The organism is Variovorax sp. M-6 (genome assembly GCF_052114385.1).
Lineage (GTDB): Bacteria > Pseudomonadota > Gammaproteobacteria > Burkholderiales > Burkholderiaceae_C > Variovorax.
In genome coordinates this window covers 1-91,095 of record NZ_JBFREQ010000028.1, presented here as the reverse complement: position 1 = coordinate 91,095, position 91,095 = coordinate 1, and the positions used below count along the sequence as shown (strand labels likewise).

The window sequence follows — 91,095 nt, the reverse complement described above, 5'->3', positions numbered from 1 at the left end:
GTGGTCGGCGCGCACGTCACCGAGCATGCGCTGGTGCTTCAGGTGCGCGACCACGGCCCCGGCCTGCCTGCCGCGCTGCGGGGCCGCGAGCAGACGCTGTTCGACAAGTTCACGCGCGGCCAGGCCGAGTCGGCGACGCCCGGGGTCGGGCTCGGGCTGGCGATCTGCAAGGCGGTGGTGAGCGCGCACGGCGGCGAGATCACGGCCGGGAATGCATCGGACGGCGGGGCAGAATTCACGGTCACGCTTCCTCGGCGCGAACCGCCCGAGTCGACCGAACCCATCGCCATTTCAGACTGAATCCATGTCCACTCCTGTTGCCATCGTGATCGAGGACGAGCCGCAGATCCGTCGCTTCGTGCGCGGCGCGCTCGAAGCGGAGGGCTGGCAGGTGCACGAAGCCGGCACGTTGCGCGAGGGCCTGGCCGCCGCCGGCACGCGCCAGCCCGATCTGCTGGTGCTGGACCTCGGCCTGCCCGACGGCGACGGGATCTCGCTGATCCGGGACGTGCGCGGCTGGTCGGCGGTGCCGATCATCGTGCTCTCCGCACGCAGCGACGAGGCCGACAAGATCGCCGCGCTCGATGCCGGCGCTGACGACTACCTGACCAAGCCTTTCGGAACCGGCGAACTGCTGGCCCGCGTGCGCGCCAACCTGCGCCGGCCGCGCACGGCCAACGGCAGCGACGAGCCCGAGGCGCTGTTCCGTTTCGGAGACGTCGAGGTCGACCGCAGCGCGCGCCTGGTGCGGCGTGCAGGCGCGGAGGTGCATCTGACACCCACCGAATACCGGCTGCTGTCGGTGCTGGTGGCGAATGCGGGCCGGGTGCTCACGCAGCGTCAGCTGCTGCGAGAAGTGTGGGGTCCGACGCACGGCGAGCAGAGCCACTACCTGCGCATCTACATGGGACATCTGCGGCAGAAGCTCGAGGTCGATCCGGCACAGCCGCGGCATCTGATCACTGAAATTGCAGTGGGGTATCGGTTGGTGGCCTGAAGGGGAGTGGAGGGTTCGCCTGTACAAGCACGGTATATCAGTTAGAAACCTTTGACTACACGCTTCCCACCTCACACTACCCGCCTCATCCATCGACAATACCCTCTCTTCCTGCATCTCAAGGTAGCCGCCTCGCATTCACCAGCGCATGGTCAGGTTCCGCAAGGGAACTCGCAAATTTCATTACCATGGGCGCAGGCGGGGCGGCCCGGTCCCGAAGATTGCATTGGCTGCATGGAGTCTTGAACATGCTGAGACAACTCAACGAAACGGCTCGGCATGGCCTGGCCGCGGACGAGGCGCATCGCCCGGAACGCCCGGACTGGACGATCGACCAGGGCTGGTCTTCCTACACCGCGCAGGAGCACGGTGTCTGGAAGACGCTCTTCGAGCGCCAGAGCGCCCTCCTCCCCGGACGCGCCTGCGACGAGTTTCTCCAGGGGATGAAAGACCTGCCGATCGGCTCCGACCGGATCCCGAACTTCGAGGAGCTCTCGGTCGCGCTGCTGAAGCGCACGGGCTGGCAGGTTGTCGCGGTGCCGGGGCTCATTCCGGACGACGTGTTCTTCGAGCACCTGGCCCATCGGCGCTTTCCGTCGGGTCGGTTCATCCGCAAGCCCGATCAGCTGGACTACCTGGAAGAGCCGGACGTCTTCCATGACGTGTTCGGCCATGTGCCCATGCTGATGAACCCCGCCATTGCCGACTACATCCAGGCGTACGGCGAAGGCGGATTGCGCGCCAAGAAGCTCGGTGTGCTCGAGCAGCTTGCGCGTGTGTACTGGTACACGGTCGAGTTCGGCCTGGTGCGGCAGCCCGATGGACTCAGGATCTACGGTGCGGGCATCGCCTCGTCCGCCACGGAGACCGTGTTCTCCGTCGAGGACAGTTCGCCCAATCGGCTGCAATTCGGCCTGGAACGCGTCATGCGAACGCGCTATCGCATCGACGATTTCCAGGAAACCTACTTTGTCCTGGACAGTCTCGACGAGTTGCTGGAGCTGGCGCACATCGACTTCGCCCCCCACTACGCGCGCGTGGCGGGCATGCCCGAGTACGAGCCCGGCAACGTGCTGCCTGGCGATACGGTCATCACTCGCGGGGCCGGCCGCTACCACGCGGCCAAACGGCCCCGGTGACGAGAGCGCGCCTCACGGGCATCCTTGCTGGCGCGGAACCGGGCCATGTCCATGAGGATGAAGGCGCCCGTCCCAATGGCCTATTGCGCGGTCCCTCGGGGGATGCCAGAATTTTTTGCTGTATCCGGCCCATCCACTGACGGGCCAGTTGCCCACGCGCAGCGGGTCCCGCCTCGACTCCGAGAGGGAAACGCCATGCCAATGCGCCACCGCTCCATGTTTGGCCGCCAGGTGTTGCCGACGGCCGCCATTGCCATCGCATCGTCCAGCCTGCTGGTGGCCGACGGGGTCGGCGCAGGGGGTCGGGCATCCACGTTCGACCCCCTGCTGTCGGAGCCGGGCCGCGCCTGCGCACCAGTGGTCACCGGGCCGCCGGCGATGCTCAAGGCGCTGATCCGCGTCAAGAGCGAGACGACCCCCTTCCAGCCGGTGCCGATGCAGGCTGCCGGCGGTACGGTGCCGCTCTATCGGAACCTCGGCACGCTGGCGTTCCCGATCAGCACGCACGACCCCAAGGCCCAGGCCTATTTCAACCAGGGCTTGCGCCTGTCCTTCGCCTTCAATCACGCCGAGGCGCAACGCGCGTTCCAGGCCGCGCAGCAACTCGATCCCCGTTGCGCCATGTGCTTCTGGGGCGAGGCGCTGGTGCTGGGCCCGAACATCAACGTACCGATGATGCCGGAGGCCAACGCGCCGGCGCTGGCCGCGCTCGCCAAGGCGGTGGCGCTCAAGGGGCAGTCGAGCGAGAAGGAGCGGATGCTGATCGGCGCGCTCGAGAAACGCTACGCCGCCGACGCCCCACCCGACCGCAGCGGATTGGACGGCGCCTATGCGGACGCCATGAAGGCCGTGGCGGCCAGATTCCCGGCCGACGACACGCTCCAGGCGCTGTATGCCGAGGCGGCCATGGACACGCAGCCCTGGGACTACTGGCAGGCCGGCGGCGCCCAGCCGAAGGGACGCGGCGCGGACATCCTCGGCGCCCTCGAGACGGTGCTGAAACGCAACCCTGCGCACGCCGGCGCCATCCACCTGTACATCCACGCGGTGGAGGCTTCCACCCGGCCCGAGCGCGCTCTGCCCTACGCGAAGCAGCTGGGTGCCCTGGTGCCCGGCGCCGGCCACCTGGTGCACATGCCCGCGCACATCTACTACCGCGTGGGCATGTACCGCGAATCGCTGGAGGCCAATCTCAGCGCGATCCAGGTCGACGAGAACTACTTCAAGACCTCCCCGTCGGACCCGCTCTACAAGGCGGCCTACTACCCGCACAACATCCACTTCGTGATGGTCTCCGCACAGATGGGCGGCGACGCGAAGACGGCGATCGATGCGGCCTCGAAGCTCGACGCCTCGGTTCCGGGCGAACTGGTGAAGATGTTCCCGATCCTGCAGCCGATCAAGGCGGCGCACTACACGACGCGTGCGCAATTCAGCGATGCGGACACGATCCTCAAGCTCCCGCCTCCGTCCGACGAGGTGGTGCTGGTATCGACCATGTACCACTACGCGCGCGCCGTCGCCTTCGCGGCACGCAAGGACAAGGCGGGCGCGCAGCAGGAAATCGACGCCATCTCCGCCATCGAACGCAGCGCCGATTTCAAGCCTTTCGAGCCCTGGGGGCTGCCGGCCAAGGAGATCGTGCGCACCGCGGGCCTGGTCGCCACCGGGCGGCTGGCCGACGCGACAGGCGATCTGGACGGTGCGGCCAAGGCCTACACGGAGGCCATCGCCATCGAAGACGCGCTCGCCTACACCGAGCCGCCGTACTGGTACTACCCGGTGCGGCAATCGCTGGGTTCGGTCCGGCTGCGCCAGGGCAAGCTCGACGAGGCGGAGCAGGCGTTCAGGGATTCCCTGGCGCGCGTCCGCAACAACGGCTGGGCGCTGGCAGGGCTGGCCGAGGTCGAGCGCAGGAAGGGCGATGCCAAGGCCGAGCGCACGGCCCGCGAGGCCTACCGGCGCGCGTGGTTCGGTCCCAAGGACGGGCCCGATCTGGCGCGGCTCTGAGGCGGGCGCCGCCGACCCGCAAACCCGGCCGCACTCGCTCGACCGGCCATCAAGGCAGCAGTTCGAACTTCAGGTCGGCCAGCGGCATGACCTTCTCGTCCCGCGTCATCTTGTACTCGGTGTTCGGCCCGAGCCACTTGTTCCACAGCTTGTCGAGCTCGCCCTTTTTCTCCAGGGCGTAGAGCGCCTCGTTGACCTTGGACAGAAGCACGGGCTCGTCCTTCTTCATGCCGATGCCGATCGGCTGCAACACCATCGGATCCTTGATCATCTTCAGTGGCACGCCTTCGGTCTTCGACTGGTTGACCAGCTTGGTGATGGTCATGGTGTTGGCGACCATGCCCATCGACTTGTTCTGCTGAACCGCCATGAAGGCCGACCCCGTGTCCTGGAAGGTGACGGGTTCGGAGCCGTTCATCTTGATGGACAGCTCCGAGGTCGAGCCCTTGGTCGAACTCAGGCGCTTGCCCTTGAAATCGGCCTTGGTGGTGCCCGGGTCCGACGCCTTGACCGCCAGCATTTCCTTGGCGACGTAATACGGATCGCTGAACTGGATCTGCTCGCCACGGCTCTTGGTGTAGGCCAGGTTGGCGATGGTCACGTCGACGCGGCCGAGCTTGACCTCGGGCACGCGAGCCTCGACGGACAACGGCGTCACCTTGGCCGTCAGGCCGAGTTCCTTGGCGATGGCATTGCAGAGGTCCACGTCGTGGCCGACCATCTCGCGCGTCTTCGGGTCCGGCGCTGCGAATGGCGGCACGTCCGCGAAAGTGCCGCACTTGAGCTCCTTGCGCGCGCTGATGTCGCTCCATTGGTCGGCATACGCCGACAGCGAACCTGCGCAGAACACCGCACCGAGGGCGGCAAGACGAAACACGTTGGCATTCGACATGAAGAGCTCCTGGAAAGTCACCGAGGTGAAAGAAAGTAGACAGGGAACTAGTGCGCGCGCAGGTCCGAGAGAAAGCGCTGCGCTCGCGGGTGCTCGGGTCTGGTGAAGAAGGTCTCCGGGTCGGCCTTCTCCAGGATGCGGCCGGCGTCCATGAACCAGACGCGGTCGGCAACCTCGCGCGCAAAGTTCATCTCGTGGGTGACGCACATCATGGTCATCCCCTCGTTGGCGAGGCTGCGCATGACCGACAGCACCTCGCCGACCATCTCCGGGTCGAGCGCACTGGTCGGCTCGTCGAACAGCATCGCCGGCGGCTCCATCGCCAACGCCCGCGCGATCGCAACGCGCTGCTGCTGGCCCCCCGAGAGCTGCGCCGGATAGGCGTTCGCCTTGTTCGACAGCCCGACACGCTCCAGCAACTGGCCGGCCCTTGCCTTGGCGTCGGCTCGCTTGACGCCCAGCACCTTCATCGGCGACAGCATGATGTTGTCCAGCACCGAGAGATGCGGGAACAGGTTGAAGCTCTGGAACACGAAGCCGATGCGGCTGCGCAGCTTGTTCAGCGCATGGCTGCTCATCGGCGCGTGGATGTCGTGGCCATCGAACAGCAACTGGCCGGACTTGATCTCCTCGAGCCGGTTGACGGTGCGGATCAGGGTCGACTTGCCGGAGCCCGAGGGACCGCAGACCACGACCACCTCCCCTTTCTTCACCTCGGCGTTGACATCGGCGAGCGCCTGGTAGTCGCCGTACCACTTGTTGATTCCGGAGAACAGGATCATCGTGTCGTCCTCGCGCGGCTTCGACCGTGCGCTGGGTTGTTCAAGAGTTTCCATGGTCTGTCTCCGTTCTGTGTGTCTCGCTCACCGTCGAATCGCGGTGTCAGGAGTTGGCTGCCACCGGTGGCAGCGGCACGCCGTCTTCCGTGGTGGCGGGTGTCGCGCTGCCGAGCCGCTTGTGGGCGATCCGCCGCTCCAGCCATTGCGCCAGCTGGGTCAGGCTGAAGCAGACGACGTAGTAGGTCATCGCCAGGATGAAGAACACCTGGAACGGCTTGGTCAGCAGCTGGTTGTTGATCTGGTTGGCAGCGAAGGTGAGTTCCTGCACGTTGATCACGTAGCCCAGCGTGGTCTCCTTGATGGTGGAGATGAACTGGCTCAGCATGCTCGGGAGCATGTTGTAGAGGGCCTGCGGCAGGATCACGTAGGCCATGGTGCCCAGGTGGCTGTGGCCCAGGGCGCGGGCGGCCTCGCTCTGCCCCTTCGGCAGCGCCTGGATGCCGGCGCGCACCACTTCCGAGAGGTACGCGCCTTCGTAGATGACCAGCGTGCACAGCATCGTGGTGAAGCCGGACACGTCCCGCCCGATCAGGATCGGCACGAGAAAGTAGACCCACAGGATGACCATCAGCAAGGGAACGCCGCGCACGATGTACACCAGCACCGTCGCCGGCCAGCGCAGCGCGCGCCAGGGGGACAGACGCGCCAGTGCCAGCATCACCGACACCGGGAAGGCCAGCACGATGCCCAGCACCGAGAGGATGAGCGTGGCAACGATGCCGCCCATCGGCCCGTTCGGGTACTGGCCGACCAGCAGCAGCAGCCAGTTGTCGCGCAGGATGTCGAAGATGCTGAACATGTCTCACCTCGCCCCGGCGACGCGGTAGCGGCGCGCAACCCAGGCGCCGACGGCCATGATGAGCAGCGAGACCAGCAGGTACATCAGAGTCGCCATGCTGTACGCCTCGAATGTCCGGAAGCTCTGGCTCTCGATCTCCTTCACCGCATGCGTCAGTTCCGCGACGCCGATGGCCATCGCCAGGCTGCTGTTCTTGAACAGGGACACGCTGTGGTTCACCAGCGCCGGCACCGCATTGCGCACCGCCTGCGGCAGCATCACGTGCCGCATCGCGCCGATGTAGCCGTGTCCCAGCGCACGCGCCGCCTCGGACTGGCCTGGCGGGATGGCGCGCAGGCCGGAGCGCATGTCCTCGCTGAAATAGGCGGCCTGGCAAAGGCCGAGCGCCACGATGGACATCAGCACCTCGGCGTTGTTGTTCGACAGCCAGTCCTGCACGGGGTCCGGCAGGAGGCTGAAGATGCCGAAGTACCAAAGCATCAGCTGCACCAGCGTCGGCACGTTGCGGTGGTAGGAGACATAGGCCACCACGGCCCGCTCGGCCACCGGGTTGGCGCTGAGCCGGACCACCAGCAGCACGACGGCGATCGACATCGCGAGCAGCCAGGAGCCGACCGCGATCTTCAGGGTCAGCGCCATCCCGTGCAGCAGCATGGCGCCGAACTCGGGCTTCAGCAGGATCGCAAGGAGGTCGAAGTCCTTCATGGCGTGCTCTTGCGTGAACTCGCGGCCTCAGGCCCGCAACGTCTCCGGCTTGGCGGTGGAAAGGCCGCCGGGCACCTGCAAGGTCGGCGTGATCTCCATATGGCCGATGTTCACCGCGACAGGCGCCGCGATGGCGAAGGCGATGGCGTTGGCGATGTCCGCAGCCTCCGGCAACTCGTAGCCTTCGACGAAGCGCCGGCGTGTCTCCTCGGAGTCGCCGTGCACGTGCGCGAAGATGTCGGTCGCCACGCGGCCCGGGCAGATCTCCGTCACGCGCACCCGCTTGCCGAAGCAATCGACGCGCAGCTGGCGCGACAGCATGCTCACCGCCGCCTTGGTCGCGTGGTAGGTGCTGTTGCCACCGAAGTTGTAGGCCGCGGCGATCGAGCTGATGTTGACCACATGGCCGCTGTCGCGCGCCACCATGCCCGGAACCACCAGCCGGCAGAGATGCAGCACCGCGCGCAGATTGACGTCCACCAGCAGATCGATGCCTTCGGCGTCGGCCTTCAGGATCGAGCCCGGCCGATCGACGCCGGCGTTGTTGACGAGCACGTCGAAGTCGACCTCCTTGGTGAGCGCGGTCACGCCGTGCAGGTCGCTGACGTCGATGGCGTGCGGGATGCAGCCGGTGCGGGCGGCGAGTTCCTTCAGCTTGTCGCCGCTGCGGGCCAGCGCATGAACCTGCAGGCCTTCCTTGCAGAGGCGTTCGACGACGGCGGCGCCGATGCCGGAGGAGGCACCTGTCACCAGGGCGGTCTTGTAGTCGGAGAAGGGCATCTGGGTCACTTTCTTTCTGTGGGATGGCAGCCGGTCGCACCCTGGTCGAATGCACTTTCGGTGCGCGCTGAATTCACTGTATCGACCGCTGGTTCGGCGCGCCAAGACGGTTTGGCTGTGGAGCGATAAGGCCCCCTTATGTCGCCCTGGAAGGGGGCGCTCCGAGTCAGGGTAAGCACCATGTCCGTGCCCCTTCGACCGCTCGTTTCAGTCGGACTGGCGCGAGATCGGCACCACGCGGCCGTGCGCCTCGACCACCTTGCGCACCCCGCGCGCCAGCGTCACCGCGCCGGGCGTGTCGCCGTGGACCAGGATCGAGTGCACGCGCATCGGGATCTTCTGGCCGCCGTAGGTGGTGACGGTTCCCTCCTCCAGCAGCTGCCGGACACGGGCCAATACGCGTTCGGGGTCATGGATCACCGAATCCGGCATCTTGCGCGGGATCAGCAGCCCGGCTTCGTCGCAGGCACGGTCGGCCAGGAAGGTGGTGCGAATGCGCAGGCCGCAGCGCTCCGCCGCATCCTCGATGGCCCGGCTGGCCGAGGAACTGATCGTCAGCGACGGGTCGAAGTCCGCCACCGCCCGCACCAGCGGCGCCGCGAGTTCCGCATCCGCCGCCGCCAGGTTGCCGAGCGCGCCATGGAAGCTCATGTGCGTCATGCGGTGCCCCGCGGTGCGCGCGATACCCGCCAGGGCTCCGAGCTGGTAGACCACCGCGGCGACCAACTCGCGCGTGTCCATCTGCATCGGGCGGCGGCCGAAGCCGGCCAGGTCCGGGAAGCCGACATGGGCGCCGACATCCACGCCGCGCGCCAGCGCCGTGCGCACGGTGCGGTCCATGATCTGCGGGTCGCCGGCGTGGAAGCCGCAGGCGACGTTGGCCGAGGAGACGAGGCCCAGCAGCGCCTCGTCGTCGCCCATGCGCCAGGGGCCGAAGCCTTCGCCCAGATCCGCGTTCAGGTCCATGTCCATGGTGCCTTGTTCCTTTTCATCAGTCGGGATGCAGATCGACCAGGGCCGTGCCGTAGCCGACAGTCGCGCCGTCGTCGGCCCGCAGCGCGGCGACGGTGCCTGCTCGCGAGGCGGCCACCGGCAGCAGCAGGACGCCGATGCGCAGCAGTCCGAGCGCCTGGCCGGCCTGGACACCATGGCCGACGCGCACGAAGGGCGCCGTCGCGCAGGGGTGAGCGTGGAGGAACACGCCGACGGAAGCGGCGGTCACGGTGTCGACATCGGGCCCTGGCCGGGTCGGAACCGCTGCCCCGCGGGCGACCGGCCTTGCGGCCTCGCCGGGCAGGATGGGGTCCAGGTCCAGCGGCACGACCGCCTCGCCCTGCCGCCCCAGCCGCACGGTCTCGCCGGGCATCCGCAGTTCGAGAAAGCCGATGTCCGTCGCCGCCATCCAGCCGGCGATCTCGCGGAGCTCATGAGGCGCCTTCTTCATGCAGCGACCCCCATCGGCCCGCTGCGGTGCAGTGCCACCATGCGCACCACCTTCGCCAGCCAGGCTTCCTTCTGTTCCAGCGCGGCCACGGCCTCGTCCCAGGTCGTCTCGATGAAGCGGATCCGGCTGCCGATCGGCGCCTGGCCCAGTCGCCACAGATCGGCCTCGATCACGGTGCCGAATTTGGGATAGCCGCCCGAAGGCTGCGCATCGCGCATCTGGATGATCGGTTGCCCGCTATGGGGCACCTGGATCACGCCGGGCACGATGCCATGCGAACGCATTTCCATCGGAGCGACCGGCTGCAGGGCCTCTCCGGCCAGCCGGTAGCCGTAGCGATCACTTTGCGCCGTGATGCGCCATTCACCGGCCCAGAAGGCCTCGCGCGACGCGGCCTCGAATCCCAGGTATTCAGCCGCCGGCAAGACCCGCAATGCGACCCGCCCGTCGACTTCCAGAGGCAGGGCGATGGCCGGCGGCACCAGGCCGAAGCCCGTGCGGCAGGCGCGCTTCGGCTCGGCCGCGCCGAGCACGTCCCCCTTGCGCAGCGCCCGCCCTTCATGCCCACCGAAGGCGCCACGCATCTGGGTGCTGCGCGAACCCAGCACCTCCGGCACATCGATGCCGCCCGGCAGGCACAGCAGCGCACGGCTCGCGCGCTGCGCGCCTTGCGGCAGGCCCAGCGTCAGAACCTGGCCGGCGCGCGCCTGGTGCGTCCACCACGGCAGCAGCGCTTGCGCGTCCAGCTTCGCGCCGCAGTCCGCGCCGGTCAATGCGAAGGCGCAATCCTCGGCGAAGCGGACCTTGAATGGAAAGACCGGAATCTCGATGCCCGCAGCGCCGGCCTCGTTGCCCAGCAGGAGGTTGCCCGCGGCGAGTGCCAGGTCGTCCATGGCACCGGCGGTCCCCACGCCGAAGCGCAGACCGCCCACGCGCCCGAGGTCCTGCACGGTCGCCAGGGCGGCGTTGGAGAGTATCTCGATCATTTGTCTATCCCTTCGACCAGGAAGCGGATGCGGTCACCCGGCTGCAGCGTGGCCGGCGGATTCCGCGCCGGGTCGAAGAAGACCATGGTGGTGCTGCCGATGGTGTTCCAGCCGCTCGGCCCGGCAGAGGCCGAGACGCCGGTCTGCGCCCCGCCGATCGACACGGCGCCGCCCGGAATGCTGAGCACCGGCACTTTGCGCCGCGGCGTCGCGATGCGCGGGTCCATGCCGCCCAGGTAGCAGTAGCCGGGATGGCTGCCCAGCGCATACACCGGATACAGCGGTGCGCTGTGCAGTTCGACGATCTCCTCGACCGACAGACCGGTGTGCGCCACCACGTCGGCCATGTGCGGACCGCCGGCACCACCATAGCGCACAGGCAGCTCGACCACGCGGCCTTCGCGGGCGAGCGGCGTGACCGATTCCCAGGCGGCGTCCAGCCGGGCCTTCAATGCATCGAGCGCGCGCGGCGGGCGAACGAAGCTCAGCATGAGGTTGTTCATTCCGGGCACGGCCTCGCGCACCTCGGGCCATCCGGCCGCCTCCTTCGCCAGTGCCCAGATGCGCTGCTGCGAATGCAGCTCCATCGCGCCCGGAGCCTCGAAGAGCAGCGCGGTGGTTCCCAGCAGGCTCACCGTCGGAATCGATCCGGTTGTCGAGGGGTTCACGATGCGCTCCTGCGCTGAAGCCAGCGCTCGAGGTGATGGATGTCGACGCCGCCGGTGGCGAAGCCTTCGTCCTGCAGCAGCGCGCGGTGCAGCGGCACGTTGGTGGCGATGCCGTCGACCTGCAATTCGCTCAGCGCGAGCCGCATGCGATCCAGCGCGTCCTCGCGGCTGGCGCCATGCACGATCAGCTTGCCGATCATCGAGTCGTAGTACGGCGGCACGCGATAGCCCTCTGCGGCGTGCGAATCGAAGCGCACGCCGAAGCCGCCGGGCACGCGCCAGCCCGTGATGCGCCCCGGCGACGGCGCGAAGCTGTCCGGATCCTCCGCGTTGATGCGGCATTCGATCGAATGGCCCCGGCAGGGAACGTCGACCTGCGCGATCGCCAGCCGCTCGCCGCGCGCCATGCGCAGCTGCTGCTGCACGATGTCGATGCCGGTGGTCATCTCGGTCACCGGATGCTCCACCTGCAGCCTCGTGTTCATCTCGATGAAGTAGAAGGCGCCCTTCTCGTAGAGAAACTCGAAGGTGCCGACGCCGCAGTAGCCGATCTGCCGGCAGGCCGCCGCGCAGCTCTCCCCCACCGCGGCGATCAGCGCCTCGTCGATGCCGGGCGCCGGGGCTTCCTCGATCACCTTTTGATGCCGGCGCTGCAGAGAGCAGTCCCGGCTGCCGAGCCAGATGGCCTGGCCGTGGCTGTCGGCCAGCACCTGGATCTCCACATGCCGCGGATGCAGCAGAAACTTCTCGATGTAGACCTCGGGATTGCCAAAGGCGCGTCGCGCCTCCTCGCGCGTGAGCGCGAGCGCCTCCAGCAGTTCGGCCTCCTGCCGGACCACGCGCATGCCGCGACCGCCGCCGCCGCCGGCCGCCTTCACGATCACCGGGTAGCCGACCTCGCGTGCCAGCGCGCGCACCGCCTCCGGATCGTCGGGCAACCCGTCGTCCGGCCCCGGCACGCAGGGCACGCCGGCCCGGCGCATCGCACGCTTGGCCGCGACCTTGTCGCCCATCACGCGAATGCAGGCGGCGCTCGGTCCGACGAAACGCAATCCGGCCTGCTCGACCTTCTCGACGAAACCCGCGTTCTCCGACAGGAATCCGTAGCCGGGATGGACCGCCTGCGCACCGCTCACCTCGGCCGCGTAGAGCAGCGCCGATTGATCGAGGTAGCTCTGGGCAGGGCTGGCCGGACCGATGCACAGCGCCTGGTCGGCCTGCCGCACATAGATCGCATCGCGGTCGGCCTCGGAATGCGCGACCACCGTCTTCAGGCCCAGGCCGCGGCAGGCGCGCAGGATTCGCAACGCGATCTCGCCGCGGTTCGCAATCAGGACAGTGTCGAACATGGCGTCCTTCTCAGGCAAGGCGGAACAATGGCTGGCCGGCCTCGACCTCGTCGCCGGACCGCACGAGCACCTCGGCGATGGTGACGTCGGCCTCGGCGCGCACTTCGTTGAAGACCTTCATCGCCTCGATCACGCACAGGGTCTGGCCGGCCGCGATCTGCTGGCCCGGCTGCACGAACAGCGGCTCGCCCGGCGAGGGCTGCAGGTGGATCACGCCATAGAGCGGCGCCAGGCATTCGACCGGGTTCGCTGCAAGGTCGACGCAAGGCTCTCGGGATTCGCCAGGCAGATCGGCGGATGCATCCTCCGCTCCGCGTCCGGCGCGGGCCAACGACGCCGACGCCCCCTGCTTCACCAGCCGCAACGTGCAACCGTCTTCGCTGTACTCCAGCTCCGACAGCTCCGAGGCCGCCAGTGCGTCGATGAGGATCCTGATCTGTTCCTGGTTCATGCCGGACCCGCCGCTGAAGGGCGGGATCTCCTTGGTGGCCGACGCATTCCGCGAACGCGTGACGGCAGGCATGAACGGTAGCCCGCGAAGGCCGCGAAGCCAAAGACGGATTGGCTGTGCCGGGATAAGGCCGGCTTATGACGCCTTGGCCAGCACCGGCTCCACGGTCGCGGCGGCGTTGTTCGACAGCTCGGTGACGAGCTCGAGCAGGATGTCCTTCACCGCCTGCGCCGGTTCGGAGAGTGGCAGGTGGTCCGACTGGCACAGGGCCAGCGGCGCCTCGATCACCGGGTCGACGATCTGGAACTGCCAGGCGCCACAAGCCGCCACCACCTCGCGCGCCATCGAAGCCGGCAAGATGGTCGCACCCAGGCCATCGGCCACGGCCGCGGTCAGCGTGAAGGCGGATTCGATTTCGGCCACGACGCGCGGCGCCCCGCCCAGCCGGCTGAAGGCCGCATCGACCAGCTTGCGCACCACGTTGTAGGGGCGCGGCAGGAAGAGTTCCATGTCGCGCAGGTCGGCCAGCCTCACCGGTTGGGCCGGTGCCGGAATCGACGCCGGCCCGACCAGGAACAAGGGCTCCTTCAGCAGCGGCAGGAAGGTCAGGCCATGGATCGCCTTGTCGCCGTAGAGCACGGCCAGGTCCATCCGGCCGTTCATGATCAGCTCGCTCAGCGTGGTGCCGTAGTTCTCGTTCAGGTACAGCAGGATGCCGGGATGGCGCGCCCGCACCGTGCGCAGCAAGGGCAGCGAGAGCGCCGCCGCCGCCGTGCCGGGCGCGAGGCCCACCGACACCTGGCCCGAGACGCCCTGCCCGGCGGCCTCCATGTCGATCTGCGCCTGCTCGCACTGGCGCAGGATGATCTGCGCATGGCGGTACAGCACTTTCCCGGCCTCGGTCGGCGTCACGCCGCGCTTGGTGCGCACCAGCAGTTGCTGCCGCACTTCGCCCTCCAATGTGGCCAGTTGCTGGCTCAGCGCAGGCTGGGCAATGAAAAGAACCTCGGCGGCCTGCGTCAGGCTGCCGATGTCCACGATCTTCACGAAGTACTTGAGTCGCCGCAGGTTCACCCCTGCCTCCGAAGCAAAAGTCGAGCCTAGCACTGATCGGAGGCAACAAACTCTGTCGAAGCGCTCCCACGGAGCATCTGCTTTGTGATTCGCATCCATGCCTGTCGCGCGAAACCAAAAGCGTTCCCTGAAATCGTGCGTTAGGAACTACCTCTGTCGCGACTGTAACACGTGGCAATCTCCCCACCACTCGAAGCGGAGTGCTCTGCTTACCTCCCCAATGCGTTGCCCGCCTAGCCCCCTACGGTGCAAGGCGCTGCGGGTCCCCGCTGGCGCACATAAGTACGCAAGTCTTAGGATGTTTGGAAAGCAGCATCGGGGCCCATAAATGTCCGCGTACGTTCGGAACGGAACCCACAGCCGCGCTTGACTAGTGGGGCCGCGGAAGAGGAGAATCGTCGCCCTTGGGCACCTCTTTCACCCATAAATCGCCCTATACGCGTTTTCGCAGGAAAGTACCCAGGAGCCAGTGATGCAAAAAAAGCGATCGACGGTCAGTCCACCACCAGCTTCTAACGGCGTAACGTCGACCCATCAGGGCGGGACAGAAGTCTGGGCCAGCCGGCCCGTGCCTTTTGATGTAACCGACTTTGTCAAGCGTAATCCCGCACCGGATGCATCGCCTGTTGCGAACTCAAATTTCCTTGAGTTTACCTTTCGATACTGATTGCTATTCAAACGGCACAGCGTATTCTGCCCAACTGATGTGGATTGAGCGAGTAAATATGCGGAGGCAGACGTCGTGAGCGCGGTCTTCAATGTAGTGAGCGAGCGTCGGGGGATTTTCCGAAAATAGTAACTCCTCGGAGAATGTTCCGCTTGAATCGCTGATGCCGACTGCTTCTGCAGAAGAGACTGATCGGACAAAGCATGGTATGTGGGTTGCACCGGCCGAAGCCGCGCCGAGCGCTCGATGAAACCCGTTGTGTAAAAAATACCGGCCGCGGTACTCCACCACGTGCGCTAGCGGTAGCGTGAGCCCGATAATTACACCAGCCAAATCCTGCTCTAGCAGCCCCGCAGCCACGCTTCGCCAGTTCAAGCTTCGCGCGCTGAACAATACTGAGTTCGCGGCCTTGACCACCTGATATGAATCGCTCGGCGGTGAAAGTGGCAGGCAAGCATCCATCAACTCGCTCAAGCTAGGTGGCTCAGAGAACGGCGAGCGATGGTGATCAGCCCGGAAGCAATCGATATGCCGTTGGAACGCCAGCAGCGGACGCACTTCGACCATCTTAAATTGCCCCTCGCCTAGCAAAGGTGTCCATCGCTGTAGCCATGGTTGCCGCAGGAGTTCTGCTAGCCGCACGCTCTGCGAACCGGAAAGTGGAAAAATATCTGGCAGACCGGCATTAGCCGGAGGCTGCCCTAACTTTGCTGCTGCCTTCCTCCATTCTATTGCAAGGGAATCCGCGTCCGCACCGGGAGCCGGCACACAAATCCGCTGCAGATAGTCAATTCCCTTTGATTCCGCCAAAAAACCTAAAAGCGATTTTCCCGGGGTCGGCATTACTCTCCTTAAACGCTATTTTTTTGGGCAAATCGAATTCGATGCAGCGGTGCCCGCGGCAATTACCACCCCAATAGCCGGGGCGGCGAAGGCACTGACTCCCGGAACCAATGCAAGAATCCCCTGAAGCGCCGAAAGGGCCATCTTCGCATCTGGCCAAGCCGCACAGAATTTATCGGTTCCGCCGCCTTGAATCTGGACGTTTTCTTTGATTGCCGCAGCCAGCGCGTCAATCTGCTCTTGTGTAACCACATTTTCTGCTGCCATTTCTTACTCCTATTAGGTCAATCTAACACTGCCGTCGGCGCTGTCTAGCGTCGACTCGGACACTCGATCTTTGGCATTTGGAGAGTTAACATCGAGACCAGGATAATTGGTCAAGATCATTTCAAAATTGCAACGTGATGCAAAGGGTTGTACGCCCTCAAGCGTCCGCACAGTCGCTCGTTGCATTTCAGTATCGAATGCGATCTCTTGAGCGTCAGCAAATGAAGCTGCGTAGAATCTCAAACGATCTACAAGTGAAGTTAGTCCAAGCGTTGCCGCTGGCAATCCGATGCTCCGACAATGGAGAAAACATTCAAGAGCTTTTGCGTGAAAACCCGCACGCGCGGCCACCTCCCCTCTTAACACCCACAAGTCTGGCTTACTAGGATGCAATTTGCCAAGAGTGTCGACTGCCTCTTGCGCCTCTTGCATTTCGCCCCATCGAACGACCATATAACAGAGGCTCACCGCCGCTGTAAGATTTTGATTGGCAAGTTCCAATATACTGTCCGATTTAATAGCTTTGGCAACTGTCACAATAGCCGCCAAACTACCCTCGCTTCGGAGTTCGAGCAAACTATCGACGAGTTCAACGTCGAATCGCACCTGAAAATCGAGGCCATTCTGACCGCTCGGGGCGGCGAGCAAAACTTTCACCCCGGAAGGCAACAAAATATTTAAAGCAGGCCATCCGATCCTCAAAACCTGAAATACTATAACCTCAGTTTCCGCATTCCATATTTCTATTTCCGAAGAATTTTTCGTCCGAAAATGTTCTTTATTTAATTCGAAGCTTTGACCTTCTCGCGTAAAGACTCGACCGTATAGTGGGGGCTTGTTTACAGCATTACCTGTCCGCCCCATCGACTCCAATCCAGCAATACTGGATTTGGCAGCGAGCGGGGTCAGCCTAGAGGAAAACGTGCTAAAGGATGTTTCCCGATTTGGCAGTGAATCGAACGATGAGCGAACGTGATCAAAAATTCCCTGGGGCTCAAATCCCTGGGAAGACACGCTTACGTGTCGCGTCAAACGATTGCCCTGCGGCAGATTTACCGTTGCGAAATAGTCGCCGGCATCGAGCCTTGATGCGACGTCACTAATCGCCGAGAGAGTCGTTCTGCAGACTAACGTAGAGTCAGGCTGCCTGATCTCCACAGCAGCATTCGCCGCTGCGGTGAATTTTTGAAAAAGATCGGATGCGGACGACATGATGCCTTAATCCAGATTAATCGCGTGCTGAAAAAATGGCGCTCGAACTTCGACAACTTCTCTTTCATGATCGCGCCATGGTGGTTTTTTATCGTTTGGCAATAACGCTTCGATATTGTAAAAGCCTGCCGCTTTTTCGCACTTAAATGGATTGTCTAGAGGTGCGGGAATAGAGTTAAGTTTCGCGTTGGGGGGGTCGAAGCAAATGGAGGCGAACGAAGCTGCTGCTGGCGGGTTAACTCGCAGCAAGCAAGGAACCATGGGAGCTCCTTTCAAAAAGCACAGAGTCCAAGACGGGGTGTTTGCAGTGCTTTTGTCTAGATATAGAGAGCGCACCTGCATTCCTGCGACGGCGTTGAACGACACTATCAGTTTCGCGAGCGCCTCATAGAGAGTCCCCATCGTCACAACCCATTCTTTTCCAACCGGCATTCCAGCTATGCGATCACCCGCCGCACCATTAAGACATTTGAGAAAATCTTCACCGAACAGGGTTCGATCACCTGGACGACCAAATGTCTCTTTCCCGGGCGCGGCAGCCGAAAAAATTGGCGCGTTGCGCTCATCTGAACCGCCAGCTTCAACCCTGAATACGGCGGCTGCCTCCTGTCGCTCAAACTCACTTAGTTCCGCAATGTCGCTGCGGCAGGCATCGATGAAGTAAAGCTGTGTTCTAGCTAAATTCGGACAGCTGGCGAAATTGCCCATACCGTTATAGATATTATTCACATCTATCGCACGATCAAGGTCAGTCGCGCCGCCGAGAAAATCATCCAACAGCAGCAAAGAATCTCCTCGAGTACGCTGAATACCGTGGCCCGCAAAATAAAAAAGGCTGACGTCATCGGCATTTTGAGATGCGTCCTGTTGCCACGCTTTGAGCGACTCTTGTACGCACTTCAAAGAGGCGCCTTCCAACTTGCCGATGTCCGGATCGACAGTTAGCTCGATCGGCGAAGCGGATGCCAGAATCCGAAGCGATTTCAAAGGCGCACTTAGGCGATTTGAATTTTCCTGAAGCCAATCGCCAATTAATTTCACCGTGCGCGCCGGAGCACTGAGCTGTTTCAGGCCGAAGTTTCGTTGCTTCTCATCTGTGCCATCAATAAGATGTTTGTATGCACTTACTCCAATGAGAATCGCATGCAATCCGATCTTCACAGTTGGGTCGCTGTAAACGAGAGTCATGACCGCACCTCCAGCGCCCGGGTTGTACGTCTTTTATCTTAGTCTTGCAATAAAGACTTCCGGCATATGCCTTTCGCGTATTACATACGCTAGCGGTCGCAAGTACTTGATTTTTAATAGGAACATGCGGGTCCATGCGAGCAACGGTCGGCCACATGCGTGGCTGTCTCCTCACAATTGAGGAGGGCGCTCAAAGCTGTGATTTATTTTCAGCCTAGGAATCGTGCTCTGGCCCAATTCTTCACAAAGATGTGCGCAGCTCACCGCAAGACAGCGCATGCGGTCTACTTCCGCGCCCACTCGACCGCTTTGTAGATAGATATGCAATCCTTTCTCCGACTGATCGTCGCGTCGTTCTCTACACTGAGGCGATGCGGAAGTCAACCATAGAGTTAGGGATGCCTCGGAGCATGATTTTCGGCGACCCTTGACGATCCACTCCCTATCTACATTTATTACCGTTCATTTGCCACGAACACGCTCGTCACACTGCGACGCGTATATATAGCGTCCCCGATTTCTTAGAAAATCGTGACTGCGCTTTGAATATTGAAAGACCTTGATGTTTAAAATAATCGATGTCTCTTTTCCGTGCGACAAATATGCTACTGCAATGCGTCAGGCCGGAGTGGAGACGGTTATACGCTACTATTCTCGTGACTCCAAGCCCTCAGCAGGGAAGCGACTGCACCGGAGCGAGGCGCTCGCGCTGACGGCGGCAGGTTTCAGGTTGTGTATTGTTTTCGAGGCAGCCCATGGCGATCAGATTAGCTATTTCAACTTCGATGTAGGTCAAAAAGATGCTGTATATGCTCGAATTTATGCGCATCACACTATAGAACAGCCCGAAGGCACCACAATTTACTTCGGCGTCGATGTTGACGCGGACACTAGAAAGAGCAAAGACGAAATAAACAAGAATGTTATTCCGTATTTCAGAGGAATAGTCCAAGCATTTTCCGAGCCGAGTGCAGATAGGTACTATGTGATCGGCTGTTATGGAAGTGGCGCTGTTTGTCAGGCCCTTTTAGACGCCGGGTTGGTGCAAAAAACTTGGCTAGCAAACCCGGCCGGCTGGACCGATCGTCAGAAGTTCCTGGACTCGGGTAAGTGGGACATGCTTCAGCATCCTCAGGCAACAATCGCCGGCGTTGATTGCGATCCAGATACCGGAGGCCCGGGGAAGGACATTGGCGACTTTGTTCTACCGCTCCCGCCAAAATCTGTGGAAGAAATTGACGCGGTGAAATATGTGAACGCGCGCTCCGGGCTACGGCTTCGAGCCGGTCCAGGAACCGATTTTGAGATCCGCTCAGTGCTTCCGTACGGAACTGCCGTCCATGTCATTGGGTCTACGGGTTCATGGACTTCGATCGACCTCCAAGGCGACGCAGCCATTGATGGCTATGTCAGTTCCGGTTTCTTGAGCGACACATCTCAACGCTTCGATGTTGCACGACCCAGTTCGAGCGGGCAATTCAACGCGTCACGGTTCGTGGGAGTCTCAAGCGATTCGAGCGATGATGCAGCACACATACAAACTCTAATTGAACACGGTAACACGGAAATCGGTATTGCGGCGGCCAGAGTCGAGGCGAAGGCCGCAGTGCACGACTATCCAACCAACGCCTGTGCGGCCCATCTTAGCGCGCTGCTTAGACAGTCTGGCATTGATGTTCCGATGACTATTGGCGCCGGCAAACTCGCAACAACAATCGAGAAACGCGGGTGGAAACGGATTATTGTGGGAAAACAGCAACCGGGCGATGTTGGTGTTGCATTTAGCATCGATCCAACACCGCCTGGGCCTGACCACATCTATTTAGTAATCGTCGCAGTCGACGACGACAAGATGCTGATCGCTGATAATCAGAATGCGGCTAACGCGGCCCATGAGCGCTCCGCGCGCGGCCGAGACGGAAAAACTCCAACGGACTATTTTTTGCGCGCGTGAAATTTGATGGGTGGAGCGACATTGTTTCAACTCGCAGCATGCTACGGCCGAAACGTCTGGACCCCAAACGACACTTCAAACTCCCCCACCTGTAGACACCTAAATTCCTCCAGGCAGGAGACGGGGATTGCATTATTGATCGGTCAGGCTTCGACCGCGATGGCCAGTCGTGCAGCGGCTTCCTTTAGCCGGTAGCTCTTGCCTTCGAACTCGAGCATCACTGAGCGGTGCATCAATCGATCGAGGATGGTGGTTCCATGGTCGCGTCGCCAAGGTACTTGCCCCAGTCCTGCACGACGCGATTGGAGGTCACGACGATGCTGCCGCGGCGCTTGTAGCGCTGATGCACGACCGTCTGGAGCAACTCGGCGGCGGTGTCTGAGATTCGCCGTGCAAGGAAGTGGTCGTCGAGGACAAGCACATCGGATTCGACGTACGCGCGCATCATCGTCGTCTGCTCCTTTGGGGTTGCCAACGCGAAGTGGGCGAACTCGCTGTCCGCCTCGACATAGCGAACATCATGGCCTTGTAGGATCGCTTGGTAGGTGACTGCCTTGGCCACATGCGACTTCCCGGTGCCCGGCTTGCCGATAATCAGTGCGTTGGCGCCGTCGGCGATGAACTTCAGCGTGTGCAGCTCGAAGCGTGCCTGAACAAGCAATCACGCCTCGATGGACGGCCCACGCTCGGCGACTTCGACTGGCGCCTGTCGATGGTGCCCGGAACTACATTCGAGCCGCGGCGGAGTCTAAGGCAGGTTGAGAGAAACTGGGAAACGCCTCGCCGGCGCCCGGCGAGCTTCGTGCGTGCCCTTGATCACATGTCATCCGGGTCATTGCGGGTACTGAACGAGACGGAATGGATCGGCGCCTTTCCGTAGAGAGGTTTGTCAAAACAGATGCGACACGTGGCTAGCCTTTGCGCCTCTGCCATCGCCAGCACCGCTCGAAACTCGCTCTCCATGAGGTCAACAACTGCTTGAATCATGGGCTTTACAGCAATCACATATCCGACGGTATGCGTTTCAGCACTCTCAGCCTGGGCACCGGGGGTGCCGCTGACCTGAATGTAAAAGTCCGAGATGCCGATCAGTGCCTCTGAAAACCTGCCTCGCATGGTCAAATGTATGCCTCCAAGGCGCGATCGCTGTGCAGTCGCCCTGCCTTTCGCAATCGCAAAGACGCTGAGATCCCACACGTCTATCGAGCCATACCTGACCAGTGGCTCCCGGCTTTGCGCTCTCGGTCCCTTCCTGGCTGACATGAAGTGGCACCATTGACAATGGAGTTGGAATCGCCACTAAGCATAGGGCCGAACGGGAGCGGACGCCTTAGTCGTTTCGCACACAATGGCCAGGCGCAATCGACGCGGCGGCGCCAGGAATTCAAACGAAGAGCACAAGCAATGGCTGGATGAGCAGAACAGCGACTTCGAACGCAACGGCCAGTGGAGTGATGGCCTCATCGCCTGCCAACGGCGACATCAACCTCGACTACTACCCGATTTACGGTGAGTGCCATGCCAGTCGTCGGCGGGCGCACGCTGAGCGTCGATGAGCTGCTGTCGTACATCCGTCTGAACATCAACAGCCTTGTCGACACCCGCATCGCCGAGTTCTCACCCTACGACGATGGCGAGGCCGCGGTGTGGAAGAGCGGCTCGCCGTTGAGAGGACGCATAGGTTCAAGAAGCTGCGGATCAAGACGGAGTCAAGACGTGCCGGCCGGACCGCAGCTCTAGCCATGGATCGGACCCACCAAGTGGGACTTGGCGGCCGCGAGGACCGCATCAGGATCTCTTCCTATGACTAGCCGCGGACGCCTGCCGTTCAAAGCCGAATTGGTGGATTCGAACCAGGCCGCAATCCTGAAAGGCGAATAACCGGTTAGGACGCTCAGGATCGCTTGGACTCCCGGCAGGGGCTGCCAGGTCGCATCAAAGGCGTAGGCGGGATATAGCTTCCTGCCTCGATGGTTGATGCCGAAGATGCGACCGTCCGCCTGCCAACGGCTCACCGTCAAGCGCGAACTGACGGCCTTCGGATTGACGAGTTGCCTGATCTCGGCCGCGGTCCGCCACTGGGTGCCCACCATGACGGCTTCGATCGCCCGCCGTTCAAGTCCGGCTCGGGTCGCCACGGGACGCTGCGGCTCGATCAGATCCACCACCTCCTGCAGGGATTTGCACTCCAGTTCGGAGGCCGCGGCGAACAGCCTCAGCGTCAGGGGCTCGAAAGTAGCCTCGCGTGAGGCCCCGTCCTCGAAGACCGTCTCTCGCATGATGAGGCGGCATGCTTCGCGCAGTGCCTCGGCCCGGGCGATCAAGGCCTCCATCTCACTGCCTCCCTGCCCGCGCGGCGCTGCAGCCATGTCCTTTCGCACGGGTCGTCCATCGCCGCGCGACTTCGCGACGTTATCCGGTGTTGCTCTCTTCTTGCGCATGACTGGAGGTTCTCCTCTGCTTCGCCGAATTCAGCGCGGACTCATTTTCATGGTTCTCCCAGGGCAATTGCCCCTTCCAACAGGCACGTGCGCCGCACTCACCGTCAGGTAGTAGCGGCCGTATGACCTGGTTTGCGCGGCTGACCGTGAACCCAGAGCACAGGAACGGCAAAGAACTCGTCGGGCAGCTCGCTGACGAAGCCAGCGGAGATCCAATCTGGCGCGTACCAAGGCGCGAGCGAGCCGCGGTGGGGCGCGTGATGGGTCAGGACCACTGGTCCCACCAGTAAGCCAATGAATGTCGTCCGCGTCGCGGTCCGCATCGATGTTCAGCATCCCGGCGCAAGCAACCTTGACCTTCTTGGTGTGATCGTTGTGATCCAGGTTCACGAACTTGAGGAAGTCCCCCAGCAGGAAGCCGGAGCCAAACCGGAAGAACTCTGCCTCCTGGTAGACGTCGGAAACCATCGAGGCCTCATCCACGATGTACACGGTGTCCGCGGATTGGTTGTTCACCGCCAGCTGCGCGTAGAACTTGAAGGTCTCGGTCCCATCTTCCTCATCGTCGCGGTACTCTACAACGAAGAAAGCTTCTTCGTTCGTCACGCGTATTTCCTGGGCGCCAACGACCCATACAAGTCACTCAAGACGACGCTGAAATCCGTGATCGACGAAGACGCCTGGGCCCCGTTGAACAGCGACACGTCACGGCCTTTCGCCAAACCGAAGTCCGGCCGCATCGCGGTGAAGGTGATCAATCATCTGGGCGATGAGGTCATGAAAGTCTTCAAGGTCGAGTAGCGGGAGCCGCCTCCATGGACTTTCGCATAGCCGACACTTTCACTGACAGCCTGGCCAAGCTCACGGGCGACGAGCAGAAGGCCGTCAAGACCACCGCATTCGACCTGCAGCTCAATCCCGCTCACCCGGGAATGAGCCTGCACAGAATCGAGCAGTCGAAGGACAAGAACTTTTGGTCGGTACGCGTCAGCAGCGACATACGCCTGATCGTGCACAAGACGGCGAACAGTTTCTTGCTTTGCTATGTCGATCACCACGACAAGGCCTATCAATGGGCCGAGCGAAGGAAGCTGGAAGTCCACCCGAAGACGGGCGCCGCGCAATGGGTCGAGATTCGCGAGCGTGTGGAGGACATTGTGATTCGTCGGCCGGTCGAAGCGCCATCGGCTTCTTCGCCAGGCAAGCCGCCAAAGCAAAGGCCGCTGCTCTTTGCAGACAGGACTCATGAGGAACTGTTGGCCTACGGCGTTCCTGCGGAATGGCTCGCGGACGTGAGAAAGGCGGATGAAGACAGCTTGCTAGCCCTCGCCGACCACTTGCCCGCCGAGGCTGCAGAGGCCTTGCTGGAACTCGCCACGGGCGGGGTGCCGAAGCCAATTGCTGCCGCGCTCACGGGCGCCGACCCCTTCAGTCACCCGGACGCGCAGCGGCGCTTTCGCGTGGTCAAGGACATCGACGAACTGGAGCGTGCCCTCAACTATCCATGGGAGAAGTGGACGACCTTTCTGCATCCGGCGCAGCGCCAATGGGTCGAGCGCGACTACAACGGTCCTGCGCGCGTCTCCGGCTCGGCAGGTACGGGAAAGACCATCGTCGCCTTGCACCGGGCGGTGTTCCTGGCGCGAGCGCACCCCGACAGCCGCGTGCTGCTGACGACCTTCTCCAATACCTTGGCGAGCGCGCTGGCGACCAAGCTCAGGCGGTTGATCAGCAACGAGCCGCGGCTCGGGGACCGGCTTGAGGTGCATTCCATGCAGGCCATTGGAGAGCGACTTTATGAAGTGCATTGGGGCAAGCCAACGGCATCGGAGTTTCTTGACGATCTCCGAGTGCGCTCGGTCTAGCAAAGAGCCACCTCACTGGACCCCGACGCTGGGCTGCCGTTCGTCGAGTGTCTTCGGTTCATGTACTTCCCAAAGCCTGACGGCTCGACCAGAAGTACGACATCAAAGATCCCCTCGAGCTCTTCGCCAAGGCTCGTCAAGCTCAACGTAGACAACGCTATCGAGTTCATCGGCATCGCAGAGACCGCTGTGGTCCGCGTGCTGCTTGGGGTAGCGCACGATGCAGACCGTACGCGCCGCAGCGGCGGCATCGCAGCCCTGAATGCTCTGGCCGCGCGGTTCCGCGCCAAGGTGCATCGTGGCGAACGTCGCGCTGGTCGCTTTTCTCGGGGAACCCTTCCGGAATTGGCCGCCAGTACCGCGGTTCGCGGAGCGAGCCAAGGCAAATGATCTCCCCTGCGGGCGCCCCCCTTCAGCGACTGAAGTCGAAAACTAGCGCGCGAAGCTGGAAATCTTCCCAGCAAGCCATGCAAAATTGTCGCGCCGTAGCCCGCTACATTTTTAGCAGTTTTACCCCAATTCTCCCTTCGATCCGCGCTAGATCGGCGTACATGCGAGTTGCTGCAAGTTGAGCATCATCGAATGCGAGCGCTAGCAAGCGAGTCACATCTGCTTCAGTGCTTTGGCGTTTTGCCAAGACGTTCTTCATCCCTTGTGTCAAAATTCTTACGCAATCATGCCCTTGAACTAAAATCCACTTTCCATGCTTGCTCAGTGCAGCCAAGTGAATCTCAAGATCGGATCGTGAAATTCCTGAAAGCTGCATGAATTGATGGTGCAATTCTGCCAAGTTGAATTGCCAATCGTGGGCATCCACAAATCGATAGGGAGAGAGGAAATCGAAATTAACGCCAAAACTATTTTGATGATTGAGAAATCTTAGCTCACCAAACTTTCGAGCTATTTTCTCGATATAGTCGATGACAGTAGTTTTATTGGCATTTTCAAATTCTGCAACCTTTTCAGGATCTGCAAAATGGGCGAGAACCTTGTTTAGGCATGGGCTTCTGAGTAATGTCGTCTCGAGGTCATTTTCATCCGTGATTGCGAGCAAATCAGAGTAGTGATGAATTCCTTCGAGATGGTCGAAGTCAGCGTCGTAAACGCCGACGACGTAGTTTTTTCCAGACTCTGATGCGTGACGGGCGACGTCAATGAGATTTTGTTTTCCTTCGCAATCTACGATTGTGACCTGTGGGTCTGCGGTCCTCGCCTTCCAAAAACGAGAGTCATCGTGACCCTCGACAATAAATCCAGTCGTTTGTCTTGCTGCTCTCAGCATTTCAATTTCGGCAACTACAACTCCTGGGGTTTTATTTGTGAATAGCGATCCGCTCATTGGAAGTCTGCCTCTACCTGGCTTGCGGAAGAAAGCACCGCCATCAGGTCAGATCGATCTCCAACGATGTATGGGGAATGCGTTGCAAGTAACACGTCAAAACGAGCAAGTTTAATGACTTCGAGCAAGTCATCAAGAAAGCTCCGTTGCCAGCTAACATGGAGTGAAAGCTCAGGTTCGTCGATGAGAACCAACGTATTGGGAGTTGTTTTAAACAACAAGTCATAGAGAAGAACAATTTCATGTTGCTCTCCAGAAGATAGCGCATTAATTGCAATCTTCTGATTGTCAGGTCCTTTGACAATTAGCCCGGACTCCCGCGAAATTCCAACCTTTTTGTTTGTGAATTTCTTGTTTAAGATGTTCAGTAGCAACTCGACCCGAGAGGCTAGTCCTTCTAGAACCTCCAGCTTCATTACGGTGTCGCGCGCATATACTGACATGACCGAAATTTGTGTTGGATCGAGATTATCAAGCTGAGCGATTTGCAGCGGATATGGATTTTGCGCTTCTTCTCCGCGATCGAGCAAACCGATCAAACGAAGACGAGTGCGAGATGTCTCAACGCGTTGCATTTCCCTTTTCAGCATATCAAGAGGGAAGGGCTGAACACTGCCTTCGATGAGTCGCTGAGGAAAGCTCTGATCTAGTTTTTGAGATTGCTTTGCATAGTCCGCGAGAGTGGAGTCCACTTGCTTCTTCAGATCTTCTGAGTATGCCCGGACCGTTTCTGTCATTCGAGTTGCACCTGATCTGTAGCGCCAGTCTTGGCCACTTGCCGAGGAAACTCGAATTAAGCGCTGCGCCTCAATGAAATGAGACTTGATACGACCCCTCAGAGCGCGAAGACCCTTCGGCTCCTTAGAGGTCAGTTTTGCCCGACTTCTCGGACTGGCGTCACCGTAGCGCTCAATGACCGCCTCTGCGGTCAATACTTCGTCGGTGGTGCGGTCTATAAATTCTTCTGGACCAACCTGAGTGAGGTAAGGCAAATTCTCTGCGACATTGATTGCGTGCTTGTGAATATTTAATGCCTCGCCCTGCAGATCCGACTGTGTCGACTCCCCTTTGGAGTCTGTAAATTTCACAGTAATTGAGTCGGCGGTATTTTTTTCCTGAGACCGCATTGAAATCAGCTCCGCCACACTGCCGTCGCTGAAAAGCACCTCAAATGTGTCGAAGCGAACCTTCGCGAATTCAGCGTAACGCCCGGAAATAAAAGCGTGCGTGAGTTTTAAAAAAACAGTTTTTCCGACTCCATTCGGGCCGTGAATGATTGTGACCCGATCATCTTTCAGTGTGACCACGTGAACGTACAGCCCAAAAAGGCCCGAAACCTTCACAGACCGCACGCGCACCAGTTCTTCTGTTTCGCTCATTTTTTTCCCAATGAATGGACCTTTGACCCAGAATGTTCCATCGATCGCTGCCCGGCAGGCATTGACCTAGGCGCCAATTACGTCGGCAAGGGTGTGAACTTGGTAGCGATAGCCGCTTCGACCTAGGACGCATCGTCTCATGGAAAGCTGATCGAGGTAAGAGTTTGTATCGAGGCGGAGACTGCGACCGAGCGGTGGGGTGGGCGGACAAGGTCTGCGCCCGTGGCCTTCAGGTTCCTGTGGCCAGCAACGCGCCAGTGTCGAGGTTGCTATCAGGAGCCTGGGCTGCTGCCGGAGTCACCTACCACCTGAACAAGGTGTCTTAGAAACCGGCAGCAGGGTTGATCGAGTCCGTTGGCATGCACGCTGCACGCGCGTCGACGCATGTACTCAACGTCTCACATCGATATGGCTTCGAACGAATCGACCGAAATCGCACTTCGGACAAGGGACGGCGCGATGGCCGTGCAAGCATGCGGTGCACTTAACTGTTCTCCTCGACATCTGTCCCATACCAATCCGAGCCGTCTGATTCTTTATCAAGATCCGGCGCGCGGAGCCAGCAAAACGGCGTGCGCCGGGGGCGGCGAATTCCGTCGAGCAGTTCTCCGACAGGTTCGACGGATGCGTCGGGTAACAAGCATGCGAGTGCGGCTTGGGTGGCGAACGCAAAGGAGATCTTGTCGTTGAACGCGAACGGCGTCATCGATTTGAGCGCACTCGGGTTTCGAGGATGGTCAGGGGTCCAAAGTCGATGCCGGCGACAAATTCTGAGAAATTGAATGAACGGGTCGCCAGCCTCGATGTTGGTCAGGGCAGCGATTGACACGCTCCCCGGATGATCTTCGCTTGTTCGGACGAGCTTTTCCATGAATCGTGCGAGGAGCGCAATAAAATTTCTGGCATCCGAGGTTGCCGACTTCCTCGCAGGCAGCGAATTCGGATCCGACTTTCGTCCAACGCGTTACGTTGGTCGCGATGAATTTGCGCCACGGCTCGACCTGGTCGCCCATCAGCTGTCTCGCCGCGACTACCAAGATCGATGGCCCCAAAGACTGATTTGTAACAAGGCTCAGAATAGAGGCCATCTCCGACAGACCTTCTTCCTACCCGACAGATGTAATTCCCTCCGTTCAGCACCCGGCCCGGGGACGGGCCATCAGGTCCTTCCATAAGCTCTACCTATACGACCAGAGCGATCTCGTCTTGGCCTCGGGAGAGCGATCTGCGTACCGTACGGTCCTGCCATCCCACCCCAGGAAGCCATGACCACCTCCCGCATCGCCGAGCGCGTCCGCCGCATCAAGCCTTCGCCCAGCACCTCCGCCGCCGACCGCGCCAACGAGCTGCGCCGCCAGGGCAAGTCCATCGTCAACCTCGTCGTCGGCGAGCCCGACTTCGACACCCCCTTGCACATTCGCCAGGCCGCCGCGGCGGCGATGGACAAGGGCGCCACTCGCTACACCCTGATGGCCGGAACCGTCGAGTTGCGCGAAGCGATCGTCGGCAAGCTGCAGCGAGAGAACGGCCTCGGCTATGCGATGAACGAGATCATCGCCACCAGCGGCGCCAAGAGCGCCATCTACAACGCCTTCGCGATCACGCTGGAGCCGGGCGACGAGGTCATCGTGCCCGCGCCCTACTGGGTGTCCTACCCCGACATGGTGCTGGCCTGCGACGGCAAGCCGGTGATCGTCGCCTGTCCCGAGGTCGACGGCTTCAAGCTCACCCCCGCGCAGCTCGAGGCGTCCATCACACCGCGCACCCGCTGGCTGCTCATCAATTCGCCGAGCAACCCGACCGGCGCCGCCTACACCGCCGACGAATACCGGGCCCTCGCGGACGTGCTGGCACGCCACCCGCAGGTCATGGTGATGACCGACGACATCTACGAGCACATCCGCTTCGACGGCCAGAAGACGACGCACATCCTCGCCGTGGCGCCCGAGCTGCGGGATCGCACGCTGGTCGTCAACGGCGTCTCGAAGACCTATGCGATGACCGGCTGGCGCATCGGCTACGCGGCCGGGCCGGCGGACATGATCCGCGCCATGGACACGCTGCTGTCGCAATCCACCGGCAACTGCTGCTCGATCAGCCAGGCCGCCGCCGCGGCCGCGATGAACGGCGACCAGTCCTTCGTCGCCGAGAGCGTCGCCGTCTACAAGCAGCGCCGCGACCGCACCCTGGCCCTGATCAACGCCATCCCCGGCCTGGGCTGCGCCACGCCGCCCGGCGCCTTCTATCTCTACGTCAACTGCGGCGGCCTGATCGGCAAGACCACGCCCGCCGGCAAGGTCCTTTCCGAGGACGGCGACGTCGTGATGTACCTGCTGGAAAGCGAGGGCGTCGCGATGGTCGCGGGCACCGCCTACGGCCTCTCGCCCTACTTCCGGCTCTCCATCGCGACCTCGATCGACATCCTCGAAGAAGGCTGTGCGCGCATCGCGCGCGCGGTCGCCGAACTGCGTTGAGCAGCGGCCGGCCGCCTCGAACCCCACCATCGAACTGGAGACTCCCATGCAATTCAAGGGCATCCGCAAGAACCCGTCCGCGCCGCCAGTGAACCCGGCCCACATCGCCGCGCTGCGCGACATCCCGGTCGCCGCGCTGAGCGACAACATGCACCGCAACATCGGCAGCGTCGGGCTGAACCCCTATCACCGCCCCGGGCCCGGGACGATGGCCGGCACCGCCGTCACGATCAAGTCGCGCGGCGGGGACAACCTGACGCTGCTGCGCGCCTTCGAGTTCTGCCGGCCCGGCGACGTGATCGTGATCGACGCCGACGGCGATCTGGCGAACGCCGTCATCGGCGGCATCCTGTCCTTCTACGCCGCCACCATCGGCACCGCGGGGGTCGTGCTCGATGGCGCCATCCGGGACGTGGCCGAGATCCGCGCGCGCGACTTTCCGGTCTATGCACGCGGCGTGAACCATCGCGGGCCGTACAAGGACGGGCCCGGGGAGATCAACGTCCCGGTGTCGGTGGGCGGCATGCTGGTGAACCCCGGCGACGTCGTGGTCGGCGACCAGGACGGGCTGATGGCGTTCTCGCCGAACGATGCCGAATGGCTCATCGAGAAAGCCCGGGCGCACCTGGCGACCGAAGCGGAGACGATTCGTGCCATGAAGGAAGGCCGCTGGGACCGCAGCTTCCTCGATGCCCTCGAAGCACGCTGCCCCAACTGACCCGCGCTCCCTCGATCGAAGAAGGCAGAGACAACAATGACGCCATCCGTCCTCATCACCCGCGCCACCTTCCCCGACATCGCGCAGCGTCTGCGCGAACACTTCGACGTCGAAGACAACCCCGACGACGCCCTCTGGGCGCCGGACGAGCTCCAACGGCGCCTGCGAGGCAAGCAAGGCGTGATGAGCCACGGCAGCGAACGCATCGACGCCGCCCTGCTCGACGCCTGTCCCACGGTCAAGGCCGTGTGCAACGTCGGCGTGGGCTACAACAACGTGGACGTCGAGGCCTGCACCTCGCGCGGCGTGCTGGTCACCAACACACCCGATGTGCTCACCGAGACGACGGCCGACTTCGGCTTCGCGCTGATGATGGCCGCGGCCCGACGCATCGGCGAGTCGGAGCGCTTCGTGCGCCAGGGCGACTGGACCAAGACCGGCATCTTCGACCTGTTCGCGGGCAGCGACGTGCACGGCGCAACGCTCGGCATCCTGGGCATGGGCCGCATCGGCCGCGCCGTCGCACGCCGCGGCGCGCTCGGCTTCGGCATGCGGGTGATCTACCACAACCGTTCACGGTTGACTGCCGAGGCCGAAGCCGGAAGCGGCGCTCGCTACGTCGACAAGGCGACCTTGCTGCGCGAGGCCGACCATCTCGTGCTGGTGCTGCGCTACGCCGCTTCGTCCCACCACGCGATCGGCGCCGAAGAGCTGAAACAGATGAAGCCGACGGCGACACTGACGAACATCGCGCGCGGCGGCATCGTCGACGACGCGGCGCTCGCATCCGCGCTCCGGGCCGGCACGATCGCTGCGGCGGGCCTCGATGTGTTCGAGGGCGAACCCAGGGTCCATCCTGCACTGCTTGGTTTGCCGAACGTCGTCCTGACGCCGCACATCGGCAGCGCGTCGATCCAGACGCGGCGCGCCATGGCGTCGCTCACCATCGACAACCTGATCGCCGCACTGGGCGCCGGGCCGCAAGCGGGCAAGCCGCCGACGCCGGTCAATCCCGAGGTGCTGGCTGCCCGCCCGCAATGAACGTCAAGCTGCTGGTCATGGGCGTCTCCGGCTGCGGCAAGACGACCGCGGCCAGAGCCATCGCCACCGCGCTCGACTGCACTGCGGGGGAGGCGACCGAACCGGTGGCAATGCAGTGCGAATCCGTGCTGCACTGGCTGGCCATTTCGCCTTACTCTTCTGCTCTCTCCTGAACCTGGGGCCTCCACCTTGAACGCCATCCTCAAACGCTTCGACCTCACCGGCCGCACCGCACTCATCACCGGCTCCAGTGCCGGCATCGGCTTCGCCCTGGCGCGCGGCCTCGCCGGCGCCGGTGCACGCGTGATCCTGAACGCTCGCAACGCCGTCAAGCTCGAAGCCGCCGCCGAGCTGCTGCGCGGCGAGGGCCTGCAGGTGCTGACCGCTCCCTTCGACGTGACCTCCGGCGATGCCGTGACCGCCGCGGTGGCGCGCATCGAAGCCGAAGTCGGCCCCATCGACATCCTGGTCAACAACGCCGGCATGCAGCGCCGGGCACCGCTCGACCAGTTTGCCGAAGCCGACTGGCACGAACTCATGAAGACCAATGTCGACAGCGTCTTCCTGGTGGGCCAGGCCGTGGCGCGCCACATGATCGGGCGCAAGCGCGGGAAGATCGTCAACATCTGCTCGGTCCAGAGCGAACTGGGCCGACCGGGCATCGCGCCCTACACGGCCAGCAAGGGCGCGGTGAAGATGCTCACCAAGGGCATGGCCATCGACTGGGGCCAGCACGGCATCCAGGTCAATGGCCTCGGGCCCGGCTACTTCAAGACCGAGCTGACCGAAGCGCTGGTTCAAAACGAGGAGTTCACCCGGTGGCTGGTCGGGCGCACGCCCTCGCGCCGCTGGGGCGACGTGGAAGATCTGGTCGGCGCCGCCGTGTTCCTGTCGAGCGATGCGTCAAACTTCGTCAACGGCCACATCCTCTACGTGGATGGCGGCGTGACTGCAACTCTCTGAGAAAGATCATGCAAGCACTTGTCATTCACGCACCGGGCGACCTGCGGGTCGAAGAGATCGAAACCGCCGCGCTCGGCCCCGGCCAGCTGCAGGTGCGGGTGCGCTGCGGCGGCATCTGCGGCTCCGACCTGCACTACTACCAGCATGGCGGCTTCGGCACCGTGCGCATCCAGCAGCCGATGGTGCTGGGCCACGAGGTGGCCGGCGTGATCGAGGCGGTGGGCGACGGCGTCGCCGGCTTCCAGCCCGGCGAGCGCATCGCGATCAGCCCGAGCCGGCCCTGCGGCCTGTGCCGCTTCTGCCAGCAGGGTCTGCAGAACCATTGCCTGGACATGCGCTACTACGGCAGCGCGATGCGCAACCCGCACGTGCAGGGTGCCTTCCGCCAGCAGATCGTGGTCGAGACGCACCAGGCCTACAAGCTGGCGGATTCGATCAGCGACGGCGAGGGCTCGATGGCCGAGCCGCTGTCGGTGGCGCTGCACGCGGTGCGCCGCGCCGGCCCGCTGCTCGGCAAGCGCGTACTGATCACGGGTTGCGGGCCGATCGGCGCGCTGGCGATCATCGCCGCACGCCGGGCCGGCGCGGCCCACATCGTGGCCACCGATGTCGGCGCACTCACGCTCGACAAGGCCTTGAAGGTCGGGGCCGACGAGGTGATCAACGTCGCCGAGGAGCCCGATGGCCTCAAGCGGTTCTCGGCCGACAAGGGCAGCTTCGACGTGCTGCTGGAGGCCAGCGGCAACCCGCGTGCGCTGGTCGGCGCCTTCGACGCGCTGCGCCCGCGCGGCATCATCGTGCAGCTGGGCCTGGCCGGCGGCGAGGTCCAGTTGCCGATCAACACCATCGTCGCCAAGGAGTTCGACCTGCGTGGCGCTTTCCGCTTTCACGAGGAGTTCGCGGTGGCCGTGGAGCTGCTCAACAAGGGGCTGGTCGACGTCAAGCCGCTGATCTCGGCCACGCTCTCGTACCGCGATTCGGCGCGCGCCTTCGCGCTGGCGGCCGATCGCTCGCAGGCGATGAAAGTGCTGCTGAACTTCGATTGATGGGCGCATCTAGCTGGCCGACTGTCTGAGGTTCCCCTCGCGCCAGGTTCGACAACGAACGCGGCATGAAATGACACAGCTGCGGCGGTTCCCGTCGATCGCGCAGGAACCTCCTGACCCACCCTTCTCGATGGCATAGCTGAAGGCCGCTGGATTTCGATCCTCCGCATCACGCCAGGGACGCGGCAACGAGCAGATCAAGCCGGCCCGCCAGACGCAGGCCCGAGACAAAGGCGCAGACAAGGACGCCAGTTAACATAGCGAATGCGATATGAATTGACGGACCTGCGGCTGTTCATGGCGATTGCGCAGGCGAGAAATCTCTCGTTGGGCGCCGCCCAGGTCCACATCACGGCGTCCTCCGCCAGCTACCGGCTCAAGAATTTCGAACATGCCATGGGAACGCCGATGTTCACCCGGACGGCTCGCGGTATGGAACTGACCTTGGCAGGCGAGGCCGCACTTCGACACGTGCGGGAACTCTTCGAGGGCGTCGAGCGGATGCACGGCGACGTCGGCCGCTACACCGCCGGACTCAAGGGACACGTGAGATTGTCGGCCAACAGCAGCGCCCTCAACGGCTTCGTCACGCAGAGCCTGGGACGCTTCCTGGTGCTCAACCCCGATGTCGACGCCGAGGTCGAAGAACGCCAGAGCGAGACCATCCCGGCGGCCGTTCTGGCGCGAGAGGCCGACATCGGCATCTTCGCCGGACCGACGTCGGCGGAAGGCCTGCTCGTGCATCGGTATGCGCTGGACCGTCTGGTGATCGTGTCGGCACCCGACCATTCCATCGCAGCATTGCCAGAGATCAAGCTGGGGCATGCGCTTGACTTCGATTTCGTCTGCATGAGTCGCTCCAGCAGCAACTTCCTGTTCCTGCGCGACATGGCGCAGAAACTGGGACGGCCTTTGCGAGCGCGCCTCCACGCCCACAGTTTCGATGCGGTCCTGGCGCTCGTGGAGTTGGGCGTGGGCATCGCGCTGGTACCGCGGAGCGTGGTTCTGGCGACGGGACTGTCGAAGGGTCTGTCGATGGTGCCATTGGCAGAGGACTGGAGCCTGAGGGAACTCAAGCTGGTCGTTCGAGAGGACGCGAGGCTGCCGGGCTTCACCCAGGCCTTCATTCAGTTCCTGCTCGATGATCCGCAGGCCGCGTCGACGCGCGATGAAACCCAGCAAACAATAGGGTAAACCCGCGCCGGGTGCTGAGATTCCGCGAATCCGTCGTTCGAATCATTCGGATGGCCTCGAAACATCCCCATCCCTAGACTTCTTCCACTCCTGCTGATCATCGGCGGAGGACGGAAGCCTTGCTGCTGACCGTCTCATCAATCGCCTCCTGCCAGAGGCCGAAGGAGACAGAATGTTCAATTTCTCGTCGCAGCGACGCGCCTGTGTCGCGCTGTGCCTGTTGCCCTCCTTCCTGATTCCGGGCGCCGCGTTCGCACAGTCTCCCGCCTGGCCGACGAAGCCCGTGACGATCGTGGTGGCCTATCCGCCCGGCGGAATGACGGACATCGTCACTCGACTGCTGGCCAAGGAGCTGACGGCGACTTTCAACCAGCCCTTCATCGTCGACAACAAGGCCGGCGCCGCCGGCCAGGTGGGAACCGAATACGTCGCCCATCGCCCGGCCGACGGCTACACGCTGCTGGTGACCGCCACCGGCTATGTGATCGCGCCGTTCACGCGGCCCAAGGTCAACTACGACCCGCTGAAGGACCTGGTGCCGCTGGCAGCGCTCGTGCAGACGCCCAACATGATCGTGGTCAATCCCTCGGTCAAGGCCAGCACCGTCCCGGAATTCCTGGCCTGGGCGCGCAAGGAACCCAGCGTGCCTTATGCCACATCAGGCGCGGGCGGTTCCACCCACTTGGCTGGCGAGCTGCTGCGCAAGGTCAGCGGCGCGCCCTTCGTCCATGTCCCCTACCGCGGCGCTGCGCCTGCCGTGGCCGACACCGTCAGCGGACAGATCCAGGTGGCCGTGCAGGATTCCGTCACGATCGCCACGTTCCTCAACGCGGGAAAGCTCAAGCCCATCGCGGTCACGAGTGCGCAGCGCAGTCCGCTGTTCCCGAACGTGCCGACGCTCAAAGAATCCGGCTTCGCGGACTTCGATGTCTACACCTGGCTCGGGTTGTTCGCGCCGGCCGGTACGCCTCCTGAGGTCCTGCAAAAGATCAATGCCGCGACCGCGAAGATCATGCAATCACCGGAGATGGTCGAGAGTCTCAAGAAGCAATCCAGCGAGCCGATGGCGCCGAGGGATCTTGGGCAGACACGCAAGTTCGTCGAGAGCGAGCTCACGAAATGGCGTGACCTGGTTCGCACGACTGGTGTCAAGGTCGAGGACTAATCCTCATGGCTGGCAATGCGACCGAACCCGGCGTAACGGCGAAGCAAGCCGAAGCGCTCGGCGCCGACGCCCGCTACTTCGGCGCGCTCGCCGAAGGTCGGTTCGAGATTCCGCAGTGCGACACCTGCGGACGCCATCACTTCTTTCCACGGGTGGTCTGCCCGTATTGCGGCTCAGAAGCCCTGAGCTGGGCGGTCCCGAGTGGGCGCGGCACCGTGTATTCGACCACCGTGGTGCGGCGCACCGAAGGCGACTACACCGTCTGCCTCATCGACCTCGCCGAGGGTCCGCGCCTGATGAGCCGCGTCGTCGGGATCACACCCGATGCGGTCCGCATCGGCATGCCCGTCCAGGCACGAATCGACATGCTGGAAGCCGCGCCTCTGCTGGTCTTCACACCGCTGGAGGATCTGGCATGAAACGCGGCGACATCGCCATCCTCGGCACCGGTCTGGCGGGTCTCGGCCATGCGGGTGGACGCACCGAGCAGGAAATCATTGCGCAAGCGGCCAGCCAAGCGGTCACCGGCAGCCAGCTGCGCATGTCTGACATCGACGGGATCATCACCTCGAGCCTGACTTCGCCCTGGTGGGTGATGCGGATGGCCGAATACCTCGGCATCCGGCCTCGCTTCTCGGACAGCACCATGTTCGGCGGCTCCTCCTTCATCGCGGATCTTCGGGTCGCGGCGATGGCCATCGAGGCTGGCGAGTGCGAGAACGTCCTTGTCTGCTACGGCAGCACGCCGCGCAGCATTCCCAGCAGCTCGCAGCAGAACCAGATGCGGGCCGCGCTCGACCCGCAGCCCTACGAGCATCCGTACAAGCCGTTCAATCCGGTGTCCAGCTACGCGCTGGCGGCGRCCCGGCACATGCACGAATTCGGCACCACGCGGCGCCAGCTGGCCGAAGTGGCCGTGGCTGCACGGCAATGGGCTCAGCGCAATCCCGATGCATTCGCCCGCGGTCCGTTGAGCATCGACGACGTACTGGGTGCCAAGATGATCTCGGATCCGCTCACGGTGCGCGACTGCTGCCTGGTGACCGATGGCGCCGGCGCCTTCGTCGTCACTTCGTCCGAACGCGCCAAGTCCCTGCACGCCAAGCCGATCTATGTGCTGGGTTGCGGCCATGCGCACTGGCATCGACAGATCTCGTGCATGGAAGACCTGACCGTGACGCCGGCGCTCGAATCGGGCCGCGTGGCCTATGCGCAGGCGGGGCTGTCGCCCAAAGACATCGACGTGCTCGAGTGCTACGACGCCTTCACCATCAATCCGATCCTGTTTCTCGAGGACCTGGGCTTCTGCAAGAAGGGTGAAGGCGGCGCTTTCGTCGAAGGTGGCCGCGTCGCGCCGGGCGGCAGCTTCCCGATGAACACGAATGGCGGGGGCCTGTCCTGCACGCATCCGGGCATGTACAGCATCTTCCTGGTCATCGAGGCGGTGGCGCAGCTGCGTCGCGAAGCCGGCGATCGCCAGGTGCCCGATGCCGAAGTGGTCATGGTGCACGGCAATGGCGGCGTCTTGTCCAGCCAGGCCACGGCCATCCTTGCGAACGCACTCTGACGCTCGACGTCGCACAATCTTCATGACCGACAAATTCGTTCCAACCGCTGAAGAGGCGGTGGCTGACATCTTCGATGGCGCCACGGTGCTCGTGAGCGGCTTCGGCCTCGCCGGCCAGCCGATCGAACTGCTGAATGCGCTCGCGGCCCAGGGTGCACGCGACCTGACCGTGGTCTGCAACAACAGCGGCAGCGGCGACGAAGGGCTGGCGCGACTGATCCGCCTCGGCCGAGTGCGCCGTCTGATCGCCTCGTTTCCGCGCGGCTCCGAGGCCATGGCCTTCGAAGAGGCCTATGCGCGCAACGCGCTGGAGTACGAATGCGTGCCGCAGGGAACGCTGGCCGAGCGTCTCCACGCGGCGGGCGCAGGTCTCGGTGGCTTCTTTACCCCGACCGGCTATGGCACGGCACTGGCCGAGGGCAAGGAAACCCGGGTCATCGACGGGCGCGGCTATGTGTTCGAGGCGCCGTTGCACGGAGATTTCGCTCTCGTGAAAGCGCAAGCCGCAGACCGCTGGGGCAACCTGGTGTACCGCAAGGCAGGTCGCAACTTCGGGCCGCCCATGTGCACTGCGGCGCGCACGGCCATTGTCCAGGTGGCTCACGCTGTAGCGCTGGGCGAACTGGATCCGGAGCACATCGTGACGCCTTCGATCTTCGTACAGCGCGTGGTCGTGCTGAACAGTGCCTCCATCACCGAAAGGAAGGCCGCATGACGACTCGCCGAACACGCGAACAAATGGCGCAGTGCGTGGCACGCGACATCCCCGATGGCTCGACCGTCAATCTCGGAATCGGCATGCCGGTGCTGGTGCTGCCCTACTGGAATGCCGAGCAGGAAATCATCGTGCACAGCGAGAACGGCATCCTGGGCATGCGCGCGCTGGCGGACGGCGAAGCCGCCGATCCCGACGTCGTGAACGCGGCCAAGCAGCCGGTCGCCCTCGAATCGGGCGGTGCCTACTTTCACCACGCCGACTCCTTCGCGATGATGCGCGGTGGCCACCTCGACTATTGCGTGCTCGGCGGCTACCAGGTCTCCGCCAGCGGTGACCTGGCCAACTGGTCGCTGGGCCAGCCGGGCGTGGCGGCAGCCGTCGGCGGTGCCATGGACCTGGCCGTCGGCGCGAAGCAGGTGTATGTGCTGATGGAGCACCAGACGCGCGAAGGGCAATCGCGGCTGCTGCGCTCTTGCACGCTGCCTCTGACGGGGCTGGGATGCGTGAAGCGCGTCTACACCGACCTCGCGACGCTGGAAGTCGCAGACGGCGTTTTCATCGTTCGGGATATGGTCCCAGGCCTGACGGCGACCCAACTGCAAGCGGCGACCGATGCGCCGCTGCGCTTCCTGTGAAGAAGGCTTCGGACATGAGCATCGACATCGAAACTTTCCGTGCGCAGACGCGCGAATTCCTGCGCCAGTCCCTGCCGGAGGATCTTCGGCAATCGATTCTTCAGCACCGCCGCCTCGGCAAGGACGACTACCTGCGCTGGCACCGCATCCTGGCCGACGCCGGCAAGGTCGCGCCGACCTGGCCGAAGGCGCATGGCGGTCCGGGATGGAGCGTGCTCGAGCGTCACGTCTTCGAGGAAGAATGCGCCATTGCCGGAGCACCCGAGGTGCCGCCCTTCGGCGTCCGGATGATCGGCCCGGTACTCATTCGCTATGGCACTCCGGAACAATGCGCCAGGTACCTGCCGCGCATCCTGCAGGGCGAGGACTGGTGGTGCCAGGGTTACTCGGAGCCGGGGGCGGGCTCCGACCTGGCTTCGCTCAAGACGAAGGCGCAGATCGTCGACGATGGCTTCATCGTCAACGGACAGAAAACCTGGACCACCTACGCCCAGTACGCCGACATGATGTTTTGCCTCGTCAGGACCGATCCTGCCGCCAAGGCGCAGAAGGGCATCTCGTTCCTGCTCATCGACATGCGCTCCCCGGGCGTCACCGTGAGGCCGATCCGCACGCTCGACGGCGACTGCGAGATCAACGAGGTCTTCCTCGACAACGTCAAGGTGCCGCGCGAGAACCTCGTGGGTGACCTGAATGAAGGCTGGACCTGCGCCAAGTACCTTCTTTCGCATGAGCGCACCGGCGCCGCGCGGGTTGGTCGGGCCAAGCGGGAGATGGCTTTCCTCAAGGATATTGCGGCGCAACGGAGGGTGGACGGCCAGCGCCTCATCGACGATCCGTCGGTGGCCGCGGACATCGCAAGGCTCGACGTCGACCTGCTGGCCCTCGAGCAGACCAATTTACGCCTGCTGGGTCGAATGGCCGCGGGTGAAGGTCACGGTGCGGAGGCCTCGGTGCTCAAGCTGATGGGCACCACCGTGGCGCAGGCGATCGTCGAAAAGACGGTCGAATGCGCCGGTGTGCTCGCGCTGCCGTGCCGGGACGGCAGCTATGCCGCGCTGCGGACCGGCGACGTCCTGGCCGACGACGCCTGGGCCGCTCCAGTGGCGGGCTTCCACCTGAACCTGCGCAAGATCTCCATCTACGGAGGCACCGACGAGGTCCAGAAAAACATCATCGCGAAGCTTGCGCTGGGCCTCTAGCCGCAGCGACTGACATCCAGAACGTTTCATCGACAGGGAGATTTCAAATGAATGGTGCCGAGACTCTCGTCCATACGCTCATCGACGGCGATGTCGATGTGTGCTTCACCAACCCCGGCACCTCGGAGATGCACTTCGTGGCGGCCCTCGATCGCATCGAGGGCATGCGCTGCGTGCTGGGCCTGCACGAGACCGTCGTCACCGGCGCGGCCGATGGCTACTACCGTATCGCCGGCAAGCCGGCCGCCACCCTGCTCCACCTCGGACCCGGACTGGCCAACGGCCTGGCGAATCTGCACAACGCGCGCAAGGCCCGCTCCGGCATCGTCAACATCGTCGGCGACCACGCGGTCGAACACCTGAAGCTCGATGCGCCCCTGACTTCGGACATCGATGCGATCGCGGGATCCATGTCCCACTGGGTGCGCAGCACGCCCGGCGTGGGCGAGGTCGCAGCCGATGGCGAGGAAGCGATTCGGCAGGCGAACATGCGCCCCGGACGAATCTCCACGCTCGTGCTGCCCGCCAACGTCGCTTGGACCGAAGTCCCTGGAGGGACGCCCCTGGGCAAGCCGGCGCCCACGACCCCCTCCGGCCCTGCGCTGCATGATTTCGACCGCATCGTGAAGGCAATGCGCGACGACCCGCAGCCGACGCTGCTGCTGCTCGGCGACCAGGCGCTGCGCGCCGCTTCGACCGAGCTGGCCGGACGGATCGCCGCCGCGACCGGGGCCGAAGTCCGCGCCGAGTTCTACTTCGCGCGCCTGGAGCGCGGCGCCGGTCGTCTGGTCATTCCGCGCATCCCGTACGCGATCGACCCCGCCATGGCGCTGCTCCAGCGCTTCAAGCGCATCGTGCTCGTCAACGCGAAGGCGCCGGTCGCGTTCTTCGCCTATCCGGACAAGCCCGGACGGCTGACGGCGCCGGGGTGCGAGTTCTTCACGCTGTCCACCGTCGAGGACGATCCGCGTCTGGCGCTCTCGGCTCTCTGCGAAGCGCTGGGAGCGACCGCTGCCGCACCGGTGGGCATCGCACGAGCACAAGCGCATGCGCCTGTCAGCGGCGCGTTGACCTCCGAGACCATCGGCCGAACGATTGCTGCGACGCTGCCGGAGAACGCGATCGTCGTCGACGAAGCCGTGACCACCGGCTGGGGCTTCGATGGCCTCACCGCTTCGGCCGCCCCGCATGACTGGCTGACCGGTTGCGGCGGTTCCATCGGTTTTGCCTTGCCCACGGCCGTGGGCGCCGCGATCGCAGCGCCTGGGCGGCGTGTGCTGGCCCTGGAAGGCGACGGAAGCGGCATGTACTCGCTGCAGGCGCTCTGGACCATGGCGCGGGAGAACCTCGACGTCACCGTGCTGATCTTCGTGAACCGCGCCTACAGCATCCTCCGGCGCGAACTCGCAGCGGTGGGCGCGGGCGCGCCCGGCGTCCGGGCGACCGACATGCTGTCGTTGGACCGACCGGACCTCGACTGGTGCTGTCTTGCCAAGGGCATGGGCGTCGCTGCGATCCGAGTCGGTGATGCCGAGGCCTTGCACGGCGCGCTCACGAACTCCTACGCGACCTCCGGCCCGACCCTGATCGAGGCCATCCTCTGAACGGAGACATGGGTGCCGCACTCGGCACAGGAACGAACACATGAACCCCCAACAAACAGAACACGACGAAGACCAGCGCAGCCTGGCCGAGGCGATCACCAGCTTTGCCCAGCGGCGCGACCATGCCGCTACGGATCCCTGGCCGGAACTGGCCGCCATGGGCCTTCCCGGCCTTCTCGTTCCCGAGGCGCCGGGCGGCCTCGGGCTCGATGGCGGCAGCATGCATGCGGTCATGCAGAGCCTGGGACGCAACCGCCTCACGACGCCCTTCGCCGTGTCGGCGGTCCTTTGCACCCGGCTGCTTCTCGAGCTCGCAGATGCGGGACAGCAGGCACGTTGGCTGCCAGCGCTCGCATCGGGCGAACACGTGCTGGCATTCGCCCATGGGGAACCGAATGGCGAGCACTTGCCTCGCCATCTGTCGACGCGCGCACGTCACGACCGCGGCGACTGGATCCTGAACGGTCGCAAGACCGTGGTGCCGCATGGAGGCGAATCGACCGCCTGGCTGGTCTCTGCACGCGTGGCGTCGAACGAGACGGCGATCTTCTGGGTGGACGCCGCCGCCACCGGCCTTCGCGTGGAGCGCTACTCCTGCATCGATGGGAGCACCGGCGCCGATCTGTGGTTCGATGAACTGCGACTGCCGACGGACGCGTCCATCGGCTCGCCTGGCATGAACGTGACGACGGCCATCGCCGCGGCGACCGACGCGGCGACCGCAGGGCTGTGTGCCGAATCCGCCGGTCTGCAATCGACGCTGTTCGACATGACGCTGGACTATGTCAAGACGCGGCGCCAGTTCGGCGTGGCCGTGGGCAGCTTTCAGGCCATCCAGCATCGGATGGCCGAAATGCTCGTCGCGGTGGAGCAATCGAAGTCCTTGTCCTGGCTGGCCGCCCGCGGCCTGAACGACGACGCAGCGACCCGGACCCGCTCGGTCGCCGCAGCCAAGGTCCGATGTACCGAAAGCGGTCGCTTCATTGGCCTGCAGAGCATCCACCTGCACGGCGGCATGGGCATGACCGACGAGTTACCCGTCGGCCGATGCGTCAAGCGACTGCTGGCGATCGCCCACAGCTGGGGCGATGCACGCCACCATCTCGGGCGCCTCGTCGACCTCATGCGCACCGCTCCGACCACGACCGCACCAGCGCCTGGCTCGCATTCATTGCCTCTCGCCACCGTGGCCTGACCTTCAAGGATCGACTCCGTATGTCCACACCAACCGTTCACTACAACGAGCAGCAGCGCCTCGCCGTGCTGACCCTCGACAACCCTCCAGTCAACGGCATCGGCAATACCGTGCGTCAAGGCCTCTATTCGGGCATCGAGCGTGCCGTGGCCGATCCCGGCATCGACGCTGTGCTGATCGTCGGCGCGGGACGGCAGTTCTGCGGCGGCGCTGACATCCGCCAGTTCAACACGCCAGCGGCTACAGAGAAGCCGCTGACGCGCGACGTGCTGACCCTGATTGCACGATCCACGAAACCGGTCATCGCCGCCATTCACGGCGTCGCGCTGGGAGGCGGGCTCGAGTTTGCGCTCGGCTGCCACTACCGCGTGGCCTCTCCCGATGCCAAACTTGGGTTGCCTGAAGTGAATCTCGGCCTGATCCCGGGTGGCGGCGGAACGCAGCGGCTGCCGCGCCTGGTCGGCGTGGACGCCGCGCTGGAAATCATTCTCTCGGGTGCACCGATCAAGGCGCCGCGCGCGCACGAGCTGGGGCTCGTCAATGCGGTGATCACGGGCGAGCTGTTGGCTGGCGCCCAGGCGTTCGCCCGCCGCGTCGTCGCCGAGGGTGGCGCACTGCCACTCGTGGCGCAGCGAGCGCTGGAGCCCGCGGGCGTCGACTTCGCCGAGCGGCGCAATGCGGTCCCGGCCCGGGCACGCAACGCTACCGCACAGCGCGCTGCGGTCGATGCGGTCCAGGCATCGACGCAGCTTTCCCTTGAAGATGGCCTCACTCGCGAGCGCGCCCTGTTCGATGAGCTCGTCGCCGGGCCGGATTCGAAGGCCCTTCGCCATCTGTTCTTCGCCGAGCGCGAAGCTCCCAAGCTCTCGGAAACTTCCACCGGCACCGAGCTTCGCGTCGTGCGCAAGGTCGCGGTGCTCGGCGCCGGCACCATGGGCGGTGGCATCGCGATGGCGTTCGCCAATGCGGGCATCCCGGTCGTGCTGCTCGAACGCGAACAGGGCGCCATCGATCGCGGCCTCGACCTGGTGCGCCGCAACTACGGCGTCACCGTCGCCAAGGGAAAGTTGAGCGAGGCCGCTATGGCGGGCCGCATGGCGCTGATCGAGCCCGCGCTCGATTTCGCCGCCCTTCATGACGTCGACTTGGTGATCGAGGCCGTCTTCGAAGACATGGCGGTGAAGAAGGAGGTGTTCGCGCGCCTGGATGCGCACTGCAAGCCCGGCGCGATTCTCGCCACCAACACCTCGCGCCTTTCGATCGACGAGATCGCGCTGTCCACCTCCCGGCCGCAGGATGTGATCGGGCTGCATTTCTTCAGCCCTGCCAACGTCATGCGGCTGCTCGAGGTCGTGCGAGGCGAACGCACGTCGTCTGCCGTGATTGCGGCCTGCATGAAGATGGCACAGGACATCGGCAAGATCCCCGTGCTCGTTCGCGTGTGCGAAGGCTTCGTCGGCAACCGGATGTTGACGGGCTACTGGCGCGAAGCCGGCTTCCTGCTGGAGGAAGGTGCATCTCCCCAACAGGTCGACCGCGCAATGAGTGGTTTCGGCATGGCCATGGGCCCGCTCGCAATGGCTGACCTGGCCGGCATGGACATCAATTGGGCGACGCGCAAGCGCCTCGCGCCGACCCGCCCCGCTCACCTGCGCTATTCCAAGGTGGCCGACCGCATCTGCGAGGCGGGTCGCTACGGACAGAAGACGTCGGCGGGCTACTACCGCTACGAGCCAGGCAGCCGGACGCCGATCCCCGACCCGTTGGTCGACGAGATCATCGCATCGTGTGCCGCGGAGGCGGGCATCGCGCGCCATCCGGTGCGAGACGAAGACATCGTCGAACGCTGCGTCCTGGCGCTCGTGAACGAAGGCGTGCGAATCCTCGATGAAGGCGTGGCGCAGCGCGCCAGCGACATCGACGTGGTCTACGTTCACGGCTATGGGTTCCCGGCGGCACGCGGCGGCCCGATGTTCTGGGCCGAAACCCTCGGCCTCGCGCAAACACTCGAACGAATCCGGGCCCTGCAAGCCACGCACGGGGCGCACTGGACACCGGCGCCCGGCCTTGTCGAGCGCGTGGAGCGAGGCCTCCAGCGCTTCGACGCGCGAGTCGAACGATGACCGGCGCTTCCGTCGATCCGCGGGTGCCAACGGGTTTCAGTCCGTACCCGCCTGTGAGCGCCTTCATGGCGCTGCTGGGCCCGATGCACGCCAGAGAAGATGCGGACGGCCAGTTGAGGGTCGGTCTTCATCTGCGCCCCGCCCACATGAACCACCAGGATGCCGCGCACGGTGGCTTCGTGGCCACGCTCGCGGACAACGCATTGGGGGTCAATGTGGCAAGACGCTCGGGAAAGCGCGTGGCCACGGCCAATCTGTCGGTCGACTACATCGCTCGCGCGAGCGTGGGCGAGTGGGTGGAAGTCGTCACACGCATCGACAAGATCGGCGGTCGCCTGGTGTTCGCGGAATGCAGCGGCCATGTGGACGACCGCGTCATCTTCAAGGCCCGCGGCATCTTCGCGGTCCTGCCCGAGCGGCCCGAGGCCCGAAAAGGAGAGTCCGAATGCTGAACCAGTCGCTGCAGGGCATCAAGGTGCTCGACCTCTCGAGAATTCTCGCCGGCCCGTGGTGCACGCAGAACCTCGCCGACCTCGGCGCCGAGGTGACCAAGATCGAGCACCCGCGCGGCGGCGACGACACCCGGGGATGGGGACCGCCCTACGTGGAGTCCGCCGACGGCGAGCGGCTGTCGGCCTACTTCATCTGCTGCAACCGCGGCAAGACCTCGGTCGCGATCGACTTCGCACAACCCGAAGGCCGCGCGGCCCTCAAGGCCATGATCCGCGACGCCGACGTGCTGGTGGAGAACTACAAGGCCGGCTCGCTGGCACGGCAAGGCCTGGACTACGCCAGCCTGCGGGAGCTGAACCCTCGCCTGGTCTATGTGTCGATCACCGGCTTCGGACAAAGCGGCCCAATGGCTTCCAAGCCCGGCTACGACTATGTGTTCCAGGGCATGGGCGGCCTGATGAGCTACACAGGTCAACCTGATGGCATGCCAGGCGCGGGGCCACTTCGCACCGGCGTCGCCGTGGTCGACCTCAGCACCGGGATGTATGCGACCTCGGCCGTTCTCGCAGCGCTGTTCCAGCGCGAACGCACGGGACAAGGCCAGTACATCGACATCGCGCTGCTCGACGTTGCCGTGGCCCTCAATGCCAACCAGGCCGCCAACTACCTGGCGTCGGGTCGCAACCCGCAACGCAGCGGCAATGCCCATCCCAACTGCGCGCCGTACGAGGTGTTTGCGTGCGCGGACGGCCACCTGATCCTGGCCATCGGGAACGACTCGCAGTTTCGCCGATTCTGCGAAGTGGCGGAACAACCCGCACTCGCCGACGACGCACGCTTCATGACGAACTCAGCGCGGATCGAGAACCTGCCGGCCTTGCGCGCGCTGCTCACGGACCTGTTTCCGAAGCGCAGCCGTTCGAGTTGGTCCACGGCCTTCGATACGGCCGGCGTGCCTTGGGGCCCCATCAACACCATGGAAGAGGTGTTTTCCGATGCCCAGGTGCAGCATCGCCGCATCGTGCAAACGCTGGACCATCCCGAGTTCGGTGCTTTGCGAACCGTGCGCAATCCGATGCTCTGGAATTGCGTGGACCAACTCGGCGCAGTCGGCGCGCCGCCATCGTTGCCGCAGCCGGCTTCGCCAATGACCCCGAATCTCGAACATGGCGCCTCCGGCCCTCAGGACTGAATCATGAATCTCGATCTGCCACACGCCCGTGTCGAACTCGACGCGCTCGGCGTGGCCACACTCACCATCAGCAACGCCGGCTCGCTGAATATTCTCGGCACGCCAGTGATCGATGACATTCGCAAGGCGTTCGAGGCCCTCGCTGTCGACGAGTCCGTCCGTGTGGTGGTCTTGCGCGGCACCGGCGACAAGGCCTTTGTCGCCGGCGCCGACATCAAGGAGATGGGCGCGCTCGATCGTGCTTCCGCGCGGCGCTTCATCGACGGCCTGCGCCGCCTTTGCGAGGCCGTTCGGCAGTGCCCGACGCCGGTCATCGCGCGGATTCCCGGGTGGACGCTTGGGGGAGGCCTCGAACTCGCACTCGCCTGCGACCTCCGGATCGCTGCCGACTCTGCATTCCTTGGAATGCCTGAAGTGGCGGTCGGCATTCCCTCGATCATCCATGCGGCACTGCTTCCGCGCCTGATCGGGGAGGCGCGCGCCGGCTGGATGCTTCTGACCGGCGAGAACATCGACTGCGCGAAGGCGAAGGAATGGGGCCTGGTCGACACCATGGTTCCTCTGGGCGCGCTCGATGCAGAGGTAGCGCGCATGGCCGCCCGGCTCGCTGGCCATGGACCCCAGGTGATGCGCCAGCAGAAGCGCCTTCTGCGCCAATGGCAACAACAGCCGCTGGACACCGCGATCCTCGAGGGCGTGGAGGAGTTCGCGAAGGCCTTCGATACCGGGGAGCCCCAGCGCTTCATGGCGAAATTCGCACAACGCAAGGAAAAAGGAGCACACCAATGAAGATCCCCTCGCTCAAGGAAGTCGTCAGCGCGGACGAATGGGCCGTTCGCGTGGACCTGGCCGCGTGCTACCGGTTGGTGGCTCTGCATGGCTGGAGCGACATGATCGCCACCCACATCAGCGCCCGCGCCCCTCAAGCGCTGGGTGCCGCGCACGCGCATCAGTTCCTCATCAACCCGTACGGCCTGATGTTCGAGGAGATCACGGCTTCGTCGCTCGTCAAGATCGACGTCGACGGCCACAAGCTGAGCGATTCACCCTTCGACGTGAACAGGGCCGGCTTCGTCATTCACTCGGCCGTGCACATGGGCAGGGAGGACGTCGCCTGCGTGATTCACACCCACACGCGCTCGGGCGTTGCCGTGAGCGCGCAACGGTGCGGCCTGTTGCCGATCTCGCAGCAAGCCACCCTCGTTCTGGGGTCGCTCGGCTACCACGACTATGAGGGCCTCGCCGTGCACGAGGACGAGCAGGTGCGCCTGCAACGCGACCTCGGACCTCACGATCATTTGATGCTGCGCAATCACGGCCTACTGACTGTCGGCGCCACCGTGGCCGATGCGTTCAAACGCATGTACACGCTGGAGTCTGCCTGCCAGATCCAAGTCACAGCACAAGCCGGCGGTGAGCTGATCATGGTCGCGCCGCAGGTGCTGGCCGGTGTCAACGATGCATTGGCGCGGATGCAGGGGCAGACCAGCCTGGGCCGCCTGGCCTGGCCGGCCTTGCTGCGCAAACTCGACCGGGTGAATCCAGGCTACGACACTTGAACCAGGACAGATTGATGAATAGAAGACACTTGGTGTTCGGCGGGTTGGCGGGGGCGACCTTGAACGCGCTCGCCTCCTCGCAGGCCTATCCCTCCAAACCCGTGAAGCTGATCGTGCCCTATGCTCCAGGCGGGACCACGGATCTGCTGGCCCGCATCGTGGCGGCGAAGCTGTCCACAATCCTCGGGCAACCGGTCGTCGTCGACAACCGACCCGGCGCCGGAGGCTCGGTGGGTTCGGCTGCGGCGGCCAAGCAGCCGGCGGACGGTTACACGCTCGTGATGGTGGTGGAGAGCTCACACGCCGTGAACCCCAACGTGTATGCCAAGAGCCCGTATGACCCTGTCAAGGACTTTGCGGCGATAGGGAACATCGCGGATGTTCCGAATGTCCTCGTCACGAATCCCGCCCTTGGTGCCGAGTCAGTGCAGAGCTTGGTCAAGATACTCAAGGAGCAACCAGGCAAATTCTCGTACGGCTCGTCCGGCAACGGTGGATTGAGTCATATCAATGGCGAACTCTTCAAGCATGTCACCAGCACCGACATGCTTCACGTTCCCTACAAGGGGCTGGGACCGGCCCTGTCCGATCTGCTCGCCGGACAGATCAACGTCGTGTTCGACAACATCCCCTCGTCCATGGAGCTGATTCAGGCCAAGCGCGTCAAGCCGCTGGCCGTTGCCGCCAAGAGCCGACTGAAGTTGCTGCCCCAGGTTCCGACCTATGCCGAAACGGGGCTGCCGGCCATGAACAATCCATCCTGGTTCGGACTCGGCGGGCCTGCAGGCATACCGACTGAGATTCTGGACCAGCTCAATCGCGCTCTGAATCAGGCCTTGAGTGATCCTGGCGTGATCTCCGCGATCGAGAAGCAAGGTGCCGTTCCCAGCCCGACGCCGCGCAAAGAATTCGCTTCATTCGTGGCAGCGGAGAACCTACGTTGGGCCAAGATCGTTGCCGACCTTCGGTTCGAAAGGATGTGAGGCAGCCGACCAGGAGGCGTTCTCCTCCAACCACGGCGTTTTGGCTCGATACGCAGAAATGCTACCGGCCTGCCGGCTGGCTCTTGCGCGCAATCACCTGCATTTCCACCCACGCCTCGGGCACGGCGATGCCGGCCAGCATGGCCGTTCCGGTCGGCTTGCAGGGCAGCACCTCGGACAGCGTCTTCACCACGGCGCCCAGGTGTTCGGCGCCCGCGACGATCAGCGTGTAGTTGACGATCTGCTCCAGCTGCCCGCCGCAGGCCGCCAGGTACTTGGCGATGTTGCGCACCATCAGGCGGGTCTGGTCCTCGGCGCTGCCCGCGAGCTTCTGGGTGTCGTAGTCCATGCCGATGGTGCCCGAGACGAAGATCCACTCGTCGTCGAACATCGCGCGGCTGTAGGGCGCATTGACAAAGGGCGTCGGAAAATCGGCGATCTGCATGCGAGGGTCTCTCTTTCTTTCTCTGTGGAAGCGGGGTCCGGCTCAGGACCGGATCATTTCGCGCACGATGGCGCGGGCGTGGATGTCGGTGGAATCGAAGACGGGCACGGGACACGCGATCCAGGGCCGCACGCCGCTCAGTTCGGTGCAGCCCAGCACGATGCCTTCGGCGCCGCGCGCCGCGAGCGCGTTGCACAGCGTCGAGACCATGGCCGCATCGGCGCGGTCGACTTCGCCCCTCGCCAGCGGCCCGAAGATCGCCGCATCGAGCGTGCGCCGCTGCGCCGCATCGGGCAGCACCAGTTCGAAGCCCGCGCCCTCCCCCAGCAGCTGGCCGAAGAACGGTGCGTCGAGCGCAAAGCTCGTCGCCAGCAGGCCCAGACGACGCATCGACGGATGGAGGGCCGCCACGGCATCGCCGGTTTCGCGCGCCACGTGCACCAGCGGCACATCCGCCGCGGCCTGCACCGCATCGGCCGCGAAGTGGCCCGTGTTCGCAAGAATCGCGATGAGCTCCGCGCCCGCGGCGCGCGCCTGCCGTGCCGCGGTTTCCATCTGCGCGCGCGCATCGTCGCGCAGCCCCGCCGTCATGGCGGCGTGGATGCCGGCGAAGTCCAGGCTCACGATCACGCAGCGGGCCGAATGCAGGCCGCCGAGTTCGCGCTGGATGTGTTCGTTCAACAAGCGGTAGTAGCTGAGCGTGGATGGCCACGCGACGCCTCCGATCAGGCCCGCGGTCTTCATGGTGCGCCGCCTTCAGTCGAGCTTGAAACCGAGCCTGCGGATCACCGGGCCGTAGCGGCCCAGGTCGCTGTCGATGCGGGTCTTGAGTGCGACGGCGCCGGTCTGCCCGGCCGGCTCGAAGCCGAAGACCAGGAGTTTCTCGACCACGTCGGGCTGGCGGATGGCCCAGTCGACGCCTTCGCTCACGCGCTTGACGATCTCGGGCGGCAGGCCGGCCGGCCCGACAACGCCGAACCACACCGAGAAGTCCACACCCTTGTAGCCCAGTTCGTCGAGCGTGGGCACATCGGGCAGGCCCGAGAAGCGTCGGGCCGAGGTGACGGCAAGGATCTTCGCGCGCCCCGCCTTCACGAACTGCACATAGGGCGCCATGCCGTCGAAGGCGGCGTCGATGTCGCCCGCGATGGTGGCCTGCGCCACCTCGGCGCTGCCCTTGTAGGGCACGCGCGTGGTCTCGATGCCGGCGCTTCGGTTGAACTCCTCCAGCGCCATCTGCGACAGGATCGCGGCCGCGCCGACGTTGATCTTTCCGGGGTCGGCCTTGGCGCGCTTCACCAGTTCATGCACATCGCTCACGCTGCCCGGCTGGGTGCGCGCAATCACGGCCGTGGGCGAAGTGATCGCCAGTGCCACTGGCGTGAAGTCTTTCCTCGGGTCGTACGGCAACCGGTTGTAGAGCGAGGGGTTGAGCACGAAGGTCTGATCGATGGACCACAGCAAGGTGTAGCCGTCGGGCTGCGCCTTCATGACCTCCTGGGCGCCGATCAGCGTATTGCCGCCCGGCTTGTTGTCGACCACCACCTGCTGGCCCAGTTGCGTCTGCAGCTTGGCGGCAATCAGCCGCGCTGCCACGTCGGCACCACCACCAGCCACGAAGGGCACCACCAGGCGGATCGGCCGCGTGGGCCATGCCGAAGAGGCGCCCTGCGCGATGGAAAGCGCCGGAACGAGCGCCGCGAACAAGGCCGCAAGGAGCCCCAGAAACCGGCGGACACGTCGAGCATTCATCCATAAACTCCGTTCAAATCAAAGTGTTGCAACGCTAACGCCGCAGGGCAGGGTTTTCTATGCCGATCCAACCGCAGACTGTGCCGATCCAGCCTCATCCGTTCGCCGCCGCGCTGCGCGAGGACGACTTCAATGCCGCGCTGGTCCGCCTGCCCACCGATCGCCCGTTCGCGCTCCCGGCCCTGCACGACGGCGCCAGCCGCGAGGTGCGCTGGCCCCGCGACGGCGGTCGCATCCTGCGGCTGCGCACCACGCCGTGGGAAGGCGCGAGCGCGCTCTACTTCGACTTCCGGCTCAACGACGACCTGCATGTGCAGCTCCCCCCGGGCGACGAGCTGCTGCTGACCTTCTTTCTCTCGGGCCATGTCACAGGCGAGATCGGCACCGCGCAGGGCCGGCCGCTGGACTTTCGCGTCGACCGCGCCCTGCTGCGCACGCCGAACCGCAACGGCGGCTACCTCATCCACATTCCTGGCGCCTGCCGCAACAACTTCGTGCAGTTTCGTCTGCGGCGCGAACTGCTGCCGCGCTGGCTGCATGCGCTGGGCGTGCGCCTGCCCGCGCGGCAGATGAGCGAGTTGGTCGACCGCGACGACGGCCGCGTGATGTGCAATGCCGCGCTCACGCCGCGCGTGCGCGACTGCCTGGCGCGCATCAGCGACGAACCCACCGACCGCCCCGCCTTCGTGCCGCTGTTCCATGCGCGCGCCACCGAACTTCTCACCTGTGTGTTGCTCGACCTCGACCAGTTGCTGCGCCCCGCGCGTTCCGACGACGGCAACGGCAGCGCCGCTGCCGGCACGGTGCGCAGGCTGCGCGCGCTGCTTGGCGACGCGCCTGCGCGTGCATGGACGGTCGATGAACTTGCGCAGCGCCTCGACCTGCGCGCCGCCAGACTGCAAGCGCATGTGCGTGAGGCCGAAGGCACGACCGTCTACGGCCTTCTGATGGCACAACGGCTGGCGCTCGCAGCGCGCCTGCTGCGCGACACCCAGCTCGGCGTGCAGGCCATCGCGGCCGAGGCGGGGTGGGCCTGCCATGGCCGCTTCACCGCCGCTTTCCGCCGCCACCACGGCATGGCGCCGCGCGAATACCGGCTGCGGCAGGCGCCGGCGGCCGATGCCGGCGCCTGACGGACAAAGGCTCGGCTCATATTCCTTGCAGTCGGCATCGCGGCCAAGCCGGAGCACTCGTTCCATTTCTTGTGATATACCGCGCTACCAACGGTCACGCGACGAGGCTGACACTTCCGCTCGGCGCCTCGACCGGCGCCGCCCCGGGATCAATCGACGGATCTGGCTCTCGCTCGCCATGCGGCGGGCGGCGAGCCCGTCCAACGGCGGAATGCGCGATTGAAGGCGCTGGCGTCGGCATAGTCGAGCGCCGCCGCGAGTTCGGCGGTCGACATGTCGGTGTCGACCAGCAGCTGGCGCGCGACTTCGTAGCGCACGTCCTCCAGCAGCTTCCTGAAGCCCGTGCCCTGCGCCGCCAGCATCCGGTGCAGCGTGCGCCTCGGCACCGAGAGCAGGTCGCAAAGCAGGGCTTCGGTCGCGCGCCCGTTCAGCACCATCCGGCGCAGCGCGGCGCTGACGTGATCGACCAACTCGTCGGGCGCGAGGCTCTCCTGCGCCAGGATCTCGCGCTGCAGTTGCCGGTGGCGCTCGGCGTCGCACGCCATCGGCGGCTGGGCAAGCCAGTGCCTGTTGAAGCTGAGTTCGGTCCGGTCCGCATCGAAGCGCAGCCGACATCCGAACAGGCGCCGGTAGGGCAGCGCATCCTTCGGCGCGCCATGGGCGAACGACACCTCGATGGGGCCCCAGCGCGGACCGCACACGGCTTTCAGGATATTGAACTCGAAGGCCGCGACAAGATCGTAGGCCTGTGCCGTGCCGGGCATGTCCCGCAGATAGATCGCGTAGCCGAAGGTGGCGTTCGCGCCCTCGACGGCATGGGTCGGCACCCCGCCGCGGGTCTGCAGATGCAGATGGGCGATCAGGCTGTCGAGTGCCGACTGAACGGTGGGCGATTTCTGGATCAGCTCGCCCAGCAGGCCCAGGGACGAGGCGGTCGCATGCTGGCCGGCGAGCAGCCCGAAGTGCAGGCAGTCGGTCAGGTCTGCGCAGCGTTGCAGCAGCAGGCCGCCGGTGCGGTAGGGCATCCGACCGTCGGGATCGTCGAAGGTGTCGGGGGCGAGCCCCACGTCGGCGAGCACCTGCGCCGGCTCGAAGCCCTTCTCTCGCAGCACCGCAGGAACGCCCGCCATGGCCGCCACACGCACGGTACCCGGATCCTCCGCGCCGAGGCTCCAATGACGGACAGGTCGCGATCGAAGCGCCAGGCTCGACATCCCGGGAGTCCTCGGTGTGGGGCCGCATGTTCGAACGCGTGGCCCAATATGTCAAGACCGATGCCTGGAATTTCGCTACTGTTCGGCTCGCAGACGACTTCCCGCGTCGATCGGCGCGCCGAACCGGCGGACAAAAACCAAGAGGGAATCGCTATGTCGCAGAACTTCCGTTCAATGGCTCCGATGGTCGTCCCTTCCACGCCGGACCGTGCGTCGCACAGGCGCCCTTGAAACAGCCGGTCGCCCGGCCCATCTCCCGTGATCCCCTCCGTGCCAGCAGCCGTGCATACGTCTGCGCTTCAGCTGCTCTGCCGATGGGCCCGGCCGAGTCCCATTGCGCTGTGCCTGCTCTTCACGGCCGGCTACGCGATCGCGGACCAGATGGCGTTCAGGTCACCCACCTTCTGGGAAGCCCACCGGACGGCTGGTCTCATCGGCGGTACCGTGATCCTGCTCCAGGCGGGCCTTATCGCCGCCCTCGTGCTCGAGCACCGGCGTCGCCGCCGGGCCGAAGTGGCGCTGGTGCAAAGGGGTAGCGAACTCGCACATGCGTCGCGGCTGGCGATCGCGGGGGAACTTGCCGCGTCGATCGCCCATGAGATCAACCAGCCGCTCGCAGCGATCCTGGCCAACGCCGAAGCGGCCGAACTGCTGCTCCTGTCGGGGCGCCAAGAGCCCTGCGATCTCGGCCATATCCTGGCCGACATCCGGCGCGACGACCTGCGCGCCAGCGATGTGATCGCCCGGCTGCGAACACTGCTGGCGAAGCAGGCCATCGCACGGCAGCCCTTCGAACTCAATGCAGCGGTCGGCGACGGCTGCGAGATGCTCAACGCGGAAGCGCGGCGCCGGGCCATGACGCTGGTGATACGGCCCAGCGCGGCGCCGGCCCGGGTCATCGGCGACCCGATCCAGATCCAGCAAGTGCTCATCAACCTGCTCCTGAACGCGATGGATGCGGTGGGCGACCTGCCCGAGGGAAGGCGCAAGATCGTCGTCTCGATCGCCGTGCACGAGGCACTGGCGCAGATCACGGTGAGCGACCGCGGCCATGGCATCGAGCCGGAGCATCTGCCGAAGCTCTTCGATTCATTCTTCAGCACCAAGCAGCGCGGCATGGGCCTCGGCCTGTCGATCACGCGCTCGATCGTCGAGGCCCATGGCGGACGCATCTGGGCCGTGAGCACGCCGGGCAAAGCCACGGCGTTTCACCTCGAACTGCCGCGGTGGGTCGGCACGAGCGCGACGCCGCTGCCGGGGAACGCCGCGCCGCGCCACCCCCGGCAAGCTCGCAGCGCAGCGCCTCGCACGGAGGTCGCCACATGAGCGCCAAATCCCTCATCCACGTCGTCGACGACGACGATGAACTGCGCGTCGCGCTGCTGCGGCTGCTCGATGCCGCCGGGCTCGAAGCACGGGGCTACGCCTCGACCGGCGAATTCCTGCTGCACCCACTGCCCGACCACCCGGGCTGTCTGCTGCTCGACGTGAGCCTGCCGGGGCCGTCCGGACTGGAGCTGCAGGAGGTGCTGCGGCAGCACGGCTGCATGCTGCCGGTGGTGTTCCTCACCGGCCGTGGCGACGTGCCCTCCAGCGTGCGGGCCATGAAGGCCGGTGCGGTGGACTTCCTGCAGAAGCCGGTGCAGCGCGACACGCTGCTCGGGGCGCTCGACCGGGCCCTTGCGCACGACGCCTCGCAGCGCTCCGTTCGCGACGCATCGAAGCGGCTCGAGGCCCTGTTCGCCACCCTGACCGCACGCGAGCGCGAAGTCTTCGATCGGGTCGTCGCCGGCAAGCTCAACAAGCAGATCGCCGACGAGCTCGACACCAGCGAACGCACCATCAAGGCGGAACGCGCGCACCTGATGCTGAAACTGGGCGCAGATTCGGCGGCCGAGCTCGGCCGCCTCGCCGAACAGCTTCGGCAGCAGCCGCCCCACGCGCCGGCGTCCTCGCTCGGCGCTTCCCTTTCGGGCAATCGCTTTGCCCTCGCACCCGATTCCCCGCCTGCGGCGCCGGGGGGATCATGACCGCGCTCAGGGGGTAGGCATCGCATGTTTTCTCGAGGAGACACTCATGATCCGGTCACGATTCTTCGCAGCGGCCTTCATGCTGACGGCAGCCCTGTCACTGGCCGTCGGCACGAACGCGCAGACCGTCGCGCCTGCCAAGGCCGCCGCGAAGACCGGCGCCAAGTCGCCGGCCCGACCCGCCCCCCAGCTCGACGCCAAGGCGATGGATCTGCTGCGCGCGATGGGCGCCAGTCTGACGGCGGCGAAGTCGATGGCCTTCACCGCGGTCGCCACCTACGAGAGCCCGAGCAGCGTCGGGCCTTCGCTGGCCTATGCGACCACCTCCGAAGTGCTGCTGCAGCGCCCCGACCGGCTGCGCGTCATCACCCTGGGTGACGGCCCGCCCGCCGAGTACTACTACGACGGCAAGACGCTGACGGCCTTCGCGCCGGCCGAGAACCTGGTCGCCGTGGCGCCCGCGCCGCCCACCATCGACGCCATGCTGAAGCAGGCCTTCGACAGCGCCGCGATCTACTTCCCGTTCGCCGACATCGTCGGCGCCGATCCCTTCGGGACCCTGACCGAAGGCCTCACGAAGGCCTTCTACATCGGCCAGTCCAAGGTGGTCGGCGGCACCACGACCGAGATGGTCGCGATCGCCAGCGACAGCCTGTTCATGCAGATCTGGATCGGCGCCGACGACAAGCTGCCGCGCAAGATGCGCGCCGTTTTCCGTGGCGACCCGCTGCAGCTGCGCCACCAGGTGGAGCTGTCCAACTGGAAGCTCGACCCGGTCATCGCGGCCGAGGCCTTCGCGTCGATGAACGCGGCCAACGCGAAGAAGATCGCCTTTGCCGCGCCGAAGCCGCCCGCGGCCGCAGCCGCCAAGAAGGCCGCCAAGCCGGCCGCCAAGGCGCAATAAGGAGTTCGAACGATGACATCCCTCAAGACCCTCCTGCCGCTGCTGGCGAGCTTGTTGATCACGGCGGGCTTCCACGCACCGGCCGCTGCCTGGGCCAGCGCCAACCGCTTCGGCGGCCATTCCTCCGGCGGCTGGGGCGGCGCCGAGCACACCAATCGCTGGGGCGGCAGCACCGAGCACAGCTGGGACGGCGCCACCACCCACACCAACGTGTATGGCGGCACCACCACCGGCGTGGCCGGCTACGGTGCGGTGCACACGACGGCCGGCGGCTTCAGCACCTACCACCCGCCCGCCTACGGCGCCGCGGGCTATGCGCCCTACCATGCACCGGTGGCGGTGCCCTACTATCACGCGGGCTGCTACGACTGCGCGGGCGCGGTGGCCGCGGGTGCCGTCGTCGGGGTGGCGGCCGGCGCCGCGGTGGCCAACGCGAACCGCGCCGTCTATCCCATGGGCGTCAGCTACGCGAGGGTGCCCGAAGGCGCGGTCATGGTGAACCGCTACGGCGTCGACTACTACCATGTCGGCGACAGCTGGTTCCGGCCCTTCTATGGCGCCAACGGCGTCTATTACACCGTCGTTGGCGCACCGTGAACGAAAGCCGAAGAAGAACCTGGATGACATCGCGCCGAACTGCGGACTCGGTCGCCCCAATGGCCGAGAGCCCCATGCGCCGGGCCCGCGGCCGCCGGATTCCGGCCGCATGCATGGCGGCAGCCCTCGCCTGCGCGCCGGCCGCGGCACAGAGCATCCCGCCGGCCGACGAATGGCAGTTCGAGTTCATTCCGTACCTGTGGACGCCCGGCGTCCGCTCCGACCTGAAGCTGGGTCCGCTGCCCGGCAACACGGTCAGCGTGAGTTCCACCCGCCTGCTCGAGGCATTGGATTTCGGCGCCATGGGCACCCTCGAAGCCCGCAAGGGCGACTGGGGCGGACTGCTCGACATCCAGTACGTGAAGCTCGGCGTCGCCAACCAGCTGGCCGGCGGCCTTCTCGGCGGCTACAACGTCAAGTTCGAGCAGACGATCGCGACGCTGGCGGGCTTCTATCGTGTCGTCCACGCGCCGGTGGCGGTCGACGTCCTGGGCGGCGTGCGCTACATCAACGTCAAGACCAACGTGGACATCGCGCCGAGCCCGCGGGGGCTTGGCGCCCAGATCGAAGACACGGCGGGCTCGACCGACGGCATCATCGGCGTGCGCGCGATCGTGCCGATTGGCGACAAGTGGTCGCTCATGGGCCACCTCGACGTCGGCGAGGGCAGTTCGAATTCGAGCTGGCAGGCGATCGCCGGTGCGAGCTACCAGTACTCCCCCACCACCTCGCTGAAGTTCGGCTATCGCTACCTGAGCTACAGGCGCGACGACGGACTGCTCAACAAGATGGCGATGGGCGGGCTCTATTTCGGCGCCGGCTTCAGGTTCTGAGCACCGGGCGCGTCGACCCCCGACGGAGCGCTCCGCGCTTTCCCTTTCGGGCAATCAAATTGCCCTTCGACCCGGTTTCCTTGCGAAAGCCAGCGCGCAATGATGGAAGCGACTTTCATGCGGAGCGAGCGAATACTATCGGCCGCTACCTGAACACCCCGATGACACTGATCCCGACCGGCGCGGTACTTGTGGTGGATGACGACGACAGCATGCGCCAGGCGGTCCAGCGCCTGCTGAACGCGGCCGGGTTGAAGACCGTGGCCTATGCGTCGGCGGAGGCTCTTCTGGCCGAGGGGCCGATCGCAAAGGCCGCCTGTATCGTGAGCGACTTCAAGCTGCCCGCGATGTCCGGCCTGGAACTGCTGACGGAATTGCGCACGCGCGGACCCGGACCTCCGGTCATCGTGGTCACGGCGCACGACGCGCCGGAGGTGCGTATCGAGGCGATGCGCCGCGGCGCGTCGGGCTACCTGTCGAAGCCGTTTCGCGGCAAGGACCTGCTGGACGCGATCGACGTCGCCGTGCGATCCGAACCCGCGCCCTGAGTTCAGTCCCCTTTTTCTGGAGAACATCGATGACTCGCACCCTGAGAACCATCAGCCATCGGTTCGGTCTTGCCCTGCTCGCAGTCTCGGCGCTGCTGGGGGACGGTCGCGTGGCCCTGGCGCAAGACAGCAAATCGCCCCCCGTGGCCGCACCCGCCAAGGACTTCAAGGACGAGCGCGCGCTCGCCATGCTGAGGCGCATGAGCGACACACTGGGCGGCGCGAAGACCTTGAGCTTCAAGGTGCGCGGCATCGTGCCGACGCACGCGCCGACCGGGCAGTACGTCAGCCTGTTCGCTTCATCGCGCGTGGTCATGCAGCGGCCCGACAAGCTGTTCGTGGAGGCGCGCGGCGACCTGTTCCCGAGCGACACTTTCTATGACGGCAAGACGGTGACCGTGATCGGGGTCGACAACAAGTTCTACACGCAGCGCGACGCGGCGGGCGGCGCGATCGAGGCGCTGATGCAAAGCGTGCAGCCGGGGTCCGACGCCACGGCGCCCTTTCTCGACCTGCTGGTCGCGGACCCGTATGCCTTCCTGACGAAGGACTTTTCCAGCGCCTTCTGGGTCGGGCAATCGACCATCGGCGGCGTCAAGACCGACCACCTGGCGTTCACCGCCCCGGGGCTGGACTGGGAGATCTGGATCGGCGCCGCCGACAAGCTGCCGCGCCTGATGGTCGTTTCCTATCGCACGGGAGAGCGCCAGCCGACGTTCACGGTCGAGTTCTCCGAGTGGAAACTCAACGCCAGCGTTCCGGCGAAGACCTTCAACGCGACGATCCCGAAGGGTGCCGTGAAGCTCGAGTTCAAGCAGATCGGCCAAGGCAAGTAATCACGCAAAGGACCCTGGTGATGAAGCAGATCAAGACACTCTTCCTCGGCGGCGCGTTCATCTCCGCGATGCTCGTTCCGCTGTCCAGCGCCAACGCATGGGTCGCCGCCGCGGGCGGCTGGCGAGGCGGCGCGGTGGCCGTCGGCGGCTACCACCCCTACCACCCCTACTATCGCCCCGCCGGCTGCTATGGCTGCGGCGCGGCGGCCGGCGCGGTTGCGGGCATGGCGGTGGGCGCGGCGATGGCCGATGCGTATCGACCACCCACCGTGGTGGTCCAGCAGCCGGCCGTGGTGGTTCCACAGCCCGTCTATCCGGTGCAGGCCAACATGCCGCTCGGCACCCAGCTGGCGACATTGCCGGGGGGGGCCAGAAGCATGGTGGTGAACGGCGTCAACTACTACCAGTTCGGGCCGACCTGGTACAAGCCGTACTTCGGGTCCAGCGGGGTGTACTACGAGGTCGTTCCGGCACCGTAGCGCGCCGCCCCCTGGGCTATGCTGCATCTCCAGCACCCATGCCACACACCGTCGCCGTCTCCTCCGAAGCTCGCCTGCCCTGGCTGCAGAATCCCGTCGAAGCCCACAGGCTGTGGCGCTCGACCCTGAGCTGGAAGAAGGCCGCCGACCTCGCCGACGCCGATGCGCCGCGCTACACCGCGCACAGCAACAACCTCTATCGATCGTTCTGGAGCAAGTTCTGCCGCTGGCTCGCCGCCCGGTCGCTGCGGCTCGACGAGGTCCGGCAGGCCCACATCGAGTCCTTTCTCGACGCCCTGCGCGGGCGCGGCGATGCGCCCGCCAGCGTGCGCACCATGCGCACCTACCTGGCGGAGATCCACCGCGTGTTCACGCACCTGAACGCCACCGGCGTCGTCGCTTCGAACCCGGCATCGGTGGTGCTCGACGGCAAGCGGCGGCAGCCCGAGACCCGCTTCGAGACCGATCCCCCGCTGCCGCCCGGCCCGACCTTCCTGGCGGCCTACGAACGGACGGCCGCCGTGCTCTTCGAGGAGGAGTCGCGCCAGCTCCCCAGCGGCTGGACGCCGGCGCGCAACCTGGCGCTGCGCCTGGTGGTGGCCGAGTGCGGGCTGAAGCTGTCCGAAGTCTGCAAGCTGATCCCGCGCAACCTCACGGTCCAGGCGGACGGCAGCGTGGTCATCCGCTCGCCGGGCCACCGGCAGGTCGAGGCGCGTACGCTGGTCGGGCGCCCGCACCTGGGGCAAGCGCTGCAGCAGTGGCTCGACGCCCGCGGCAGGCTGCGGGTGGTGCGGACCCGGCGCGAGCGCGACGAGAACGCCCGGGTCTCCAACCGCCTCTTCCTCGGCCAGGCCGACATGGTGCAGTCGACCGAGCTGGTCGGCGGCGGCCTGGGCGCGGCCTGCAGCCCCGTGGCGCCGGACCTGGCCGAGCGCGTGGTCACGAGCTGCGTGAAGCGCACGCTCGAGGTGCTGGGCCACGAAGCGGCCTTCCATGGCCCGCAGTTCGTGCGCAACGCCTATGCCGCGCGCCTCATCCAGGGCGGCATGAGCGATGCCGAGGTCTCCGCACAGCTCGGGATGAAGACGACGTTCACGGCGCGGGCGATCCGCGACAAGGTGCAGCCGATGACGGAGTCGGGCGCCTAGGACGGCCAGCCGCGGGCACCGCCTATATCGTTCGCCGGATGGCGGCGCGGGCGGCACCGGCATAGTCTTCGCCGCTTCCACACGGAGGAAGCCTTCGATGCGAATCGCGTTCACATCCTGCATGACGGCGTTCCATTTCCCGGTGCAGACCATCTGGGACGAAATCGCCGCCGCCGACCCCACTGTGCTGGTGCTGCTGGGCGACTCGGCGTACTACGACGCCGACGGTTCCAGCATGGCCGCGGTCAAGGCGATGAGTGCCTTCGAGTTCGCCACCCACGCGATGGCCCGGCTCGGCAGTCAGGTGGCCATCGCCAACTTCCAGTCGCTGGTCGCGCGGCCCGCGCTCTCGACCTACGCGATCTGGGACGACCACGACTTCATGTTCAACGGCGCCTGCGGCGCCGAGATCGCACGCCAGCCCGACCTGAGTCCGCTGATCGCGCCGAGTCGGGCGGTGTTCAATGCCTTCCGCACCGCCCTGGCGGCACGCCTTGCGCCGGGCAGTTTTCCGAGCACGCCGCCGGGTTTCGACCGCCGTACTCCGGCGCCCGGCTATGTCAATGTCGCGCTGGCCGAAGACGTGCTGCTGCACCTGACCGACGGGCGTAGCTTCAAGGCCAAGGGCGGACGGCGGGCGCTGCTGGGCAAGGCCCAGACCGACGCGATCGAAGCGGCCTGCGCCGCGGCGGATCCGAAGACGGTGCACCTGGTCGCCTCGGGCATCGTCTACGACGCCCGCAACGGCGAGACCTGGCTCGACTGCGAGGCCGAATACAACTGGATGCAGCAGCTCGCCGCGAAGCATCGCGTCCTGATCCTCAGCGGGGATATCCACGACAACAACCTGGCGACCTACCGGCTCGCCGGCGGCAGAAACCTGTTCGAAGCCACGGCTTCGGGCGCCGCGATCGCCACCGCGGTGACCGTCGGTGCGGTGCAGCGCAACTGGGGACTGCTGCAGATCGACGCCGACAACGTCGACATCGCGATCTTCAAGTCGGGTTCGACCCAGTACCAGGGGCGGATCGCCAGGGCGCCCTGGCAGTAGAGCCAGAGCCGTCAGGCGGGGGCGCGCCGCGCCCGTTCGAGCCCCTCGAGGTGCCCGACCAGCAGGCGCGCCGCCGGCGACAGCCGGGACTCGTCGCGAAAGCACAGCGCGAACCTGCGCTTCGCCCAGGCATCCGACAGCGGCAGCACGCGGATGCCCAAACTGGCGGCCACCGGATCGGCCACCTCGCGCGGCACCACCGCGATGCCGAGGTTGGCGCGCACGCAGCGCATCGAGGCGTCGAAGGTGCTGACCACCGCACGGTAGCTGATCGGCTTGCCGATGATGGCCGCGGCGCGCCCCAGCATGGTGTGCACCGCGGTCGACGCCGGCAAGCCGACGTGCTCGAAATCCAGCGTCTGGGCGAAAGCGCAACGCTTGAAGCGCGCGATCGGGTGCGCGGGGTGCGCGATGATCGCCAGGTGATCGTGCCGGTAGGGCCGGGTCGCCAGGCCTTCGAGGTCGGCCGCGTCCCAGCACACGCCCACCGGCGCCAGGCCTTCGCGCAAGCCGCGCACCAGGTCGCGGCTGAGTGCCTCCTCGATGTCGATGCGGATGTCGCGGTGCGCGGGCAACTGCAGGAAGGCGGCGATGTCGTCGGGCAGGAACTCGGCGATCGACGACACGCTGGCCAGCACCCTGACCTGCCCCTTGATGCCCGTGCCGTAGGCCGCCATGTCGCGCGCCACCCGGTCGGCGCCGGCCAGCATCAGGCGTGCATGCTCGAGCAGGATCTCGCCGGCCGCCGTGGGTTGCACGCCGCGCCGGTGCCGCTCGATCAGCTTGTTGCCGACGGTCTCCTCGAGCAGCAGCAGGCGCTTGCTGATGGCCGAGGCGACGATGTGGTGCAGCTCGGCGGCCCGCGCGATGTTGCGCGTCTCGCAAACGCTGACGAAGAGCCGCAAGGAGGTGAGGTCGAGGTCGCGCATGGGGGTTCAGCTCGTGGCATTCCGAATGGGAACGTTGAACGTTCCAATTTACCGCTTTTTATACCGAGTGGGAATGCCTACAGTCTGTCCATGGCGCCGCACCGTGCGCCCGAAGACAGGAGACGGATTCGATGACCCTCACCGCCACCCGGCTGCCGCGCAGCGCCGTGATCCGAGAAGTCGGCCTGCGCGACGGCCTGCAGAGCATCGCCACCATCCTGCCTACCGCGCAGAAGATCGAATGGATCCGCGCGGCCCACGAAGCCGGCCAGCGCGAGATCGAGGTCGGCTCCTTCGTGCCGGCGCGCCTGCTGCCTCAGCTGGCCGATACCGCCGAGCTCGTCGCCTTCGCCAAGACCCTGCCGAAGCTCTTCGTCTCGGTCCTGGTGCCCAACCTGCGCGGCGCCGAAAGCGCCATCGCCGCCGGGGCCGACCTGATGATCGTGCCGCTCTCCGCCAGCCATGCCCACAGCCTCGCCAACCTGCGCAAGACCCCGGACGAGGTGGTGGCCGAAGTGGCGCGCATCCGCGCCGCGCGCGATGCGTCCGGACGTCGGACGCTGATCGAGGGCGGCGTCGGCACCGCCTTCGGCTGCACCCTGCAGGGCCGGGTCGACCCGCGCGAGGTGCTGCGGCTTCTGCAGGCCCTGCTCGACGCCGGCGCCGACCGCGTGAGCCTGGCCGACACCGTCGGCTACGCCGACCCGGCGATGGTGCGCGACCTCTTCGAGGAGGCGCTGAAGATCGCCGGCGACCGCTTCTGGTGCGGTCATTTCCACGACACGCGCGGGCTCGGCCTGGCCAACGTCTACGCCGCGCTCGAGGTCGGCGTGGCCCGCTTCGATGCCTGCCTCGCGGGCATCGGCGGCTGCCCGCACGCGCCGGGCGCCAGCGGCAACGTCTCGAGCGAGGACCTGGCCTACATGCTCGGCAGCATGGGCATCGCGACCGGCATCGACATCGACCGGCTGCTGGCGCTGCGCGCCCGGGTCGCCGAGTGGCTGGCCGGCGAAACGCTGCACGGCGCGTTGTGGCAAGCCGGCCTGCCCAAGACCTTCGGCGCGGCGGCCCACGCCGTGGCCGCCTGATCCCCACCACGAGATGCTTCCATGACCACCGCCACCGCTCCCCTGCCGCTCGCCGGCGTCCGCGTGCTCGAGTTCACCCACATGGTGATGGGCCCCACCTGCGGCATGATCCTGGCCGACCTCGGCGCCGAGGTGATCAAGGTCGAGCCGCCCGGCGGCGACAAGACCCGCAAGCTGCCGGGCCTGGGCATCGGCTTCTTCCGCTCCTTCAACCGCAACAAGAAGAGCGTGGTGATCGACATCGGCACCGAGGAGGGCCGGGCCACCGCGGCCGAACTGGCGGGCCAGTGCGACGTGGTGCTGGAGAACTTCCGGCCCGGCCTGATGGCCGGCTTCGGCCTCGACTACGAGACCCTGTCGAAGAAGTACCCGCGCCTGGTCTACGTCACGCACAAGGGCTTCCTGCCCGGTCCGTACGAAAACCGGCTGGCGCTCGACGAAGTGGTGCAGATGATGGGCGGGCTGTCGTACATGACCGGCCCGGTCGGGCGGCCGCTGCGCGCCGGCACCTCGGTCAACGACATCATGGGCGGCATGTTCGGCGCCATCGGCGTACTGGCGGCGCTGCGCGAACGCGAGCGCACCGGCCGCGGCCAGGAAGTGCAGAGCGCGCTGTTCGAGAACTGCGTCTTCCTGTCGTCGCAGCACATGCAGCAGTACGCCATGACCGGCGAGCCACCGCCGCCGATGCCTTCGCGCGTGTCGGCCTGGAGCGTGTACGACGTCTTCACGCTGGCCGACGGCGAGCAGCTCTTCATCGGCGCGGTGAGCGACAAGCAGTTCCTGACGCTGTGCCGCGTCATCGACGCGCCGGCGCTGGCCGCCGATCCGGCGCTCGCGAACAACGCGCTGCGGGTGGCGGTTCGGCCGGCGCTGCTGGCGAAGCTCGGCGAGATCCTGAAGCACCATCGCGTGGCGGAACTCGCACCCAGGCTCGAGGCCGCCGGCATCCCCTACGCACCGATCATGCGGCCCGACCAGCTGGTCGACGACCCGCACCTGAAGGCCAGCGGCGGCCTGGTGCCGATGGAATGCGACGACGGCCAGACCACCGACGTCGTGCTGCTGCCGCTGATGATGGGCGGCCGCCGCCCGGGCGTTCGGCACCCGCTGCCGAGCGTGGGCCAGCACACCGCAGAGATCCTCGCCGGCCTCGCCATCCGCGTGCCCGCCTGAATTCCCTATTCCCCCAAAGACCCACGGAGACACACCATGAACCTCAGGATCCAACGCCGCGGCATGACCGCCCTGCTCGCCGCCGCCTTCGCCGTGACCGCCAGCGGCGCCTTCGCCGAGGGCTCCGACAAGCCGCTGCGGATGGTGCTTCCGGTGAGTGCCGGCTCCGGCGTCGACACCATCATGCGGGCCGCCTCGCCCTCGCTCACCAAGGCGCTGGGCGGCCAGGCGGTCGTGATCGAGAACCTGCCGGGTGCCGGCGGCCTCACCGGCACCAGCGTGGTGGTGCGGGCGCCGGCCGACGGCCAGACCCTCGGCGTGGTGTCCAACAACCACGTGGTGAATCCCAGCGTCTTCAAGAAGATGCCCTTCGACGCCATCAACGACATCACGCCGATCTCGGTGATCGGCGCGACGCCCTTCGTGCTGGTGGTGAACCCGAAGGTGCCGGCGAAGAACGCCAAGGAGCTGCAGGCGCTGCTGAAGGCCAAGCCGGACGGCTACAACTACGCGTCATCCGGCAACGGCACCATCATCCACCTGGCCGGCGCGATGTTCATGGATGCCGCCGGCGTCGATGTCCGCCACATCCCCTACAAGGGCGTGGGACCGATGGTGGCCGACATCATCGGCGGCCAGGTCGAGATGGGCGTGGTGGCGGTGCCGGCGATCCAGGGCCAGCTCAAGAGCGGCGCGCTGCGCGCGATCGGCGTGATGGGCAAGACCCGCGTGCCTTCGCTGCCGGACGTGCCGACCATCGCCGAGCAGGGCTTCCCCGAGGTCGACGTCTCGGGCTGGTTCGCGGTGATCGGCCCGGCCAAGCTGCCACCGGCCGAGGTCAAACGGCTCCATACTGCGGTGGTGGCGGCCTTCGGCATGCCGGAGACCAGGGAAGCCATGGCCAAGCAGGAGAACATCATCAACCCGATGAGTCCCGAGGCCTCGGCCCAGTTCTTCAAGACCGAGCAGGAGCGCTACGCCCGGCTGGTCAGGAAGGCCAACATCACGGCCGAGTAGGCCGCAACTTCGGAGCGCACGCACATGACCGACCTGTTCGAGAACCCGATGGGACTGATGGGCTTCGAGTTCGTCGAGTTCGCCTCGCCCACGCCGCAGCTCCTCGAGCCCTTCTTCGAGAAACTCGGCTTCACCCTGGTGGCCCGGCACCGCTCGAAGGACGTGGTGCTGTACCGCCAGGGCGACATCAACTTCATCGTCAACCGCGAGCCGAACAGCCCGGCGGCCTACTTCGCGGCCGAGCACGGCCCCTCGGCCTGCGGGCTGGCCTTCCGCGTCAAGGATTCGCACCAGGCCTACGCGCGCGCGCTCGCGCTCGGCGCCCAGCCGGTGGAGATCGCCACCGGCCCGATGGAGCTGCGGCTGCCCGCGATCAAGGGCATCGGCGGCGCGCCGCTGTACCTGATCGACCGCTTCGAGGACGGCAAGTCGATCTACGACATCGACTTCGAGTTCATCGAGGGCGTCGACCGGCATCCGGCCGGCCACGGCCTGAAGATCGTCGACCACCTGACGCACAACGTCTACCGCGGCCGCATGGCCTTCTGGGCCGGCTTCTACGAGAAGCTCTTCAACTTCCGCGAGATCCGCTACTTCGACATCCAGGGCGAATACACCGGCCTCACCTCGAAGGCGCTGACCGCGCCCGACGGCAAGATCCGCATTCCGCTGAACGAGGAATCCTCCAAGGGCTCGGGCCAGATCGAAGAATTCCTGATGAAGTTCAACGGCGAGGGCATCCAGCACATCGCGCTCCTGAGCGACGACCTGATCTCGACCATCGACCAGCTCGGCCTGGCCGGCGTGCCCCTGATGACCGCGCCCAACGACATCTACTACGAGATGCTCGAGCAGCGGCTGCCGGGCCACGGCCAGCCGATCCCCGAACTGCAGGCGCGCGGCATCCTGCTCGACGGCAGCACCGGGGGCGGCAGTCCGCGCCTGCTGCTGCAGATCTTCTCCGAGACCGCCTTCGGACCGGTGTTCTTCGAGTTCATCCAGCGCAAGGGCGACGACGGATTCGGCGAGGGCAACTTCAAGGCGTTGTTCCAGTCGATCGAGCGCGACCAGGTGCGCCGCGGCGTGCTGAAGGCGGACTGAAGTCCGCGAACCGGCCGCCCTTCAACGCCCCGCGCCCAGGCCGATCGGTGCGGGAACCGCATTCACGATCCGGGTGAAAAGCGCCCCGTAGTCAGGCTCCGGCTCGCAGCCGGTGAGCGGATCGCGATTGGCGCTGAAGGCCCGGTCGAGGTCGCTCCAGTCGTCGTCCGTCAGCACCTTCTCGGCCAGCGGAAGGATCTCGCGCTCTTCCATCGCCATGTGGGCCAGGTAGAAGTCGACATAGCGTTCGACCGCCTGCTCGAAGGCCTGGCGACGGACCTCGCCCATCATCTCGAAGGCGAGCAGCGCATGCTCGACTTCGCGGATCTTCCGCTCGCCGCGCGCGTGGTCGTCGTCCAGCCGGTCGAGCAGTTCGCGCGAGATCGGGGTCCGTGCGCGCAGCTTCGGGAACAGCAGCTCGGACTCCTTGCGGTGGTGCCGCTTCTCGGGAAACTCGTCGACGTAGAAAAGCATCGCACGCAAGGCGCCGAAATCCGGCAGCGTGCCCTGTCGGCGATGCTGGGCCAGCAGCAGGACGATGGAGCGCAGCATGGCGGACAGCGCCGAGTGCTCGTCGCGGATGATTCTGATCGTGGTGTGCGTCATGCGGCTCTCCGGAGGGGATGGCCGTAGCCTCTCACCTCCGGCCCGTCGCGACCTTGCGGCAGATCAAAGACATGCGCTTGAGAGCGTGGGGGGCGCCAGACCGCCTCAGGCCTTCAGGACCGACCCGGTGTGCGCGCCGAGCGCGGGCACCGCCCCTGGCGCATCCGGCAGGCCGGCGGAGAACTTCACCGGGAAGCGCACCGAAATCAGGCCTTCCTCGGGGTGGTGCCGCACCATGTCGCGCGCGATCAGTTGCGCATCCTCGAACAGCTCCGCGGCGCCCAGCACCGGGGAGAAAGGGACGTCGGTGCCGGCGAAGCGATCGCCCCATTCAGCCAGCGTCTTGCCCGCGAACACCTGCACCATGAGGGCATTGACCTCCTGCTTGTGCTTCTGCCGCTGCGGCCGGGTCGCAAAACGCGGATCGCGCAAGGCAGGATACTCATCGCCCAGCACCTCGCACAGGTTGACCCAGAATTTGTTCTCCAGGATGCCCATCGCGAGGTGGCGGCCATCCAGGGTCTCGAACAGGTCGTTCTCCGGCATCACCGTCGGCGAGTCGATCAGCCTGTCCGCGGGAATGCCGCGGGCGGCCCAGGCGCCCTGCACCGTCCAGGACGTCACGGCATCCAGAATCGACACGTCCAGGTGCTGCCCCTTGCCGTTCTGGCGGGCGCTCATGATCGCCACGCTCAGCGACAGTGCGGCATAGCCGGAGGCGGCGAAGTCCGAGATGCGCGCGCGTGGGCGCGACACCTTGTCGTGCACCTGCACCGGCACCGCCCAGTAGCCCGACAGGGCCAGGTAGTTCAGGTCATGGCCCGCATCGGCCGCCAGCGGCCCGGTCTGGCCGAAGCCCGAGATCGAGCACAGCACGATGGCCGGGTTGACCTCGGCCAGGGTGTCGTAGCCCAGCCCGAGCCGCTGCATCACGCCGGGGCGGAAGCCTTCGATCACCGCATCGGCGCGCTGGAGCAGGTCCAGGAAGGCAGCCTTTCCCTCGGGCGACTTCAGGTCCAGGGCGACCGATCGCTTGCCGCGATTGAACTGGGCGAACACCGCCGGCCCGAGCAGGCGCGAGGTGTCCCCGGTGTCCGGGTTCTCGATCTTGATCACGTCCGCGCCCAACTGGGCGAGCAGCGACGCCGCGTGGGGCCCGGGCAGCAACTGGCTGACATCGAGGATCGTCACATCCTTCAGGCACGACCATTCCGGTTTCATCGTCCGTCCACCTTCAAGCCAATGCTCTTGATCAGATCGCCGAAGCGCTTGTCCTCGGCGATCACGAATTTCTGGAACTCCGCCGGCGAGCCATCGGGGCGGAGCTCGGAGCCCATGGTCTTCACCAGCTCATCCATCGCACCCGAGCGCAAGATGGCGCCGATCTCCCTGGACAGGCGATCGACGATCGGCGCCGGCGTCCTGGCGGGCGCGAAAACCCCCGACCAGCTGTTCAACGAGAAGCCGGGAGGCAGCGCCTCTGCCAGCGTCGGCACCTCGGGCAGCGAGGGCGACCGCTTGTCGCTGGTGATGGCCAGCGCACGCAGCTTGCCGTTGTTGACGAACGTCAATGCCGTCCCCAGGATGGGCATGCCGAATTGGGTCTGGCCCGACAGCTGGGACGAGACGATGTCCGGCGCGCCCTTGTAGGGGACGTGCAAGGCCGTCGTGCCGGTATCCCTGAGCAGTTGCTCGACCGCCAGGTGGGCAATGCTGCCATTGCCGCCGGAGCCGTAAGCCATCCCGCCCGGCTTCGCCTTCAGCGCAGCGATCAAGTCCTGGGCCGTGCGTATGGGCGACGACGCGGGAACCGTGAGCAGCGAAGCCCCGCCGCCCAGCATCGAAATGGCCACGAAATCCGCCGCCAGGTCGTAGGGCGGCGTGCGGAACGTATGCACGGTGATGGCTTGCGTGTTGGCGAACAGGCCCAGGGTATAGCCGTCAGGGCTGGCGCGCTTCAGGGCCGATGCGCCGATGGAGCCGCCGGCGCCGGGCATGTTCTCGACCACCATCGGCTGGCCCAGCCGCGCCGTCAGGGCGCTGCCGAGCGCCCGCGCCCAGATGTCCGGTGTGCTGCCCGGCTGGAACGGCACCAGCATCCGGATGGGCCGGTCCGGATAGGCGTCCGCGGCCCAGCTGGCGTGCGATGCGAACAGTGCCGCCGCGGCGCCGCCGGCCGCCTGCAGGAAGCGTCTCTTGTTCATGTCTTGTCTCCTTGTGAATTGAAGGTTGCGCGGGCGCTTGGTGCGCCTCTTTCACTCACGCTTCCAGAATGACGCGGGCGATCGTGTTGCGCTGAATCTCGCTGGTGCCCGTGACGATGCGGAACATGCGCAGCTTGCGGAACACGTGCTCCACCGGATGGTTCTTCGTCACGCCGACGTTGCCGTGGATCTGCACCGCCTTGTCGGCCACTTCGAAGCAACGCTCGGACACGAACAGCTTGCAGGCCGCGGCCTCCATGCGGATGTCGGCGCCGCGATCGGCCAGCATCGCCGTGTTCAGGATCATGCTTTCGCACGCCCACAAGGCCGCGGCCATGTCGGCGAGCATGTGCTGGATCGCCTGGAAGCGTGCGATCGGGCCGCCGAACTGCTGGCGGGTGCGGGCGTATCCCAGAGACAGCTCGTACACATGGCGCGCCATGCCCAGCATCGTCGGGCAGTGCAGCAGGCGGTTCACGTTGATGCGCGCCATGCCGAGCTTGAAGCCGTTGCCGAAGCCGCCGAACACGTTGCCGACCGGCACGCGCGTGTTCTCGAAAATGATGTCCGCGTCGATGTGCTGGCCGGACATCGGCAGATAGGCCTGCTCCAGGCGCACGCCGGGCGAATCCAGGTCGACCAGAACCGCCGTCACCCCCTTGGGTGTGCTGTCGGGATCGGTCACGCACTGGACGATCGCGAAGTCGGCGAACGGCGAGCCGCTGATGTAGTGCTTGTGGCCATTGATGACGAGCTCGTCGCCATCGAGCACCGCGCGGGTCGTGATGCTGTTGGCGTCGGATCCGGAGTGGGGTTCGGTCATCGCGAAGCAGGTGCCCTTCTCGCCGCGAATGACCGGCAGGAAGAAGCGCTCCATCTGATCGGGCGTGGCGTACTTCAGCATGTTGCCCACGCGCGGCGGACCGCTCAGGTCGCCCAGCACGTGCGCGCCCAGCAACGCGCCGGACCTGGCGATGTCCAGCTTCAGCAGGCACTGGTCCAGGACGCTCAGGCCCGCACCGCCCATCTCGGGCGGCAGGCAGATCGGCAGCAGGCCCGCTTCGCTCGAGCGGCGCCAGATCCGATGCAGGACTTCGCGCGGCCACGGGTCCTCGGGGCCGAGTTCGAGCTCTTTCTCGATCGGGAGAACGTCGTCCTGAATGAAGCGGGCAAGACGCTCGCGAATCTCGGCGAGCTGGGGGCTGGCAAGGTGTTCCATCTGTCTGTTCCTTCGTTCAGTTGACGCGGCGTTCGACGTGGGCCCAATAGGGCTCTCGCACCAGCTTGCGCGCGATCTTTCCGCTTGGGTTCTTGGGCAGCTCGGCCGCGAATTCGATCGTGCGCGGGGACTTGTAGTCCGCCAGGCGCTCGCGGCAGAAGGCCATCAGCTCGCCGTCCGTGGCCTTGGCGCCAGCCTTCAGGCAGATGACGGCCTTCACGCTCTCGCCCCATTGCGCATCGGGCACGCCCACCACACAGGCCTCGAAGACCGCGGGGTGCTGGTAGAGCACGGCTTCCACCTCGGTGGGGTAGACGTTGAATCCACCCGAGATGATCATGTCCTTCTTGCGGTCCACGAGGTAGATGAAGCCCTCCTCGTCCACCCGCGCCAGGTCGCTGGTGTGGAACCAGCCGTCGACCAGCACCTCGGCCGTGAGTTCCGGCGCGCCCCAGTAGCCCTTGAAGACGTCTTCGCCGCGGACCACCACTTCGCCGATTTCGTCGCCCGAGACCTCTTCGCCGCGCTCGTTCACCACGCGCACATCGGCCTCGACGTGGGGCCGTCCGCAGGATGCCAGGCGCTCGGGACGGTGCGCGATCGCGTGCGCGTGGTCTTCGACGGACAGGCGCGCCACGCCGGAGGTGGTCTCGCTCCCCCCGTAGCCTTGCGAGAGGATCGGACCGAAGCAGGCCCAGGCTTCCCGGATTCGCGTGGGCGCCATCGGTGCTGCGCCATAGGTGATGGAGCGCAGGCTGGACAGGTCGTAGCGCCCGATCGACGGATGCGCCAAGGCCATGTGGATCATCGCCGGGACCATGAACACGTGCGTGATGCGCAGTTCCTGCACCGCCGCCAGGAAGGGCTCGACCTCGTACTTGTCGAACACCACCAGCGTGCCGCCGCCGTGCAGCACCGGCTGGATCATCATGCCGGTGGCGTGCGTCATCGGGCCGAGCAGCGCGAGGCGGTCGCCCCGCCCGATCCGCGCGTCGCTGCCGACGAGGAACTTGCGAAGGCTCGCCCGGCGATTCCCGAAGCTCTGCATCGCGGCCTTGATCTTGCCGGTGGAGCCGGACGAAAAATGCAGGACGGCAATGTCGTCCGGATCGAATTCGACCGCCGGCGCGACCGGGGACGCACTGGCCAGCAGCGCCTCGTAGGACAGGTAGCCGGGACGCTCGCCGGCCAGCGAAATCATCGCGCGCACCGATTCGAAGCCGGGCGTGGACGGGGTGTGACCGGTGAAGCCCTCCCCGGCGATCAGCACGGCCGGCGTGCAGTCGGCCATGACTTCCGACACCTCGGTGGCCGTGTAGCGCGGATTGAGCGCGGCCTTCGTCAGGCCCGCCTGGTACAGCGCGCACTCGATCTCGACGAGCTGGGCGCAATTGCGCGCATGGATGGCCACGCGATCGCCCTTCTCCAGGCCCAGCGCCAGCAGCGCGTTGGCCAGTCGGCAGGAGCGCTCGTGCAGCGCCGCATAGGTCACGATGCGGCCGTTGTGGATGACGGCGGGCTGTTGGCCCCAGTAGCGCGCGCCGCGTCGGATATGCAGGTTCAAATCCATGGTTTGTCTCTCTGTGTGCGGAAGGTCCTGGGCCAGTTTCTCCACTTGCACGCATGCCAACAATCAACCAAACTGGCACAAGACATAACCAACAGGAATGCCTTTGCAGATCCAGGACTTTGAGTACCTTCTGGCGGTCGCCGAGCACGCGAGCATCGGACGGGCTTCGCAGGCGCTGGGAATCAGCCAGCCCGCCTTGACCAAGGCGGTGCACCGCATCGAAACCGACGCCGGCCTGCAGCTCTTCACCCGGCACGCCAAAGGGGTTCTGCTCACCGAAGCCGGCCGCTCGTTCGTGCACCGCGGCCGCAAGATCTGGCTCGAGTACGGCGACGCGATGCGCGAGATGCAGCAGATGCGCACCGGCCAGCTGGGCCAGTTGCGCGTCGGGTTCAGCCCCTCCGTCTCCGAAGAGCTGGTGGTCACCGCCTTCTGGCAGCTCATCCAGGAGCGCCCGGCCGCCCGGCTGCAGCTGCGCGAGCGGCTGATCAGCGAGCTGATCGAGATGCTGCTGGCCGGCACCCTGGATCTCATTCTTGCCCCGGCGAGCGAGGCCGCGACGACGGAGGGCCTGAGCTTCCAGTCGCTCTACGCCGATCGATTCCATGTGGTGAGCGATCGCGGCCATCCGTTGCAGGGGCGCGGGACGCTCTCGTTGCACGATCTCGCACGGGAGCAATGGATCCTGCCGGGCACCCACGTGCGCGTGCGCCAGTGGATCACCGCCGAATACCGCAAACGGGGCCTGGAGGGGCCGGACGTGCGCGTGGAGGCGGAGTTCGGCCGGGTGTCGATGTGGCCGCTTGCGCGGAGGTCCCCGCTGCTCACGATCTGCAGCGTCGCCGGACTGGCCGAAGCCCGCCGGCACGAGTTGGAGGTGCTGCCGGTGCCGGAACTAGAGATCGCGCGGGACATGGGGGTCATCGCGCGCGCCGGTGCCTGGCGCTCGCCGCTGGCCGAAAGGTTGACGGCGCTGCTTCGCGCCAATGCAGGGCACGCGCAGGGGAACTGACCAGCCCGCCGCGCAAGCGGATGCGCGGCCTCGCCATCGCATTGCCCGACGATCACAAAGCTCCTACATTCGAGCGGTGCGATTTCCGAGTCTCCCCGAGAGATGGAAACGCAGCTGCACACGGGTGCGTGTCTCGTGCAAGTCGTGTTCCCGAGGAGCAAACCATGAGAATGCAGGCTTGCGTTGCGGTGGGGCTCACGATCGCCGGCGTGAGCACGGCGGCCGGCCCGGTCAGGAACGCGCTCGGCTATCCGGTCGATGGCGAGATCCACGCCAGGCAAAGCGTCCCGGTCAGGGCGATCGTCTCCTCCGTCGACAACCCCAAGGGCCTGCGCGACGGTGCCGAGGAGCACGAGCTGGTCTACCAGGTATGCAACGTCGACCAGGGTGACAAGCAGGCCGGGCGGCCTCCCGGGCGGCTGTACTTCCAATGGCCCGCCGCAGGGTTCCGGACTTCGGCGCTGGGCGAGTTGCCGGTCGAGACCTGCCTGGTGTTCGTCCGGCGGCTCACTGCCAGGATCCGGCCCGAGTCCAAGGACATCCTGTACACGAAGGACCCGAAGGCGTTGCCGGCCACCACGTACACGATGGATTCGCAGCCACCATGGAGCAAGCCCGAGCACTATTGGAACTACGTGTCCCAGCTCGTGTCCGGAAAGCTCATGCTGGGCATGAAAGAGGCACAGACCGAATTCCAGATCTCGGCCGTGCGAAAGTCCCCGAAGGACCCCATCTACTACCAGCACATGAACTGGAGAAAGGGCACCCAGCTCTACATGGTGCTGCCTCGCACCCAGCCGGAGGTCGTCGCCGCGCTGAGGTCGTCCCTGTCCCGGCTGGAGACGCAGGGGTACCTGTTCTCGATCCGGCCGGGGCCGGAGGCTGCGCGGGACTTCGAGTCGGCGGACGACGCCTGGGTCGCCGCGGACTTCGGCCAGCGCGACGTCCTGCGGCTCGAGCGAACGGACGCCTGGGAGAAGGAAGCCACCTCCTCCGTCAACCTCGAGCTTCCCGTGACGGGCCTGGACATCGTGGAGCTGCCCGCCGTGCAGCGGGACCGGACGGCCGGCCGCGCCACGTACATGGGCGTCTACGTGGCGGCCGGAACGTAGGCCCGGGCCATGAGAGAGAAGATCATCAAGGGACTGGGCGCGCTCGTCGGCGCCCTGTTGTCGTGGCCCACGGTCTCCAGATACCTGGGCACGCTGCCCGACTACAGCACGGTCGAATTGTTCGGCGCCGGGGTCGGTTTCATCCTGGGGCTCTTCCTGCAAACGACGAAGGTGGTGCAGAAGACCATCGCGCCGTGGCACAGCGTGTCGAAATTCATCCTGCTGCTGCTGGTCGTTGCCGCCTGGTTGTACCTGAACTACGACCTGTACCAGCAGTACCAGCTCTACGGAGCGGGGCCGGGCGACATGACGCCGGAGCGTTTCGCGAAGGCCCAGTTTGCCGTCGGCACCTTGTCCGTGATCTGGGCGACGCCGCTGGCCTACATCGGCGCGGCGATCGCCGAGGCCCTCGACGGCAAGCCGCAACCATGAGTCCCGCCCAGAATCCGCATTCCGCTTTCACACGACGAAGGATTGACATGACTGACCCATCGGCCATCAAAGTCGGCCAACTGAGCATTCGCTACCTCGTGGACGGGTCCCAGACCGGCCGCGTCGGCATGTTCGAGCTCACCGTGCCGCCCGGCTCGAACGTGCCGCCTCCGCACAGCCACACGCAGAACGACGAATGCATCTATGTGCTGGAGGGGACGTTGCGGTATTCCGTGGATGCCGAAGCGCGTGACCTCGCGGCCGGCGAGACGATGTTCAGTCCCAAGGGGAGCGTTCACCAGTTCTCGAACCCCTTTGACGCGCAAGCCCGGGCACTCGTCGTGCAGTCGCCGGACATCGGCGCCCAGTACTTTCGCGATGTCGGTGCGGTGGTCAACACCGGCGCGCCGCCGGACAAGGCTGCGCTGGTCTCCGTCATGGCCCGCTATGGGCTGGTCCCGGCGGCGGCGCCCGGCGTCTAGCGCGGACCCTCAGCATTCCGAGCCATCGGTCGCGTGTCGATCTCGGACAGGCTGGAACGGCGAAGGTCCGCTGTCAGGCTGCGGCACATTTCTTGACCGTGTCCCATGTGCGAGTCGTTGCGGCGGTTCCGAAGGTCTTCTCGATCAGCGTCATGAACACGGGGCCGCGCGGGTTCGGAACGTACGCAGTGAAGACTTCCCGGCCTTTCGTGGCGAGCACCCGCGCGCCGTCGACCTCGAGGGGGAGCGAGAGATCGGCCTCGGGCGGCTCGCGCAAGAACGTTACGACTCGCTTTGCGTTCGTCGACAGTTGAAGTGCTGCGAATGGGTCCGCTTCGAGCAGATCACGCAAATCATCGGCTGAGCGCACGATGGTATGAAACGTCCGACCGAGTTGCTTCGCCATCGCCGCCTCGGCTTTGCGTTCAAGTGCCGCCTGCGACACAGAACGCGCGTTGAACGCGACGTTGCCGCTGGAGAGCACTGTCTTGATGTCGGTGAAGCCGGCGCTTTCGAAGCAGCGCTTCAACTCCGGCATCTTGGCGTTCATGGGGCTCACACCGCGGAGGAATGCAACATAGCGAGGCATCGCGATCATGGATCCAATGGGGGCCGTTCAGCCCCGCAAAGGCAGCGCGACCCCGATGGCCACGAACACCCCGCCGCAGGCCTGGTTGAAGCGCCGCCCAACGCGTCGAAGCCACGGACTGATGCGATGCGCCATGCTGGCGATGAGCGCCTCGGTCGCTATTTCGATCGTCGCGAAGGTACCGGCCATGATGACGAACTGGACGAACAGGCTGCGGGTGGGGTCGATGAACTGAGGAAGGAAGGCGGCGAAGAAGAGCAGCCCCTTGGGATTGGTCAGCGCGGAGAGTGCGCCCTGCTGGAAGAGCGACCAGCCCGGCCGGGCCGGCGCCGAACCTTGAACCTCGATGCCGATCGGGGGCGAGCGCCAGACCTGGATGCCGAGCCAGACGAGGTACGCGCCACCCAGCCACTTCATCACGGTCAGCCAACCCAGTGACGCCTGCAGCAGCGCCCCGATGCCGAACATCGAGAGGGCAACGACGGCGATGAAGCCGAAGGCGCCGCCGAAGATGGTGTACAGCGCCTTGCGCCGGCCGTGCAAGGCCCCGTGCGTGAGCGCCAGCAGCCCGTTGGGGCCGGGCGACAGCGACAGGCCGACGGCTGCCAGGAGGTAGATGAGCCAGGTGTTGCGGTCCATGGCCTTTGATGCTGACGGGCGCGGCCTCCCGGGTCAAGGGGAGCGAGATCCTCCCGATGGTGAAGAGACGCCGCCTCGTCGCGGCTCGTCGGGCCGGTCTATTCGGCCTTGACGTTGGCCGACTTGACGATGGTCGCGTACTTGGCGATCTCGCCGCGGATCAGCGTGCCGAACTGTGCCGGCGTGCCGCCTTCGGGCTCCAGCCCCATGGCGACGAGCTTGTCCCGCGCCTCGGGCTGCGCCAGCATGCCGAGCAGCGCGGCGTTGATCTTGTCGACCACCGGCTTGGGCGTGTTCTTCGGCACCACGATGCCGTACCAGGTGCCGGTCTCGAAGCCCGGCAGCGCCTTCTCGCCCAGCGTCGGGACATCGGGCAGCGCGGCCACGCGCTGGGCCGAGGAGACGCCCAGGGCGCGAAGCTTGCCGCTCTTGACGAAAGGCACCAGGGTCACGAGGTTGTCGAACTGCGCGTCCACCACGCCACCCAGCAGGTCGGTGGTGGCCGGCGCGCTGCCCTTGTACGGGATGTGCTGCACGTCGACACCCGCCGCGAGCGCAAAGCTCACGCCTCCCAGGTGCTGCGCCGTCCCCGTTCCGCCGTTGCCGATGGAGATCTTGCCCGGTTCGCGCCGCGCCAGGTCGATGAACTCGCGCGTGCTCTGCGCCGGTACCTTGGGATTCACGACCAGCAGCAGCGGCGCCTTGACGAGCAACGCGACCGGCTGGAAATCGGTGGCGGAGTCGTAGTTGAGCTTCGGGTAGATCGACGGATTGACCGCCATGAAGCCGGCCGCGGCCAGCGTCAGCGTGTAGCCGTCGGGCGCGGCCTTGGCGCCGGCTTCGGCGCCGATGTTGCCGCCCGCGCCGGGACGGTTCTCGACCACCGCCGGCTGGCCCCAGGCCTGCGACAGGTGCTGTGCCACCATGCGGCCCAGCGTGTCGGAGGCGCCACCGGGCGGAAAGGGCACGATGACGCGCAGGCCCTTGGTGGGGTAGTCGGTCTGTGCCACGGCGGCGGCCGGCACCACCAGCGCCGCAGCGCAGGCCAGGGCCACGGTGAATGATGCGATGCGTGTCATTGCGTATCTCCTCGAAATCGTTGGTCGATGCATCGGTCAGTCCAGCTTGGCGCCCGAACTCTTCACCACCTGGGCCCAGAGCTGCGTTTCCTTGCGCAGGAATTCGCTGAACTCGGCGGGCGTGCTGGGCATCGGGTCGACACCCATCTTCACCAGGCTGGCGCGGAATTCCGGGTCTCGCAGGATCTTGTTCATCTCGGTGTTGAGCCGCGTCACGATCGGCGCCGGTGTGCCTGCCGGCGCCAGGATGCCGAACCACACGTTCACGTCGTAGCCCGGCACGCCCGACTCGGCCATCGTCGGAATGTCCGGGGCGGCGCTGGAACGCTGCGCCGTGGTGACGGCCAGCGCGCGCACGCGGCCGCCTTGCACCTGCGGCAGCACGGCGGGCATCTGATCGAACAGCATCGAGGTCTGGCCGGCGAGCACATCGTTCATCGCCTGGGCGCCGCCCTTGTACGGGACGTGGAGGATGTCGATGCCCGTGCTGGCCTTGAGCATCTCGCCCGCCAGGTGGCTGGAGCTGCCGTTGCCGCTGGAACCCTGCGAGAGCTTGCCCGGGTTCGCCTTGGCATAGGCGATGAGTTCCTTCACCGAGTGAATGGGCAGCGACGCATTCACCGCCAGGATGTTCGCCACGCCGCCATAGAGGCCGATCGGCGCGAAGTCCTTGAGCGGATCGAAGTTCAGCTTGGGGTAGAGCGCGGGATTGATGGCCAGCCCGATCGGGCCCATGAGCAGCGTGTAGCCGTCGGGTGCCGCGTGCGCGACCGCCTCCATGGCGATGTTGCCGCCGGCCCCGGGCCTGTTGTCGACGACGACGCTCTGATTGAGCGCCTTGCCCATGCGGTCCGCCAGCGCGCGGGCCAGGGTCGACGTGGTGCCGCCGGCCGCGAAGGGAACCAGCAGCTTGATCGGCCTGTCGGGGTAGCTTTGGGCGGCGGCACCCAGCGGGCCGAGGCAGGCGGCGGCCATGGCGAGGGTCAGCGCGAGGCGGCGGGTGGGAAAGCGGTAGCGATTCATGGGTGTCTCCAGTCTTTTTTCTTTGAAATGCATCGCGCCCCGCGTGGCAGGGCACGACGCGAACGAAGCGGCGTGTCGCCGCTCAGGCGTAGCCGAGGCCGTCGATCAACGGAAAGCGCTGGAAGACCTTCTCGTCGATCTCCAGGCCGATGCCGGGCCGGTCGAGCGGCTCGACGCAGCCGTCGGCACCGATCTCGAACGGCGCGCCGAACATGTCGCGCAACGGATTGAGCTGCGACACGCAGGCTTCGAAGTAGCCGTCGTTGTCGATGGCGGCAAGCAGATGCACGGTGGCGGCCATGTTGATGCCGCCGGCGGAGCTGTGCGGGTTGACCGGGATGCGCCAGGCCGAGGCCGCCGCCGCGATGCGCAGCGTCTCGGTCACGCCGCCGGTCTTCGACAGGTCGGGCTGGAAGATCTGCACGCTGCGGTCTTCCAGCAGGCGCGCGAACTCGTAGCGCGTGTAGTGGTTCTCGCCCGCGGCCAACGGGACGCGGTGGCTGATCTGGGCGGCGGCGCGGTAGGACGCGAAGTCGTCGCAGGCGAACGGCTCCTCGAGCCAGCCCACACCCAGTTCTTCGAGCGCGGGCAGCACGCGACGCACGTCGGCCAGCGTGTAGGCCGTGTTGGCGTCGACCAGGATCTCGATGCCGCTGCCCAGTGCCTGGCGCACGGCCCGGATGCGCTCGATGTCGCGCTCCACCGTATCGCCCACGCGCAGCTTCACCGCCTTGTAGCCGCGTGACACGTGGCCCTGCGCCTCGTCGGCCAAGGCCCCGGGCGCCTGGTAGCCCATGGCAACGCCTCCCGCATAGGCCTTGATGCGCCGCCGGCTGCCGCCCAGCAGGCGATGGAGCGGCATGTTCGCCGCCTTGCCGCGAAGGTCCCACAACGCCAGGTCGATGCCGCTCAGCGCGATGGCCGAGGCCGCGCCCAGGCCGTGGCTCGCGAGCTGCATGCGGTGCACGCGCGCCCACACGCCGACGACGTCGCAGGCATCCATGCCCTGGACCAGCGGGCCGAGCGTGTTGTTGACCAGGCTCGCGACCGCGCCCGGGCTGCGGCCCGGATGCGATTCGCCGTAGCCCACCAGCCCATCGGAGGTGCGCACGCGCACCACGATGACATCGCGCTTCTGTGCATTGCCGATGCCCATGGGCACGGTCTTGCCCTTGGGGAACTCGTAGGTCATCGGGAACGCGGTGACGCTGTCGATCTTCATGCCTGTCTCTCTTTTTTTTCTGGACGCTGCGCCGCTTCAAGCGACCGCGTAGCGGTCGACGAACGCCTGGCGGATCGTGATCCCCAGGCCCGGACGGTCGGGAATCTCGACCGTGCCGTCCGCCACGCTGAACTGTTCCTCGGCCAGCTCCTGCAGCAGCGGGTTCGCACCCACCGAGTACTCGAGCAGCCAACCGGCCGGCGAGGCGCTGGCGACGTGCATGCCCGCCGCGAAGGCCAGTGCGCCGGTCCACAGGTGCGGCGCCAGCTTGATGTTCCAGGCGGCGGCGATGGCGCCGATGCGCATGGCTTCCGAGATGCCACCGCAGATGGCGAGGTCGGGCTGGAACACGTCGACCGCACGCAGTTCGGCCAGGTCGCGAAAGTCGAAGCGGTTGAACTCGCTCTCGCCGGCGGCGATGGGGATCGCGGTCGATGCGCGGACTTCGGCCATGCCGCGCTTGTCGTCGGCCGTGACCGGCTCTTCGAACCACAGCAGGTTGCAGTCCTCGACGAGCCGACAGAAGCGCTTGGCCTCGGCCACCGTGTAGGTGCCGTGGGCATCGCATGCCAGTCCGATGTCCGGGCCCAGCGCCTTGCGCGCGGCGATCACGCGGCGCGCGGAGTTCACCGGGTCGCCATCGATCACGCCCACGCGCATCTTCACGGCGCCGAAGCCGCCGCGCGCGACATATCCGAGCAACTGCTCGCCGATGTGTTCGGCATCGGCCCACCCGCCGGAGGCGTAGGCCGGCATGCGCTCGGCCTTGCGGCCGCCGAGCAAGCGCCACACGGGGGCGTTCAGGTGCTTGCCCAGCAGGTCCCACAGCGCCATGTCGATGCCGCTGATGGCGGCAATCGAAACGCCGCGGCGTCCCATGATCGGGAACACGTGGCCATGCGCCAGCGCGTAGTGGCCGCGGCAGCCGTTGTACATGAGCTCCCACAGGCGATTGATGTCGCGCGGGTCTTCGCCCACCAGGCTGGGGCCGAACTTCTGGTTGATGATGGCGACCAGGCCGTGGCTGTTGCCCTCGCTGCCCACTTCCTCCTTCGCCTCGCCCCAGCCGACCAGGCCGCATTCGGTCTCGATGCGCACCAGCACGGAATCGAATGACGCGACACGGCCGAAGTCGGAGACGTGTTGCTTCTCGTAGGGAATGGGGACATGGAGCCAGCGGGCTCGGATGCTCTTGATCTTCATGAGGCGGACAGATGTGACCAGCGCGCGAGGATGGCCTCTTGCGCTTCGGGGTTGACGAAATGAAGAGGCAGTCGCCCCTGCAGCATCTCGAGCAGCTGGTCGACGACGACCTCGCTCATGCGCTGCATGCTGCCGGGCGTGATGCCGGCGAGATGCGGCGACAGCAGCACCTGCGGCAGGCTTCGCAAGGGCGAGTCGAGCGGCAGCGGCTGGGTGTCGAACACGTCCAGCGCGGCGCCCGCGAGATGGCCGCTGCGAACCGCCTCGACCAGTGCCGACTCGACGACCACCGGGCCGCGCGCCACGTTGACCAGTCGCGCGCCGGGCTTGAGCCGGGCCAGCGCCTCGGCGCCGATGAGGCCGCGCGTTTGCGAACTCAGCGGGCAGGCCAGCACGAGGTAGTCGCTCAGCGGCAGCGCATCGGCCAGCGCCAGGTACTGCACGCGCGCATCGTCGGCCGGCGGATGCCGCCGCACCCCGATCACCCGCATGCCGAAGCCCGCACCGCAGATGCGCGCCAGCGCCTGGCCGATGGCGCCCATGCCCACGATGGTCACCGTGCGGCCGCTCAGGTCGGCGCCATGGTCGGCCAGTTGCCGGGCGGTGTCCCACCCGTGCGTGCGCAGCGCGGCATCGATCTGCGGCAGGCGCCGCGCCAGCGCGAGCATCTGGCCGAGCACGTACTCGGCGACGCTGCCCGCGTTGGCACCGGGCACATTGGCCACGGCGACACCGCGGCGGCTTGCCGCATCGACCGGGATCATGTCGAGGCCGGCACCGTGCCGGACGACGGCGCGCAGAACGGGCGCCTCGTCGAACAGGGCCGGCGGCAAGGGCGCGCGCACCACGATGAAGGCGGCGTTGCGGGCCTCGCGGCGCAGCGTGTCGGCGTCGGTGGCGCTGGCGAGTTGCAGGTCGGCATGCAGCGCCAGGCGTTCGGCCTGCCGCGCATCGATGGGATTGGTGAGGAGGACGAGCGGTCGGGCAGCCATGGACGACGATCTCAACCCGCGTACGAAGCGGCCGCGTCCGGGCCGAGCTGCGTCATCCAGAAGCGCTCGACGTTGCCCAGGTGGTCGCCGAGGATGTCCATGGCCCGCAGCGCGTCTCCGGCGGCCACGGCATCTCGCAGGGCCGTGTGCTGCGCGAGCGAGCGCAACGCATTGGCCGGCTCGCTGAAGTATCGCTCGCGCCGCGCCCGCGACGCGAGCCAGAAGGAGTTCGCGGCACGCTGGATCAGCTTGTTGCCGCTGGCCGCGCACAGCGCGATGTGAAAGCGCGCGTCCTCCTCGCTGAGCGACTGGCCGGCCGCATACCGCGCACGCGAGACGGCGAGCACGGCATCGATCTCCGCCAGGTCGGCGTCGGTGCGCCGGATGCATGCCAGCCGCACCGCCTGCACCTCCAGCATCGAACGGAATTCGTTCAGATCCTTCACGTCGGCGGGCGACACGGGCATCCCCAGATCGGACTCGATCACCAGCATGTCGAGCGAGGCTTCTCGCGCCACGTCGCGCAGGTAGATGCCCGACTGCGGGCGTCGCTCCACCACCCTCATGGCCTCGAGGGTGGACAGTGCCTCGCGCAGCAGCCCCCTGCTCACGCCGAAGCGCTCGGCCAGCTCTCGCTCCGAAGGGATCCGCTCGCCGGCGGCATAGCCACGCTGCCGGATGAACGGAAGGATGCGCGCCAGCAATTGCGAGCTGTCGCTCGGGGCGGGGAGGACGGTGCCGACCATGTGAGTTTGCTTAATTGGTCCTACCAAATTGGTAGGACCAGATTCTGTCAGCCTCGTTCGCGCGATGGACTCGGGGTTTACCCAGGGGTTGGCCGGTTCGACGGCCCCGCATCGGACGCCTCGACCAGGCAGCGCCATCCACATCCCAGGCGATCCTGGATGGCCTTGCGTTTGACACTGCGACGACTACAGTTCGTCGAGTCCGCACCTTCGCGAACATGGAGAAATGGCATGAACCAGGATCCGTTTGCAGAGTTGAAGCAGCGACAACGCGAGATGTGGGCCTCGTTCGCGCCGACGGCCATGTTCACCACCCCGGTGGCGGGTCACCTCGTGAGGTTTGCGCGCATTGCGCCGGGCGAGGCCGTGCTCGACGTCGGCACCGGGACCGGCGTCGTGGCCATCACGGCGGCGCGGGCCGGCGCGCAGGTGCAGGCGCTGGACCTGACGCCCGAACTCCTCGAGCAGGCCCGCGAGAACGCTCGCATCGCCCGGCGAGAGGACATCGTGTGGACCGAGGGCGACGCCGAACAGCTGCCCTACCCCGACGCGTCGTTCGACGTCGTGTTGAGCCAGTTCGGACACATGTTCGCGCCGCGCCCCGACGTCGCGATAGCGGAGATGCATCGCGTGCTCAAGCGCAACGGACGGATTGCGTTCGCCACCTGGCCGCCGGAGCACCTCATTGGCCGCGTATTCGCCTTCGTAGGCCGCAACTCGCCGCCGCCTCCGGCCGGGGCGGCGCCGCCTCCGTTATGGGGCCATCCCGCGACGGTCACGGAACGCCTGGGCACACGCTTCGACGCGCCCTTTTTCGAGCGCGGCACGATGGCTTTCCCTGCGCTCAGCATCGAGCACTACCGCCTGTTCATGGAGCGTTCCGTCGGGCCGATCCAGAAGCTGGTCGAGAGCGTCGCGACGGAGCCCGACAGGCTCGCCGCCCTCCGGGCCGAGTTCGATGCCATGGTCGCCCTCTACTACGCCGACAACGTCGTGCATCAGGACTACCTGCTGACGCGCGCACAGGCACGCTGAGAAGAAGGGAACGCTCCGCATGCCGGCAGCATTGCGCGCGCTTCGCGCAGACATCACCCAGCTGACGGTCGACGCCATCGTCAACGCGGCGAACACCTCCCTCCTCGGCGGTGGCGGTGTGGATGGCGCCATCCATCGCGCCGCGGGCCCCGAGTTGCTGCGGGAATGCCGGCTGCTGGGCGGCTGCCGGACCGGCGACGCCAAGGTCACCCAGGGCTATCGCCTGCCCGCCAGGGTCGTCATCCACACCGTCGGGCCCGTGTGGCATGGCGGCACCCATGGCGAAGCCGAACTGTTGTCGTCCTGCTATCGGAAGTCGCTGTCGCTCGCGGGCGAGCGAGGTGCGCGAACGGTCGCGTTCCCGAGCATCAGCACCGGCGTGTACGGCTATCCGATCGAACTCGCGGCGCAGGTTGCGGTGGCTGCCGTTCGAGCGAGCCTGGAACAAGGCTCGACCGTCGAAGAGGTCATCTTCTGCTGCTTCTCGGCCGGCGACCTGACCGTCTATCAGGCGGTGCTCGCCGAGGGTTCGAGCTGACCCGGTCGGGGACGTCAGGCTGGCGTCGGCCCGATCGCGATGGCGCCGATGCTGTAGCCTCCATTCGATGACCGGCCACCTTCCGGTTTTGAAACGGAGCGACGATGGGTGACAAGGTCCTGGTGTTCTATGGTTCCTACCGGTCGGACCGGATGGGCGTGCGTCTGGCGGACTACGTGGTCGCCGGCCTCAAGGCGCGAGGGGACGATGCGGAGCTGGTGGACGCCAAGGCGGTCGACCTGCCCATGCTCGACCGCATGTACAAGGAGTACCCCAAGGGCACTGCGCCAGCGGCAATGGAAGCTCTGGCGGAGCAGATACGCACCGCGGATGCCTTCGTCTTCGTGACCGGCGAATACAACTGGGGTCCGCAGCCCGGCTTGAAGAATCTGACGGACCACTTCCTCGAGGAGTGGTTCTGGCGCCCAGCCGCCATCGCCAGCTATTCGGCGGGCCGGTTCTCCGGTGTCCGCTCGGGCACCATCTGGCATTCCATCCTGTCCGAGATGGGCATGGTGGTCGTTTCAAGCACGCTCGCGGTCGGCCCCATCTCCCAGACGCTGGATGCCAGCGGTCGGCCCACCGGCAATGCCGGCGAAGCGCTCGAGCGGTCCTTCGTTCACTTCGCCGACGACCTGGCATGGTGGACCGAGGCAGCGCGCGCACAGCGCGCGCGCAAGCCGCCGCCCTACTGAGACGCACCCGCACTCAAGGATGAGCGAAGAACGCGGGCGCGCTGGCAAGCTCTTCTGCGGAACGACATTCGACCTTCGTAAACGCGCCACTTGACCTCCGGGGCACCGCCCGCGGACCCGCCTGATGGCGGCTCGCCAACAGCTGCGCCGCCCGAAGTGCAACGCCAGACGGGGGAGGAGGTAGCCAACGGAGTGAACAACGAACAGGTGCCGGCACGCTATGGCGGCCAGCGGGCGCACGCCACGTCCGGTCAGGGGAAAGGCAGAATGCGGCGAATCGCCGGTTGAATCCGCAGCCAGGAGCCGACCTTCGCCACGATGCGCCAACCGTTTCCACCCTACAAGCTCGCTTGAATACCTATGGATGTCACCGAGGCTCACCTTCACTGCGGAAACCATCGAGCGGAGATAGAAGCAAGCGCCCAATGTGGGTGCTTCTATTGCCTTGAAACATACCCGCCAGGGGACATCGCAGAATGGACCGACCGAAGAACAACGGCTGTGTGTCCCAAATGCGGCATCGACTCAGTCATTGGGTCTGCTTCAGGAATACCACTTTCTGAAGGATTTCTCGGGCTCATGAAGGACCGCTGGTTCGGTCAGTGACCGCAGCCAAGACCGGAAGCTCCTTACGGTCCTCTGATTTCGCCAAAGGGCGACGCTGTACCCTCAAGCAATGACCCTTGACACAGAACCGCTTGCGTAGCTCGGCCCCGCAGGCAACATGCGGCCACGAGAGGACAAGCCGGAGGCAATCACGATGGCAATCGAAATCATCTCGGAGCGTTTGCATCTTCGGCAGTGGAAGGACGTGGACCGCGAGCCGTATGCCGCCCTGAACATGGACCCGGTCGTCATGCGCTTCTTCCCAAGCCTGCAGTCCCGCGAGGGGAGCGACCGCGACATCGAACGGTGGGGCGCCGAACTCGATGACCGAGGTTGGAGCAATTGGGCTGTGGAGACCCGCGCATCCGGGCACTTCATCGGCTTTATCGGTCTGACCGTTCCCAGACGCGCGTTGACGTTTATGCCATGTGTGGAACTCGGCTATCGGCTGGCCCGGGAGCATTGGGGCAAGGGGTATGCCACCGAGGGTGCCAAGGCGGCGCTCCGCATTGGGTTCGACCGGCTAGGACTCCAAGAGATTGTTTCGTTCACGCCGACCATCAACCTTCCTTCGCGCGCGGTAATGGAACGCGTTGGAATGACCAATGCCAACGCAGACTTCGACTACCCGAATCCGGCGTTGCCGGACGATAGCGAGCTGAAAAGACACTGCTTGTATCGACTAAGCCGCGAGAGGTGGCTTCGGGGGCACTAGCACCTGATGCGACTTCAGGAATCGGCCAGAACCGGTCACTCAGCCATCCCTGAGAATTCACAACAGGAGCGAAATTAGTCTTCCTCGCAATCACCCCTGTTGGTTTGAAAGATGCGCTTTGCGAGGCGACAAGTTCGGGCACCGCAGTTTGGTGTGGCGCCGATGTCGTCTGCGAGCAAGACTTCGCCACTCGCAAGGCGAAAGACCTGACGCGTTTCGCCTAGACTGCTGGGCACCAAGAACCAACCCCGGAACACTACCTTGACCAAAGCGCGCGCCGTGCCAATGCCTAGCAACAGTGTGCTTGCGCCGCTTTACGCGGGCGCAGACCTCCTGGACGCCTTTGCAATTCGATTGCCGGCACACGCCAGCGATGAAGTGGAGGTGCTGGCACGCGCCGCGTTGGAGCGACAGGCTTGGTGGGTTCGTGCGCTCACGCGGGCCCGCGACGTGGTGATGGCGCCAGTCGGCGTCAAGTCGTCGCGTGCCGTCGGTCTTGCCGCAGCGGCGCGTGGGCCGGTGATCGGCTTCTTCCCGGTGCAGTCAAAGAGCGCGACGGAGTTGGTGGTGGGCGAGGATGACCGGCATCTCGACTTCCGCGTCACCATCCAAATTCGCGCCGACGCGGCAAATGGGCGCGAGCTGGTCGCGGGGACGGTGGTGCATTGCCATAACCAACTGGGGCGCATCTATCTTGCGACGATTTCACCGTTTCATCGCGTGATCATGCGGGCGAGTCTGGAACGGGCAGTCAGAGCAATGAAGATTTAAGCATGCTTTGGTCGTCGTGACTGGCCGTAGCCGGCCAGGAGCCGACCTTCGGCCCTGGCACACAATTTCCCGAACCAACCTTCAAAAAGCGCGTGGCCCATGACTTCTCTCTGAAGGCGGCTGGGTGCCAGACCCGAAACGATTTGAAGCTGCTCGAGTCGCGCAAGAAGCGACCTTCAAATCAATGGTGAAAATTATTGATACTCTGGCTCGTCAGAATGCCAAAGTCCAGCGACTTACAACTTACTACGAGCAATGAATAACTTTCGAACTGCTATTGCGTTGTGCGTCGGGTCCTGCATTGCCGCGACTGCGTCGTTGGCGCAAGTCTCACAAGTGCCTGCTTCCGCCTCGGCAGTCGACGCGGCGAATGCGTCGGTGGTGCAGGCTTGCGTCTTTGCCCCGGTGCAGGACAGCACGTGCCCGACAGAGGCAGAGTTTGGGGTGTTTCACAAGTTGCCCAAGGACAGCGAGGGCATTCCATTGCGTTTCGAAAAGTCCCGTGTCGTGCCTTTGGCGAGCAATGTGCTCTATGGTTTCGCTATTCGCATGAACAAGGAAAGTGGAAAAGTACGAGTGCTCGCACGCATCGCCGGGCCCAAGGGCGCCAGGAAGATTTTTCTTCGGGACCGTGCGGGTAGTTCAGGAGACGGCCGCTCTCTTTCCTACGACCTAACGCTCGACGTGCTCGACGGCTTTATCTATGGAGCTATGGTCACTGCGCCGGGTGATCCGATTGGTCCTCACTCGATGCTCGTGTGGGTAGAAGACTGGCAGCCACTGGCGTTTGAATTCGAGGTAGTGCCAACGGATAGCAATTCACAGTGACCATCGAATCCGAACCTCGACGCCGCACGAGCCTTCGATTCCGCGCTCGAGCACCTGGCCGGCGCCTTGGCCAAAGGCGAAGCCGTGCAGCTTCTTGGCTTCGGCAATTTCTCCGTTTCGAATCGCGCCGAGCGTGCGGGCCGCAATCCGTGGCGAGTCGATGACCATCAAGGCGAGCAAGGCTGTGAAGTTCACGGCTGGAAAAGCCTTGAAGGATGCGGTAAACGCAGCCGGGTGATGTGACGGTCACTTCGCGTCCTATGGCGGGACTTCCGGTCTAGACTGCTTGCTGACATTCGCTCGTACAGGGCGACCGGCAAGGATGGGCCCAAAGCGGCTGTACCGATTTCTCCGAAGCGGGCCTTCAATTTGGAACGATGCGAGCGCATTCTGCGTCGCGACCGTCGCGTACTCAAGGTCCCTCGCCGCTGAGTCTCCTAGCCACCATCGCATCGCGCGCTCGACCGAAATGCTGGGGAAGTTGCCGGCACCATCCGGCCTGCTTTGCGCCGGCGGTGCATTGAGATTGCGTACCGAATCGCCCTCGGCACCCAGCCCCACATGCGTGCTCCTTCAGACCAAGCGGTCAACCTATTTACACTTGCAAACAATTTTGTAACAAATCAAGGGGACAAGGGTGCGAAAGACTTCAATTGGGATGTCGGTGATGCTGGCTGCTTCGCTGTTGCTGAGCTCATGCGGCGGTGGCGGTGGCGGTGGCTTCGCCCTTGGCGGCGCGCCCATCGTGCCCGACTCGGGCGACGGGAGTGCGCCCTCAGCGCCGGCCTCGGGCAACACGGTGACCTACCAGGTCACAGGTTCGCTCTCGGGTCTGGCCACGGGGGAGTCGGTCACCCTGCTGGGCAATGACCAACCTGTGGTGATATCGCAGAACGGGACATTCCAAGCCGCGTCGGGTCTGGCCGCCGGAGCGGCCTATACGGTGACGGTCGGCACCCGGCCCCGGACACAGGCCTGTGTGGTGACGAATGGGACGGGCGTCATTGGCACGAGCAATGTGAGCAACGTGAGCGTGGCCTGTGCCATCAGACCGCAATTCGCCTATGTGACGAATCAGAACGACAGCACCGTCTCGGCCTACCGCATCGATGCCGCCACCGGCGCGCTCACAGCCATCACGGGCAGCCCGTTCGTCGCGGGAGCTGTGCCCGCCTCCGTCACTGTCAACCCCGCAGGCACTTTCGCCTATGTGGCGAATGCCGGCGGCACAGTCTCGGCCTACCGCATCGATGCCGCCACCGGCGCCCTCACCACCATCACGGGCAGCCCATTCTTAGCGGGAAGCGAGCCCGTCTCCGTCACTGTCAACCCCGCAGGCACCTTCGCCTATGTGGCGAACAATTTCAGCGGCACAGTCTCGGCCTACCGCATCGATGCGGGCACCGGCGCTCTCACCGCCATCACGAACAGCCCGTTCACCGCGGGAAACAATCCCTACTCCGTCACTGTCAATCCAGCAGGCACCTTCGCCTATGTGGCGAACGTTGGCGGCAGCACCGTCTCGGCCTACAGGATCGATGCTGGCACCGGCGCGCTCACCGCCATCACGGGCAGCCCGTTCGCCGCGGGAAGCGCCCCCAACTCCGTCACGGTCAACCCCGCAGGCACCTTCGCCTATGTGGCAAACCAAGGCAACAACAAGGTCTCGGCCTACAGCATCGATGCCGCCACCGGCGCGCTCACCGCCATCACGGGCAGCCCGTTTGCCGCGGGAAGCCTCCCCGTCTCCGTCACGGTCAACCCTGCAGGCACCTTCGCCTATGTGGCGAATTATGGCGACAGCACCGTCTCGGCCTACCGCATCGATGCGGCCACCGGCGCTCTCACCGCCATCACGGGCAGCCCGTTCGCCGCGGGAAATGCTCCCAAGTCCGTCACGGTCAACCCGCCAGGCACCTTCGCCTATGTGGCGAACTTTGGCGGCGGCGTCTCGGCCTACCGAATCGATGCTGGCACCGGCGCGCTCACAGCCATCACGGGCAGCCCGTTCTTAGCGGGAAGCGCTCCCTCTTCCGTCACGGTGGCTCAGCCTTGACTCGCGAGGGCGTGCGAGCTTCAAAAGAGGGCCGTACCCACTCGCGCCGTGATTGAACTCACGCGTTGGGCCTGCGCCAGTCTTCATTGAAACAATGGACGATGGCCTGGGGCGCGAGCTTCGGCATCGTCCGCGCGGCTCAATTGAGAGAGCGTTGCGAAGGTCCGTTTGTGGCTGCGGATTCAACCGGTCGATGCAACACACTGATGACTGCCGTAGGCAGAAGGAGTGTTGCAGATGGCTTACCGGACGCGAACCTACTACACAGACAGCCAGAAGGCATTGATGTGGGAGCGATGGAGGCAGGGATGGACCCTGCA

At 65.4% G+C, this 91,095-nt stretch carries 92 protein-coding genes and 4 pseudogenes; 56 read left to right on the top strand and 40 right to left on the bottom strand.

Annotated features, from left to right (window positions below):
• From AB4Z46_RS26585 to AB4Z46_RS26570, 4 genes are all read left to right on the top strand, one after another.
• A partial coding sequence (locus AB4Z46_RS26585; protein WP_442286545.1) for an ATP-binding protein occupies window positions 1-300 on the top strand: 300 nt, incomplete at its 5' end.
• A gap of 4 nt (window positions 301-304) precedes the next feature.
• Complete coding sequence (kdpE, locus tag AB4Z46_RS26580) at window positions 305-997, top strand: two-component system response regulator KdpE (protein WP_442286544.1); 693 nt, start codon at window positions 305-307, stop codon at window positions 995-997.
• A gap of 248 nt (window positions 998-1,245) precedes the next feature.
• Complete coding sequence (phhA, locus tag AB4Z46_RS26575) at window positions 1,246-2,136, top strand: phenylalanine 4-monooxygenase (RefSeq protein ID WP_442286543.1); 891 nt, start codon at window positions 1,246-1,248, stop codon at window positions 2,134-2,136.
• A gap of 195 nt (window positions 2,137-2,331) precedes the next feature.
• Window positions 2,332-4,146 carry a tetratricopeptide repeat protein gene (locus AB4Z46_RS26570; protein ID WP_442286542.1) on the top strand — a complete coding sequence of 605 codons (1,815 nt, stop codon included), beginning with the start codon at window positions 2,332-2,334 and terminating at the stop codon, window positions 4,144-4,146.
• Between the two features lie 49 nt (window positions 4,147-4,195).
• Here the strand turns inward: AB4Z46_RS26570 and AB4Z46_RS26565 are convergent, their stop codons facing one another.
• The 16 genes from AB4Z46_RS26565 to AB4Z46_RS26490 form a co-directional block, all read right to left on the bottom strand.
• Window positions 4,196-5,038, bottom strand: coding sequence for an ABC transporter substrate-binding protein (locus AB4Z46_RS26565; RefSeq protein WP_442286541.1), 843 nt, complete (start codon window positions 5,036-5,038; stop codon window positions 4,196-4,198).
• 47 nt (window positions 5,039-5,085) lie between these two features.
• Window positions 5,086-5,820, bottom strand: a complete 735-nt coding sequence (locus AB4Z46_RS26560) for an amino acid ABC transporter ATP-binding protein (RefSeq protein ID WP_442286550.1) — start codon at window positions 5,818-5,820, stop codon at window positions 5,086-5,088.
• Between the two features lie 100 nt (window positions 5,821-5,920).
• Entirely contained in the window at window positions 5,921-6,676 is a 756-nt protein-coding gene (locus AB4Z46_RS26555; RefSeq protein ID WP_442286540.1) for an amino acid ABC transporter permease, read from the bottom strand.
• 3 nt (window positions 6,677-6,679) lie between these two features.
• Window positions 6,680-7,381, bottom strand: a complete 702-nt coding sequence (locus tag AB4Z46_RS26550; protein WP_442286539.1) for an amino acid ABC transporter permease — start codon at window positions 7,379-7,381, stop codon at window positions 6,680-6,682.
• 27 nt (window positions 7,382-7,408) lie between these two features.
• Window positions 7,409-8,161: an SDR family oxidoreductase gene (locus AB4Z46_RS26545; protein WP_442286538.1), complete on the bottom strand. Its 753-nt coding sequence runs from the start codon at window positions 8,159-8,161 to the stop codon at window positions 7,409-7,411.
• A 207-nt stretch (window positions 8,162-8,368) separates the two neighbouring features.
• Entirely contained in the window at window positions 8,369-9,133 is a 765-nt protein-coding gene (locus AB4Z46_RS26540; RefSeq protein ID WP_442286537.1) for a LamB/YcsF family protein, read from the bottom strand.
• 19 nt (window positions 9,134-9,152) lie between these two features.
• Window positions 9,153-9,605 (bottom strand): acetyl-CoA carboxylase biotin carboxyl carrier protein, encoded by a 453-nt coding sequence (locus tag AB4Z46_RS26535; RefSeq protein WP_442286536.1) that lies wholly within the window; start codon window positions 9,603-9,605, stop codon window positions 9,153-9,155.
• Window positions 9,602-10,591 (bottom strand): biotin-dependent carboxyltransferase family protein, encoded by a 990-nt coding sequence (locus AB4Z46_RS26530; protein WP_442286535.1) that lies wholly within the window; start codon window positions 10,589-10,591, stop codon window positions 9,602-9,604. The genes AB4Z46_RS26535 and AB4Z46_RS26530 overlap by 4 nt, the downstream gene beginning before the upstream one ends.
• Window positions 10,588-11,259 carry a 5-oxoprolinase subunit PxpB gene (gene pxpB, locus AB4Z46_RS26525; RefSeq protein ID WP_442286534.1) on the bottom strand — a complete coding sequence of 224 codons (672 nt, stop codon included), beginning with the start codon at window positions 11,257-11,259 and terminating at the stop codon, window positions 10,588-10,590. Before pxpB ends, AB4Z46_RS26530 begins: the two co-directional genes overlap by 4 nt.
• Entirely contained in the window at window positions 11,256-12,608 is a 1,353-nt protein-coding gene (gene accC, locus AB4Z46_RS26520; protein WP_442286533.1) for an acetyl-CoA carboxylase biotin carboxylase subunit, read from the bottom strand. Before accC ends, pxpB begins: the two co-directional genes overlap by 4 nt.
• Before the next feature lie 10 nt (window positions 12,609-12,618).
• Window positions 12,619-13,059, bottom strand: a complete 441-nt coding sequence (locus tag AB4Z46_RS26515; protein ID WP_442286549.1) for an acetyl-CoA carboxylase biotin carboxyl carrier protein — start codon at window positions 13,057-13,059, stop codon at window positions 12,619-12,621.
• A 135-nt stretch (window positions 13,060-13,194) separates the two neighbouring features.
• Window positions 13,195-14,133, bottom strand: coding sequence for a nitrogen assimilation transcriptional regulator NAC (gene nac / locus AB4Z46_RS26510; RefSeq protein WP_442286532.1), 939 nt, complete (start codon window positions 14,131-14,133; stop codon window positions 13,195-13,197).
• Between the two features lie 670 nt (window positions 14,134-14,803).
• Window positions 14,804-15,643, bottom strand: coding sequence for a hypothetical protein (locus AB4Z46_RS26505; protein WP_442286531.1), 840 nt, complete (start codon window positions 15,641-15,643; stop codon window positions 14,804-14,806).
• Window positions 15,644-15,658: 15 nt separating this feature from the next.
• A complete protein-coding gene (locus tag AB4Z46_RS26500; protein ID WP_442286530.1) occupies window positions 15,659-15,910 on the bottom strand; it encodes a hypothetical protein in 252 nt (83 codons plus the stop codon).
• A 12-nt stretch (window positions 15,911-15,922) separates the two neighbouring features.
• Window positions 15,923-17,122 carry a tetratricopeptide repeat protein gene (locus AB4Z46_RS26495; protein WP_442286551.1) on the bottom strand — a complete coding sequence of 400 codons (1,200 nt, stop codon included), beginning with the start codon at window positions 17,120-17,122 and terminating at the stop codon, window positions 15,923-15,925.
• Between the two features lie 6 nt (window positions 17,123-17,128).
• Window positions 17,129-18,310, bottom strand: a complete 1,182-nt coding sequence (locus AB4Z46_RS26490) for a caspase family protein (protein ID WP_442286529.1) — start codon at window positions 18,308-18,310, stop codon at window positions 17,129-17,131.
• A 562-nt stretch (window positions 18,311-18,872) separates the two neighbouring features.
• Between AB4Z46_RS26490 and AB4Z46_RS26485 the strand changes: the two genes are divergently transcribed.
• Entirely contained in the window at window positions 18,873-20,264 is a 1,392-nt protein-coding gene (locus AB4Z46_RS26485; RefSeq protein WP_442286528.1) for a glycoside hydrolase domain-containing protein, read from the top strand.
• 143 nt (window positions 20,265-20,407) lie between these two features.
• Here the strand turns inward: AB4Z46_RS26485 and AB4Z46_RS26480 are convergent.
• Both AB4Z46_RS26480 and AB4Z46_RS26475 read right to left on the bottom strand, forming a co-directional pair.
• A pseudogene (locus AB4Z46_RS26480) lies at window positions 20,408-20,916 on the bottom strand (ATP-binding protein); the annotation flags it as partial.
• 164 nt (window positions 20,917-21,080) lie between these two features.
• Window positions 21,081-21,386: a hypothetical protein gene (locus AB4Z46_RS26475; protein WP_442286527.1), complete on the bottom strand. Its 306-nt coding sequence runs from the start codon at window positions 21,384-21,386 to the stop codon at window positions 21,081-21,083.
• Window positions 21,387-21,782: 396 nt separating this feature from the next.
• Here AB4Z46_RS26475 and AB4Z46_RS26470 point away from each other — a divergent pair, with 396 nt between their 5' ends.
• Window positions 21,783-22,004: a hypothetical protein gene (locus AB4Z46_RS26470; protein ID WP_442286526.1), complete on the top strand. Its 222-nt coding sequence runs from the start codon at window positions 21,783-21,785 to the stop codon at window positions 22,002-22,004.
• Here the strand turns inward: AB4Z46_RS26470 and AB4Z46_RS26465 are convergent.
• Window positions 22,001-22,705: a hypothetical protein gene (locus tag AB4Z46_RS26465; RefSeq protein ID WP_442286525.1), complete on the bottom strand. Its 705-nt coding sequence runs from the start codon at window positions 22,703-22,705 to the stop codon at window positions 22,001-22,003. The genes AB4Z46_RS26470 and AB4Z46_RS26465 overlap by 4 nt on opposite strands.
• A 576-nt stretch (window positions 22,706-23,281) precedes the next feature.
• Between AB4Z46_RS26465 and AB4Z46_RS26460 the strand changes: the two are divergent.
• Window positions 23,282-23,506: pseudogene (locus AB4Z46_RS26460) on the top strand (hypothetical protein); the annotation flags it as partial.
• A gap of 14 nt (window positions 23,507-23,520) precedes the next feature.
• Window positions 23,521-24,525: pseudogene (locus AB4Z46_RS26455) on the top strand (UvrD-helicase domain-containing protein); the annotation flags it as partial.
• Window positions 24,526-25,063: 538 nt separating this feature from the next.
• Here the strand turns inward: AB4Z46_RS26455 and AB4Z46_RS26450 are convergent.
• From AB4Z46_RS26450 to AB4Z46_RS26440, 3 genes are all read right to left on the bottom strand, one after another.
• The gene (locus AB4Z46_RS26450; RefSeq protein WP_442286524.1) at window positions 25,064-25,909 is read right to left on the bottom strand and encodes a DUF4435 domain-containing protein; all 846 of its coding nucleotides are present in this window, start codon (window positions 25,907-25,909) and stop codon (window positions 25,064-25,066) included.
• Window positions 25,906-27,288: an AAA family ATPase gene (locus tag AB4Z46_RS26445; protein ID WP_442286523.1), complete on the bottom strand. Its 1,383-nt coding sequence runs from the start codon at window positions 27,286-27,288 to the stop codon at window positions 25,906-25,908. Before AB4Z46_RS26445 ends, AB4Z46_RS26450 begins: the two co-directional genes overlap by 4 nt.
• Window positions 27,289-27,772: 484 nt before the next feature.
• Entirely contained in the window at window positions 27,773-28,159 is a 387-nt protein-coding gene (locus AB4Z46_RS26440) for a hypothetical protein (RefSeq protein WP_442286522.1), read from the bottom strand.
• Between the two features lie 394 nt (window positions 28,160-28,553).
• Between AB4Z46_RS26440 and AB4Z46_RS26435 the strand changes: the two genes are divergently transcribed.
• From AB4Z46_RS26435 to AB4Z46_RS26335, 21 genes are all read left to right on the top strand, one after another.
• Window positions 28,554-29,762, top strand: a complete 1,209-nt coding sequence (locus tag AB4Z46_RS26435; protein WP_442286521.1) for an aspartate transaminase — start codon at window positions 28,554-28,556, stop codon at window positions 29,760-29,762.
• Window positions 29,763-29,808: 46 nt separating this feature from the next.
• Window positions 29,809-30,480, top strand: coding sequence for an RraA family protein (locus AB4Z46_RS26430; protein WP_442286520.1), 672 nt, complete (start codon window positions 29,809-29,811; stop codon window positions 30,478-30,480).
• A 36-nt stretch (window positions 30,481-30,516) separates the two neighbouring features.
• Complete coding sequence (locus AB4Z46_RS26425; RefSeq protein ID WP_442286519.1) at window positions 30,517-31,521, top strand: 2-hydroxyacid dehydrogenase; 1,005 nt, start codon at window positions 30,517-30,519, stop codon at window positions 31,519-31,521.
• Window positions 31,518-31,694, top strand: a complete 177-nt coding sequence (locus AB4Z46_RS26420; RefSeq protein ID WP_442286518.1) for an AAA family ATPase — start codon at window positions 31,518-31,520, stop codon at window positions 31,692-31,694. The genes AB4Z46_RS26425 and AB4Z46_RS26420 overlap by 4 nt, the downstream gene beginning before the upstream one ends.
• 16 nt (window positions 31,695-31,710) lie before the next feature.
• A complete protein-coding gene (locus AB4Z46_RS26415; RefSeq protein ID WP_442286517.1) occupies window positions 31,711-32,484 on the top strand; it encodes a glucose 1-dehydrogenase in 774 nt (257 codons plus the stop codon).
• A gap of 8 nt (window positions 32,485-32,492) precedes the next feature.
• On the top strand, window positions 32,493-33,530 hold the full coding sequence (locus AB4Z46_RS26410) for an L-idonate 5-dehydrogenase (RefSeq protein ID WP_442286516.1): 1,038 nt from the start codon (window positions 32,493-32,495) through the stop codon (window positions 33,528-33,530).
• 264 nt (window positions 33,531-33,794) lie between these two features.
• Complete coding sequence (locus AB4Z46_RS26405; RefSeq protein ID WP_442286515.1) at window positions 33,795-34,724, top strand: LysR family transcriptional regulator; 930 nt, start codon at window positions 33,795-33,797, stop codon at window positions 34,722-34,724.
• A gap of 172 nt (window positions 34,725-34,896) precedes the next feature.
• A complete protein-coding gene (locus tag AB4Z46_RS26400; protein ID WP_442286514.1) occupies window positions 34,897-35,889 on the top strand; it encodes a Bug family tripartite tricarboxylate transporter substrate binding protein in 993 nt (330 codons plus the stop codon).
• A gap of 5 nt (window positions 35,890-35,894) precedes the next feature.
• Window positions 35,895-36,308, top strand: a complete 414-nt coding sequence (locus tag AB4Z46_RS26395) for a Zn-ribbon domain-containing OB-fold protein (protein ID WP_442286513.1) — start codon at window positions 35,895-35,897, stop codon at window positions 36,306-36,308.
• Window positions 36,305-37,456, top strand: coding sequence for a thiolase (locus AB4Z46_RS26390; RefSeq protein ID WP_442286512.1), 1,152 nt, complete (start codon window positions 36,305-36,307; stop codon window positions 37,454-37,456). The genes AB4Z46_RS26395 and AB4Z46_RS26390 overlap by 4 nt, the downstream gene beginning before the upstream one ends.
• Before the next feature lie 22 nt (window positions 37,457-37,478).
• Window positions 37,479-38,171: a 3-oxoacid CoA-transferase subunit A gene (locus tag AB4Z46_RS26385; protein WP_442286511.1), complete on the top strand. Its 693-nt coding sequence runs from the start codon at window positions 37,479-37,481 to the stop codon at window positions 38,169-38,171.
• Window positions 38,168-38,809, top strand: coding sequence for a 3-oxoacid CoA-transferase subunit B (locus tag AB4Z46_RS26380; protein ID WP_442286510.1), 642 nt, complete (start codon window positions 38,168-38,170; stop codon window positions 38,807-38,809). Before AB4Z46_RS26385 ends, AB4Z46_RS26380 begins: the two co-directional genes overlap by 4 nt.
• A gap of 14 nt (window positions 38,810-38,823) precedes the next feature.
• Window positions 38,824-40,011 (top strand): acyl-CoA dehydrogenase family protein, encoded by a 1,188-nt coding sequence (locus tag AB4Z46_RS26375; protein WP_442286509.1) that lies wholly within the window; start codon window positions 38,824-38,826, stop codon window positions 40,009-40,011.
• A gap of 47 nt (window positions 40,012-40,058) precedes the next feature.
• Window positions 40,059-41,615, top strand: coding sequence for an acetolactate synthase large subunit (locus AB4Z46_RS26370; protein WP_442286508.1), 1,557 nt, complete (start codon window positions 40,059-40,061; stop codon window positions 41,613-41,615).
• A 40-nt stretch (window positions 41,616-41,655) separates the two neighbouring features.
• Entirely contained in the window at window positions 41,656-42,810 is a 1,155-nt protein-coding gene (locus AB4Z46_RS26365) for an acyl-CoA dehydrogenase family protein (protein ID WP_442286507.1), read from the top strand.
• A gap of 20 nt (window positions 42,811-42,830) precedes the next feature.
• Window positions 42,831-44,933, top strand: coding sequence for a 3-hydroxyacyl-CoA dehydrogenase NAD-binding domain-containing protein (locus AB4Z46_RS26360; protein ID WP_442286548.1), 2,103 nt, complete (start codon window positions 42,831-42,833; stop codon window positions 44,931-44,933).
• Window positions 44,930-45,385, top strand: coding sequence for a PaaI family thioesterase (locus AB4Z46_RS26355; protein WP_442286506.1), 456 nt, complete (start codon window positions 44,930-44,932; stop codon window positions 45,383-45,385). Before AB4Z46_RS26360 ends, AB4Z46_RS26355 begins: the two co-directional genes overlap by 4 nt.
• Window positions 45,379-46,578: a CaiB/BaiF CoA transferase family protein gene (locus AB4Z46_RS26350; protein WP_442286505.1), complete on the top strand. Its 1,200-nt coding sequence runs from the start codon at window positions 45,379-45,381 to the stop codon at window positions 46,576-46,578. Before AB4Z46_RS26355 ends, AB4Z46_RS26350 begins: the two co-directional genes overlap by 7 nt.
• Before the next feature lie 3 nt (window positions 46,579-46,581).
• Entirely contained in the window at window positions 46,582-47,367 is a 786-nt protein-coding gene (locus AB4Z46_RS26345; RefSeq protein ID WP_442286504.1) for an enoyl-CoA hydratase, read from the top strand.
• A complete protein-coding gene (locus AB4Z46_RS26340) occupies window positions 47,364-48,137 on the top strand; it encodes a class II aldolase/adducin family protein (protein WP_442286503.1) in 774 nt (257 codons plus the stop codon). Before AB4Z46_RS26345 ends, AB4Z46_RS26340 begins: the two co-directional genes overlap by 4 nt.
• Window positions 48,138-48,151: 14 nt before the next feature.
• Complete coding sequence (locus AB4Z46_RS26335; RefSeq protein WP_442286547.1) at window positions 48,152-49,120, top strand: Bug family tripartite tricarboxylate transporter substrate binding protein; 969 nt, start codon at window positions 48,152-48,154, stop codon at window positions 49,118-49,120.
• 61 nt (window positions 49,121-49,181) lie between these two features.
• On the opposite strand, the gene AB4Z46_RS26330 is transcribed toward AB4Z46_RS26335, so the two are convergent.
• From AB4Z46_RS26330 to AB4Z46_RS26320, 3 genes are read right to left on the bottom strand one after another with little or no spacing between them, the layout of a single operon-like run.
• The gene (locus AB4Z46_RS26330; protein WP_442286502.1) at window positions 49,182-49,565 is read right to left on the bottom strand and encodes a Rid family hydrolase; all 384 of its coding nucleotides are present in this window, start codon (window positions 49,563-49,565) and stop codon (window positions 49,182-49,184) included.
• Between the two features lie 42 nt (window positions 49,566-49,607).
• Window positions 49,608-50,309, bottom strand: coding sequence for an aspartate/glutamate racemase family protein (locus tag AB4Z46_RS26325; protein WP_442286501.1), 702 nt, complete (start codon window positions 50,307-50,309; stop codon window positions 49,608-49,610).
• Between the two features lie 12 nt (window positions 50,310-50,321).
• Window positions 50,322-51,317: a Bug family tripartite tricarboxylate transporter substrate binding protein gene (locus AB4Z46_RS26320; RefSeq protein ID WP_442286500.1), complete on the bottom strand. Its 996-nt coding sequence runs from the start codon at window positions 51,315-51,317 to the stop codon at window positions 50,322-50,324.
• Window positions 51,318-51,376: 59 nt separating this feature from the next.
• Between AB4Z46_RS26320 and AB4Z46_RS26315 the strand changes: the two genes are divergently transcribed.
• On the top strand, window positions 51,377-52,450 hold the full coding sequence (locus AB4Z46_RS26315) for a helix-turn-helix domain-containing protein (protein ID WP_442286499.1): 1,074 nt from the start codon (window positions 51,377-51,379) through the stop codon (window positions 52,448-52,450).
• A gap of 149 nt (window positions 52,451-52,599) precedes the next feature.
• On the opposite strand, the gene AB4Z46_RS26310 is transcribed toward AB4Z46_RS26315, so the two are convergent.
• Complete coding sequence (locus AB4Z46_RS26310) at window positions 52,600-53,595, bottom strand: AraC family transcriptional regulator (RefSeq protein ID WP_442286498.1); 996 nt, start codon at window positions 53,593-53,595, stop codon at window positions 52,600-52,602.
• Between the two features lie 339 nt (window positions 53,596-53,934).
• On the opposite strand from AB4Z46_RS26310, the gene AB4Z46_RS26305 reads away from it, so the two are divergent.
• The 10 genes from AB4Z46_RS26305 (at window position 53,935) to AB4Z46_RS26260 (ending at window position 62,090) form a co-directional block, all read left to right on the top strand.
• Window positions 53,935-54,990 (top strand): sensor histidine kinase, encoded by a 1,056-nt coding sequence (locus AB4Z46_RS26305; RefSeq protein ID WP_442286497.1) that lies wholly within the window; start codon window positions 53,935-53,937, stop codon window positions 54,988-54,990.
• Window positions 54,987-55,694, top strand: a complete 708-nt coding sequence (locus AB4Z46_RS26300; protein ID WP_442286496.1) for a response regulator transcription factor — start codon at window positions 54,987-54,989, stop codon at window positions 55,692-55,694. Before AB4Z46_RS26305 ends, AB4Z46_RS26300 begins: the two co-directional genes overlap by 4 nt.
• A gap of 46 nt (window positions 55,695-55,740) precedes the next feature.
• Window positions 55,741-56,598, top strand: a complete 858-nt coding sequence (locus tag AB4Z46_RS26295) for a DUF2092 domain-containing protein (RefSeq protein ID WP_442286495.1) — start codon at window positions 55,741-55,743, stop codon at window positions 56,596-56,598.
• A 12-nt stretch (window positions 56,599-56,610) separates the two neighbouring features.
• Window positions 56,611-57,195, top strand: coding sequence for a hypothetical protein (locus tag AB4Z46_RS26290; RefSeq protein ID WP_442286494.1), 585 nt, complete (start codon window positions 56,611-56,613; stop codon window positions 57,193-57,195).
• A gap of 74 nt (window positions 57,196-57,269) precedes the next feature.
• On the top strand, window positions 57,270-58,028 hold the full coding sequence (locus tag AB4Z46_RS26285) for a hypothetical protein (protein WP_442286493.1): 759 nt from the start codon (window positions 57,270-57,272) through the stop codon (window positions 58,026-58,028).
• 161 nt (window positions 58,029-58,189) lie between these two features.
• The gene (locus AB4Z46_RS26280; protein ID WP_442286492.1) at window positions 58,190-58,576 is read left to right on the top strand and encodes a response regulator transcription factor; all 387 of its coding nucleotides are present in this window, start codon (window positions 58,190-58,192) and stop codon (window positions 58,574-58,576) included.
• A 29-nt stretch (window positions 58,577-58,605) separates the two neighbouring features.
• Window positions 58,606-59,412 carry a DUF2092 domain-containing protein gene (locus AB4Z46_RS26275; RefSeq protein WP_442286491.1) on the top strand — a complete coding sequence of 269 codons (807 nt, stop codon included), beginning with the start codon at window positions 58,606-58,608 and terminating at the stop codon, window positions 59,410-59,412.
• A gap of 20 nt (window positions 59,413-59,432) precedes the next feature.
• On the top strand, window positions 59,433-59,891 hold the full coding sequence (locus AB4Z46_RS26270) for a hypothetical protein (protein ID WP_442286490.1): 459 nt from the start codon (window positions 59,433-59,435) through the stop codon (window positions 59,889-59,891).
• A 38-nt stretch (window positions 59,892-59,929) separates the two neighbouring features.
• Window positions 59,930-61,039 (top strand): site-specific integrase, encoded by a 1,110-nt coding sequence (locus tag AB4Z46_RS26265; RefSeq protein WP_442286489.1) that lies wholly within the window; start codon window positions 59,930-59,932, stop codon window positions 61,037-61,039.
• Window positions 61,040-61,136: 97 nt separating this feature from the next.
• Complete coding sequence (locus AB4Z46_RS26260; RefSeq protein ID WP_442286488.1) at window positions 61,137-62,090, top strand: hypothetical protein; 954 nt, start codon at window positions 61,137-61,139, stop codon at window positions 62,088-62,090.
• Window positions 62,091-62,101: 11 nt separating this feature from the next.
• Here AB4Z46_RS26260 and AB4Z46_RS26255 read toward each other — a convergent pair whose 3' ends face one another.
• On the bottom strand, window positions 62,102-63,019 hold the full coding sequence (locus AB4Z46_RS26255) for a LysR family transcriptional regulator (RefSeq protein WP_442286487.1): 918 nt from the start codon (window positions 63,017-63,019) through the stop codon (window positions 62,102-62,104).
• A gap of 131 nt (window positions 63,020-63,150) precedes the next feature.
• On the opposite strand from AB4Z46_RS26255, the gene AB4Z46_RS26250 reads away from it, so the two are divergent.
• The 4 genes from AB4Z46_RS26250 to hppD are packed head-to-tail and all read left to right on the top strand — an operon-like array spanning window position 63,151 to window position 67,401.
• On the top strand, window positions 63,151-64,107 hold the full coding sequence (locus AB4Z46_RS26250) for a hydroxymethylglutaryl-CoA lyase (RefSeq protein WP_442286486.1): 957 nt from the start codon (window positions 63,151-63,153) through the stop codon (window positions 64,105-64,107).
• Window positions 64,108-64,128: 21 nt separating this feature from the next.
• Window positions 64,129-65,283 carry a CaiB/BaiF CoA transferase family protein gene (locus AB4Z46_RS26245; protein ID WP_442286485.1) on the top strand — a complete coding sequence of 385 codons (1,155 nt, stop codon included), beginning with the start codon at window positions 64,129-64,131 and terminating at the stop codon, window positions 65,281-65,283.
• 36 nt (window positions 65,284-65,319) lie between these two features.
• Window positions 65,320-66,300, top strand: a complete 981-nt coding sequence (locus AB4Z46_RS26240) for a Bug family tripartite tricarboxylate transporter substrate binding protein (RefSeq protein WP_442286484.1) — start codon at window positions 65,320-65,322, stop codon at window positions 66,298-66,300.
• Window positions 66,301-66,324: 24 nt separating this feature from the next.
• Entirely contained in the window at window positions 66,325-67,401 is a 1,077-nt protein-coding gene (hppD, locus tag AB4Z46_RS26235; protein ID WP_442286483.1) for a 4-hydroxyphenylpyruvate dioxygenase, read from the top strand.
• A gap of 21 nt (window positions 67,402-67,422) precedes the next feature.
• Here hppD and AB4Z46_RS26230 read toward each other — a convergent pair whose 3' ends face one another.
• From AB4Z46_RS26230 to AB4Z46_RS26210, 5 genes are all read right to left on the bottom strand, one after another.
• Complete coding sequence (locus AB4Z46_RS26230) at window positions 67,423-68,007, bottom strand: hemerythrin domain-containing protein (RefSeq protein ID WP_442286482.1); 585 nt, start codon at window positions 68,005-68,007, stop codon at window positions 67,423-67,425.
• 105 nt (window positions 68,008-68,112) lie between these two features.
• Entirely contained in the window at window positions 68,113-69,228 is a 1,116-nt protein-coding gene (locus AB4Z46_RS26225; RefSeq protein WP_442286481.1) for a CaiB/BaiF CoA transferase family protein, read from the bottom strand.
• Window positions 69,225-70,211: a Bug family tripartite tricarboxylate transporter substrate binding protein gene (locus tag AB4Z46_RS26220; protein ID WP_442286480.1), complete on the bottom strand. Its 987-nt coding sequence runs from the start codon at window positions 70,209-70,211 to the stop codon at window positions 69,225-69,227. Before AB4Z46_RS26220 ends, AB4Z46_RS26225 begins: the two co-directional genes overlap by 4 nt.
• A 55-nt stretch (window positions 70,212-70,266) precedes the next feature.
• Entirely contained in the window at window positions 70,267-71,430 is a 1,164-nt protein-coding gene (locus tag AB4Z46_RS26215; RefSeq protein WP_442286479.1) for an acyl-CoA dehydrogenase family protein, read from the bottom strand.
• Window positions 71,431-71,446: 16 nt separating this feature from the next.
• Window positions 71,447-73,000, bottom strand: coding sequence for an AMP-binding protein (locus tag AB4Z46_RS26210; RefSeq protein WP_442286478.1), 1,554 nt, complete (start codon window positions 72,998-73,000; stop codon window positions 71,447-71,449).
• A gap of 103 nt (window positions 73,001-73,103) precedes the next feature.
• On the opposite strand from AB4Z46_RS26210, the gene AB4Z46_RS26205 reads away from it, so the two are divergent.
• The 4 genes from AB4Z46_RS26205 (at window position 73,104) to AB4Z46_RS26190 (ending at window position 76,038) form a co-directional block, all read left to right on the top strand.
• Window positions 73,104-74,012, top strand: coding sequence for a LysR family transcriptional regulator (locus AB4Z46_RS26205; RefSeq protein WP_442286477.1), 909 nt, complete (start codon window positions 73,104-73,106; stop codon window positions 74,010-74,012).
• Between the two features lie 164 nt (window positions 74,013-74,176).
• Window positions 74,177-75,124, top strand: a complete 948-nt coding sequence (locus tag AB4Z46_RS26200) for a hypothetical protein (RefSeq protein WP_442286476.1) — start codon at window positions 74,177-74,179, stop codon at window positions 75,122-75,124.
• A gap of 9 nt (window positions 75,125-75,133) precedes the next feature.
• A complete protein-coding gene (locus AB4Z46_RS26195; RefSeq protein ID WP_442286475.1) occupies window positions 75,134-75,556 on the top strand; it encodes a hypothetical protein in 423 nt (140 codons plus the stop codon).
• A gap of 47 nt (window positions 75,557-75,603) precedes the next feature.
• Complete coding sequence (locus tag AB4Z46_RS26190) at window positions 75,604-76,038, top strand: cupin domain-containing protein (RefSeq protein ID WP_442286474.1); 435 nt, start codon at window positions 75,604-75,606, stop codon at window positions 76,036-76,038.
• 73 nt (window positions 76,039-76,111) lie between these two features.
• Here AB4Z46_RS26190 and AB4Z46_RS26185 read toward each other — a convergent pair whose 3' ends face one another.
• From AB4Z46_RS26185 to AB4Z46_RS26150, 8 genes are all read right to left on the bottom strand, one after another.
• Window positions 76,112-76,627: a DUF1697 domain-containing protein gene (locus tag AB4Z46_RS26185; protein WP_442286546.1), complete on the bottom strand. Its 516-nt coding sequence runs from the start codon at window positions 76,625-76,627 to the stop codon at window positions 76,112-76,114.
• Window positions 76,628-76,654: 27 nt separating this feature from the next.
• Window positions 76,655-77,266, bottom strand: coding sequence for a LysE family translocator (locus tag AB4Z46_RS26180; RefSeq protein WP_442286473.1), 612 nt, complete (start codon window positions 77,264-77,266; stop codon window positions 76,655-76,657).
• Window positions 77,267-77,364: 98 nt separating this feature from the next.
• Window positions 77,365-78,345 (bottom strand): Bug family tripartite tricarboxylate transporter substrate binding protein, encoded by a 981-nt coding sequence (locus tag AB4Z46_RS26175; protein WP_442286472.1) that lies wholly within the window; start codon window positions 78,343-78,345, stop codon window positions 77,365-77,367.
• A gap of 36 nt (window positions 78,346-78,381) precedes the next feature.
• Window positions 78,382-79,368 carry a Bug family tripartite tricarboxylate transporter substrate binding protein gene (locus tag AB4Z46_RS26170; RefSeq protein ID WP_442286471.1) on the bottom strand — a complete coding sequence of 329 codons (987 nt, stop codon included), beginning with the start codon at window positions 79,366-79,368 and terminating at the stop codon, window positions 78,382-78,384.
• An 82-nt stretch (window positions 79,369-79,450) separates the two neighbouring features.
• Entirely contained in the window at window positions 79,451-80,590 is a 1,140-nt protein-coding gene (locus AB4Z46_RS26165; protein WP_442286470.1) for a mandelate racemase/muconate lactonizing enzyme family protein, read from the bottom strand.
• Window positions 80,591-80,626: 36 nt separating this feature from the next.
• Entirely contained in the window at window positions 80,627-81,793 is a 1,167-nt protein-coding gene (locus AB4Z46_RS26160) for a mandelate racemase/muconate lactonizing enzyme family protein (RefSeq protein WP_442286469.1), read from the bottom strand.
• Window positions 81,790-82,785, bottom strand: a complete 996-nt coding sequence (locus AB4Z46_RS26155; protein ID WP_442286468.1) for an NAD(P)-dependent oxidoreductase — start codon at window positions 82,783-82,785, stop codon at window positions 81,790-81,792. The genes AB4Z46_RS26160 and AB4Z46_RS26155 overlap by 4 nt, the downstream gene beginning before the upstream one ends.
• A gap of 11 nt (window positions 82,786-82,796) precedes the next feature.
• Window positions 82,797-83,531, bottom strand: a complete 735-nt coding sequence (locus AB4Z46_RS26150; protein WP_442286467.1) for a FadR/GntR family transcriptional regulator — start codon at window positions 83,529-83,531, stop codon at window positions 82,797-82,799.
• A 231-nt stretch (window positions 83,532-83,762) separates the two neighbouring features.
• Here AB4Z46_RS26150 and AB4Z46_RS26145 point away from each other — a divergent pair, with 231 nt between their 5' ends.
• The 8 genes and pseudogenes from AB4Z46_RS26145 to AB4Z46_RS26110 all read left to right on the top strand — a co-directional run bounded on the left by AB4Z46_RS26145 (window position 83,763) and on the right by AB4Z46_RS26110 (window position 90,775).
• Window positions 83,763-84,566, top strand: a complete 804-nt coding sequence (locus AB4Z46_RS26145; protein WP_442286466.1) for a class I SAM-dependent methyltransferase — start codon at window positions 83,763-83,765, stop codon at window positions 84,564-84,566.
• Between the two features lie 19 nt (window positions 84,567-84,585).
• Entirely contained in the window at window positions 84,586-85,104 is a 519-nt protein-coding gene (locus AB4Z46_RS26140; RefSeq protein ID WP_442286465.1) for an O-acetyl-ADP-ribose deacetylase, read from the top strand.
• Between the two features lie 104 nt (window positions 85,105-85,208).
• Complete coding sequence (locus tag AB4Z46_RS26135; RefSeq protein WP_442286464.1) at window positions 85,209-85,799, top strand: NADPH-dependent FMN reductase; 591 nt, start codon at window positions 85,209-85,211, stop codon at window positions 85,797-85,799.
• A 760-nt stretch (window positions 85,800-86,559) separates the two neighbouring features.
• Window positions 86,560-87,120 (top strand): GNAT family N-acetyltransferase, encoded by a 561-nt coding sequence (locus AB4Z46_RS26130; RefSeq protein ID WP_442286463.1) that lies wholly within the window; start codon window positions 86,560-86,562, stop codon window positions 87,118-87,120.
• A 261-nt stretch (window positions 87,121-87,381) separates the two neighbouring features.
• On the top strand, window positions 87,382-87,891 hold the full coding sequence (locus AB4Z46_RS26125; protein ID WP_442286462.1) for a DUF2867 domain-containing protein: 510 nt from the start codon (window positions 87,382-87,384) through the stop codon (window positions 87,889-87,891).
• A 255-nt stretch (window positions 87,892-88,146) separates the two neighbouring features.
• A complete protein-coding gene (locus tag AB4Z46_RS26120) occupies window positions 88,147-88,719 on the top strand; it encodes a hypothetical protein (protein ID WP_442286461.1) in 573 nt (190 codons plus the stop codon).
• A gap of 36 nt (window positions 88,720-88,755) precedes the next feature.
• A pseudogene (locus tag AB4Z46_RS26115) lies at window positions 88,756-88,957 on the top strand (HU family DNA-binding protein); the annotation flags it as partial.
• A gap of 420 nt (window positions 88,958-89,377) precedes the next feature.
• Window positions 89,378-90,775: a lactonase family protein gene (locus AB4Z46_RS26110; RefSeq protein WP_442286460.1), complete on the top strand. Its 1,398-nt coding sequence runs from the start codon at window positions 89,378-89,380 to the stop codon at window positions 90,773-90,775.
• Window positions 90,776-91,095: the final 320 nt, after the last annotated feature.

Bases quoted from the DNA above. Each gene is read 5' to 3' on its own strand.
- kdpE (WP_442286544.1), top strand. From the start codon at position 305: ATGTCCACTCCTGTTGCCATCGTGATCGAGGACGAGCCGCAGATCCGT.
- phhA (WP_442286543.1), top strand. From the start codon at position 1,246: ATGCTGAGACAACTCAACGAAACGGCTCGGCATGGCCTGGCCGCGGAC.
- AB4Z46_RS26570 (WP_442286542.1), top strand. From the start codon at position 2,332: ATGCCAATGCGCCACCGCTCCATGTTTGGCCGCCAGGTGTTGCCGACG.
- AB4Z46_RS26565 (WP_442286541.1), bottom strand. From the start codon at position 5,038: ATGTCGAATGCCAACGTGTTTCGTCTTGCCGCCCTCGGTGCGGTGTTC.
- AB4Z46_RS26560 (WP_442286550.1), bottom strand. From the start codon at position 5,820: ATGATCCTGTTCTCCGGAATCAACAAGTGGTACGGCGACTACCAGGCG.
- AB4Z46_RS26555 (WP_442286540.1), bottom strand. From the start codon at position 6,676: ATGTTCAGCATCTTCGACATCCTGCGCGACAACTGGCTGCTGCTGCTG.
- AB4Z46_RS26550 (WP_442286539.1), bottom strand. From the start codon at position 7,381: ATGAAGGACTTCGACCTCCTTGCGATCCTGCTGAAGCCCGAGTTCGGC.
- AB4Z46_RS26545 (WP_442286538.1), bottom strand. From the start codon at position 8,161: ATGCCCTTCTCCGACTACAAGACCGCCCTGGTGACAGGTGCCTCCTCC.
- AB4Z46_RS26540 (WP_442286537.1), bottom strand. From the start codon at position 9,133: ATGGACATGGACCTGAACGCGGATCTGGGCGAAGGCTTCGGCCCCTGG.
- AB4Z46_RS26535 (WP_442286536.1), bottom strand. From the start codon at position 9,605: ATGAAGAAGGCGCCTCATGAGCTCCGCGAGATCGCCGGCTGGATGGCG.
- AB4Z46_RS26530 (WP_442286535.1), bottom strand. From the start codon at position 10,591: ATGATCGAGATACTCTCCAACGCCGCCCTGGCGACCGTGCAGGACCTC.
- accC (WP_442286533.1), bottom strand. From the start codon at position 12,608: ATGTTCGACACTGTCCTGATTGCGAACCGCGGCGAGATCGCGTTGCGA.
- AB4Z46_RS26515 (WP_442286549.1), bottom strand. From the start codon at position 13,059: ATGAACCAGGAACAGATCAGGATCCTCATCGACGCACTGGCGGCCTCG.
- AB4Z46_RS26505 (WP_442286531.1), bottom strand. From the start codon at position 15,643: ATGCCGACCCCGGGAAAATCGCTTTTAGGTTTTTTGGCGGAATCAAAG.
- AB4Z46_RS26500 (WP_442286530.1), bottom strand. From the start codon at position 15,910: ATGGCAGCAGAAAATGTGGTTACACAAGAGCAGATTGACGCGCTGGCT.
- AB4Z46_RS26495 (WP_442286551.1), bottom strand. From the start codon at position 17,122: ATGTCGTCCGCATCCGATCTTTTTCAAAAATTCACCGCAGCGGCGAAT.
- AB4Z46_RS26490 (WP_442286529.1), bottom strand. From the start codon at position 18,310: ATGACTCTCGTTTACAGCGACCCAACTGTGAAGATCGGATTGCATGCG.
- AB4Z46_RS26485 (WP_442286528.1), top strand. From the start codon at position 18,873: ATGTTTAAAATAATCGATGTCTCTTTTCCGTGCGACAAATATGCTACT.
- AB4Z46_RS26470 (WP_442286526.1), top strand. From the start codon at position 21,783: ATGCCAGTCGTCGGCGGGCGCACGCTGAGCGTCGATGAGCTGCTGTCG.
- AB4Z46_RS26465 (WP_442286525.1), bottom strand. From the start codon at position 22,705: ATGCGCAAGAAGAGAGCAACACCGGATAACGTCGCGAAGTCGCGCGGC.
- AB4Z46_RS26450 (WP_442286524.1), bottom strand. From the start codon at position 25,909: ATGAGCGGATCGCTATTCACAAATAAAACCCCAGGAGTTGTAGTTGCC.
- AB4Z46_RS26445 (WP_442286523.1), bottom strand. From the start codon at position 27,288: ATGAGCGAAACAGAAGAACTGGTGCGCGTGCGGTCTGTGAAGGTTTCG.
- AB4Z46_RS26440 (WP_442286522.1), bottom strand. From the start codon at position 28,159: ATGGAAAAGCTCGTCCGAACAAGCGAAGATCATCCGGGGAGCGTGTCA.
- AB4Z46_RS26435 (WP_442286521.1), top strand. From the start codon at position 28,554: ATGACCACCTCCCGCATCGCCGAGCGCGTCCGCCGCATCAAGCCTTCG.
- AB4Z46_RS26430 (WP_442286520.1), top strand. From the start codon at position 29,809: ATGCAATTCAAGGGCATCCGCAAGAACCCGTCCGCGCCGCCAGTGAAC.
- AB4Z46_RS26425 (WP_442286519.1), top strand. From the start codon at position 30,517: ATGACGCCATCCGTCCTCATCACCCGCGCCACCTTCCCCGACATCGCG.
- AB4Z46_RS26420 (WP_442286518.1), top strand. From the start codon at position 31,518: ATGAACGTCAAGCTGCTGGTCATGGGCGTCTCCGGCTGCGGCAAGACG.
- AB4Z46_RS26410 (WP_442286516.1), top strand. From the start codon at position 32,493: ATGCAAGCACTTGTCATTCACGCACCGGGCGACCTGCGGGTCGAAGAG.
- AB4Z46_RS26405 (WP_442286515.1), top strand. From the start codon at position 33,795: ATGCGATATGAATTGACGGACCTGCGGCTGTTCATGGCGATTGCGCAG.
- AB4Z46_RS26400 (WP_442286514.1), top strand. From the start codon at position 34,897: ATGTTCAATTTCTCGTCGCAGCGACGCGCCTGTGTCGCGCTGTGCCTG.
- AB4Z46_RS26395 (WP_442286513.1), top strand. From the start codon at position 35,895: ATGGCTGGCAATGCGACCGAACCCGGCGTAACGGCGAAGCAAGCCGAA.
- AB4Z46_RS26385 (WP_442286511.1), top strand. From the start codon at position 37,479: ATGACCGACAAATTCGTTCCAACCGCTGAAGAGGCGGTGGCTGACATC.
- AB4Z46_RS26380 (WP_442286510.1), top strand. From the start codon at position 38,168: ATGACGACTCGCCGAACACGCGAACAAATGGCGCAGTGCGTGGCACGC.
- AB4Z46_RS26375 (WP_442286509.1), top strand. From the start codon at position 38,824: ATGAGCATCGACATCGAAACTTTCCGTGCGCAGACGCGCGAATTCCTG.
- AB4Z46_RS26370 (WP_442286508.1), top strand. From the start codon at position 40,059: ATGAATGGTGCCGAGACTCTCGTCCATACGCTCATCGACGGCGATGTC.
- AB4Z46_RS26365 (WP_442286507.1), top strand. From the start codon at position 41,656: ATGAACCCCCAACAAACAGAACACGACGAAGACCAGCGCAGCCTGGCC.
- AB4Z46_RS26360 (WP_442286548.1), top strand. From the start codon at position 42,831: ATGTCCACACCAACCGTTCACTACAACGAGCAGCAGCGCCTCGCCGTG.
- AB4Z46_RS26355 (WP_442286506.1), top strand. From the start codon at position 44,930: ATGACCGGCGCTTCCGTCGATCCGCGGGTGCCAACGGGTTTCAGTCCG.
- AB4Z46_RS26350 (WP_442286505.1), top strand. From the start codon at position 45,379: ATGCTGAACCAGTCGCTGCAGGGCATCAAGGTGCTCGACCTCTCGAGA.
- AB4Z46_RS26345 (WP_442286504.1), top strand. From the start codon at position 46,582: ATGAATCTCGATCTGCCACACGCCCGTGTCGAACTCGACGCGCTCGGC.
- AB4Z46_RS26340 (WP_442286503.1), top strand. From the start codon at position 47,364: ATGAAGATCCCCTCGCTCAAGGAAGTCGTCAGCGCGGACGAATGGGCC.
- AB4Z46_RS26335 (WP_442286547.1), top strand. From the start codon at position 48,152: ATGAATAGAAGACACTTGGTGTTCGGCGGGTTGGCGGGGGCGACCTTG.
- AB4Z46_RS26330 (WP_442286502.1), bottom strand. From the start codon at position 49,565: ATGCAGATCGCCGATTTTCCGACGCCCTTTGTCAATGCGCCCTACAGC.
- AB4Z46_RS26325 (WP_442286501.1), bottom strand. From the start codon at position 50,309: ATGAAGACCGCGGGCCTGATCGGAGGCGTCGCGTGGCCATCCACGCTC.
- AB4Z46_RS26320 (WP_442286500.1), bottom strand. From the start codon at position 51,317: ATGAATGCTCGACGTGTCCGCCGGTTTCTGGGGCTCCTTGCGGCCTTG.
- AB4Z46_RS26315 (WP_442286499.1), top strand. From the start codon at position 51,377: ATGCCGATCCAACCGCAGACTGTGCCGATCCAGCCTCATCCGTTCGCC.
- AB4Z46_RS26300 (WP_442286496.1), top strand. From the start codon at position 54,987: ATGAGCGCCAAATCCCTCATCCACGTCGTCGACGACGACGATGAACTG.
- AB4Z46_RS26295 (WP_442286495.1), top strand. From the start codon at position 55,741: ATGATCCGGTCACGATTCTTCGCAGCGGCCTTCATGCTGACGGCAGCC.
- AB4Z46_RS26290 (WP_442286494.1), top strand. From the start codon at position 56,611: ATGACATCCCTCAAGACCCTCCTGCCGCTGCTGGCGAGCTTGTTGATC.
- AB4Z46_RS26285 (WP_442286493.1), top strand. From the start codon at position 57,270: ATGCGCCGGGCCCGCGGCCGCCGGATTCCGGCCGCATGCATGGCGGCA.
- AB4Z46_RS26280 (WP_442286492.1), top strand. From the start codon at position 58,190: ATGACACTGATCCCGACCGGCGCGGTACTTGTGGTGGATGACGACGAC.
- AB4Z46_RS26275 (WP_442286491.1), top strand. From the start codon at position 58,606: ATGACTCGCACCCTGAGAACCATCAGCCATCGGTTCGGTCTTGCCCTG.
- AB4Z46_RS26270 (WP_442286490.1), top strand. From the start codon at position 59,433: ATGAAGCAGATCAAGACACTCTTCCTCGGCGGCGCGTTCATCTCCGCG.
- AB4Z46_RS26265 (WP_442286489.1), top strand. From the start codon at position 59,930: ATGCCACACACCGTCGCCGTCTCCTCCGAAGCTCGCCTGCCCTGGCTG.
- AB4Z46_RS26260 (WP_442286488.1), top strand. From the start codon at position 61,137: ATGCGAATCGCGTTCACATCCTGCATGACGGCGTTCCATTTCCCGGTG.
- AB4Z46_RS26255 (WP_442286487.1), bottom strand. From the start codon at position 63,019: ATGCGCGACCTCGACCTCACCTCCTTGCGGCTCTTCGTCAGCGTTTGC.
- AB4Z46_RS26250 (WP_442286486.1), top strand. From the start codon at position 63,151: ATGACCCTCACCGCCACCCGGCTGCCGCGCAGCGCCGTGATCCGAGAA.
- AB4Z46_RS26245 (WP_442286485.1), top strand. From the start codon at position 64,129: ATGACCACCGCCACCGCTCCCCTGCCGCTCGCCGGCGTCCGCGTGCTC.
- AB4Z46_RS26240 (WP_442286484.1), top strand. From the start codon at position 65,320: ATGAACCTCAGGATCCAACGCCGCGGCATGACCGCCCTGCTCGCCGCC.
- hppD (WP_442286483.1), top strand. From the start codon at position 66,325: ATGACCGACCTGTTCGAGAACCCGATGGGACTGATGGGCTTCGAGTTC.
- AB4Z46_RS26230 (WP_442286482.1), bottom strand. From the start codon at position 68,007: ATGACGCACACCACGATCAGAATCATCCGCGACGAGCACTCGGCGCTG.
- AB4Z46_RS26225 (WP_442286481.1), bottom strand. From the start codon at position 69,228: ATGAAACCGGAATGGTCGTGCCTGAAGGATGTGACGATCCTCGATGTC.
- AB4Z46_RS26220 (WP_442286480.1), bottom strand. From the start codon at position 70,211: ATGAACAAGAGACGCTTCCTGCAGGCGGCCGGCGGCGCCGCGGCGGCA.
- AB4Z46_RS26215 (WP_442286479.1), bottom strand. From the start codon at position 71,430: ATGGAACACCTTGCCAGCCCCCAGCTCGCCGAGATTCGCGAGCGTCTT.
- AB4Z46_RS26210 (WP_442286478.1), bottom strand. From the start codon at position 73,000: ATGGATTTGAACCTGCATATCCGACGCGGCGCGCGCTACTGGGGCCAA.
- AB4Z46_RS26200 (WP_442286476.1), top strand. From the start codon at position 74,177: ATGAGAATGCAGGCTTGCGTTGCGGTGGGGCTCACGATCGCCGGCGTG.
- AB4Z46_RS26195 (WP_442286475.1), top strand. From the start codon at position 75,134: ATGAGAGAGAAGATCATCAAGGGACTGGGCGCGCTCGTCGGCGCCCTG.
- AB4Z46_RS26190 (WP_442286474.1), top strand. From the start codon at position 75,604: ATGACTGACCCATCGGCCATCAAAGTCGGCCAACTGAGCATTCGCTAC.
- AB4Z46_RS26185 (WP_442286546.1), bottom strand. From the start codon at position 76,627: ATGCCTCGCTATGTTGCATTCCTCCGCGGTGTGAGCCCCATGAACGCC.
- AB4Z46_RS26180 (WP_442286473.1), bottom strand. From the start codon at position 77,266: ATGGACCGCAACACCTGGCTCATCTACCTCCTGGCAGCCGTCGGCCTG.
- AB4Z46_RS26175 (WP_442286472.1), bottom strand. From the start codon at position 78,345: ATGACACGCATCGCATCATTCACCGTGGCCCTGGCCTGCGCTGCGGCG.
- AB4Z46_RS26170 (WP_442286471.1), bottom strand. From the start codon at position 79,368: ATGAATCGCTACCGCTTTCCCACCCGCCGCCTCGCGCTGACCCTCGCC.
- AB4Z46_RS26165 (WP_442286470.1), bottom strand. From the start codon at position 80,590: ATGAAGATCGACAGCGTCACCGCGTTCCCGATGACCTACGAGTTCCCC.
- AB4Z46_RS26160 (WP_442286469.1), bottom strand. From the start codon at position 81,793: ATGAAGATCAAGAGCATCCGAGCCCGCTGGCTCCATGTCCCCATTCCC.
- AB4Z46_RS26155 (WP_442286468.1), bottom strand. From the start codon at position 82,785: ATGGCTGCCCGACCGCTCGTCCTCCTCACCAATCCCATCGATGCGCGG.
- AB4Z46_RS26150 (WP_442286467.1), bottom strand. From the start codon at position 83,531: ATGGTCGGCACCGTCCTCCCCGCCCCGAGCGACAGCTCGCAATTGCTG.
- AB4Z46_RS26145 (WP_442286466.1), top strand. From the start codon at position 83,763: ATGAACCAGGATCCGTTTGCAGAGTTGAAGCAGCGACAACGCGAGATG.
- AB4Z46_RS26140 (WP_442286465.1), top strand. From the start codon at position 84,586: ATGCCGGCAGCATTGCGCGCGCTTCGCGCAGACATCACCCAGCTGACG.
- AB4Z46_RS26135 (WP_442286464.1), top strand. From the start codon at position 85,209: ATGGGTGACAAGGTCCTGGTGTTCTATGGTTCCTACCGGTCGGACCGG.
- AB4Z46_RS26130 (WP_442286463.1), top strand. From the start codon at position 86,560: ATGGCAATCGAAATCATCTCGGAGCGTTTGCATCTTCGGCAGTGGAAG.
- AB4Z46_RS26120 (WP_442286461.1), top strand. From the start codon at position 88,147: ATGAATAACTTTCGAACTGCTATTGCGTTGTGCGTCGGGTCCTGCATT.
- AB4Z46_RS26110 (WP_442286460.1), top strand. From the start codon at position 89,378: ATGTCGGTGATGCTGGCTGCTTCGCTGTTGCTGAGCTCATGCGGCGGT.